The 113,701-nt window shown below is 65.3% G+C and carries 98 protein-coding genes, 10 pseudogenes and 1 riboswitch (2 of these 109 running past the window's edge); of the genes and pseudogenes, 37 read left to right on the top strand and 71 right to left on the bottom strand.

The window, feature by feature from the left end; all coding sequences use genetic code 11:
• Positions 1-28, top strand: the 3' portion of a protein-coding gene (locus DL544_RS01025) for an acetyl-CoA carboxylase biotin carboxylase subunit (protein ID WP_139726604.1). It extends 1,955 nt beyond the left edge of the window; only the last 28 of its 1,983 coding nucleotides appear in the window; its start codon lies beyond the left edge, outside the window; the stop codon is at positions 26-28.
• A 19-nt stretch (positions 29-47) separates the two neighbouring features.
• Here DL544_RS01025 and DL544_RS01020 read toward each other — a convergent pair whose 3' ends face one another.
• Complete coding sequence (locus DL544_RS01020; RefSeq protein WP_065178401.1) at positions 48-1,214, bottom strand: putative peptide maturation dehydrogenase; 1,167 nt, start codon at positions 1,212-1,214, stop codon at positions 48-50.
• A gap of 138 nt (positions 1,215-1,352) precedes the next feature.
• On the opposite strand from DL544_RS01020, the gene DL544_RS01015 reads away from it, so the two are divergent.
• Positions 1,353-1,649 carry an NHLP-related RiPP peptide gene (locus DL544_RS01015; RefSeq protein WP_065178400.1) on the top strand — a complete coding sequence of 99 codons (297 nt, stop codon included), beginning with the start codon at positions 1,353-1,355 and terminating at the stop codon, positions 1,647-1,649.
• A gap of 7 nt (positions 1,650-1,656) precedes the next feature.
• Here the strand turns inward: DL544_RS01015 and DL544_RS01010 are convergent, their stop codons facing one another.
• The 4 genes from DL544_RS01010 to aceB form a co-directional block, all read right to left on the bottom strand.
• The gene (locus DL544_RS01010) at positions 1,657-4,149 is read right to left on the bottom strand and encodes a putative peptide modification system cyclase (protein ID WP_235646194.1); all 2,493 of its coding nucleotides are present in this window, start codon (positions 4,147-4,149) and stop codon (positions 1,657-1,659) included.
• Positions 4,150-4,162: 13 nt separating this feature from the next.
• Positions 4,163-5,203: a GGDEF domain-containing protein gene (locus DL544_RS01005; RefSeq protein WP_032954692.1), complete on the bottom strand. Its 1,041-nt coding sequence runs from the start codon at positions 5,201-5,203 to the stop codon at positions 4,163-4,165.
• A gap of 437 nt (positions 5,204-5,640) precedes the next feature.
• On the bottom strand, positions 5,641-6,942 hold the full coding sequence (gene aceA / locus DL544_RS01000) for an isocitrate lyase (protein ID WP_061480262.1): 1,302 nt from the start codon (positions 6,940-6,942) through the stop codon (positions 5,641-5,643).
• A gap of 64 nt (positions 6,943-7,006) precedes the next feature.
• Positions 7,007-8,557 (bottom strand): malate synthase A, encoded by a 1,551-nt coding sequence (gene aceB, locus DL544_RS00995; RefSeq protein ID WP_255313020.1) that lies wholly within the window; start codon positions 8,555-8,557, stop codon positions 7,007-7,009.
• A 180-nt stretch (positions 8,558-8,737) separates the two neighbouring features.
• Here aceB and DL544_RS00990 point away from each other — a divergent pair, with 180 nt between their 5' ends.
• Both DL544_RS00990 and DL544_RS00980 read left to right on the top strand, forming a co-directional pair.
• Positions 8,738-9,706 carry a LysR family transcriptional regulator gene (locus DL544_RS00990; RefSeq protein ID WP_053499296.1) on the top strand — a complete coding sequence of 323 codons (969 nt, stop codon included), beginning with the start codon at positions 8,738-8,740 and terminating at the stop codon, positions 9,704-9,706.
• Positions 9,707-10,045: 339 nt separating this feature from the next.
• Positions 10,046-10,954 (top strand): LysR family transcriptional regulator, encoded by a 909-nt coding sequence (locus DL544_RS00980; RefSeq protein ID WP_005420736.1) that lies wholly within the window; start codon positions 10,046-10,048, stop codon positions 10,952-10,954.
• A 92-nt stretch (positions 10,955-11,046) separates the two neighbouring features.
• On the opposite strand, the gene DL544_RS00975 is transcribed toward DL544_RS00980, so the two are convergent.
• Positions 11,047-12,303: an MFS transporter gene (locus DL544_RS00975; RefSeq protein WP_065185577.1), complete on the bottom strand. Its 1,257-nt coding sequence runs from the start codon at positions 12,301-12,303 to the stop codon at positions 11,047-11,049.
• Positions 12,304-12,427: 124 nt separating this feature from the next.
• The gene (gene lepB, locus DL544_RS00970) at positions 12,428-12,976 is read right to left on the bottom strand and encodes a signal peptidase I (RefSeq protein ID WP_255313116.1); all 549 of its coding nucleotides are present in this window, start codon (positions 12,974-12,976) and stop codon (positions 12,428-12,430) included.
• 321 nt (positions 12,977-13,297) lie between these two features.
• On the opposite strand from lepB, the gene DL544_RS00965 reads away from it, so the two are divergent.
• Positions 13,298-13,699: a hypothetical protein gene (locus DL544_RS00965; RefSeq protein ID WP_065178395.1), complete on the top strand. Its 402-nt coding sequence runs from the start codon at positions 13,298-13,300 to the stop codon at positions 13,697-13,699.
• A 3-nt stretch (positions 13,700-13,702) separates the two neighbouring features.
• Positions 13,703-14,149, top strand: a complete 447-nt coding sequence (locus DL544_RS00960; RefSeq protein WP_004153636.1) for a 3-dehydroquinate dehydratase — start codon at positions 13,703-13,705, stop codon at positions 14,147-14,149.
• Between the two features lie 117 nt (positions 14,150-14,266).
• On the opposite strand, the gene dcp is transcribed toward DL544_RS00960, so the two are convergent.
• The 3 genes from dcp to arfB form a co-directional block, all read right to left on the bottom strand.
• Positions 14,267-16,423, bottom strand: a complete 2,157-nt coding sequence (gene dcp, locus DL544_RS00955; RefSeq protein WP_139726600.1) for a peptidyl-dipeptidase Dcp — start codon at positions 16,421-16,423, stop codon at positions 14,267-14,269.
• A gap of 110 nt (positions 16,424-16,533) precedes the next feature.
• Positions 16,534-17,136, bottom strand: coding sequence for a lysophospholipid acyltransferase family protein (locus DL544_RS00950; protein ID WP_005420754.1), 603 nt, complete (start codon positions 17,134-17,136; stop codon positions 16,534-16,536).
• A 4-nt stretch (positions 17,137-17,140) separates the two neighbouring features.
• Positions 17,141-17,572, bottom strand: coding sequence for an alternative ribosome rescue aminoacyl-tRNA hydrolase ArfB (arfB, locus tag DL544_RS00945; protein ID WP_005420755.1), 432 nt, complete (start codon positions 17,570-17,572; stop codon positions 17,141-17,143).
• Between the two features lie 133 nt (positions 17,573-17,705).
• Between arfB and DL544_RS00940 the strand changes: the two genes are divergently transcribed.
• The gene (locus DL544_RS00940) at positions 17,706-18,239 is read left to right on the top strand and encodes a DUF2059 domain-containing protein (protein WP_005420757.1); all 534 of its coding nucleotides are present in this window, start codon (positions 17,706-17,708) and stop codon (positions 18,237-18,239) included.
• A 75-nt stretch (positions 18,240-18,314) separates the two neighbouring features.
• On the opposite strand, the gene DL544_RS00935 is transcribed toward DL544_RS00940, so the two are convergent.
• The 4 genes from DL544_RS00935 to DL544_RS00920 all read right to left on the bottom strand — a co-directional run bounded on the left by DL544_RS00935 (position 18,315) and on the right by DL544_RS00920 (position 22,016).
• On the bottom strand, positions 18,315-19,058 hold the full coding sequence (locus tag DL544_RS00935) for a pseudouridine synthase (protein ID WP_139726599.1): 744 nt from the start codon (positions 19,056-19,058) through the stop codon (positions 18,315-18,317).
• Positions 19,059-19,144: 86 nt separating this feature from the next.
• Positions 19,145-19,696, bottom strand: coding sequence for an O-methyltransferase (locus tag DL544_RS00930; RefSeq protein WP_065185663.1), 552 nt, complete (start codon positions 19,694-19,696; stop codon positions 19,145-19,147).
• 32 nt (positions 19,697-19,728) lie between these two features.
• Positions 19,729-21,384 (bottom strand): ubiquinone biosynthesis regulatory protein kinase UbiB, encoded by a 1,656-nt coding sequence (ubiB, locus tag DL544_RS00925; RefSeq protein WP_139726598.1) that lies wholly within the window; start codon positions 21,382-21,384, stop codon positions 19,729-19,731.
• Positions 21,381-22,016: a ubiquinone biosynthesis accessory factor UbiJ gene (locus DL544_RS00920; protein WP_005420772.1), complete on the bottom strand. Its 636-nt coding sequence runs from the start codon at positions 22,014-22,016 to the stop codon at positions 21,381-21,383. Before DL544_RS00920 ends, ubiB begins: the two co-directional genes overlap by 4 nt.
• Before the next feature lie 495 nt (positions 22,017-22,511).
• On the opposite strand from DL544_RS00920, the gene ddlA reads away from it, so the two are divergent.
• Positions 22,512-23,606, top strand: coding sequence for a D-alanine--D-alanine ligase (gene ddlA, locus DL544_RS00915; RefSeq protein ID WP_065178469.1), 1,095 nt, complete (start codon positions 22,512-22,514; stop codon positions 23,604-23,606).
• A gap of 76 nt (positions 23,607-23,682) precedes the next feature.
• Here the strand turns inward: ddlA and DL544_RS00910 are convergent, their stop codons facing one another.
• The 3 genes and pseudogenes from DL544_RS00910 to oleC all read right to left on the bottom strand — a co-directional run bounded on the left by DL544_RS00910 (position 23,683) and on the right by oleC (position 26,566).
• On the bottom strand, positions 23,683-23,838 hold the full coding sequence (locus DL544_RS00910; RefSeq protein WP_005407633.1) for a DUF1328 domain-containing protein: 156 nt from the start codon (positions 23,836-23,838) through the stop codon (positions 23,683-23,685).
• An 81-nt stretch (positions 23,839-23,919) separates the two neighbouring features.
• Positions 23,920-24,911, bottom strand: a pseudogene (oleD, locus tag DL544_RS00905) (2-alkyl-3-oxoalkanoate reductase).
• Positions 24,908-26,566, bottom strand: a complete 1,659-nt coding sequence (oleC, locus tag DL544_RS00900; RefSeq protein ID WP_065178390.1) for an olefin beta-lactone synthetase — start codon at positions 26,564-26,566, stop codon at positions 24,908-24,910. Before oleC ends, oleD begins: the two are co-directional and overlap by 4 nt.
• Positions 26,567-26,670: 104 nt before the next feature.
• On the opposite strand from oleC, the gene DL544_RS00895 reads away from it, so the two are divergent.
• Positions 26,671-27,102, top strand: coding sequence for a YkgJ family cysteine cluster protein (locus DL544_RS00895; RefSeq protein ID WP_005407630.1), 432 nt, complete (start codon positions 26,671-26,673; stop codon positions 27,100-27,102).
• A 76-nt stretch (positions 27,103-27,178) separates the two neighbouring features.
• Here the strand turns inward: DL544_RS00895 and DL544_RS00890 are convergent, their stop codons facing one another.
• The 4 genes from DL544_RS00890 to DL544_RS00875 form a co-directional block, all read right to left on the bottom strand.
• Entirely contained in the window at positions 27,179-28,069 is an 891-nt protein-coding gene (locus DL544_RS00890; RefSeq protein WP_065195998.1) for an alpha/beta fold hydrolase, read from the bottom strand.
• 140 nt (positions 28,070-28,209) lie between these two features.
• Complete coding sequence (locus tag DL544_RS00885; RefSeq protein WP_005420782.1) at positions 28,210-29,226, bottom strand: 3-oxoacyl-ACP synthase III; 1,017 nt, start codon at positions 29,224-29,226, stop codon at positions 28,210-28,212.
• 101 nt (positions 29,227-29,327) lie between these two features.
• On the bottom strand, positions 29,328-29,645 hold the full coding sequence (locus tag DL544_RS00880; protein WP_005407628.1) for a DUF4156 domain-containing protein: 318 nt from the start codon (positions 29,643-29,645) through the stop codon (positions 29,328-29,330).
• A 224-nt stretch (positions 29,646-29,869) separates the two neighbouring features.
• Positions 29,870-32,719 carry a M16 family metallopeptidase gene (locus DL544_RS00875; protein ID WP_139726597.1) on the bottom strand — a complete coding sequence of 950 codons (2,850 nt, stop codon included), beginning with the start codon at positions 32,717-32,719 and terminating at the stop codon, positions 29,870-29,872.
• A gap of 416 nt (positions 32,720-33,135) precedes the next feature.
• On the opposite strand from DL544_RS00875, the gene DL544_RS00870 reads away from it, so the two are divergent.
• Together DL544_RS00870 and DL544_RS00865 are read left to right on the top strand one after the other, a co-directional pair.
• A complete protein-coding gene (locus tag DL544_RS00870) occupies positions 33,136-33,612 on the top strand; it encodes an XAC0231 family protein (RefSeq protein ID WP_014035556.1) in 477 nt (158 codons plus the stop codon).
• A gap of 69 nt (positions 33,613-33,681) precedes the next feature.
• Positions 33,682-34,161: a tRNA (cytidine(34)-2'-O)-methyltransferase gene (locus DL544_RS00865; RefSeq protein WP_139726596.1), complete on the top strand. Its 480-nt coding sequence runs from the start codon at positions 33,682-33,684 to the stop codon at positions 34,159-34,161.
• 303 nt (positions 34,162-34,464) lie between these two features.
• On the opposite strand, the gene DL544_RS00860 is transcribed toward DL544_RS00865, so the two are convergent.
• Positions 34,465-34,953, bottom strand: coding sequence for a hypothetical protein (locus tag DL544_RS00860; protein WP_139726595.1), 489 nt, complete (start codon positions 34,951-34,953; stop codon positions 34,465-34,467).
• Between the two features lie 81 nt (positions 34,954-35,034).
• Positions 35,035-36,198, bottom strand: a complete 1,164-nt coding sequence (locus DL544_RS00855) for an acyl-CoA dehydrogenase family protein (RefSeq protein ID WP_139726594.1) — start codon at positions 36,196-36,198, stop codon at positions 35,035-35,037.
• A gap of 257 nt (positions 36,199-36,455) precedes the next feature.
• On the opposite strand from DL544_RS00855, the pseudogene DL544_RS00850 reads away from it, so the two are divergent.
• Both DL544_RS00850 and DL544_RS00845 read left to right on the top strand, forming a co-directional pair.
• Positions 36,456-38,131: pseudogene (locus DL544_RS00850) on the top strand (electron transfer flavoprotein-ubiquinone oxidoreductase).
• 65 nt (positions 38,132-38,196) lie between these two features.
• The gene (locus tag DL544_RS00845; protein WP_053497753.1) at positions 38,197-38,598 is read left to right on the top strand and encodes a c-type cytochrome; all 402 of its coding nucleotides are present in this window, start codon (positions 38,197-38,199) and stop codon (positions 38,596-38,598) included.
• On the opposite strand, the pseudogene DL544_RS22280 reads toward DL544_RS00845, so the two are convergent.
• Positions 38,592-42,190, bottom strand: a pseudogene (locus DL544_RS22280) (ATP-binding protein). The gene DL544_RS00845 and the pseudogene DL544_RS22280 overlap by 7 nt on opposite strands.
• A 75-nt stretch (positions 42,191-42,265) precedes the next feature.
• Here DL544_RS22280 and DL544_RS00835 point away from each other — a divergent pair.
• The 5 genes from DL544_RS00835 to pnuC all read left to right on the top strand — a co-directional run bounded on the left by DL544_RS00835 (position 42,266) and on the right by pnuC (position 48,033).
• Positions 42,266-42,904, top strand: a complete 639-nt coding sequence (locus DL544_RS00835) for a response regulator (RefSeq protein WP_005420808.1) — start codon at positions 42,266-42,268, stop codon at positions 42,902-42,904.
• A gap of 436 nt (positions 42,905-43,340) precedes the next feature.
• Complete coding sequence (locus tag DL544_RS00830) at positions 43,341-43,748, top strand: glycine zipper 2TM domain-containing protein (protein WP_111201231.1); 408 nt, start codon at positions 43,341-43,343, stop codon at positions 43,746-43,748.
• Positions 43,749-43,876: 128 nt separating this feature from the next.
• Positions 43,877-45,001: a phosphotransferase enzyme family protein gene (locus DL544_RS00825; protein ID WP_139726593.1), complete on the top strand. Its 1,125-nt coding sequence runs from the start codon at positions 43,877-43,879 to the stop codon at positions 44,999-45,001.
• A gap of 98 nt (positions 45,002-45,099) precedes the next feature.
• Positions 45,100-45,195: riboswitch (TPP riboswitch) on the top strand.
• A 70-nt stretch (positions 45,196-45,265) separates the two neighbouring features.
• Entirely contained in the window at positions 45,266-47,455 is a 2,190-nt protein-coding gene (locus DL544_RS00820) for a TonB-dependent receptor (protein ID WP_139726592.1), read from the top strand.
• Between the two features lie 8 nt (positions 47,456-47,463).
• A complete protein-coding gene (gene pnuC / locus DL544_RS00815; RefSeq protein WP_005420817.1) occupies positions 47,464-48,033 on the top strand; it encodes a nicotinamide riboside transporter PnuC in 570 nt (189 codons plus the stop codon).
• Between the two features lie 59 nt (positions 48,034-48,092).
• On the opposite strand, the pseudogene DL544_RS00810 reads toward pnuC, so the two are convergent.
• The 5 genes and pseudogenes from DL544_RS00810 to DL544_RS00790 all read right to left on the bottom strand — a co-directional run bounded on the left by DL544_RS00810 (position 48,093) and on the right by DL544_RS00790 (position 51,553).
• Positions 48,093-48,508: pseudogene (locus DL544_RS00810) on the bottom strand (hypothetical protein).
• An 86-nt stretch (positions 48,509-48,594) separates the two neighbouring features.
• Entirely contained in the window at positions 48,595-49,569 is a 975-nt protein-coding gene (locus DL544_RS00805; RefSeq protein WP_139726591.1) for a Dyp-type peroxidase, read from the bottom strand.
• 254 nt (positions 49,570-49,823) lie between these two features.
• Positions 49,824-50,156: a YecR family lipoprotein gene (gene yecR / locus DL544_RS00800; protein ID WP_065185560.1), complete on the bottom strand. Its 333-nt coding sequence runs from the start codon at positions 50,154-50,156 to the stop codon at positions 49,824-49,826.
• 182 nt (positions 50,157-50,338) lie between these two features.
• Entirely contained in the window at positions 50,339-50,914 is a 576-nt protein-coding gene (locus DL544_RS00795) for an OmpO family porin (protein ID WP_053497769.1), read from the bottom strand.
• 453 nt (positions 50,915-51,367) lie between these two features.
• A complete protein-coding gene (locus DL544_RS00790; RefSeq protein ID WP_130768359.1) occupies positions 51,368-51,553 on the bottom strand; it encodes a hypothetical protein in 186 nt (61 codons plus the stop codon).
• A gap of 273 nt (positions 51,554-51,826) precedes the next feature.
• Between DL544_RS00790 and DL544_RS00785 the strand changes: the two genes are divergently transcribed.
• Positions 51,827-53,617 carry an ATP-dependent nuclease gene (locus tag DL544_RS00785; RefSeq protein WP_014645525.1) on the top strand — a complete coding sequence of 597 codons (1,791 nt, stop codon included), beginning with the start codon at positions 51,827-51,829 and terminating at the stop codon, positions 53,615-53,617.
• 88 nt (positions 53,618-53,705) lie between these two features.
• Here DL544_RS00785 and DL544_RS00780 read toward each other — a convergent pair whose 3' ends face one another.
• From DL544_RS00780 to DL544_RS00740, 9 genes and pseudogenes are all read right to left on the bottom strand, one after another.
• Entirely contained in the window at positions 53,706-53,951 is a 246-nt protein-coding gene (locus tag DL544_RS00780) for a hypothetical protein (protein ID WP_008267212.1), read from the bottom strand.
• Positions 53,952-53,990: 39 nt separating this feature from the next.
• Positions 53,991-54,632: a hypothetical protein gene (locus DL544_RS00775; protein ID WP_033835097.1), complete on the bottom strand. Its 642-nt coding sequence runs from the start codon at positions 54,630-54,632 to the stop codon at positions 53,991-53,993.
• 16 nt (positions 54,633-54,648) lie between these two features.
• Positions 54,649-55,347, bottom strand: a complete 699-nt coding sequence (locus DL544_RS00770; protein ID WP_049429820.1) for a HupE/UreJ family protein — start codon at positions 55,345-55,347, stop codon at positions 54,649-54,651.
• A gap of 29 nt (positions 55,348-55,376) precedes the next feature.
• Positions 55,377-58,513 (bottom strand): annotated as a pseudogene (locus tag DL544_RS00765) (efflux RND transporter permease subunit).
• Between the two features lie 9 nt (positions 58,514-58,522).
• The gene (locus tag DL544_RS00760) at positions 58,523-59,755 is read right to left on the bottom strand and encodes an efflux RND transporter periplasmic adaptor subunit (RefSeq protein ID WP_049429822.1); all 1,233 of its coding nucleotides are present in this window, start codon (positions 59,753-59,755) and stop codon (positions 58,523-58,525) included.
• Positions 59,752-61,002 carry a TolC family protein gene (locus DL544_RS00755; RefSeq protein WP_107378919.1) on the bottom strand — a complete coding sequence of 417 codons (1,251 nt, stop codon included), beginning with the start codon at positions 61,000-61,002 and terminating at the stop codon, positions 59,752-59,754. The genes DL544_RS00760 and DL544_RS00755 overlap by 4 nt, the downstream gene beginning before the upstream one ends.
• Positions 61,003-61,090: 88 nt before the next feature.
• Positions 61,091-61,456 (bottom strand): hypothetical protein, encoded by a 366-nt coding sequence (locus tag DL544_RS00750; RefSeq protein ID WP_075075811.1) that lies wholly within the window; start codon positions 61,454-61,456, stop codon positions 61,091-61,093.
• A gap of 129 nt (positions 61,457-61,585) precedes the next feature.
• Positions 61,586-62,236 carry a hypothetical protein gene (locus DL544_RS00745; RefSeq protein ID WP_049429823.1) on the bottom strand — a complete coding sequence of 217 codons (651 nt, stop codon included), beginning with the start codon at positions 62,234-62,236 and terminating at the stop codon, positions 61,586-61,588.
• A 19-nt stretch (positions 62,237-62,255) separates the two neighbouring features.
• Complete coding sequence (locus DL544_RS00740) at positions 62,256-62,906, bottom strand: HupE/UreJ family protein (protein WP_223224807.1); 651 nt, start codon at positions 62,904-62,906, stop codon at positions 62,256-62,258.
• 379 nt (positions 62,907-63,285) lie between these two features.
• On the opposite strand from DL544_RS00740, the gene DL544_RS00735 reads away from it, so the two are divergent.
• Positions 63,286-63,609, top strand: coding sequence for a hypothetical protein (locus DL544_RS00735; RefSeq protein WP_008264507.1), 324 nt, complete (start codon positions 63,286-63,288; stop codon positions 63,607-63,609).
• Positions 63,610-63,720: 111 nt separating this feature from the next.
• Here the strand turns inward: DL544_RS00735 and DL544_RS00730 are convergent, their stop codons facing one another.
• The 8 genes and pseudogenes from DL544_RS00730 to DL544_RS00695 form a co-directional block, all read right to left on the bottom strand.
• Positions 63,721-65,055 carry an MFS transporter gene (locus DL544_RS00730; protein ID WP_033836038.1) on the bottom strand — a complete coding sequence of 445 codons (1,335 nt, stop codon included), beginning with the start codon at positions 65,053-65,055 and terminating at the stop codon, positions 63,721-63,723.
• A gap of 97 nt (positions 65,056-65,152) precedes the next feature.
• A complete protein-coding gene (locus tag DL544_RS00725; protein WP_049429824.1) occupies positions 65,153-68,398 on the bottom strand; it encodes a CusA/CzcA family heavy metal efflux RND transporter in 3,246 nt (1,081 codons plus the stop codon).
• The gene (locus DL544_RS00720) at positions 68,398-69,573 is read right to left on the bottom strand and encodes an efflux RND transporter periplasmic adaptor subunit (RefSeq protein ID WP_049429825.1); all 1,176 of its coding nucleotides are present in this window, start codon (positions 69,571-69,573) and stop codon (positions 68,398-68,400) included. The genes DL544_RS00725 and DL544_RS00720 overlap by 1 nt, the downstream gene beginning before the upstream one ends.
• A pseudogene (locus DL544_RS22275) lies at positions 69,574-70,554 on the bottom strand (TolC family protein); the annotation flags it as partial. It abuts the gene before it with no gap.
• Between the two features lie 328 nt (positions 70,555-70,882).
• The gene (locus tag DL544_RS00710; protein ID WP_049429827.1) at positions 70,883-71,446 is read right to left on the bottom strand and encodes an RNA polymerase sigma factor; all 564 of its coding nucleotides are present in this window, start codon (positions 71,444-71,446) and stop codon (positions 70,883-70,885) included.
• 14 nt (positions 71,447-71,460) lie between these two features.
• Positions 71,461-71,889, bottom strand: a complete 429-nt coding sequence (locus tag DL544_RS00705) for a periplasmic heavy metal sensor (RefSeq protein WP_087948687.1) — start codon at positions 71,887-71,889, stop codon at positions 71,461-71,463.
• Between the two features lie 17 nt (positions 71,890-71,906).
• The gene (locus tag DL544_RS22270; protein WP_130768358.1) at positions 71,907-72,194 is read right to left on the bottom strand and encodes a CnrY/NccY family anti-sigma factor; all 288 of its coding nucleotides are present in this window, start codon (positions 72,192-72,194) and stop codon (positions 71,907-71,909) included.
• Between the two features lie 178 nt (positions 72,195-72,372).
• Positions 72,373-72,654 (bottom strand): hypothetical protein, encoded by a 282-nt coding sequence (locus DL544_RS00695; protein WP_049429828.1) that lies wholly within the window; start codon positions 72,652-72,654, stop codon positions 72,373-72,375.
• Positions 72,655-72,726: 72 nt separating this feature from the next.
• Here DL544_RS00695 and DL544_RS00690 point away from each other — a divergent pair, with 72 nt between their 5' ends.
• The gene (locus DL544_RS00690; protein ID WP_033836041.1) at positions 72,727-73,341 is read left to right on the top strand and encodes a hypothetical protein; all 615 of its coding nucleotides are present in this window, start codon (positions 72,727-72,729) and stop codon (positions 73,339-73,341) included.
• Between the two features lie 153 nt (positions 73,342-73,494).
• Here DL544_RS00690 and DL544_RS22265 read toward each other — a convergent pair whose 3' ends face one another.
• From DL544_RS22265 to DL544_RS00675, 3 genes are read right to left on the bottom strand one after another with little or no spacing between them, the layout of a single operon-like run.
• On the bottom strand, positions 73,495-74,826 hold the full coding sequence (locus DL544_RS22265; protein WP_080355046.1) for a TniQ family protein: 1,332 nt from the start codon (positions 74,824-74,826) through the stop codon (positions 73,495-73,497).
• A gap of 2 nt (positions 74,827-74,828) precedes the next feature.
• A complete protein-coding gene (locus tag DL544_RS00680; protein WP_158229108.1) occupies positions 74,829-75,884 on the bottom strand; it encodes a hypothetical protein in 1,056 nt (351 codons plus the stop codon).
• Positions 75,874-78,264: a hypothetical protein gene (locus DL544_RS00675; RefSeq protein ID WP_130768356.1), complete on the bottom strand. Its 2,391-nt coding sequence runs from the start codon at positions 78,262-78,264 to the stop codon at positions 75,874-75,876. Before DL544_RS00675 ends, DL544_RS00680 begins: the two co-directional genes overlap by 11 nt.
• A gap of 1,033 nt (positions 78,265-79,297) precedes the next feature.
• Here DL544_RS00675 and DL544_RS00670 point away from each other — a divergent pair.
• The 3 genes and pseudogenes from DL544_RS00670 (at position 79,298) to DL544_RS00660 (ending at position 81,568) form a co-directional block, all read left to right on the top strand.
• A pseudogene (locus DL544_RS00670) lies at positions 79,298-80,238 on the top strand (DUF2268 domain-containing putative Zn-dependent protease).
• Between the two features lie 212 nt (positions 80,239-80,450).
• Entirely contained in the window at positions 80,451-80,723 is a 273-nt protein-coding gene (locus DL544_RS00665) for a hypothetical protein (RefSeq protein ID WP_005420910.1), read from the top strand.
• A 158-nt stretch (positions 80,724-80,881) separates the two neighbouring features.
• The gene (locus tag DL544_RS00660; protein WP_139726589.1) at positions 80,882-81,568 is read left to right on the top strand and encodes a murein L,D-transpeptidase; all 687 of its coding nucleotides are present in this window, start codon (positions 80,882-80,884) and stop codon (positions 81,566-81,568) included.
• 15 nt (positions 81,569-81,583) lie between these two features.
• Here the strand turns inward: DL544_RS00660 and arsH are convergent, their stop codons facing one another.
• Positions 81,584-82,312 (bottom strand): arsenical resistance protein ArsH, encoded by a 729-nt coding sequence (gene arsH, locus DL544_RS00655; protein WP_065185559.1) that lies wholly within the window; start codon positions 82,310-82,312, stop codon positions 81,584-81,586.
• Between the two features lie 17 nt (positions 82,313-82,329).
• Here arsH and DL544_RS00650 point away from each other — a divergent pair, with 17 nt between their 5' ends.
• The 5 genes and pseudogenes from DL544_RS00650 (at position 82,330) to DL544_RS00635 (ending at position 85,526) form a co-directional block, all read left to right on the top strand.
• Positions 82,330-82,659, top strand: a complete 330-nt coding sequence (locus DL544_RS00650) for an ArsR/SmtB family transcription factor (protein WP_139726588.1) — start codon at positions 82,330-82,332, stop codon at positions 82,657-82,659.
• Position 82,660: 1 nt separating this feature from the next.
• Positions 82,661-83,080, top strand: a pseudogene (gene arsN2 / locus DL544_RS21440) (arsenic resistance N-acetyltransferase ArsN2); the annotation flags it as partial.
• 36 nt (positions 83,081-83,116) lie between these two features.
• Positions 83,117-83,620, top strand: a complete 504-nt coding sequence (locus DL544_RS21435) for an arsenate reductase ArsC (protein WP_235646199.1) — start codon at positions 83,117-83,119, stop codon at positions 83,618-83,620.
• A 13-nt stretch (positions 83,621-83,633) separates the two neighbouring features.
• Positions 83,634-84,665 carry an ACR3 family arsenite efflux transporter gene (gene arsB, locus DL544_RS00640; RefSeq protein WP_005420922.1) on the top strand — a complete coding sequence of 344 codons (1,032 nt, stop codon included), beginning with the start codon at positions 83,634-83,636 and terminating at the stop codon, positions 84,663-84,665.
• Between the two features lie 486 nt (positions 84,666-85,151).
• On the top strand, positions 85,152-85,526 hold the full coding sequence (locus DL544_RS00635; RefSeq protein WP_065178711.1) for a hypothetical protein: 375 nt from the start codon (positions 85,152-85,154) through the stop codon (positions 85,524-85,526).
• Between the two features lie 13 nt (positions 85,527-85,539).
• Here DL544_RS00635 and DL544_RS00630 read toward each other — a convergent pair whose 3' ends face one another.
• The gene (locus DL544_RS00630) at positions 85,540-86,214 is read right to left on the bottom strand and encodes a hypothetical protein (protein ID WP_065178710.1); all 675 of its coding nucleotides are present in this window, start codon (positions 86,212-86,214) and stop codon (positions 85,540-85,542) included.
• Positions 86,215-86,350: 136 nt separating this feature from the next.
• On the opposite strand from DL544_RS00630, the gene DL544_RS00625 reads away from it, so the two are divergent.
• Positions 86,351-86,806: a YybH family protein gene (locus tag DL544_RS00625; RefSeq protein WP_139726586.1), complete on the top strand. Its 456-nt coding sequence runs from the start codon at positions 86,351-86,353 to the stop codon at positions 86,804-86,806.
• Between the two features lie 143 nt (positions 86,807-86,949).
• On the opposite strand, the gene DL544_RS00620 is transcribed toward DL544_RS00625, so the two are convergent.
• The 5 genes from DL544_RS00620 to DL544_RS00600 form a co-directional block, all read right to left on the bottom strand.
• Positions 86,950-87,975, bottom strand: a complete 1,026-nt coding sequence (locus DL544_RS00620) for an NAD(P)H-dependent glycerol-3-phosphate dehydrogenase (protein WP_139726585.1) — start codon at positions 87,973-87,975, stop codon at positions 86,950-86,952.
• 20 nt (positions 87,976-87,995) lie between these two features.
• Positions 87,996-88,514 carry a protein-export chaperone SecB gene (gene secB, locus DL544_RS00615; RefSeq protein ID WP_005407596.1) on the bottom strand — a complete coding sequence of 173 codons (519 nt, stop codon included), beginning with the start codon at positions 88,512-88,514 and terminating at the stop codon, positions 87,996-87,998.
• Positions 88,515-88,614: 100 nt separating this feature from the next.
• Positions 88,615-89,052, bottom strand: a complete 438-nt coding sequence (locus DL544_RS00610) for a rhodanese-like domain-containing protein (RefSeq protein ID WP_053497787.1) — start codon at positions 89,050-89,052, stop codon at positions 88,615-88,617.
• 57 nt (positions 89,053-89,109) lie between these two features.
• On the bottom strand, positions 89,110-89,535 hold the full coding sequence (locus DL544_RS00605; RefSeq protein WP_065195989.1) for a hypothetical protein: 426 nt from the start codon (positions 89,533-89,535) through the stop codon (positions 89,110-89,112).
• Positions 89,536-89,567: 32 nt separating this feature from the next.
• Entirely contained in the window at positions 89,568-90,035 is a 468-nt protein-coding gene (locus tag DL544_RS00600) for a YiiD C-terminal domain-containing protein (protein WP_005407593.1), read from the bottom strand.
• Between the two features lie 35 nt (positions 90,036-90,070).
• On the opposite strand from DL544_RS00600, the gene DL544_RS00595 reads away from it, so the two are divergent.
• From DL544_RS00595 to DL544_RS00585, 3 genes are all read left to right on the top strand, one after another.
• On the top strand, positions 90,071-90,880 hold the full coding sequence (locus DL544_RS00595; protein WP_139726584.1) for a uroporphyrinogen-III synthase: 810 nt from the start codon (positions 90,071-90,073) through the stop codon (positions 90,878-90,880).
• Positions 90,881-90,985: 105 nt separating this feature from the next.
• A complete protein-coding gene (locus tag DL544_RS00590) occupies positions 90,986-91,963 on the top strand; it encodes a uroporphyrinogen-III C-methyltransferase (protein ID WP_111176805.1) in 978 nt (325 codons plus the stop codon).
• A 6-nt stretch (positions 91,964-91,969) separates the two neighbouring features.
• Positions 91,970-93,265, top strand: a complete 1,296-nt coding sequence (locus tag DL544_RS00585) for a heme biosynthesis HemY N-terminal domain-containing protein (RefSeq protein WP_139726583.1) — start codon at positions 91,970-91,972, stop codon at positions 93,263-93,265.
• A gap of 161 nt (positions 93,266-93,426) precedes the next feature.
• On the opposite strand, the gene DL544_RS00580 is transcribed toward DL544_RS00585, so the two are convergent.
• The gene (locus DL544_RS00580; protein ID WP_005420942.1) at positions 93,427-94,722 is read right to left on the bottom strand and encodes an acetyl-CoA C-acetyltransferase; all 1,296 of its coding nucleotides are present in this window, start codon (positions 94,720-94,722) and stop codon (positions 93,427-93,429) included.
• A 93-nt stretch (positions 94,723-94,815) separates the two neighbouring features.
• Between DL544_RS00580 and DL544_RS00575 the strand changes: the two genes are divergently transcribed.
• The gene (locus DL544_RS00575) at positions 94,816-95,703 is read left to right on the top strand and encodes a hypothetical protein (protein ID WP_139726582.1); all 888 of its coding nucleotides are present in this window, start codon (positions 94,816-94,818) and stop codon (positions 95,701-95,703) included.
• A gap of 121 nt (positions 95,704-95,824) precedes the next feature.
• On the opposite strand, the gene DL544_RS00570 is transcribed toward DL544_RS00575, so the two are convergent.
• The 11 genes and pseudogenes from DL544_RS00570 to glnA all read right to left on the bottom strand — a co-directional run bounded on the left by DL544_RS00570 (position 95,825) and on the right by glnA (position 108,130).
• Complete coding sequence (locus DL544_RS00570) at positions 95,825-96,451, bottom strand: superoxide dismutase family protein (RefSeq protein ID WP_053497798.1); 627 nt, start codon at positions 96,449-96,451, stop codon at positions 95,825-95,827.
• A gap of 32 nt (positions 96,452-96,483) precedes the next feature.
• On the bottom strand, positions 96,484-97,053 hold the full coding sequence (locus tag DL544_RS00565) for a superoxide dismutase family protein (RefSeq protein ID WP_065178703.1): 570 nt from the start codon (positions 97,051-97,053) through the stop codon (positions 96,484-96,486).
• A 93-nt stretch (positions 97,054-97,146) separates the two neighbouring features.
• The gene (gene ntrC, locus DL544_RS00560) at positions 97,147-98,595 is read right to left on the bottom strand and encodes a nitrogen regulation protein NR(I) (RefSeq protein WP_139726581.1); all 1,449 of its coding nucleotides are present in this window, start codon (positions 98,593-98,595) and stop codon (positions 97,147-97,149) included.
• Positions 98,588-99,649: a two-component system sensor histidine kinase NtrB gene (locus DL544_RS00555; protein ID WP_005420952.1), complete on the bottom strand. Its 1,062-nt coding sequence runs from the start codon at positions 99,647-99,649 to the stop codon at positions 98,588-98,590. The genes ntrC and DL544_RS00555 overlap by 8 nt, the downstream gene beginning before the upstream one ends.
• Before the next feature lie 171 nt (positions 99,650-99,820).
• Complete coding sequence (locus tag DL544_RS00550; protein ID WP_139726580.1) at positions 99,821-101,866, bottom strand: TonB-dependent receptor; 2,046 nt, start codon at positions 101,864-101,866, stop codon at positions 99,821-99,823.
• 103 nt (positions 101,867-101,969) lie between these two features.
• Positions 101,970-102,284: a hypothetical protein gene (locus DL544_RS00545; RefSeq protein ID WP_005420957.1), complete on the bottom strand. Its 315-nt coding sequence runs from the start codon at positions 102,282-102,284 to the stop codon at positions 101,970-101,972.
• Between the two features lie 107 nt (positions 102,285-102,391).
• On the bottom strand, positions 102,392-103,558 hold the full coding sequence (mltA, locus tag DL544_RS00540) for a murein transglycosylase A (RefSeq protein WP_065196051.1): 1,167 nt from the start codon (positions 103,556-103,558) through the stop codon (positions 102,392-102,394).
• Positions 103,559-103,643: 85 nt separating this feature from the next.
• Positions 103,644-104,371, bottom strand: a pseudogene (locus DL544_RS00535) (N-acetylmuramoyl-L-alanine amidase); the annotation flags it as partial.
• A gap of 217 nt (positions 104,372-104,588) precedes the next feature.
• Positions 104,589-106,018 (bottom strand): annotated as a pseudogene (amt, locus tag DL544_RS00530) (ammonium transporter).
• Positions 106,019-106,040: 22 nt separating this feature from the next.
• Positions 106,041-106,379, bottom strand: a complete 339-nt coding sequence (locus DL544_RS00525) for a P-II family nitrogen regulator (protein WP_004134334.1) — start codon at positions 106,377-106,379, stop codon at positions 106,041-106,043.
• Positions 106,380-106,720: 341 nt separating this feature from the next.
• Positions 106,721-108,130, bottom strand: coding sequence for a type I glutamate--ammonia ligase (gene glnA, locus DL544_RS00515; RefSeq protein WP_005420964.1), 1,410 nt, complete (start codon positions 108,128-108,130; stop codon positions 106,721-106,723).
• 223 nt (positions 108,131-108,353) lie between these two features.
• Here glnA and DL544_RS00510 point away from each other — a divergent pair, with 223 nt between their 5' ends.
• The 3 genes from DL544_RS00510 to DL544_RS00500 all read left to right on the top strand — a co-directional run bounded on the left by DL544_RS00510 (position 108,354) and on the right by DL544_RS00500 (position 110,652).
• A complete protein-coding gene (locus DL544_RS00510; RefSeq protein ID WP_139726579.1) occupies positions 108,354-109,148 on the top strand; it encodes an undecaprenyl-diphosphate phosphatase in 795 nt (264 codons plus the stop codon).
• A gap of 74 nt (positions 109,149-109,222) precedes the next feature.
• Positions 109,223-110,050, top strand: coding sequence for an META and DUF4377 domain-containing protein (locus DL544_RS00505; RefSeq protein WP_139726578.1), 828 nt, complete (start codon positions 109,223-109,225; stop codon positions 110,048-110,050).
• Positions 110,051-110,193: 143 nt separating this feature from the next.
• Entirely contained in the window at positions 110,194-110,652 is a 459-nt protein-coding gene (locus DL544_RS00500; protein WP_065185549.1) for an META domain-containing protein, read from the top strand.
• Positions 110,653-110,778: 126 nt separating this feature from the next.
• Here the strand turns inward: DL544_RS00500 and DL544_RS00495 are convergent, their stop codons facing one another.
• The 3 genes in view from DL544_RS00495 to DL544_RS00485 are tightly spaced (at most 56 nt apart) and all read right to left on the bottom strand, a layout consistent with a single transcriptional unit that may run on beyond the window.
• Positions 110,779-111,390, bottom strand: a complete 612-nt coding sequence (locus DL544_RS00495; protein WP_065185548.1) for a YbhB/YbcL family Raf kinase inhibitor-like protein — start codon at positions 111,388-111,390, stop codon at positions 110,779-110,781.
• A 10-nt stretch (positions 111,391-111,400) separates the two neighbouring features.
• Positions 111,401-113,470, bottom strand: coding sequence for a tetratricopeptide repeat protein (locus DL544_RS00490; protein ID WP_065185547.1), 2,070 nt, complete (start codon positions 113,468-113,470; stop codon positions 111,401-111,403).
• Positions 113,471-113,526: 56 nt separating this feature from the next.
• Positions 113,527-113,701 carry the 3' portion of a YheT family hydrolase gene (locus tag DL544_RS00485; protein WP_050562730.1) on the bottom strand. The gene runs 815 nt beyond the window's last position, so only the last 175 of its 990 coding nucleotides appear in the window; its start codon lies off the right edge, out of view — the gene reads right to left on this strand; the stop codon is at positions 113,527-113,529.

The raw sequence follows: 113,701 nt of genomic DNA, 5'->3' as shown, positions 1-113,701 counted from the left end.
GGTGCTGGTGGACTTCGAAGCGGCGTGAACGCCAGGGCGACGGTCGCTCAGCGGTCGTCGCCCGCCGTCACCCGACCAGCGGGATCGAATTCTGCCGTGTCCAGTGTGGCACTGCGCCAGCCCAGGCCGCAGATGGCCATCGCGCTCTGGCCGATGCCATCGAAGCCGAAGGCACGATCGACATCGGCATCGTTGATGGCTGCGGTGACGAAGGCGGCCAGGCCGCGCTCGGTCGCGCACAGGTACAGCAGCTGCGAGATGTGGCCGACATCCAGCGTCACCGCACGATGCGCCTTGGCGTGGTTGCGGTACTTCCAGAAGCAGCGGTCATAGCGCGGCGCCAGCACCAGCAGCGCCGGCGCATCCGCGAACCACGCCTGCCCGGACAGCATCCGCCGCGCCAGCGCCGGCAGTGCCTGCGACGGTGGCGAGGGCAGCGGCAGCACGGCGTGCTGCACCGGGTGGTAGTGATACAGGCCCGGTGCCAGTCCTTCCACGTTCTGCACCAGCAGGAAGCCTTCGGTAGGATGCAGGCCGCCACCGGAAGGCACGTTCTTCTTCAGGAACTCGGTGTCGCGCTCGACCTTCTGCACCGCGTGCGCCATCAGCGTGCGCTGCAGCACCTGGGCCAGCAATGGCAGCGGCAGCGCGCGCTGCGGGTCGAAATTGCGGCAGGTGGTGCGGCGCGCCAGCAGTGCATCGAACGCGGCCTCTTCGCTGCGCGGCAGCGGCTGGTAGTCGCCCTGCATGGGCTGCACCACCGGCGGTGGCGGCCCGAGGCGCTGGCGCAGGCCGGCAGCGGTGTCCAACCCCTGCCGACGCATGTCCTCCACGCTGTCCACGGCCTGCCAGCGCGCATGGCGATGGGCCAGCGCGGCCAGCGGCCACCACTGGCTGCGCCGCAGTGCCTCGTCGCGCAACTGATGCCCCACCTCGCTCGGCGGGTCGGTCAGCAGCAGGCCCTGCTCGACCAGGCGGGCCAGCATCGCCGGGGAGGCATCGGCGGGCGGTTCGCTCCAGCGGTGCGCGCTGAGCTCGCCCAGCAGCTGGCGCTCCTCGGCGTCCACCGGCAGTGGCTGGTCCAGATGCGCGGCCAGCGCCACCCAGCTGATCTGGCTGTCCATCTCGGCGTGGCCGGCCAGCATCGCGCGCAGGTCCAGGGTGACCGCCTCGCGGGGCTCGAACATCAGGCTGGCGCAGCGGCGCAGGCGCATAAGTTTCCTTCCTTCTGCCGCACAACCGGCATAGCAGCAACGACCGCGGCGCGGCCAACTTTAGCGATGTGCGCAGCGCGGCCCTCAATGGCAGGCTGTCGCGGCCGATACGAGAAACTCCACCTACGGACGATCCCCATGAGCACCCATCCCCGCCTTTCCGCCGCAGACGCCAGCACCCTGCTGGACCACCTGATCGGCAGCGACGACTTCCGCCGCCACTTCACCGCGTCGCCGGCCAAGGCCCTGGCCTCGATCGGGCTGGACGGTGCCGTTGGCGAGAACGACTGCATGAAGATCGGCACCCTGGCCTCGGTCGAGGAGCTGAGCCAAGTGCGTGACGGGCTGCAGGCCCACCTGTCCGGGTCGGTGGCGGCCATGACCGTGGTGTTCTGCTTCGAAGCCGGCAAGGTCGGCGAGCGCATCGACGGCTGACCCGCCATCAGGGCGCGCCGGCCGTGGCCGGCGTAGCCCACGTGGAGACGTCATACACGTTCAGCGGTTGCCACACCTGCAGGGCGGTGACCTCGGCAATGGCCTGGCCGCGATGCTGGGCCAGCCAGGCCTGCTGGCGGCGCACGGCGGCTTCATCGCCCTGCGCACGCAGCGCGAGCAGCAGCACGACGCGCGCCTGCACCGGCTCGCTGCCATCCAGCATCGGCTCGATCAGGGCGCGGGCAGCCTCGGGGCGCTGCATCTGCAGCTCATCCATGGCGCTGACGATGCGTAGCCAGCGGTCCGCGACCGGACTGCGCAGGCTGCGCAGCAGGGGCCGCTGCTCGTCCAGCCAACGCCTGGCCAGTTCGAACTGGCCCTGCCGCTGCGCCAGGTGGACCAGTGCCAGCCACTGCAGGCCACGGGCATGCAGCATGGGATCATCACGCTCCTGCAGCGTCGGCTGCAGCAGCGCCGCAATGGCCTGCAGCCCGGCACGGTCAGCGCCCGGGCACAACGCCGCCACGCTGGCATGCTGCAGGCGCTGCTGCACCTGAAGATCGACCAGCGTCGGCGCCGCTGCATCTTCGCGTATCGCCCGCTGCATCGCCGGGCAGTCGCGCTGCGCGGCCGCCAGCAGCAGCTGCGCACGCAGCTTCATCCGCTGCTGCAGGGCATCGCTGGCATGGATCTGCGGCAACAGCTTCGCTGCCTTGGCGTACTGCCCCTGCGCCACCAGCACATCCACGCCGGTCTCATCGGCGTCATCACGGCCGCGCAGGATCTGCGCCTGTGCCAGTGTTTCGGCAGCGAGCTGCGGTTGGTTGGCAGCGATCTGTATCCGCACCAGGTGGACCAGGGGATACAGCCGCAGCGGATCCTGCGGCACTGCGGCGGCACGCGCATAGGGCTCGGCCTCGCTGAACTGGTTGGCCTGCAGCAGGTACCAGGACGTGTTGGACAGCCCCGCGAACGAATCCGGATAGACCTTGGCCAGCGTGCGCCATTGCTCCAGCGCCCAGCCACCCGGCTCCAGCTCGGCCATCCAGGCCTTCAGGTACAGCCGCTCGCGTGGCGGCAGCCGATCCTGCAGGTCCAGCGCATGCTGCATGGCTTCGCGTGCACGCCGCCCTTCCTCGACGCGCGCATGCAGTTTGGCCACGCCCATGTAGGCCAGGGCGAAACCGGGATCGATATCGATCGCCGCCTGGTAAAGGTTGCGCGCCTCCTCAAAGCGACGCTGGCCCAGTGCACTCTCCGCCAGCGCGAATGCACGCAGTGCGCGCAGGTCCTGGGTCGATGCCCGCGGCAGCGGCAACGACTGTTCCAGGCTCGCCACCGATTCGCCCAGTCCGCGCCGCAGGCGCCCGACCACATCGTCCACCGCGAACACCATCTGATCGGATCGATCCGCGGTGGCGGTGAACGTCTGGATCACCTGGCCGCTGCCCGGTGCTGCGACGTCGATGGCCAGCTCGTAGCCACCGATCTTCTGCCGCACGGTCGGCAACAGCACGGCGCGCGCGCCTTCCCGCACCGCCACGTTGGCCGCGGTATCGCGGCTGAGCCGGGTATCGCCGGAGAGCCGCGCCATTTCCAGGCTTTCGCGGATCTTGCCCTCCGACAGCACGTTCACGTAGCGCGACTGCTCCAGCGCGATCCGGATCGCATGCCGCATCGAGTCGTCGAAGATCGGGTCGCCGGTGAGGTTGTCGACATCGCCGAGCACCACCCAGTCGCGCTCGGCGAACGCAATCGCCGGTTCCGGCCGCAGCAGCAGCCAGCCGCCCAGCACCGCCACCGCCAGCACCAGGCCTTCGGCGGCCAGCACCAGCGGCTGCCGCCACAACGGCATGTCGCGGCGGGCCTTGGCATTGGCACGCGGCATGCGCAGCGGTGCGGAGCCGATCTCGCCCACTTCGATCACTTCCTGTACCACCGCCACGCCCTTGAAGCGCCAGCGCCCGTGCGACTTCCACAACAGGCGCGTGCCGCGCTCGCCCAACGCATCGGTGGCACGGCGGGTCAGCGATTCGGCTACCGCCGACAACAGGATCTGGCCGGGCCGCGCCAGCATCATCAGGCGCGCCGCCATCGGCTTGGCCAAGCCTTCCACTTCCATCGACTTGGCGCCGGCGCGGACCGCCTCTGCACTGTTTTCCCAGGTCAGCACGTCACCCACATGCAGGCCGGCACGCGCGCGCAGTTCAATCGCACGCTGCTGGCCCAGCGCATGTAGTTCGCGCTGGTAGTCCAGGGCGAAGCCCAGGGCATCGATGGCGCGCTCGAACAGCATGAACAGGCCGTCCGAACGATCGATCAGCTGGCCATTCCAGCGGTGCTGCAGCACCAGCACCAGGCGGTCGTGTTCCTGGAACAGGCTCGCCGCCGCCACGTCGCCGATCCGCTCGACCAGCTGCAGCGAATCACACAGATCAGTGAACAGCAGGGCGCGTAGCTGTGGGCTATGCGGGGCTGACGTTCCGTTGTCGCCATTCATCGCCTGCATCTCCCTATTGGCCGTCCGGATCATCCACCCAGCGCAGGCAGTTGCCGCCATCACGCTTGGCCCGGTACAGCGCCCGATCGGCGCTGGCATACCACTCGCTCCAGTCCGCGTCGGCATCCAGCAGGCTGGCTCCGATGCTGACCAGGCTTACATGCGGCGTGCCATGGCTGCGCTCGAGCAGGCCGTGCACCGCGCTGAGGATGAACTCGGCAGCGTGCTGCACGATCTCGCGGTTGCCACGGCGCAGCATCAGGCAGAACTCATCACCGCCAAGCCGGCAGGCCAGGTCCTGTTCGCCAGCCATCGAGCGCAGGATGTTGCCCATGCTCTGCAGCACGCGGTCGCCGGCCTGGTGGCCGTGGCGGTCGTTGATCTGCTTGAAACGGTCGCAATCGATCAGCAGCAGCGCCTGCGGCGGCCCCTCGGCACGCTCGCGGCACTCCTGCAGGTACAGGGTGAGGCCACGGCGGTTGTGCAGACCGGTCAGTTCATCGGTACGCACCAGCTCGCGGGTGTGGGTCAGCTGGTGGGTGGTGATGTAGAGGTTGTCCAGCGCGGTTTCCAGATCGTGGTTGCGCCGGCGCAACTGGCTGATCAGGGCCTGTTCGTTGGCCAGCACGCGCATGATCGTGCGGCGCAGGAAGTAGGCCACCAGGCCCGGATCGGATTCGACCAGCCGGTGGAAATCAGCCGGCCCCAGTTCCAGCACATCGCAGTCGACCAGCGCGCGCGCGCTGGCGCTGCGCAGGTGGTCGCCGACCAGCAGGCCCAGTTCTCCGAAGAACTCATGCTGCCCGAGTGTCTTGATCACCAGGTCCTCGCCGAAGTCCAGTTCGATCTGGCCTTCGAGGATCACATACATGCGCTCGCCGCGGTGGCCACGCTGGAACAGCCACTGTCCGGCACGGAGCTTGCATGCGCGGGCGAATCTGGCAAACAATGCCACCTCGGCATCTGACAACAGCGCGTGCACGATCTCGGCCATCGCCACCCGGGCGATACCTGTCGTCACATCACTGTTCTCGGCCGCACCCCTGCCGGTCATTCCCTGCACCCGCCGCCAGCGTCCCCTGGTGAGCCGCGGAGCATAGCACCGCTTTAAAGTGTGCGCCCTATCTCATTTTGACCGTTCTGCCGATCTTGATTGACGTGAAGATCGGTGGTGGCCCGTTCTGGTCACGGGTGCCCGGGCAAAACCCCTGCTGGATCAATTCGATGCCGGGTTTCACAGGGTTTCGGCCAAGTTGCCGGAACCCGGGGTGCGCCTGATTGACGCTGCCCGCTGGCTGCCCCCCTTGCATCGATACAACAACGCCGGCAGGTCCCCCGACCGGCCGGCGTTGCCTGGCCCTTCCCTGGCCACCCTGATCGGATTTCCAGGCCCCGGTAGAGCCGGCCGCTGGCCGGCTGCCACGCAGCGCCCGGAGCATCCCGTGATTGCCGGCCAGCGGCCGGCACTACCGGATCACGCCGCGCACCGGATCACGCCGCGCGTTCGCTGCGCCCGCCGTGGAACTGCTCTTCCTCGGTCGATCCGGTCAGCGCGGTGGTCGACGACTGGCCCTGCTGGATCGCCTGGGTCACCGCATCGAAATAGCCGGTACCGACCTCACGCTGGTGCTTGACCGCAGTGAAACCGCGCTCGGCCGCTTCGAACTCGGCTTCCTGCAGTTCCACGAACGCACTCATCTGGCGGCGCGCGTAGCCGTGGGCCAGATTGAACATGCCGTAGTTCAACGCATGGAACCCGGCCAGGGTGATGAACTGGAACTTGTAGCCGTAGCTGCCCAGTTCGCGCTGGAACTTGGCAATGGTGGCGTCGTCCAGGTTCTTCTTCCAGTTGAAGCTGGGCGAGCAGTTGTAGGCCAGCAGCTTGCCCGGGAACTTCGCGTGGATCGCCTCGGCGAATTTGCGTGCAAACTCCAGGTCCGGCTTGCCGGTCTCGCACCACACCAGGTCGGCATAGGGTGCATAGGCCAGGCCGCGGCTGATCGCCTGGTCCAGGCCGTTGCGGGTCTTGTAGAAACCTTCGACGGTGCGCTCACCGGTGGTGAACGGCTTGTCGTTGCCGTCGATGTCACTGGTCAGCAGATCCGCAGCTTCGGCATCGGTGCGCGCGACCAGCAGGGTCGGCACGCCCATCACGTCGGCGGCCAGGCGTGCGGCGTTGAGCTTCTCGATCGCCTCGCGGGTCGGCACCAGCACCTTGCCGCCCATGTGCCCGCACTTCTTGACCGAGGCCAGCTGGTCCTCGAAGTGCACGCCGGCGGCGCCGGCCTCGATCATCGCCTTCATCAGTTCAAAGGCGTTGAGTACGCCGCCGAAGCCGGCCTCAGCATCGGCCACGATCGGCTGCAGGAAGTCGATGTCATCCTTGCCTTCGGCGTGGTGCAGCTGGTCGGCGCGCAGCAGCGTGTTGTTGATGCGCTTGACCACCGCCGGCACCGAATCTGCCGGGTACAGCGACTGGTCCGGATACATCTGGCCGGCCAGGTTGGCGTCGGCCGCCACCTGCCAACCGGACAGGTAGATCGCCTTCAGGCCGGCCTTGACCTGCTGCATGGCCTGATTGCCGGTCAGTGCACCCAGCGCGTTGACGAACTCGCGCTCGTGCAGCGACGCCCACAGCTTCTCCGCACCCAGGCGGGCCAGCGAATGCTCGATGTGGACGGTGCCGCGCAGGCGCACCACGTCGGCGGCGCTGTAGTTGCGCTGGATGCCTTCCCAACGCGGGTTGGTATCCCAGTCGTGCTGGATCTGTTCGGCAGTGGGCAGCTTGCTCATGTCTTTCTCCAGTTCGGTTCGTGCGTGCAGCGGGGAGGGAAACGGCGGTAGACGCGGGCGGCAGTCAATCGATGCGCGCGTAGGCCGGCAGGGTCAGGAAATCGGTCAGTTCTTCGCTGCGGCTCAGTTCGCCGAGCAGGGCGATGGCCTCGCTGATGCGCGCGCCACCGGGCAGCGCGGCGGTATCGCCCAGCCGTGCCGGCAGCTGCGACAGGGTGGAATCCAGCAGGGCCAGGTCGATCGCGGTGCCATCGTCCAGCTGCTGGCCCGGCGTATGCAGCCACTGCCACAACTGGCTGCGGCTGATCTCGGCGGTGGCCGCGTCCTCCATCAGGTGATGGATCGGCACACAGCCGTTGCCATCCAGCCACGCCGCCAGGTAACGCACGCAGACTTCCACGTTGCCTTCGAAGCCGGCGCGGGTGATGGTGCCCGGCGGCCGCGCGATCAGTTCGTCGCGGCCGACGCGCACGTCCTGGCGCAGCACGCTGTGCTGGTTCGCACCGGGCATGTGCTCGTCGAAGATCGCCATCGCCACCGGAATCAGCGCCGGATGCGCGACCCAGGTGCCGTCGTGGCCGGCGCTGACTTCGCGCAGCTTGTCGGCGCGCACGCGGGCCATGGCCTGTTCGTTGGCGGCGGCATCGTGGTTGATCGGAATCTGCGCGGCCATGCCGCCCATCGCATGCGCACCGCGGCGGTGGCAGGTCTGGATCAGCAGTTCCGAATACGCCTTCAGGAACGGCTGGGTCATGGTCACCTGGCCGCGTTCGGGCAGCACGCGGTCGGCGTGGCGGCGGAAGGTCTTCAGGTACGAGAAGATGTAGTCCCAGCGCCCGCAGTTCAGGCCGACGATGCGATCACGCAGCGCGTGCAGGATCTCGTCCATCTCGAACACCGCCGGCAGCGTTTCGATCAGCACGGTCACCTTGATCTGGCCGTGCGGCAAGCCGAGCATCCCTTCGATGTGCGACAGCGCGGTTTCCCACAGCGCCGCCTCTTCCATGCTCTGCAGCTTGGGCAGGTAGAAGTACGGGCCACGATCCTTGGCCTGCAGGGAGCGGGCGTTGTGGAAGGCGAACACCGCTGCGTCGAACAGGCCGCCGGCGAGGAACTGGCCGTCGACGCGTACGTGCTTCTCGTCCAGGTGCCAGCCACGCGGGCGCACGATCAGCACCGCCTGTTCGTCGTATGGGCGCAGCGTGTAATGCTTGCCATTGGGGGCGGTGTATTCGAGATCGCCGCGCACCGCCGCGGCCAGCGACTGCTGCCCGGCCAGCAGGTTGCGCCAGGTCGGCGAGGTCGAATCCTCGAAGTCGGCCATGAACACCTTGGCGCCGGAGTTCAGCGCGTTGATGACCATCTTCGGGTCGGTCGGGCCGGTGATCTCGACGCGGCGGTCCTGCAGCGCGGCCGGCAGCGGCGCAACGCGCCAGTCGCCGCTGCGGATCGCAGTGGTGTCTTCACGGAAGTCCGGCAGGCCGCCCTGGTCGAAGAACGCCTGGCGTTCACGGCGGGCCTGCAGCCTCGCCTGCCGGCCCGGTTCCACCGCGCGGTGCAGCGACACCAGCAGGGCCAGCAGCGGCGCCGGCAGCACGGTGTCCTGGCCGGCCACGCGGGTCGCCAGGGCGATGCCGGGGGTGGCCTTGGTGGCGGGGGGGAACGGCGGAAGCGACGGCGGACATGGGGCTACTCCAGCGGTGGGGGAACGTCTCCACGGTGCCGCTGGGCCTCAGTATTTGGCAAAACAGTTTTTGCAATGTTTTACATAAGTTGTGCTAATACTCGTTACACGATGAGCACACGCGCCCCGCCAAGTCCTCGTTTTTCCTACAAATCCGACCGGCTCAAGCCGCTGCGCGCATTCTGCCAGACCGTGCGCCTCGGCTCGGTCTCACGGGCGGCTGAGGCACTTTTCGTCAGCCAGCCGGCCATCAGCCTGCAGTTGCAGGCGTTGGAACGGGAGCTGGGGGTGCCATTGTTCGAGCGCAGCGGGCGGCGCCTGGTGCCCAGCCGCGAGGGCCAGCTGCTGTACGAGATGGCACAGCCGCTGGTGGAGAACCTGGACGGGCTGGAGGCGCGCTTCCGCGACAAGGTGCGCGGCCTGGACGCGGGCGAGCTGAACATTGCCGCCAACAGCTCGACCATCCTGTACCTGCTGCCGAAGATCGTCGAACGCTTTCGCCTGCACCACCCGGACGTGCGCCTGACCCTGCACAACGCGATCAGCGCCGACGGCACCGACCTGCTGCGCGAGGATGCCGCCGACCTGGCGATAGGTTCGATGACCGATGTGCCGGCCGACCTGACCTACGCCCCGGCCTACCGCTTCGAGCAGGTGCTGATCGCACCGCACGATCATCCGCTGGCCAAGGGCGGCGAGCTGGAGCTGGCCGACATCGCGCGCTATCCGCTGGTGCTGCCGCCGAAGCGGCAGATCACCTACCGCCTGGTGGACCAGGTGTTCCAGCGCCACCGCATCGCCTACACCGTGGCGCTGGAAGTGGGGGGCTGGGAAGTGATCAAGCAGTACGTGGCGATGGGCATGGGCATTTCCATCGTGCCGGCGCTGTGCCTGAACGAGGCCGACCACGAGCGGCTGGCGGCGCGGTCGATGAAGCGCTGGTTCCCCGAGCGCAGCTACGGGGTGATCGTGCGCCGGGGCAAGGCGCTGTCGGCGCAGGCGCGGGCGTTCATCGAGCTGATCCAGCCGGAGTTGTTCAGTCCGCGCGATTACGATCAGAGCGGGCATTCGGAGCGGTGAGGGGTGTTCTGGTTTGCAGGGTTGCCGCCCTGCACCTGCAGAGGCCGAAGCAACGGCAACGTCAACGGCAACAGCGGGCATTCCGTGGGATGGCGGGGTGGGTCCGGTTGCGGGGGACGCCGTAAACCCGTCCATGGAGGCTCGGTCGCGCCATCCATGGCGCTCACGCCCCCGCAACCGGACCCACCCCGCCTTCGACTGTTTTCTGCGAACTGTGGGAAATGCTTCCCATGGTGGGTGCCGACCGTTGGTCGGCACGGGGTCGGATCCCGTTGCTGCGCAACGGGCTCTGACCCCGCCTCTGATTCATTTCCGGCTGACGATGAATAAACTGGCCCCATGTCCATCGAACTCCGCCACCTGCGCTACTTCCTCGCCGTCGCCGATACGCTGCACTTCGGCCAGGCGGCGGAGCGGCTGGGCATGTCACAGCCGCCGCTCAGCCAACAGATCCGCCAGCTGGAAGAACTGATTGACGCGCGCCTGTTCGTGCGCAGCCATCGCCGCGTGCAGCTGACGCCTGCGGGCGAACTGCTGCAGGAACGTGCACGCGCCATCGTGCAGCAGGTGGAGACGGCCGTGGACGAGGTGCAGCGTGCACAGCGTGGTGAGCAGGGTGAACTGCACATCGGTCTGACTCGCGCCACGCCGCTGTCGCCGCAGATTCCGCGTTCGATCCTGCGCTACCGTCAGCAGTACCCGCAGGTGCGGCTGCAGCTGAGCGAGATGAACACGCTGCAGCAGATCGACGCGCTGCTCGACGGTTCACTGGACGTGGGCATCATCCGCAAGCGCGCGCTGCCGCCGGAACTGGTGGCGCACAGCCTGTTCGTCGACCCGCTGGCGCTGATCGTGCACGCCGACCACCCTGCCCTGCGCAGGCTGTCGAAGCAGGGCACGCTGTCGCTGCGCGACTTCGCGCAGGAGCCTTTCGTGGCGTTCCGCCGCAGCGCCGGCGCGGGCATCCACGACCACATGATCGCGTTGTGCGCGGCGGCGGGCTTCACGCCGCGCATCGTGCAGGAAGCCGGTGAAGCATCGACGTTGATCAGCCTGGCCGCTGCGGGCCTGGGTGCGGCGATCCTGCCGTCGTCATGCGATCACATACGCGTGGAAGGATCGCGCTTCGTGGCACTGGCCGATGCCGGCGCGCATTCGGAAGTGCAGCTGGCCTGGCACCGCGAACGGGTAACGCCGCTGATCCGCAATTTCGCCACGCTGCTGCGTGAGGCGTTCGCCGAAGGGTGAAGTGCAACCCACCCGGGTAGTGCCGGCCGCTGGCCGGCAACCCCACATGGGCCGGCATGCCGGCCAGCGGCCGGCACTACCGTAGCGGTGGATCACGCGGTGACCGGCTGCGGCGCGCGCTGCTGCAGTGCCCAGACGATGCCACCACCGATCAGGGTCAGCACGGCAGCGAACAGGCACACACCCAGCCAATCCCAGGCCGCATAGGCCAGGCCACCGACCCCGCCCAGCACGCTGGACCCGAGGTAGTAGGCGAACAGGTACATCGCCGAGGCTTCGGCGCGCATCGTACCGGCGCGGCTGCCAACCCAGCTGCTGGCCACCGAGTGGCCGCCGAAGAAGCCGAACGTGACCAGCGCGATACCCAGTGCCATCGCACTCAGCCACGGCATTGCCAGCAGCACGATGCCCGCGCCGATCAACGCGAACGAGATCGACAGGATGCGGCCGCGCCCGTAGCGCGTTGCCTGCTGGCCCATCCACGCCGAACTGAAGGTGCCCACCAGGTAGACACTGAAGATCAGGCCGACCACGGTCTGGCTGAGGTGGTAGGGCGGCGCCAGCAGGTGGTAGCCCAGGTAGTTGTAGAGGGTGACGAACACGCCCATCAGCACGAACGAGGTGGCGAACAGCCACGGCAGGCCCGGGTCGGCGAACAGCATGCGCCAGCGCGACGGCAACTGGCGCAGGCCGTCACGACGGGGATGGAAGTGGCGCGACGGCGGCAGCTGAAGCCACAGCAGCACCGTGCTGGCCACCGCGATGATCGAGACCACGCCGATACCCCAGCGCCAGCCCCAGTGGTCGGCGATGATGCCGGCCAGCAGGCGCCCGCTCATGCCACCGATGGCATTGCCGCCGATGTACAGGCCCATCGCCAGGCCCAGCGCACGGCTGTCCATTTCCTCGACCAGGTAGGTCATCGCCACCGCCGGCACGCCGCTCAGCGCCAGGCCGAGCAGCGTGCGCAATACCAGCAGCGTGGTCCAGTCATCCACCAGCGCCGAGCTCAGCGACAGCATGGCCGAGGCCAGCAACGCGACGATCATCAACGGGCGGCGGCCGACCGCATCGGACAGCAGACCAGCCAGCAGCATCGCCACGGCCAAGGTGCCGGTGGTCAGCGACAACGACATGGCGCTGCCGGCGGCGGACACGCCGAAATGGCGGCTGAACTCAGGCAGCAGCGGCTGCACCGTGTACAGCAGGCCGAAGGTGGAAAAGCCGGCCAGGAACAGTGCCAGCGCGGTGCGACGAAAGGCCGGTGTGCCCTGCTGGATGCGGGTCTCGGCGCTGGGGTCGACAGTGGGGGGGCGGCGTTCGACGGCCGCCGCGGTTTCGCCAGTCATGGGATCGATGGGCCGGTGGGGGCGGCCAAGCGCGGGAGGGAACGGGCCTCAGACTAGGCCCGTCTATCCAGTCGATCCATAACCTGATAGGTCATGATTGATATACGAGAAGTATCAATTCAGCTTACAGGCGCTGCCACTCGAAGCCGTCGCCCCGGCGGTAGTACACCGCCACCGCGCGGCCGTAGAGCTTGTCGGCGTCGACGAAGCCGAAGAAGCGGCCATCGAAGCTGTTGCCGCGGTGGTCACCCAGCACCAGCACCTTGCCAGTCGGCACCACCAGGTCGGCGATGTCCGGACCGCCGCCCATGTCCAGATCAAGGCGGGCACGTCGCTCGCCGAAGGCTTCCACGTCCTGCAGGTCGGCCATCTGCAGCGGCTGCCCGTTGATGCTCAGATGGCCTTCGCGCATCTGCACATGGTCGCCCGCCACTGCCGCCACGCGCTTGATCAGGCGGGTGCCGTCGGCCGGTGAATCGAACACCGCCACTTCACCACGCTGCGGAACGCCGGTGGTCATCAGTTCCTTGCCGGTGAACGGCAGGCGCAGGCCATAGGCACGCATGTCCACCACCACCCGGTCGCCGGGCTGCAGGGTCGGCTGCATCGAACCACTCGGCACCACGTAATGGTTGGCCAGGGTATCGCGGGCGGCGGCGAGCAGGCCGAGCATCACCAGCAGCGGCAATGCTTCCTTCTTCAGCCAGGCCACGGCGCGTTGGGAAAAGGGGGACGGGCAACAGCATCCATGACAGGCTCCGGTTGGGTGGTGGCTGCATCAGACCACATCCGGGCGCAAGAGGTTCCCGCGCCGCGCTCCTGTAGAGCCGAGCCTACGCTCGGCTGCTCTGCGCCCCAGTCCTGGCAACCCTGGCGCTGCAAAAGGGGTTACGCAGGTTTTACGCCCCGGCCCGGCCGCGGGCATCGCACCTTTACGGGCAGCACGCGCATCGTGTGCCCACCGCGCCACACGGCGCATTCCGCAAGGTGTTGTATGACCCTCCTGGTGATCCGCCACGCCTCTTCGTCGGCACCGCGTCCCCAACTGCCGGCACAGCTGGCCGGCCATCGCGTGCTGTGCAGTGACTGCGCCAGCCTGTCCGAGGTACGCCGGTGCCTGTGCCAGCCGCAGGCGCGCTCGGCCGACTGGGTACTGCTGGATGTCGGTGCCGCCGACGAGGCGCAATGGCAGGCCGAAGGTGGCGCGCTGCAGGCGGCGCTGGAACGGCTGCCGGCGCAGTACATCGAGTTGCAGGCGCCCAGCGAACCTGGTCTGGATGCACGCCTGCGCCTGCAGCACGGCCCCGCCGCCGTGGTGGTCGACCAGCGCAGCCAGCAGGCCGGTTACCCGTTGTCGCTGGCCATTGTCGGCCGCCGCCTGGCGCAGGAGGGCTGAGTCATGTCGATCTTCATCATCCGCGGCCCGGAAGCGGCCGGCGCCCTGATCCGCACCGCGATGCCGCTGCCGGCACCGGTCCTGAAGTCGCTGGTGCATCGCGCGATCGACGCCGGCACCAGCGTGGCGATCCGCGCCTGCGGTTCGGAACAGGAACTACTCGATGCGCTGCGCGTGGCCGACCACAGCCGTGGCGAGGTGACGCTGCTCGATCCGGGTGCGTGTGCCAACAGTCTGCGCCTGCAGCGGCTGCTGCCCTATCTGCACAACGCGTACGTAGAGGTGCATGACGACGGCGCAGTGGCCGAACCGTGCCTGCCGGCCGGTGTCGGCCAGCGCCTGGGCATTGCTGCTGGGTATGGCGCGCAGAGTTATGTGCTGGCGCTGGATATCGCGCTCGATCACCTGGGCCTGGCCGAGCAGGCCAACCGGGTGCACGTGGGGACGTGATCCGCTTGTGTAGAGCCGAGCCCATGCTCGGCTGCGTCTCCAGAAAAAGCCAGCCGAGCATGGGCTCGGCTCTACACAAAGAAAAACGGCGGGGTTGCCCCCGCCGCTTTCTGTTTCTTACTTCAGCCCGCGGAACTTCAGCAGCGGTTCCACCGACGGGTCCTTGCCGCGGAAATCGCGGTACAGGGTCGACAACTCCACGCTGTTGCCGCGCGAGAGGATCTTGTCGCGGAACTCCTGGCCGTTGGCCGCCGTCAGGCCACCGTGTTCGGTGAACCACTGGTAGGCGTCATGGTCCAGCACTTCGGCCCAGAAGTAGGCGTAGTAACCGGCCGAGTAACCACCACCCCAGATGTGGTCGAAGTAGGTGGTGCGGTAACGCGGCGGCACCTGCGGCAGGTCGACCTTGAACTTCTTCAGCACGCTGGCTTCAAAGGCACCGACATCCTGCAGCGGCGCATCGGCCTTCTGCGTGTGCCAGGCCAGGTCGAGCAGCGCGGCCGACAGATACTCGGTGGTCGCATAGCCCTGGTTGAAGCTGCGCGCCTTGAGAATCTTGTCGACCAGTTCCTGCGGCATCGCCTCGCCGGTCTTGTAGTGCTTGGCGTAGTTGGCGAACACCTTCGGGTCCAGTGCCCAGTGCTCGTTGAACTGCGACGGGAACTCGACGAAGTCACGCGAGGTGGCGGTGCCGGCGATCGACGGGTACTTCACGTTCGAGAACATGCCGTGCAGCGCATGGCCGAACTCATGGAACATCGTGGTGACGTCGTCGAAGCTGATCAGCGCCGGCTGGCCGGCGGCCGGCTTGGTGAAGTTGCAGACGTTGTAGACCACCGGCTTGGCACCGGTCAGGCCGTCCTGCTCGACGAACACGTCCATCCAGGCGCCGCCGGACTTGCTGTCACGCTTGAAGTAGTCGGTGTAGAACAGGGCCAGCGAGGTGCCGTCCTTGTCGAACACTTCGTACACCTTCATGTCCGGGTTGTAGGTCGGAATGTCGGTGCGCGGCTTGAAGGTGATGCCATACAGCTGGGTGGCGGCGTAGAAGACGCCGTTCTGCAGCACGTTGTCCAGTTCGAAGTACGGCTTGATCTGCGACTCGTCCAGATCGTACTTGGCCTTGCGCACCTGCTCGGCGTAGAAGTCCCAGTCCGAAGCGGCGACCTGGAATCCGCCCTTCTGCGCGTCGATGACCTTCTGGATCTCACCGGCCTCGGCGCGCGCCTTGGCGGTGGCGGCCGGCACGGTGTCGGTCAGCAGCTTGAGCGCGGCAGCCGGAGTCTTGGCCATCTGGTCGCCCAGCTGATAGTCGGCGAAGGTGTCGAAGCCGAGCAGCTTGGCCTTCTGCGCACGCAGCTGTGCCAGGCGCTGCACGGTCTGCCGGGTGTCGTTGGCATCACCGCGCTCGGCGCGGGTTTCAGAGGCCTTCAGAACGGCGGCACGCTGGTCGCGATCGCTCAGCGAGCCGAGCACCGGCTGCTGGGTGGTGTTCTGCAGCGGCAGCAGGAATTTGCCATCCAGCTTGCGGTCCTTGGCGGCGGCCGCAGCATTGTTGATCGCGCCCTCGTCCAGGCCGGCCAGCTTGGCCTTGTCGTCAACGACAACAGCCGCAGCGGCGGTCGCGGCCACCAGGCGGGTGTGGAACTGGGTGGAGAGCGTGGTCTCTTCCACGTTGAGCTTGCGCAGGGTCGCCTTGTCAGCGTCGGACAGCTGCGCACCGGCGCGCACCAGGCCATCGTAATAGTGCTCGACCAGGCGCTTCTGCACCGGGTCCAGCCCCAGCGTGTCACGCTGGTCGTACAGCGACTTCACGCGCGCGAACAGCTTCGGATCGAGGTTGATCTCATCCTGGTGCGCGGCCAGCTTCGGCGCCACTTCTTCCTGGATCTTCTGGCGCGCATCGTTGGTGTCGGCCTGGACCAGGCCGAAGAAGATGCGCGACACGCGGGTCAGGGTCTCGCCGCTGCGCTCCATCGCCACGATGGTGTTGTCGAAGGTGGCCGGCTCGCTGCTGTCGGCGATCTTGCGCACGTCGGCCAGGTGCTGGCGCATGCCTTCTTCGAAGGCCGGCAGGTAGTCGCTGTCCTTGATCTTGTCGAACGGCGGCGCCTGGAACGGCAGCGTGCTGGCGCTCAGCAGCGGATTGGTGGAGGCTTCGGCCGGCTGCGGGGCCGGGGCTTTCTGGGCATCGGTCACGGGGGTGGACTCCTTGCCGGAACAGGCCGCCAACGCCAGGCTGATGGCGGCGGCCAGGACTACGGTACGCGACATGTAAAACGCTCCTTGGGCAGACGGTATGGATACCAGCCCTCCACCCTACTCCTGTCGCGCTCGCCCGGCATGTGCCGGACGTGGCGTCTATGCGGCGGCCTGCGGCCGGCTCAGACCGTGCCGCGGGTCTTGCCGATCCAGGGCCGGTAGAACTCGCGGATGGCAGCCATGTCGGCCACATCGTCGCCACTCGGGGTGAACAGCGGACCGATGCCGATGGTCTTTTCCGGATAGTGGAAATACGCGGTCAGGATCGGCACGTCGGCCATCCGGGCGATCTTCAGGAAGCCGGCCTTCCACTCCTTCACCGCCTTGCGGGTGCCCTCGGGCGTGATGGCGAACCACATCTTCTCGTTGTTGCGCAGCAGGTCCACCGCCTGGCCCACCGTACCCTGTGGCGAGCTGCGATCGAGCGGAATCACGCCCAGCCGGTGCAGCAACGGGCCCAGCGGCCACCAGAACAGCGACGCCTTGCCCAGCACCTTCACCTTCATGCCGAGCGCGATCTTCGCTGCCATGCCCCACAGCCCGTCCCAGTTGGACGAATGCGGGGCGATGATGAAGACCAGCCTGGGGATGTCAGGCAGGGTGCCGGTCACCTTCCAGCCCCCCATGCGCAGGGTGCAGCGCGCCAGCCAGCGCAGGAAGGCGTTGGGTTTGACCTGCGGCATCTGCGGCGGCACGGCCGGCAGCAACGAAGTCGGGTTGTTCAAGCAATCACTCCCAGTCACGTGATGAGCGCCCGCGCTTGATCTGCGCGCGCCCGCGTTTGGCGTCCAGACGACGCAGTTTCGACCCGAGGGTCGGCTTGGTGGCTTTGCGCGGTTTGGGCACGCTCAGCCCGGCCTGGATGAAGGCCGCCAGCCGCTCGCGCGCATCCTCGCGATTGCGATCCTGGGTGCGGAAACGTTGCGCGTCGATGACCAGCACGCCTTCGCCGGTCATGCGCCGGTCACGCCGCGCCAACAGCCGCGCGCGCAACGGTTCGGGCAACGAGGGCGAGTTGGCCACGTCGAAACGCAGTTCCACCGCAGTGGACACCTTGTTGACGTTCTGGCCGCCGGCGCCACTGGCGCGCACGAACCGCTCGACGATCTCGCCGTCGGGGATTTCAAGCTGCGCGCTGATGGTGACCGGTCCACTGCCCATCCGCGCATTGTAGCGGCAGCCACGTGGTGGAGTGCGCCATCGCGCCCCGTATGCCGCCGATCAGGCGCCGAACACGCCGCCTTCGCCTGGGCTGCAGGTATGCTGGCGGTCCCATGTACCGCAGGAAGCCCGCATGACCCGCTTCGCACCCGCCCTGCCGTCCCTGCTGCGCCGCGCCGCCCTGCTGCTGGCACTGGCCACGGCCAGCGTCCCGGCCCTGGCCGCCCCGCCGACCGACGGCGACATCAACCGCCTGCTGTCGGCCTCGCGCGCGCAGAGCATGATCGACACCATGGTGCCGCAGATCGAAGCCATGCAGCAGCAGCAGTTCCAGCAGGTGGCCGCGCAGCGCCAGCTCACCGCCCAGCAGCAGGAGCAGCTGAAGCGGATCCAGGCGCGGACCAGCCAGACCCTGCGCCAGGCCATGTCGTGGCAGCAGCTGCGGCCGATGTACGTGGACCTGTACAAGAAGACGTTCAGCAAGGAAGACGTGCTGGCGATGGCCGAGTTCTACGAGAGCGCGGCAGGCCAGAGCCTGCTGGACAAGACCCCGGCACTGATGCAGAACGTGATGGTGGCCATCCAGGCGCGCATGCAGCCGCTGTTTGCGGACCTGCAGAAAGACCTGGAAGCGATCGTCAACGAGCCGGAAAAGAAACGAGAATGAGGTAGTGCCGGCCGCTGGCCGGCTCCCCAGTACACCTGGAATCACGCAGCTGCCGGCCAGCGGCCGGCACTACCGTCAAACTGCGTCCACCTGCCAGCCGAACAGGTCCAGTGCCTTCTGGAACTGGCGGTCCAGCGGCGCACTGACATCCACGTTGCCGCCCTCCGGATGCGGAAAGCGCAGGCGCTCGGCGTGCAGCAGCATGCGGTGCACGCCCTGCATGCGGAAGATGCGGTTGTGGCGCCCATCGCCGTGGCTGGTATCGCCGATCATGTGATGTGACAGGTGCTTGAGGTGACGGCGGATCTGCCGGAAGCGCCCGGTCTGCGGCTGGCAGCGCAGCAGCGCGTAGCGCGAGCTGCTGAACTCGCCCACCGGCACCGACAGCTCGCCAGTGGCCAGGCGCTGGAAATCGGTGATCGCCGGCTTCTTCACCGGCTTGCCCGGCCCGCCGTCCAGATCATGGTCCACCCGCCAGGACAGCTCGGCCGGCCAGCCTCGGCAGACTGTCAGGTAGTCCTTGGCCACTACGCCACCCATCAGTGCCTTGCCCAGCGAACTGGCGGTTTCGCGGTCGAAGGCCAGCAGCAGGCAGCCACTGGTGGCCCGGTCCAGGCGGTGCACGAGGAAGATCGGCCGCCCCAGCTGCTCACGCAGGCGGTCGGCCAGGAAATCATCTTCGCCACGGGCCAGCTTGCTGTCGTGGACCATCAGCCCGGCAGGCTTGTTGACCACGGCCAGGCGCTCATCCAGGTGCAGCAGCTGCAGGGGCGCGGTTTCAGTCTCGACCGCGGCGAGGGTGTCAGGTTCGGTACTCACCGCGGGATTATAAGGGTGCCCTGTATGGGGTCAGATCCCTTTTCCACGGGAAAAAGGGATCTGACCCCGGGTCTGTGGCGTGGCAATCAGGCGTTGCGCACGGCCAGCAGTTCGCCGTTGCCCACCGGCACCACGCTGGTGCTGAAGTCCGGATCGGCATCCAGCAGCAGGCACAAGGGCTCCATCTCTTCCGCGTGCGAGGTGGCGTTGTCCACCACCAGCAGGCCCCCCGGCCGCAGCACGCGGCGCAGCTGCGGCCACCAGCCGGCGTACTGCCCGCGGTCCGAATCCAGGAACAACAGGTCGATGCAGCCTTCGCCGGCCTCTGCCAACCACTGCCCGGCATCGCCATGCACCAGCGTGATGTGCGCGGCCAACCCGCTGCGCGCGAACGTGGATCGCGCCAACGCCACCTTGTCCTCGGCGACTTCCAGCGTGGTCACGTGGCCGTCGATGGCGGCTGCGGCTTCGGCCAGCCACAGCGTGGAGTAGCCATTGGAGGTGCCGATTTCCAGTACCCGTCGCGCGGTGCCGAAACGCACCAGCACCGACAGGAATTCACCGGTATCCGGCGTGATGTTGAGCATGCGCCGAGCGCGCTCGGTTTCATGCGCGTCGTTTTCAGCACCGAAGTGCATCAGTTCGTTCTTCAGCGTCTGCAGCACCGGGTCTATCTCCACCACGCGCGCGCCAGCGCCAGCGCGCCGACGGCACCGGACACCCAGCTCCACATCGGCAGGTCGCCCCAGTACCAGCCCGGTGGCTGCAGCACGTACATCAGCGCGGCGATGGCCAGCAGGCCGACGCCGGTGATCGCGCCGACCGCGCGCCTCTGCAGGCGCTGCACGCTGGCATCCAGCGCAACCAGATCGCGCGAGCGCATCGCCAGCTCGTGGCGCCCCTCCACCTGCTGGGTCAGCCAAGCGTGTACCAGGCGCGGCATGTCCGGCGCGTGGGTCATGATTTCCGGCAACCGCTTGCCGATCTCGCGCACCACCCGGCGTGGGCTGTAGCGCTCGCGCAGGATCTTCGCCAGCACCGGCTTGGCCACCGCCCAGATATCGATCTGCGGATCCAGCTGCCGGCCGACACCTTCGATGTTCAGCAGGGTCTTCTGCAGCAGGATCAGCTGCGGCTGCAGGGTCAGCTGGTAGCGCTGCGCCACGCGGAACAGCTTCATCAGCACTTCGGCCAGCGAGATCTGCGACAGTGGGCGGGTGAAGTACGGCTCGCACACCGAACGCACGGCCGCTTCCAGATCATCGATGCGCACGTTGTCCGGCATCCAGCGCGCCTGCACATGCAGTTCGGCGATGCGGCGGTAATCGCGGTTGAAGATGGCCATGAAGTTCTCAGCCAGGTAGTACTGATCCTCCTGCGACAGCTGGCCCATGATGCCGAAGTCCAGCGCGATGAATCGCGGGTTGGCGCGGCGGCCCGGATCGGTGTCGACCCAGATGTTGCCGGCGTGCGCATCGGCATGGAAGAAGTTGTCGCGGAACACCTGGGTGTAGAAGACCCGCACGCCCTTGGCGGCCAGTGCCTTGCGGTCGATGCCCGCCTTGTCGAGCGCGGCGATGTCGTCGGACGGAATGCCCCACACGCGTTCCAGGGTCAGCGCGCGCTCGGCGGTATGGCTCCAGATCACTTCCGGCACATACAGGTCGTCGCTGTTCTCCCAGAAGCGGCGCAGCACGCTGGCATTGGCGCCTTCGCGCTGCAGGTCCAGCTCGGCGGCGAGGGTGTTCTCGACTTCGGCCACCACTTCGCGCGGTCGGATCTTGTCGGCACGCGGATGGGTACGCTCGACCAGCGCGGCCAGCGAGTTGAGCAGGGCGATGTCGGCATCGATCTGCTTCTCGATGCCGGGGCGCAGTACCTTGACCACCACCTGGCGGCCATCGGCCAGCGTGGCCGCATGCACCTGCGCGATCGAAGCCGAGGCCAGTGGTTCGGTATCGAAGCTGGCGAACGCCTCGCTGACCGGCAGGCCAAGCGCTTCCTCGACAATGCGGCGCGCAGTGTCACCGTCGAACGGCTTGACCCGGTCCTGCAGCAGGGTCAGCTCATTGGCCACATCCGGCGGCACCAGGTCGCGGCGTGTGGAGAGGATCTGGCCGAACTTGACGAAGATCGGGCCGAGATCCTGCAGCGCCAGGCGCAGGCGCGCACCGCGCGACTGCGCGGCGATGTCGGCCGAGGCACGCGGCACGAACGGCTTGGCCAGGCGCAGCCAACGCTCGGCCGGCGTGCCCTGCAACAGGTCGTCAAGGCGGTAACGCAGGATCACCCGGCCGATGCGGCTCGCCCGCAGCACGGCCTTCATGCGGCACCCCGCAGGCGCTGCACGCGCGCGCCAAGACGCTCGACGTCATCGCGCAGCACGTCCACATCATCATGGAAGGCATCCAGTTCGGCGCGCGGCACCACGTCGCGCGATTCCTCGGTGATGAATTCGGCGGCGCTGTGGGCCAGGTCGATCGCCCCCTGGCGCGCGTGCTGCAGGGCGCTGCGCAGGGTGTTGGCGACCTGCACGCCCAGTACCTCGCCGAATACGCTGACGAACGGCTGCTGCCAGTCCGGGTCGAAGCCCTTGGCCAGCTGCTGCAGGCGCCGCGCCAGTTCGGCGTCACCGGCCACGCGTACTCGGCCCTTGTTGTTGGACTCGCCGCGCCGTGCGTTGGCCAGCAGCGGCAGCTGCGCCAGCACGCCGGCCAGGCTGCTGCGCACGGCCAGGTCGGCTTCCTGCGCATCCACCGGGCCGACCCGCAGCTGGTCGCCGTCGACGCTGATGCGCATCGCCAGCGACGGCGCTTCCAGGGTCAGGTCAATGTGCCGGCCATCGAGGCTGGCCAGGGCATGGCGGGTATCCGGATCCAGCGCCAGCGCGCGGTTCAGGGCGATCTGCAGGGCGCGGCCAGCGACCGGCTTGAGGGACTTGAGCAGGGAAAGAGCCATGGGCGCATTCTACCTGCGTGGGTGGGGGCTTGGGCCGGGCTGCCGCCCGGCACCCGCGGTAGTGCCGGCCGCTGGCCGGCAACCTCAACACCAACAGCAACAGCATGCATTCCGTGGGATGGCGGGATGGGTCCGGTTGCGGGGGACGCCGTAAACCCCGCTCCGCGGTCCGGCCCAGCCGCTGGCGGCTGGGCGTTCGGGCGCTTGCGAAGCAGTGCTTCGCAAGCAAAGCGCCCTCACCCATGGGGGCTTGGCCGCGGCATCCATGCCGCGGACACCCCGCAACCGGACCCATCCCGCCTTCGACAGTTTCCTGTCGTCCGTGGGGTCGGATCCCGTTGTTGCGCAACGGGCTCCGACCCCTGTTGATGGGCCATGAGGACGGTAGATCCACGCCATGCGTGGATGGATTTCTGGTTCATCTGTGCCTCACGCGGTGGGCCGATGAAGGTTCATGCTATGGGGCCACGCAACGCACAGGACATCGCACTCCCCATGGCACGGACCCGGGTCGGCATCATCTTCGGGGGCAAGTCTTCCGAGCACGAAGTTTCACTGCAGTCGGCGAAGAACATCCTCGATGCGCTTGATCGCGAGCGCTTCGAGCCGGTGCTGGTCGGCATCGACAAGCAGGGCCAGTGGCATCTGAGCGAGCCTGCGACCTTCCTGCTCAATGCCGATGATCCGGCACGCATCGCGCTGCATCGCTCCGGCCAGTCGCTGGCGGTCTTTCCCGGTGCCGAGCAGGCACAGCTGCAGCCCTCCGATGCGGCCAGCGTGCTGGGCCAGATCGATGTGGTGCTGCCGATCGTGCACGGGCCTCTGGGCGAGGACGGTGCGCTGCAGGGGCTGCTGCGCATGGCCAACCTGCCCTTCGTCGGTTCGCCGGTACTGGGCTCGGCAGTGGCGATGGACAAGGACGTGACCAAGCGTCTGCTGCGCGACGCCGGGCTGCAGGTGGCGCCGTGGCTGTGCATCCGCCGCCACCAGGTGGCGGAAGTGGATGTCGATGCGGTGATTGCCCAGCTTGGCCTGCCGCTGTTCGTGAAGCCGGCCAACCAAGGCTCGTCGGTAGGCGTGAGCAAGGTCAAGGATGCGGCGGGCTTTGCCGAAGCGCTGGCATTGGCGCTGCGCTACGACCACAAGGTGCTGGTGGAATCGGCGGTGATCGGCCGCGAGATCGAGTGCGCGGTGCTGGGCAACGAACATCCGCAGGCCAGCCTGTGCGGCGAGGTGGTGGTGCACGACGAGTTCTACGCCTACGACACCAAGTACATCAACGCCGATGGTGCCGAAGTGGTGGTACCCGCGGATATCGATGCCGGCACCCAGGCACGCATCCAGCAGATCGCGCTGCGGGCCTACCAGGCGCTGGAGTGTGCCGGCATGGCGCGCGTGGATGTGTTCCTCACTGCGGGCGGCGACATCATCATCAACGAGGTCAACACGCTGCCGGGCTTCACCCGCATCAGCATGTACCCGAAGCTGTGGGGTGCCAGCGGCGTGGACTACACCACGCTGATCACCCGCCTGATCGAGCTGGCGCTGGAGCGCCATGAGGCCGATCGCGGGCTGCAGAGCGCTGTGTAACGTCGTGATCGCCCGCAGAGTCGAGCATGGCTCGACTCTGCGGAAAGCGATGCCGGCCAGCGGCCGGCACTACCGGCTAGCCGCGCTTGCGGAACATCGAGATCACCGCAAGGATCAGGAACACCACGAACAGGATCCAGGCGATGTTGGTTGCGGCGCCGGCGATTCCGGAGAAACCCAGAACAGCGGCGATGATGGCGATGACAAAGAAGATGATGGCGTAGTGCAGCATGGCGCTCCTCGCGGGTGGTCGAGCCTTGGATGGCGTGGGTCCATCCTCCCGATCCTGCGGTGTGCAACCAGTGACGGCGATCTATGCAGCAGATGAAGCCTTCAGCCTGCGCAGCCCCTCTTCGATGCTGACCTGCGGCACGTAGCCGAAGTCACGGCGCGCCGGTTCCATGCTGTACCAGTGCGGCGTGCACAACTGCTCGGCCAGGAAGCGGGTCAGCGGCGGCTCGCCACGCAGGCGCAGCAGCGGCCACAGCCGCTCGCAGATGGCGCCGACACGGTACGCGGTATTGAAGCTGATCGCCTTGCCCACCGTCGGCGCGCCAACAGCGGCCAGCAGCTTGTTGACCAGCTCGCGCATCGGCAGCGGCTCGCCATTGGAGATGAAGTAGGCCTTGCCCGCACACGCAGCGCCCGGCGCCAGTGCCTCGAAGGCGAGGAAGTGCGCGAGTGCGGCGTTGTCGATGTAGGTGGTGTCCACCCTGTTGTTGCCATCCCCACCAGGCGCAGGCGGCCCTGCCGCGCACGCTCGGCCAGCCTCGGCACCAGCTGCTGGTCGCCTGGGCCCCAGATCAGGCGCGGGCGCAGTGCCACCGTCGCCAGCGACGCATCGTTGGCGGCCAGCACGCGCTGTTCGGCGATTGCCTTGGTAGCCGCATACGGCGCCTGGAAATCTTCGCCGTACGGCACCTCGTCAGCCCCGAGGCCTTCCACCGGGTGCGTGGCACGATGGGTCACGCTGGGCGTGGAGGTGTAGACCAGCCGGTTGATGCCATGCGCGCGGCAGGCCGCGAGGACGTTGTCGGTGCCGACCACGTTGGCCTGGTGGTAGCTGTCATAGCTGCCCCATGCGCCGGCCTTGGCGCCGTTGTGGAACACCGCATCGACGCCGGCCACCGCATGCAGCACCGCCTGCGCATCGGCCAGATCACCGCGGATCTGGCCCACGCCCATCGCCTGCAGTTCCGGGTAATGACTGCGGTTGAACGCCAGCACCTGGTGGCCACGCTCGACCAGCCCGCGGCACAGCGCCTGCCCAAGGAAACCACCGCCACCGGTGACCAGGATCTTCATGCGCGCTTCTCCAGTTCGGTGCTGGCCCAGACGGCGAGCTTCTCGCGGCCGATCTTGGCGTTATGACGGATATCGACGGGGAACGAAGGGTGTACCAGGAAGTGCTCCAGCCCGGCTCCGGCCAGGCATGCGGCGGCCTTGGCACGCAGCGCTTCCTGCAGTGCCGGGCTGTCGGACCGGCCACGCTGCAGCTCCACGCACAGCACCGGCACCTGCGCACCGGCGGCCCCCACGCCAACCAGCGCAGTGCGCGCCACGCCGGCCACGGTGTTGAACATCGGCTCGACCTGCTCGGTGTACAGCGGCCCGCGCGCGGTTTCCACGCGCTGCGTCTTGCGCCCGCAGAACCACAGGCGGCCCTGCACATCGAAATAACCAACGTCGCCCATGCGATGCACCACGCGGGTGCTGCCATCGGCCAGCGTCTCGCGGATCTTCGCCGCCGCAGTGGCCTGCGGGCGGTTGAAGTAGCTGTCGGTGGCGGTCGGCCCGGCCACGGTGATCTCGCCCACCTCGCCGGTGGCCAGCACACGTGCCTGCGACCAGTCGGCCAACGGTGCGTCGTCGATGGCGATGATGCGCACCTCGTTGGGGGCCACCACGTTGCCCACGCAGGTGCCGGCACCGGCCTCGGTCGCCGCGCGGGTGCGCTCCAGTTCGCGGCCTTCGACCACCGCCACCGGCAAGCACTCAGTGGCGCCATAGGGAGTCCAGAACTGCGCATCGGCCGGCAGCAGGCTGCGGATGGTGGCGACCACGTCCGGCGGCACCGGTGCCCCGGCCGAGGTCACCCGGGTCACCGTCGGCAGTGGCCGCCCGTGCCGAGCCAGCACCCGCATCAGCGCTGGCGAGCCGAACAGCTGGGTTACGCCGAAGCGCTGGATGGCATCGTGCAGGCGTCCCGGGTCGGCCTGCGCCGGCCGCGTCGGGTCCATGTCCGGGATCACCGAAGTCAGGCCCAACGCCGGGTCGAACAGCGCGAACGGTGGGAAGGTCGGCAGGTCCACCCCACCCGCTTCCATGCCGAAGGCACTGCCCAGCAGCTGGATCTGGCCGACGAAGTGGCGGTGGCGGTAGACCACGCCCTTGGGCACGCCGGTGGAGCCGCTGGTGAACAGGATCGCCGCCATGTCCTCGCCATCGGTATCGGCCAGCATGGCCCCCCCCTTGGCACCGGCACGTTCCAGCGCGGCCAGGCTGGTACCGCCCCAGCCGAGGCGGCGGCCGACCGTCACCAGCCGGGTGGCCGACGGCGCCCAGCGCAGCACCAGCCGCGCCACATGCGCCAGAGGAATGCCGATGAAGGCCTGCGGCTGCGCCTCGTCCAGGCACTGCTTAAGCGCGCGCCGGTCGATGCCCGGATCGACCAGCACCGGCACTGCGCCCAGCTTGAACAGCGCGAACATCAGCAGGAAGAACTCCGGAGAGGGCCGCACCATCACCACCGTGCGCACGCCACGGCCGATCCCGTAGCCGGCCAGGCCGGCGGCCATGGCATCACTGCGGGCGTCCAGCTGACGGTAATCGAGGGTGACATCGTAGGCGGCCATGCCGTTGCCGGCGCCGCGGCGGCCCGGGCAGCGGATGGCGATCTGGTCGGGGCGTTCACGCGCCAGTTCAGGCAAACGGGCCGCAATGTTGCAGGGTCGGTTCATCCGTTCATTGTCGCCGCTTACGGAATTTCTTGCGCGGCGGCCCACTTCGTGGAAAATCCGCACCCTCGTTCCCGATTCCGACTGCCGCCCGAGGCGGCTTGCCCATGCAACATCCCTGCATGACCTGCGGCGCCTGCTGCACCCAGTACCGCGTGGCCTTCCACTGGATGGAATCGGACGAGGTCACCCCCGGCGGCGTGCCGCATCAGCTCACTGAGGTGCTGGATCCGCACCGCCTGTGCATGCGCGGCACCCATTCCAAGCCGGTGCGCTGCGTCGCGCTGGATGCGCAGATCGGCGTGTATTCACGCTGCACGATCCACCCCAACCGGCCCAGCGTGTGCCGTGAGGTGGATGCATCGTGGGAATACGGCAAGGCCAGCCCGCAGTGCGACAAGGCGCGCATTGCCTATGGCCTGGATCCGCTGACGCCGGCCGACTGGCGCTGGCGCGATGACGCCGACAATGACGACGATCACCCGGACGACAACGGCAACAGCCCGTCCTCGCCACCACAGGCGCCGGTCGCCGCATAATCCGGTGTGCCGACCAACGGTCGGCACCCACCCATACCTTCCACTTGTGGGTGCCGACCGTTGGTCGGCACATCGATCAGATCGGGTTGGCGTCCAGGAACGCGCGGATTTCCGGCACCAGCACGTCCTGCTTGTCTTCCAGCACATAGTGGCCGGCATCCTCGAAGGCATGCACCTGGGCATTCGGCAGCGCGGCCTGGAAGCCCTTCAGGAAATGATGGTCGAACACGAAGTCGCGCAGGCCCCAGCCGAGGAAGGCGGGACGGTCGGCGAACGACGGCAGCGCCTTGCCGGCGCGTTCCAGCAGCGACCAGGCCTTGTCGGCCGGCGACAGCGGGATGTCCTGCATGAAGCGGATGGTGCTGATGCGGTTGGCCCAGCTGTTGTACGGCGACACGTAGGCGCGGCGCACATCGGCCGGCATCTTCCGCTCCACGCCCAGCCACGAGGCACCGGACGAGAACGCGTTGAAGCTGCGGATGATCCACTCGCCGATCTTCCAGTGGCGACCCAGTGCGATCTGCCACGGCATCTTCTTTGCCGCCGGCATCGGGAAGGCAGCGGTGTTGAGCACCACCAGGCGCTTCACCTGCTCGTGGTGCGACAGCGCCCAGCCGAACCCGATCATGCCGCCCCAGTCGTGCACGGCCAGGGTCACCGGGCCGCTGATGCCCAGGTGCTTCAGCAGCGCATCAAGATCGTCCACGCGCGACTGCAGCGTGTACTCATAGCGGCTGTCGTCCGGCTTGTCCGACAGGCCCATGCCGATGTGGTCCGGCACGATGCAGCGGTAGGTGTCCGACAGGCCGGCCACCAGCGTGCGCCAGTAGTAGCTCCACGACGGGTTGCCGTGCACCATCACCACCACCTCGCCATCGCGCGGGCCCTCGTCGAGATAGTTCATCGACAGGCCGGGGCGGACCTCGAAGCGCTGCGGGTGGGCGGGGTAACCGGGAAGATCGCGCATGCGGAGCACCTAAGGAGAGTCGCGGCGCAATGTAGAGCCGAGCCGTTGCTCGGCTGCTCTCCGGTCCGCTGCGGAAGAGCCGCGCTGCGCGCGTGAGCCGAGCATGGCTCGGCTCTACAGGAGGTCGGGCAACGGGCTGCTTACCAGACCACTTCAGCCATCGAGCAGTTCAGGCCCGAGCCAATACCCAGAAGCGCGATGCGATCACCCTTCTTCAGCTTGCCCAGCTGCTTGAGCTTGCTCAGCACGATCGGCACCGAGGCCGGGCCGATGTTGCCGTGCTCGCCGAAGATGGTCATGACCTTCTTCGGGTCGATGCCGAAGTTCTTGATGAACGCGGCGGTGTGCGGTTGGCTGACCTGGTGGATCACGAACTGGTCCAGCTCCTCCACGGCCCAGCCGAGTGCGATCTTGGCGGCGCTGAAGGTCTTCTGCGCCAGCTTGATGCCTTCGATCAGCAACAGGCGGGTGTCGGTGACCATGCGGTCCAGGTTGCCCAGGCACAGCTGGTTCCACTCGGTGGCCGAGCGGGTCACGCCGCCCTTGTAGCGCGGCGCGTCCGGCACCAGCTCCGCGCGCGCCATCACCATCGCGGCGGCGCCCGACCCGGTGGTCAGCGCGGCCAGCTCGTTGCGGAAGTCATCGGCGGTGACGTCCGGGGCGGTCATGCGCTCCAGGGTCTTCTCGTACACCAGGTTGGCGGTCTCGCCGTCCACCACCAGCGCGTAGTCGATATCACCGCGCTCGATCATGCGCGCCGCGATGTCCATGCCGTTGATGAAGGCCAGGCAGGCGTTGGCGACGTCGAAGGTCATGCATTCGTCGCTGACACCGAGGTTGCCCGACACGATGGAGGCCGTGGACGGCTCCAGGTAGTCGCGGCTGACCGAGGTGTTGACCAGCAGGCCGACCTGGGTCGCGGTGATGCCCGCGTCTTCCAGTGCCTTACGGCCGGCCATGGTGGCGGCGTCCGACGCCAGCACGCCGTTGTCCCACAGGCGGCGGGCGTGGATGCCGGCGATGTCGCCGAGCACATCGGTGCGGATACCCAGGCGATCCAACGTCGGCTGCAGGCGTTCGTTGATTTCCTTGGTCGTCAGCGTATGCGGTGCGTCGACGTGTGCCAGGCCGGCGATCGAGACATTCTTGAAGAGCATCGAGGTTAGCGCCAAGGCTCAGGCAAAAGGGGGCGCTATTCTATAACCCCGGGCTTTCACCGCATCTTTACGAATTCAGCCTCGGCCGTATGGTGAAGCGTTCAGCGCGGCGGGCACTGGAACGCGGCGAAGCGCTGGCTGCCATCGGCGGGGGCCGCAGCGGCCTGGACGGCATTGGCGCCGGCGCTCGGGGCCTCGTTGCGGGCCAGGGTTTCCAGCTCTTCCTGCACCCGCAGCGGGTTGCGGTTGTAGAAGCCGACCTTGCTCTTCACGGTGACCACCACCTCGCCCTTGGCGATGCAGCCGGCCGGAACCGGCCCTGCCGGCAGCACGCGGGTTGCCTTGCCGGCCGGTTCGATCGGCACCCAGGTACAGGCGGTGACGGTGAGCAGCAGGGAGGAAAGCAGCAGAACGCGCATGGGCAGATCCTGGAAGGGTATGGGGGATTCTGCCTGAACAGCCTGAATCGGGGGTAGCCGAGGCCGGGGTCAGAGCCCCCTGCGGGGGATCCGACCCCAGATCGGCAGAGGGGTCGGATCCCCCGCAGGGGGCTCTGACCCCGCCTTCGGGTCACGGAGTTGCCGGCCAGCGGCCGGCACTACCCGGGGGAGCCGGCCCGCCACATGGCGGGCCGGGTCTTGCCTTATTTCTTGACCGGGTTGCCTTCGGCGTCGATCACCGTCACCTCGCCCAGGTTCAGCGCGCGCACGGCCGCTTCGGTCTGCTTGAGGTCACCCACCACCACCCAGGTCAGGGCCTGCGGCTTGATCTCGGCGGCGGCCTGCTGCACCTGCGCCGGGGTCATCGCTTCGATCTCGGCCTTGCGCCGCAGCACGTAGTCGTCCGGGCGCTTGAACTGCACGATCGAACCGATGGTCGACGCCACCGCACTGGCGGTCTCGTAGGCACCGGGCAGGCTCAGGGTCTGGATGTTGCGGATGCGGTTGACCTCGGCAGCGGTGGCCGGCTTGCTGCCATCGGCGAACGCGGCGATTTCCTTGCGCATTTCCGCCAGTGCCGGGCCGGTCTTGTCGATCTGCACCGGCGCGCTGGCCATCCACGGGCGCTGGCCCACCGAACTGACCGCGCTGCTGCGCGCACCGTACGACCAGTGCTTGTCCTCGCGCAGGTTCATGTTCAGGCGCGAGGTGAAGTCGCCGCCGATCACGCCGTTGGCGATGTCGAAGCGGGTCGAACTGGTGGCGCTGGAAGGTGCCACCACCTGGCCGGCGAACAGGTTGGCCTGTACCGCGCCCGGCTGGTCGATCAGGAACACGCGCGGGCCATTCGGGAGCGCAACGTCGGTGGCCGCCTTCACCTGCGGGGCCTCGCCACTGGCCTTCCAGTCGCCCAGCTGCTTGTCCAGCAGCGGCACGATCTCGGCCAGGGTGGTGTCGCCGACCACGATCAGGGTGCCGTTCTGCGGGCGCAGCCAGTCGTGGTGGAAGTCGACCAGGTCCTCGCGGGTCAGGCCGTTGATCGCCGCCTCGTCACCGCTACCGGTAAACGGAATGGCATACGGGTGGCCCTTGCCATACAGCAGCGGGGGCAGCACGCGCATCGCCACCGCACCCGGGTTCACCTTCTCCTGCTGGATGCCAGCGATCCAGCTCGCCTTGACCCGGTCGATCTCGCCCTGCTCGAAGCGCGGTTCGCGCAGCAGGTCGCGGTACAGCGCCAGCGACGGTGCCAGGTTTTCCTTCAGTGCCGACAGGTCCACGCTCATCGAATCCAGGCCGGCCGAAGCATCCAGGCTGGCGCCCAGCGCATCCGCGGCGTCGGCGAAGGCCAGCGAGCCCAGCTTGCCGGCGCCTTCGGTCATCAGGCTCATGGTGAAGTTGGCGGTGCCCGGCTTGCGGCCCTGGTCGGCACTGAAGCCGCCCGGGAACTGGTAGCTGAACTGCACCACCGGAATCTCGTGGCGCTCGGCCAGGATCACCTGGGTGCCGTTCTTCAGCGTGGCACGCTGCAGCGCCGGGAACTTCAGCTGCGGGAACTCGCGGGTCTGCGGCACGCCGGCCTTGCGGTCGACCTGCTCGGGCAGGGTGCTGTACTTCGGGTCCACCGCCGGCACGGTGAACGGCTTCGGCGCCTGGCTCGGGTCTTCCTTCAGCGCCACGCGCTCACCCGGTGCGATCACCAGGGTGTGACTGCCCTTGTCCAGCCACTGCGCGCCCAGCCGGCTCAGATCAGCAGCACTGGCCTTCTCGATGTTGGCCAGCGAGGTACGGAAGCAGCCCGGGTCGCCGGTGAACACCGCACATTCTGCAAGGGCGTCGGCCTTGCCGCCGAAGCCACCGATGCGCTCGATGCCGCGGATGAAGCCTGCGCGGGCACCGGTCTTGGCACGCTCCAGTTCGGCCGCGGTCGGGCCCTGCTTGATCAGCCGGTCCAGTTCCTCGTCGATGATCTTCTCGACCTTGGCCGGGTCCTGGCCCTGCTTGACCGTCGCCATGATCACGAAGTTCGAGCCCAACTGCGAGGTCGACAGGCCCGACGCGATGCTGTCCACCAGCTTGTCCTGGTGCTGCAGGCGCTGGCTCAGGCGCGAAGACTTCGCACCGCCGAGCACCTGCGCGAACAACTGCAGCTGATCGACCTCGGTGGTGCCGACCTGCGGCACGTTCCAGGCGCGGTAGATGCGCGCCTGCGGTACCTTGTCGGTCATCGTCTCGCGCGTGTCGGCACTACGCTTGGCCACGTTCACCGCCGGCTGCGCCATGGTCGGGCCGGCCGGGATGCTGCCGAAGTACCTGGCGACCTTTTCCTTGGCGGTGGCCAGGTCGATGTCGCCGGCCAGCACCAGCACCGCATTGTTCGGGCCGTACCAGGTGCGGAACCAGGTCTTCACGTCATCCAGCGACGCCGCGTTCAGATCGTTCATCGACCCGATCACGCCGTGGTGGTACGGGTGGCCCACCGGGTACAGCGCCTTGTTGAGCTGGTCCCAGGCCTGGCCGTAGGGCTGGTTCTCGCCCTGGCGCTTCTCGTTCTGCACCACGCCACGCTGCTCGTCCAGCGCGGCCTGGTCGATCGCACCGACCAGATGGCCCATGCGGTCCGATTCCATCCACAGTGCCATGTCCAGCGCGGTGGTCGGCACGTTCTCGAAGTAATTGGTGCGGTCGGTGTTGGTGGTGCCGTTCTGGTTGGTGGCACCCACCTGCTTGAACGGCTCGAAGAACTCGCCGTCGTGGTTTTCGCTGCCCTGGAACATCAGGTGTTCGAACAGGTGCGCAAAGCCGGTACGGCCAGCCGGCTCGTCCTTGCTGCCCACGTGGTACCAGACGTTGACCGCAACGATCGGCGCCTTGCGATCGGTATGCACGATCACGCGCAGGCCGTTGGGCAGGGTGAACTGCTCGTACGGGATATCGACCTTGGCCGGTGCCGCCGGCTTGGCGGCGAGCGCATGGGTGGGCGCGAGCGTGCCCAGGGCGGTGCTGAGGGCGACGGCCAGCAGTGCAGCGCGCGGGCGAAGGGCGAGAGACATATCCGGATCCTTGGTCACATAGGTGAACCCCGATCCTAGCCTGCGCGCGCGGCGGCCGGAATCGGTCGCCAGTCACTGGGGGTGTTTGCCCAGATGGCCATCCAGCCCGACGCCCAGGGGCGCTCTTGAAACGTCACAGACGCCGGCTGAAGGCGTCCGGACAGTGTCCGCGGCTTATCGAATGGACAGGTGTCCGCCCAGCGGACACTTTCGGGACCACATAAAAGCCTTGCAAATCAATAACTAAAAGTTGGCACGCGGATTGCTTGGTACTTCCTGCGCCAAGAAGGGCTTCAGACAAAAGCTGACTGAAGACTGAACAAGTGCAGGAAATCGAAAATTTCTCTTGCATGCCCAGAACTGGTGTACTACCTTACTACCACACCACTGCTCACCAACACTAAACAGGCCCCGTCATGAACGCCAAGACCATTGCCATCGCCATCGCCCTGATCGCCGGCACCGCGGTTGTTTCGTCGGTGCAGGCCTCCGAATCGATCAAGACCCTGTCCACCGTGCAGGTTCGCCCTGCCGCCGACCAGCTGGCCCAGCAGGCCTGGGAACAGGCCAGCGGCATCCCGACCCTGGCCACCGTGGAAGTGCGCCCCAGCGCCGACCAGCTGGCTGAGCGCAACGGCTACGTCGCCGCCCCGGTCGCCGCCGCGATGCCGATCACCACCCTGGCCTCGGTGGAAGTGCGCCCGAGCCTGGAACAGCGCGTCGCCCTGGCCGCCGAACTGGAAGCCCAGCGCTACGCCGCCACCCTGGCTGCCGCTGCCACCAACGTCGCCAACTCGGTCATCGTCAACCTGCCAGCCCTGCAGGTGCGTCCGAGCGCTGCCGACCTGCAGGCCCTGGCCACCGAAACCGCCCAGGTCCTGCTGCGCCCGTAACCGGTGCCGCCCTGCCCCGCGCAGGGCGTGCGCCGTAAAGGCGGCGGTCGTCGCAGGTACACTGCGCCGATGAATGCCGCGCCCCAGTTCCACGTGATCCTGTTCCACCCGGAAATCCCGCCCAACACGGGCAATGTGATCCGGCTCTGCGCCAACACCGGCGCGCAGCTGCACCTGGTCGAGCCGCTCGGTTTCGCACTGGAAGACAAGCAGCTCAAGCGCGCCGGCCTGGACTACCACGAGTACTCGCGCCTGCAGGTCCACCCCGACCTGGACACCGCGCTGGCGCGGATCGCACCAAAGCGGTTGTTCGCCCTGAGTACGCGTGCCAGCGTCCGCTATGACAGCGTGGCCTTCGAAGACGGTGATGCGTTCCTGTTCGGCCCGGAAAGCCGTGGCCTGCCGCAGGAGATGCTCGATGCCCTGCCCGATGGCCGCCGCCTGCGCCTGCCGATGCGGCCGGACAACCGCAGCCTCAATCTTTCCAACACCGTTGCGGTGGTGATGTACGAGGCGTGGCGGCAGCATGGGTTTGCCGGTGGGGCGTAGCGCCACGCGTCTCTCTTCTGCCTGATTGTTGCTGTGGCGGGCGCATGCGTTCATGGGCGTTACTTTTCTTTCCGCGCGGAAAGAAAAGTAACCAAAAGAAACGCGCCGCCGTCTGCGAGCCGGTGCTGCGCACCGGTACCCTGCGCTCCTCGGCCCGCCGGGGAACGGCGCGGAACTCGCTGCGCTCAGACACCCGCGCCTCTTCGCCCCCGTCGGTCCTGTGGTGCTCGGCTCGCTTCAAGGCGGACCCAACAGCCGCGCGGTAGATCCACGCCATGCGTGGATGCGTTCCGCCTGGATCAATCAGGGGCGCGCGCCATCGCATTGCCCGGAACGCGTGCGATTGCCCACAGAAGAAAACTCCAGGCCATCAATATCGGCATGCGCACCGCACATGCCCAAGCCCGTTGCCGTCGGGTCGATCCCGCCGGATGAGACTTTCAGTACACCTGCATGTTTCTCGATAGCCACTGTGCCTGGTTCGGACTGATGAATCAGTTTTCCGCCTTCTGGCTTCATATGCAGCACGAAGGAGCAGACGTGCTGCATCGACTGGGTACTGTGCAGCTCAACCCTATAGCCGAGTGATTCTTCGACAATCGACAGGCTGTCCCTGAACCCATCGCGGCAACTGCGTCCGCTGCCCGGTTCGGTACACAGATCGCTCGCCTGCGAATAGCTGCCTGCCCATGCCGCATCATCCCTGTTGCCTGCCCACGCCATCTGCAGCACGGAGGCTTGGAAGAGCAGCGGGAGGCACAACAGCTGCCTCACAGCGGGATTGTTCTTCATTCAGCTTGCATCTCCGGATAGGCGTCCCTTGCCGCCCACCCTACCCGCAATGCCGGCCAGCGGCCGGCACTACCGGTGCACTTAGAACGCGTTGATGCCGGTCAGTTCGCGGCCGATCACCAGCTGGTGCACGGTCTCGGTGCCTTCATAGGTGATCACCGATTCCAGGTTCAGCGCGTGGCGGATCGCCACGTGCTCGGTGGTGATCCCAGCCCCACCAAGCAGATCGCGACACTCGCGGGCGATGTCAATCGCCATGCGGCAGTTGTTCCACTTGGCCAGGCTGACCTGCTGCGGCTGCAGCTGGCCGGCTTCCTTCAGGCGGCCCAGCTGCAAGGCCAGCAGCTGCGCGGTGGTGATGCGGCGGGCCATCTCGGCCAGCTTGATCTGCGCGCTCTGCGTGGCCGCCAGCGGACGACCAAACAGCACGCGCTCCTTGGCATAGCCCAGCGCTTCATCCAGGCAGGCAATCGCCGCACCGATCGGCCCCCAGCTGATGCCGTAACGGGCCTGGGTCAGGCAGCCCAGCGGCCCCTTCAGGCCCTTCACGTTCGGCAGGCGATGGCTGTCGGGCACGCGCACGTCATCGAAGTACAGCGCGCCAGTGAGCGAGGCACGCAGGCTCATCTTGTGCTTGATTTCCTGGGTGCTGAAGCCGGCCATGCCCTTCTCCAGCACGAAGCCCTGGATCCCGTCCTCGGTCTGCGCCCAGACGATGGCCAGGTCGGCCACCGGGCCGCTGGTGATCCACATCTTGCTGCCGCTGATGCGCCAGTCGCTGCCGTCGCGCACCGCACGGGTCTTCATGCTGGCCGGATCGGAACCGCCGTGCGCTTCGGTCAGGCCGAAGCAGCCGATCAGTTCGCCGCGCGCCATCGGCGGCAGCCACTGCTGGCGCTGCTCCTCGCTGCCGTAGGCGTAGATCGGGTACATGCACAGCGAACTCTGCACCGAGACGAAACTGCGCAGGCCGGAGTCGCCGCGCTCCAGCTCCTGGCAGATCAGGCCATAGCTGACCGCACCCAGGCCGCCGCCGCCGTACTCGGCCGGCAGGGTAGCGCCGAGCAGGCCCAGCGCGGCGATGTCCGGCACCAGCTCGGCGGGGAAACGGGCCTGGTCGAAGGCATCGCCGATGATCGGCAGCACCCGCTCGTTGGTGAAGCGGGCGACGCTTTCCTGCACCGCGCGCTCCTCCTCGTTGAGCAGGGAACGGACATCGAAAAGATCGTACGGATGCAAAGCCATGGCACTCACGCGCAGTCAGGACCCGGTCATTGTCGGTCATCCGGGCAGAGCGTGCCGGCCAAGGTCGGCACCCACCAGAGCTGCGGCCCTACGCTGCATTGCAGCAATCCGGACGTGAACATCATCGATCTAGCTCGATCACGCGCGGCCCGGTACCCTGACACATTCAAACAACCGTTTCGCCCGTGGCATCACGCGCGATTCCCAGGCACCGCCGGTGGCCCCGATGCCGGCCCTACCCACGAGTCATGCAATCGATGAGCGCTGAAGCCAACGCCCTGCCCCCGCGTGAAGTAATGGAATTCGACGTGGTGATCGTCGGTGCCGGCCCCGCCGGCCTGGCCACCGCGATCCGGCTGCGCCAGCGCGCGATCGAAGCCGGCCGCGAGCTGTCGGTGTGCGTGCTGGAGAAGGGTTCCGAACCGGGCGCGCACGTGCTGTCCGGCGCGGTGATGGATCCGCGCGCGCTGACCGAGCTGTTCCCGGACTGGGCCGAGCGCGGCGCACCGCTGAAGCAGAAGGTCACCCGCGACGAATTCCTGTTCCTCAGCGAGACCGGCGCGCGCAGCACCCCCAACGCGCTGCTGCCGGAGTGCTTCCACAACGAAGGCAACTACATCATCAGCCTGGGCGAAGTGACCCGCTGGCTGGCGCAACAGGCCGAGGCGCTGGAGGTTGCGATCTTCCCTGGCTTCGCCGCTGCAGAAGTGCTGTGCGGCGACAACGGCGAGGTGATCGGCGTGGCCACCGGCGACATGGGCATCGAGAAGGACGGCAGCATCGGCCCGGCCTTCGAGCGTGGGATGGCGCTGCACGCCAAGTACACGATCTTCGCCGAAGGTGCGCGCGGCCACCTCGGTCGCCAGCTGATCGCCCGCTACAAACTGGACGAAGGCAAGGACCCGCAGGCCTACGGCATCGGCATCAAGGAGCTGTGGCAGATCGACCCGGCCAGGCATGAGCCGGGCCTGGTGGTGCATGCGGCTGGCTGGCCGCTGGACAGCGACACCTACGGCGGCGCGTTCCTGTACCACGCCGACGGCGGCAAGGTCGCCATTGGTTACGTGGTCGGCCTGGACTACAAGAACCCGTGGCTGAGCCCGTTCGAGGAGTTCCAGCGTTTCAAGACCCATCCCTCCATCCGCAAGCACCTGGAGGGCGGCACCCGCATCGGTTACGGCGCCCGTGCGATCACCGCCGGCGGCCTGCTGTCGCTGCCGAAGACGGTGTTCCCCGGGGGGCGCTGGTCGGCTGCGAAGCCGGCTACCTCAACGCCAGCCGCATCAAGGGCAGCCATGCCGCGATCAAGACCGGCATGCTGTGCGCCGACGCCGCGTTCGACGCGCTGGCCGCCGATCGCCAGCACGATGAACTGAGCGCCTACCCGAAGGCGTTTGAAGCCAGCTGGCTGTTCACCGAACTGCAGCAGGCCAAGAACTTCAAGCAGTGGTTCAAGAAGGGCCAGACCGTTGCCACGCTGATGACCGGCGTGGAGCAGTGGCTGCTGCCGAAGCTGGGCGTGCGCAATCCGCCGTGGACCCTGCACCGCACCCAGCCGGACCACGCCTGCCTGGAGCCGGCGTCGCAGCACACCCGCATCGCCTACCCCAAGCCCGATGGCGTGCTGACCTTCGATCGTCTCAGCTCGGTGTTCCTGAGCAGCACCAACCACGACGAGAACCAGCCCAGCCACCTGACGCTGAAGGATCCGAGCATTCCGGTGAAGGTGAACCTGGCCGAGTACGCCGGTCCCGAAGCCCGTTACTGCCCGGCCGGCGTGTACGAGTTCGTCGGCGACGCCGACAACGCGCGCCTGCAGATCAACGCGCAGAACTGCGTGCACTGCAAGACCTGCGACATCAAGGATCCGACCCAGAACATCGTCTGGGTGACCCCGCAGGGCGGCGGCGGCCCGAACTACTCGGGCATGTGATCGCCCCGGGCTGCGACCGCGTGTCGCAGCCCGGCCGCTCCACCGCACCGCTATCCTGCCCGCCCATGCGTGCCTCCCGCCTGCTCACCACCGTTGCCGTGGCCCTGCTTGCCACGGCCTGCCAGCGCCCGCCTGCGGCGCCGGCGACGCCCGAACAGGCCCGGCAGCAGGCCATGCAGCGCGCGTTCGAACTGTGCGCCGGCTGCCACACCGTGCAGCCTGGCGGCATCCACCGCTTCGGCCCCAACCTGCACGGCGTGATCGGCCGTCGCGCCGGCAGCCTGCCCGATTACGGCTATTCCGACGGCATGCGCCGCGCCGACATCACCTGGAGCGCGCAGACCCTGGACGCGTTCCTGCAGTCGCCCACCCACGTGGTGCCCGGCACGCGCATGTACAACGCCTTTCCCAGCGCCGAACGCCGCGCGCTGGTGATCGCCTACCTGCAACAGCAGTCGGCTCAGTGAGCCAGTCGCTGCAGCTGATGCTGCAGCCTTGCCACGAACGCCGTTACAGCGGCGAATACCGGTGCCGGATCGGCCTCGGTCGCATCCTGCAGGCGCTCGACCAGCGCGTTGGCCTGCCCGGCCAGTGCGCTTGCCCCGATCGCCCCCAGACCGCCCGCCTGGCGATGCAGGTGGAGCGCCGCAGTCGCGCGGTCACCGGCCCGCACGGCGCGCTGCACCGCCGCCAGATCACTTTCACTGGCCTGCAACAGGCTGTCGCGCAGCTGCTCAGCCACGGCGCGCGAGCCATAGCGCTGCTGCAGGGTGGCCAGATCAGGCAGCACTTCAGCGTCGTCGGCGACAGTCTCCTGCACCGGCGCATCGAATGACTGGCCCTGTGCCTGCGGCAGCCAGCGCAGCAGCGCGGTGCGCAGCGTGGCCAGCGACAGCGGCTTGGCCAGCACCTCGTCCATGCCGGCTTCGCGGCAGCGGCGCGCATCGTCGTCCAGCACGCTGGCGGTCAGCGCCAGCACCGTCAGCCGCGGCTGGCCGGTACGGCCCTCGCGCTCGCGCAACAGGCGGGTGAAACCGAAGCCGTCGAGTACCGGCATGCGGCAGTCGGTAATGACCAGGTCGAAGGCCTCCGATGACAAGCGGTCCAGTGCCTGCTGGCCATCGCCCAGCAGCACATGGGGTACGCCCAGCTGCTGCAGCCGCCACGCCATCATCGCCTGGTTGGTCGGGTGGTCCTCGATCACCAGCACGCGTGCCTCGCGCAACGCCGGCGGCAGCAGCGCCGCCTGCTCCTGCTCCGCAACCAGCGCTTCAACGTCACCCCTGCCTGCCTCCACCAGCGCCAGCCGCACCTCGGCGCGGGTGCCCTCGCCCAGCGTGCTGTGCAGCTCCAGCTCGCCGCCCATCATCTGCACCAGGCGCTGGCAGATGCTCAGGCCGAGGCCGGTACCACCATGGTCGCGCTGGATGTAGGCACCGGCCTGGGTGAACGGCGCAAACAGGTGCTGCAGCTGTTCCGGTGCGATTCCGATGCCGGTGTCGGTGACGCTCAGGCACAGCGGCTGGCTGCCGTCGTCGGCGGTCGGGCCCAGTACCTCCAGCTGCAGCCGCACTTCGCCGCGCGCAGTGAACTTGATGGCATTGCTGAGCAGGTTGAACACGATCTGGCGCAGGCGCACGCCATCCACTTCGTGCGCTGCCGCCAGCTGAGGGTCGATCTGCACATGCAGCTCCAGCCCGCGTGCACTGGCCTGCGCCGACATCAACCGGCACACGCTTTCCAGCAGCGGCCGCAGCGGTTGCGGTACCGGCTCCAGGCGCAGTGCACCCGCTTCCAGCCGCGAGTAATCGAGGATGTCGTCGAGGATCTGCCGCAGCATCTGCGCCGAATCCTCGATCACGCCGAGGATGCGCTGCTGCTCGCTGTCCAGCGGTGAGTGTGCCAGCACCTCCAGCATGCCCAGCACGCCGCTCATCGGCGTACGGATCTCGTGGCTCATCGTGGCCAGGAAACGCGATTTGGCCTCAGCGGCCTGCTCGGCGTCCGCCTTCGCCGCCGCCAGTGCATCGGCCTGCATCCGCGCCTCGCTTACATCCACCCAGTACCCGCTCCAGATCACCGCGCCTTCTTCGGCGGCGTAGGGATGGGCCTGGCTGCGCACCCAGCGCACGCCTTCCCCGTCGCTGCGCAGGCGAAACTCCAGGATCAACGGCGCGAACTGGTGCGCGGCCTGCTCGATGGAATGCAGGATGCGCGCGCGGTCCTCCTGCTCGACGCGTTCCAGCAACACCCTCGCATCCTGTTCGGCCTGCTGACGGGTGATACCGAACAACGCAGGCAGGTCACCGGCGATGAACGGGAAGCTCAGCGTGCCATCGGCATCGCGACGGGCCTGGTAGACCACCGCCGGCAGGTTGTCGGTCACCTCGGCCAGGCGCTGCTCCAGCTGGCGGCGTCCTGCCACCTCACGGCGCAGCCGCCAATGGCCCACGCCATGCACCAGCAGTGCGGTCAGCAGCACCATCAGCACGGGCACGCCCCACCGCAGCAGATTGCTCCAGTCGACCCCATTGCGGTACTCCACCGCCAGCCAGGCGCTGCGCAACGCCTCGCGCTTGCGTGGGGTCATCTGCAGCAGCAGGCGATCGAAGGTCGTGGCCAGGGCCGCATGGCGGCGATCCACCGCCAGCGCCAGCTGGTCGTTGAAACCGGCCGGAGCCGCGACCTGCATCCGCCCGGGAAACGGCTGCGCAGCAGGTGATCGACCACGGCAAGGTTGCCCACATAGGCATCGGCTTCACCCTCAAGCAGGCGCTGCAGCGCCTGCTCGGCACTCCGCGCAGCAATGATCCGGGCCTGCGGCGCCTGTTGCTGCACATAGCCACGCACGCGCTCCGGGTCGGACAGCAGCACGCGCTTGCCCTGCAGGTCGGCCAGGCCCAGCAGCGATTCGCCATCGCTCCTGACCACAATCACGTTCGGCACGCTGATGAAGGGCTGGCTGAACACCCAGTCCGGGCCCAGGTAGCGCGAATCAACGGGTATGCCCATCACCGCCTGCAGTTCACCGCGGCGGGCCTTCTCACGCACCTCGTACCAGTCGTGGCTGTTCTCGACCTTCAGGTTGGCGCCGGCCTGCATCAGGCGCTGCAGGTACTCGCTGGTCAGGCCACTGGGCCGGCCATCCTCGCCGGTGAACGACAGGGGCGCGGCATTCGGCGCGAAACCGATCATCAGCGGCTGCTCCAGCACACGCTTCTCGGCCTGGCTCAGCGCCAGCTGCGCCGATGCCGACCAGTGCGGCGGTGACAACCAGCGTTGTGCGAGGGCATCGCGCTGGGCCTGGCTGGTCGCGGCCAGCGCCAGGTCCAGGGCTTCGGCCAGGGGTTGCTTGCTGTTGGGAATGCCGAAGTGCAACCGTTCGGGGGGCAGGTCGCTCGGCCGCAACAGCGCCACGCCCTGCAGGCGCCGGCTGGCAATCAGCTCGGTGGCGACGAAGGCATTGCCGATGTAGACGTCCGCTTTGTCGTCTATGACCATCTGCAATGCGCTCAACGTGTCGTTTGCGACAAGCTGGCGGGCACGCGGGAATCGGGCGCGCACCTGCGGACCGGTCAGGAAGTCCTGTTCGATCACCACCCTCAGCCCATCCAGGTCCGGCATGTCGGAGGCACGCAGGTCATCGGGCCGGCCCACCAGAGCGAGCGGCGCCTCACTGTAGGCTGCGGTATAGACCATGCAGCGGGTGCGGTCGGCACTGAGGCCGACATTCATCACCACGTCGATCTCGCCACGACATGCCGCATCCAGCACGGATGTCCAGTCCGGATAGCGGCGCGCCTCGACCTTCACACCGAGCTGGCGAGCAAGATGCGACAGGTAGTCCGGTCCCAGCCCGACCTGCTTGCCATCACGGAGGGACTCGAAGGGCGGCCAGCCGCTGTCATACTGCCCGACAACGATGGTCGGATGCGCCACCAGGTATTCGCGCTGCAACGGGCTGAGCGGCAGCAGGCCAGGGGCCGGCTGTGCCTGGGCCACGGGCAGCGCCAGCACCGCCAGCAGCAGGAGCAGCCCGCGAACAGCCCACCTACGCATCTGCGTCGATCTCCTAGAATCCTGCCAGGGACCGCGATGGTCGCGGTCCGGCGTGCCCGATGGCCATACTAGAGCATGAGCTTGCGCATCATCATCGCAGACGATCACCCCGTGGTCCGTATCGGTACCCGCGCCGTCATCGAGTCGAGCGGCGTCGGCCGCGTGGTCGGCGAGGCCGACAGCGCGCAGGCGCTGATGACCCTGCTCGCCAGCCAGCCCTGTGACCTGCTGGTCACCGACTACTCCATGCCGGGCAGCCCGCAGGCCGACGGCTTCGCCATGATCGGCATGATCCGCCGCCGCCATCCCGACCTGCCGGTGCTGATGCTCAGCGTCTCCAGCAACCTGGCGATCCTGCGCATGGTACTCGACAGCGGCGTGCTCGGCCTGGTCGACAAGAGTTCGTCGATGGACGAACTGCCACAGGCCATCCAGTCGGTCTACCGCGGCCAGCCCTACATCAGCCGCAGCCTGCGCGAGCGGGTGGAAGCGGCCGGCAGCTGGCGCATGCGCGAGGGCGACGGCAAGCCGCTGTCCCCGCGCGAGGTGGAGGTGCTGCGCTTGCTCGGCACCGGCATGACGGTAAAGGAGATTTCGCTGCTGCTGCACAAGAGCGTCAGCACCATCAGCCGGCAGAAAGGCGATGCGATGCTCAAGCTGGGGCTGAAGGGCGATGCCGAATTGTTCGACTATCTGCGTGACGGGAAAATCTGAGACGCGATTCACATAATCGCACCGGCAACAATGCGAGGTCGAAGGAATCGACCGGCGCATGTCCGGCCGCCAGCGGGCAGAGCCTGGCGCTTCGCAGCGGTTCGGTGCAGAGCGCGCCTGACGTGCTGCAGCCGCAGCAGGAGACCCCGCAGGAGCAGGCGCGGCAGGCCCAGAAAGCGATGGGCGTCGGACATGCCAACGCCTTGGCAGAGAAGGGAGGGGCCACCTCCGCGGCCCTTTTCCTTTCCGCCAGCTGAGCGGCCGCAGCCGCTTTCAGCCTTGCTTCATGCCGCCTGCCGCTAGATGAATGCGCAAGCCGCTCGGTGCACCAGGCAATGTTCCGGCAATGTTGGAACGCCAGCGTGGACATCACGGCAGCCGGGGCGCCCCGCGCCCTCCCTGCCCAGCGTGGCATGCACCCCACAGGAGAACGAACATGCTCAGTACTTCCACACTCAGCTTCCGTGGTCTGGCGATGGCTCTGGCACTGGTTGCCGGTGTCGCCGTGGTCAGCGATGCCAGCGCGATGTCGAGGAAGGACAAGCGCACTCTGGTCGGCGCCGTGGTCGGTGGCGTGGCCGGCAACCTGCTCTCCAACGGTGATCCTGCCGCCACCGTCGGTGGTGCCGTGGCCGGCGGCGCGATCGGCAATCTGACCACCTCCGACCGCCGCGACCGTCGTTATTACGACAATCGCTACTACGACAACCGTTACGACCGCCGCTACGATCGTGGCTACTACCGCAGCGGTTACTACAACCGTGGCGACGACCGCCGCTGGCAGCGCGAGCGTTACTACGACAACCGCTACTACCACGACCGCGGTCGCCATCGCGGCTGGTAAGCGGCACAGCGGCGTTACTCTGCCGATGGCAGGGACGGGCGGGTCGATGACCCGCCCGTTTGCGTTGGCCGCGCGCATGGCGTTGAATGCGCAGCCTTGGATGTGACTTTCCCCTCTCGGGCTGCGGCATGACGTCTTCCTCCCACCGCGTGCAGGGCCTCAACAACGACGAGGTCGCTGCCGACTGGCCACCGATCAGCGCGGCGGACATCGCGTGGTTGCGGCAGTGCTATCCGCAGCTGCACAGCGGCAGCCAGCCGCGCTGGCACAGCCCGCGACCGCTGTCGGCTGCCGCCATCGTCGATGGCACGCGCGGCGCTGTGTTCATCAAGCGCCATCACCACAGCGTGCGCAACGCGGCCTGCCTGGAAGAAGAACACCGCTTCATCGCCCATCTCGACGCTGCTGGCGTGCCGGTGGCACAGGTGCTGGCAGCGACCGATGGTCACACCGCGGTCGAACACGGCGAATGGACGTTTGAACTGCACGACGTCGGCGTAGGCGACGACCTGTACCGCGACGCGGTGTCGTGGTCGCTGCTGACCGACGTCGCGCAGGCCCGTGAAGCCGGACGCATGCTGGCCCAGCTGCACCGTGCTGCCGACGGCTACCGCGCGCCCCAGCGCAGCACCCATCTGCTGGTCGCGCGCGATGATCTGATCCGCGCCGACGATCCGGTGGCGGCAATCAAGGCAGGGCTGCACGAGCGCCCCGGCCTGGCCCGCTATCTCGCGCGCATTCCGTGGGAAGCGCAGTTGCGGCGTGACGTGCTGCCGTGGCACACGGGCCTGGCCGAGCGCCTGCACGACGAACCACGGCTGTGGGCGCACAACGACTGGCATGTCTCCAACCTGCTGTGGCGCGACGGGCAGGTCAGCACCGTGCTGGATTTCGGCCTGGCCTCGCCCACCAGCGCACTGTTCGACCTGGCCACCGCCATCGAGCGCAACGCCGTGGCATGGCTGGAGGTGGCGCGCGGCATGGAGGCCGTGCGCGTCGATATCGCGCTGGCGTTGCTCGATGGCTACCGTGAGGTGCTGCCGCTGTCGGCGGCACGCGTGCACCTGCTGGCCGACCTGCTGCCGATGGTGCATTTCGACTTCGCACTGTCCGAAGTGGAGTATTTCGAGGGCGTCACCGGCTCGACCGCCAATGCCGACGTGGCGTGGCAGCCCTTCATGCTTGGCCATCCGGCGTGGTTCCATACCGCCCCGGGGCAGGCACTGCTGCAGGCCCTGCACGCCGCCGCGTGATCCGGTTGATGCAGCGTTGGGGTCAGATCCCTTTCCGCAGGAAAGGGATCTGACCCTGGGTGGCGCTCGCAAATCCGTACCATTTGTAGTGAAATGGTCACCTGAAGCGGGGGTGCCTGGATCTGCCAGGCTGAGAGAGTCCCTTGGAACCTGATCCGGTTTGCACCGGCGTAGGGAGCTTTGAGCCGCAGCCACACCCCCGTCATGGGCCGGTGCACCTGCGCGCCGTCGCTTCGTCTCCCTTGTTGTCCGAAGACGAACCGAATGAACCGCTGCCTGCGCCCCACCCTGCTCTCCCTCGCCCTCTGCGCTGCGCTGCCACTGCACGCCAGCGAGGCCGAGGCATCCCCTGATGCGGCTGCCACCGGCGCCGAGCGCTCGCCGACCGAACTGGCGGCGGTGCGCGTGCAAGCCGGCAAGCCGAAGGCCGATACCTCGCGCGTGAACGCCTTCGGTGGCGGTTCGTGGAAGGACACGCCGGCGTCGGTGAACGTGCTCGAGCGCGACTATCTCGACCGCCGCCAGCTACGTTCGCTGTCCGAGCTGGCCAGCAACGATGCCTCGCTGGGTGATGCCTACGCGCCGGTGGGCTACTACCAGAACATCGCCATCCGCGGCTTCGCCCTGGACGCCGCCACCGGCTACCGCTTCAACGGGCTGTCCATCGCCGGCGAACAACGCCTGGCGCTGGAGAACGTGCAGTCGGTGGAGATCCTCAAGGGTGAAGCCGGCCTGGCGGCAGGCGTGATGGCGCCGGGCGGGATCATCAATTACATCGGCAAGCGCCCGGCGGAAGTGCGCACCGCCACGCTCGGCACCGATTCGGAAGGCTCGCGCTACGTTGCCGTCGATGTCGGCCACTGGATCACCCCGCGCTTCGGCGTGCGCCTGAATGCCGCATGGGATTCCAGCAATTCCTACGTCGAGCACGCCGATGGCCGCCGCAACTTCTACTCGCTGGCCGCCGACTGGCTGATCGGCGAGCGCGGCAAGCTGGAAGTGGATGCCAACTACCAGACCAGCTCGCAGCGCTCGGTGTCCGGCTACCAGCTGCTGGGCGCGCGTGACCTGCCGCGCGGTGTCGACCGCGAGCATCTGCTCGGCTACCAGCCGTGGCAGCGCCCGGTGGATATCGCCAGCACCAACATCACCGCGCTGCATACCTACGACTTCAACGACGCCTGGCAATCACGTGTATCGGTAGGCCATAGCCGTTCGGTGATCGATGACAACGTCGCCTTCGCCTACGGCTGCTACTACGCCGCGCAATGTGCCGATGGCAGCGTGCCGGGCAACTACTTCGCACCCGACGGCGACTATGACATCTACGACTACCGCAGCCCGGACGACACCCGCCGCAACCAGCAGGCCCGTGCCGAACTGCGTGGCCGCTTCGAGACCGGCAGCGTCGGCCACCAGCTGACCCTCGGTGCCGACTACTTCCGCCGCACCGTGGACAGGCGCCCGAGCGTCAACGAGTACGTCGGTACCAGCAACATCCACGAGGCACCGGTGCCGGTGTTCGCGCCATCGCCGAAGATGCCGGGCCCATCCGCACGACGCCTGGACAGCCGCCAGACCGCGTTCTTCGCGCTGGACCGGATGAGCTTCGGTGACGACTGGCAGTGGCTGGCCGGTGGCCGCTTCGTCCGCCTGGACGAGCGCGCCTTTGACAAGCGCGGCACCCCGCAACGCCACAGCCGCCTGTCGCGTTTCCTGCCACAGACCGCCGTGGTGTGGAAAGCCACCGACCAGCTCAACGCCTACGCCAGTTACGTGCGCGGCATTTCGCTGGGCCAGGAAGCGCCGTTCTGGACCAGCAATGCCGATACCTTCCTGCCGTCGGTGCAGTCGCGGCAGCTGGAAGTGGGCCTGAAGTACGTGCCGGTCGAGGCGCTGACGCTGGGCGCAGCCGTGTTCCGCATTTCGCAGCCGTACCAGTACGCCAAGCCGGACAACAGCGACGTGGGCTACACCTTCGTCGAGGAAGGCACGCAGACCCACACCGGGCTGGAGCTGACCGCCAACGGTCAGCTGACGGATGCATTGCAGATCGTGGCCAGCGCCAGCGTGCTGCAGGCGCGTGCGCGCGACACCGGCACGCCAGCCTATGAAGGCCATCAGCTGGTGAACGTGCCGAAGGTACGCGCCAGCGTGCACGTGGCCTACGCGCTGCCGTTCGTGCGGGGCCTGGACGTGACCGGCGGCTGGCGCTATGCCGGTGCCAACGTGGCACGTGCCGACGGCGGCGTGCGCGCACCGGACTATTCGGTATTCGATGCCGGCCTGCGCTTCCAGCATCGCCTGCACGAGCGCGCGGTGACCTGGAACCTGTCAGTGGACAACCTGTTCAACCGCTTCTACTGGCGTGATACCGGCAGCAGCGGCGGTGACTACTACCTGTTCCCCGGTGCACCACGACAGGCCCGCCTGTCGGTGACGTTCGCGCTGTGAGCAGCGTGATGCTCGAGTGGAGCGCCGCGCTGTGCAGCATCCTCGGCGTCTGGCTGATGGCCCGCCGCCGGTTGTCTGCATGGCCGGTGGGCCTGCTGTCGGTCACGCTGTATGGCCTGGTGTTCGCCGAGGCCAAGCTGTACTCGGACACCCTGCTGCAGGTCGCCTTCGGTGGCTTCCTGGTCTATGGCTGGCTCAACTGGCGCCAGCACGCCGCCGATGAGGGCAGCATCCGCATCGTGCCGCTGGCGCGCGGCAAGCTCTTGCGTGACCTGGCCATCGGCCTGTGCGGCGGCGTGATGCTGGGCGCCGGGATGCACACCTTCACCGATGCCGCGCTGCCGTGGCTGGACGCGATGCTGACCGCACTGAGCCTGGTCGGCCAGTGGTGGCAGGCACGCCGCCACGTCGCCTGCTGGTGGGTATGGATCGCCGTGGACGTGGTCTATGTGGGTGCGTACCTGTTCAAGTCGCTGCATGTGACCGCCGCGCTGTACGTGTTCTTCCTCGGCCTGGCCGTGTTCGGCCTGCGCGCATGGAGCGCGGCCGCGCGCGAGCCGCAGGTGGCAACGCAGTAGAGCCACGCCATGCGTGGCTGTTGCGGGCAATCGGCGCGCCATCCACGCATGGCGTGGATCTACGGGCTCAGGGCCAAACCCAGACGCAGCGGCTGGCGCATGTCGGCCGGTGGGCCGCCTGCAACGGCGCAGCCTGCAGCGTCGCGCGCAGGTCGGCATCGACCTGGGCATCACCCAGGCTGTCGAATTCCAGTTTCGAAATGCGGCCGTCCGCGGCGATCCACAGGCTTACCGGTAGCGGCGTCGGTGTGTCCGGATGTGCCTGCAGCCATTCCAGCACGCGCTGCGCCTGCGGGTCCTGCTCCTGCTGCAGGCGCTGCTGCAGTTGGCCACCCACGGTGGTGGCGTAGGCCATCCAGTGTGCGGGAGCCTCCTGCGCGGAAACGCTGGCACTCCCCAGTGCCAATGCCCCGAACAACGCGGCAAGTGGCCGCCACCAGCGGCGTACGCCGGTCCTGTTCCCTGCCATGACCATCGCCAGCCTCCTGCACTCCCATCCAGCGCGCCATGGTCGGCGCCATAGATGACAGGCAGATGGCGGGCCGTGATGGCCCGGCGCGATCACTCGCCCAGGTCGGCCAGCACCTTGCGCGACGGCGCGAAGAAGGTCACGCCGGTGGTGGCGGTGGAGAAGTCGAGGATGCGGTCGTGCAGCGGCGCGGGATTGCCGATGAACATGCGCTCGAGCATCTTCTCGATCACCCACAGGCGGCGCGTGTAGCCGATGAAGTAGGTGCCGTACTCGCCACGGCCCGGGTTGGCGAACGGCATGTTGTCACGCAGGATCTCGTGCTCGCCGTCAGCGTCTTCGATGGTGCACAGCGTCTTGTGCGATTTCTGCGCATCGGCCGGCGCATCATCCAGCTCGATGTTGTCGTGCTTGGTGCGTCCGATGATCGCCTCCTGCGCCTCGGTCTTCTGCGCGCGCCAGGCATCGAGGTTGTGCAGGTACTTCTGCACCACCACGTAGCTGCCACCGGCATGCTCCGGGTCTTCATCGCCAACAATGGTGGCTTCCGGCAGCGACAGTCCTTCCGGGTTGGCGGTGCCATCGACGAAGTCGAGCAGGTCGCGGCCATCGAAGTAGCGGAAGCCGGCCACGTCATCGACCGCCTCGACCGCATCACCGAAGGCCATCAGCAGGTTGCGCTCGAACGCCACGATCAGGTCCATGGTGCGTGCGCGGATGTGGTACAGCAGGTCACCGGGCGTGGACACAGCGGTGTGGGTCGCGCCCTTGATCTCGCGGAACGGCTTCAGCTCGCGTGGCGGCGTGGAGCCCACCAGCGGCTGCCACACGCGATGGCCGATGGCCACGTTGCAGGTGAAAGTGCGCTCGATCTCGCGGATGGCGGTGTTCTTGATCAGATCATCAGTGCTGGCCAGCACCTCGCGCGCCTTGGCGATCGACGCCACGTCGTCCTTCACCTTCAGCACCAGGAACGCCGCCGAATGGGTGAGTGGCGCGGTGATCTGCTGCGGCTCGTTGTCGGGCGTGTGATTGAGAGCGGTGATCTGGGCGGGCTGGGTGTTCACGGCAGTTCCTGCTGGCTTGAGGCGGGTGCATCGTCAATGGCGACGTGCCGGGATCATAGCGGAACCGCCTGACCGGCGACGGAGCAGTTCTCGTTCCGTCCTGCGCGCAGTACCGTGCATTCCTGCGCTACATGGAACTGCTGCGGCCCACTCCGGGCGATACGCTGGCAGCGACCGCTTGGCAGACCGCGTTCGCGCAGCCAGTCGAACACCTCGCCGGGGCACCCCCATGCCCTGCGGCAAACGACACGACGTCACTGTGAAACCGCGGCACTGCACTGCAAGGGCATGGTGAACTGCCACCGCTTGCACTTGCCGAAACGGCTGCGCCCATCGCACGCACGCTCGATCTCACCGTTCAGTTCGGCAGCGGGAAGGCCCCAGGTTGCACACTGGCGCGTTGCGGTCTGTTCGGCCGCCTGCCGGTTGGCTGGTGTCAGTTCGGGCGTCTTGCTCACCAGGGTCAGCACAACCCGGCCTTCCGAACGGTTGGCGCCTTTCAGATTCCACTCGGCGCTCGAACGCGCCTGCGCCGTTCCCAGCAGCAGCAGTGCTGCCACAGCAGTGATCGCCTTCATCTTCATCATGTCCCTTGATCGTGATTGCGCTGGAATCCGCCGCGCCAGGCTCTGCAGGACCGCCCTGCGGCCCTGCACTCTACCGGATGCACAGAAAAGAAGAAGCCCGGCGCGAGGCCGGGCTTCGGTTGGCGTGTGGGAGAGAGAGAGAGTCACACGCCAGCACAACACGCTCTAACGACAGGCGTTTGTTACCAGGTGAAGCGCGGGCCCACGAACCACTCGCGGTCGCCGGCCTTGGCCAGCTTCACTTCGCCACTCAGGCCCCAGTTCTGGTTGAACTTGGCGGTGGCGCCGACGCGGCCGTAGAACTCGCCGTCCGGGTTGATACCGTGCTTCTTGGCGTAGTCCTCGTAGCCGGCCATCACGTAGCCTTCCACGTACGGGTTGAACGCGGTACGCACGCCGACTTCGGTCGAGTAGCCGTTGAAGTCCAGGCCGTGCTTCATGTCGAACTTCTGGTACGCGACACGCGCCACCAGGTCGGTGTTCGGTGCGATGCCGTAGTTGTAGCCGGCACCGATGCGCCACTGGTCGACGTCGTTCTTGAACTTGTCGGTCTCCTGCGCGCTGTAGTCGCCGAAGATGTGGAAGTTCGGGTGCACCGCCACGGAACCCTTCACCTTCCAGCCATCGGCGTCGCCGCCCTTGGCATCGGTGTTCACATAGCCGCCTTCAACGTAGTTGTACGACAGGCCATCGGTTGCCGATGCAGCGAACGGCAGGGCAGCCAGAAGACCCAGGGCGAGCAGCGAATTCTTGTTCATCGGGACACACCTTTAATTATTTTGGTTTCGTCGGCCGCCTCCCGGGAGGGGGAGAGAGAGGAGGCGGTCGACAGGTGTGAATTATCCGTTAGGGGTCTAATCGACCCTGAATATTGAACTGACTGGTGTATAAATAAGGCTGGCGTTCAGGGAACTCCTCATGCCGCATGTAGCCACGTGCCCATAGTTGGGCACTTGAACACCAACTATGGGAACACATCGGCGTCCCAACTATGGGAACACTCTCGGGCACCGACTAGGGGTACGCCCCGAGTAGCCTGGGCGAGTGGCACTGAGACCAAGAAGATCTAGGCGTGAATAGCCCTGAGGCTCACTCAGACCTTCCGCTCAGATCGCCGGCAAGGCCGCCGACGCGCTGCGAGCCAGCAGGCCCACCCGACAAAGAAGACGGCAAAAGAAGCGATAAACAAGCCGACGATCAGGATATCTCGATCAATTGCGTTCATGTCCTCGCCACCGTTTGAGGTGATTTTCTTGACTATCTGATGATATCGAAATTGGTTTGGCTCTGCGAACGACCTCAAGCACATCGGCCCATTGCTTTTGAGAGATGGCGGCGATGCAGACGAATCCGTCAACCAAGTCAATCAATGTGCTGCCCTCAACACTGCGCAGCATGCAAGGATCTCTCTTCGTCTGCCCGATAGAGCGCCGCCAACTAGAATCTGGCAATCGTGGTGGAACATTGGACACAATTCTAGCCAGCTACCCCTGCTGCGCAGCTGTCCTACTCCGTCAGACTGAAGGGAGCGCATCTTCTCTCCAGCTCCTAGGTCACTCCAATTCCATTCCGCCTCCTGCTACGGTAGCGGGTACGGAGAATTCGCCGAACGAAATCGGCTGAGCATTGACTTCGTCGCAAATGGAAATGAAAAATTTCTAGGGGGATACATGCATATAAAGAAGATCACGCTACATCGCTTTAAGCAGTTTCGGGACACAGAGATAGAGATTGATCAAGGCCTTTCGCTTGTTGTTGGAGGAAACAACTCCGGCAAGTCCTCGATTCTGCAAGCTCTCGCTATCTGGCAGTTCTGCAAGACTATGCTAGAGATCGAGAAAGGGCGATCCAGCTGGCTGCAAACCAAGAACAAAACTGGCCTGGGCATGGGTATTGCGGATTTCACGCCGATGCAAATTCCATCGCTCAGCCATCTCTGGACCAATCTGAAGACTAGCAAGGACGACGAGCCCGACGGCTATACACTGAAGATTGGCGTCTATTGGGACCTGCCCGATAAACAGGAGCGGCACTTGGAGATTGGTCTGTCACAGGCCAATGATCGTCTCTTTGTGCGAACCACTTCAACGAATCTGGTAGCTGCTGAGATCGTCAACGCAAAGGGCGAGCCGATCGATGGCAACGTCCCGCGAGTGGGATATCTACCGCCATTCGCTGGCATCACTGATCGTGAAGGCAGACTGACTCCTGCCATGAGAGAACGTCTGATAGGCCAAGGCCTATCGGGTGGAGTCATTCGCAACGTCCTATTCGATCTGCACGAACACAACAGGAGGGAACGTGAACGCCTGCGTGGAAACAGCAGAAAGTTGAAGGATTCCTCGCTGAAATGGCTGCGCTCGAACGACCCTTGGGAGATCCTGCTACGCACGATGCAGTCCATCTTTGCCACTGATTTGAGGGTCGTTCCTTTCAACGAGAGATTTCACAGCTACCTTCGTGTAGAGAGCGCCAAGGGTGAACTGAAGGGTGACACGTTCAAGCGACACCCCAAATACACTCCAAGAGACCTTATGGTGGAGGGAAGTGGCTTCCTCCAATGGCTGAGCGTGTACGCCCTCGCACTCTCACCCGATGTCGACGTCGTTCTTCTCGATGAGCCGGATGCACATCTGAACGCGACCCTGCAGAGGGAACTGCTTATGTCCCTCGGGCACGTTGCAAGCCTCCGCAACAAGCAAGTACTGATGGCCACACACTCTCCTGAACTGATTCGCTTTTACGATCATGGGAAAATTCTGGCTGTCGCAGAAAGAAAGGCAAAGTACCTCCAAGAGGAAGTGGGCAAAGTCAAGGTTCTTGGCGGGATTGGGACGATCCAGACCCCTACCCTGCACTCCTTGATGGAGCACAGACGTATGCTGATCTTGGAAGCCGAGAGCGATTGGCGCTTCCTCCAGCTAATCGCTAAACAAGCAAACTTTGCGTGGCCCAAGAACGTTGTCCCTTGGTACTGGACGGGATCTGCCGGCGAGAGGCAGCAACTCTACCTCCAGCTGTTGGCGGAGATTCCTGGCCTTCGGGCAATCAGCATTCGGGATCGCGACGATGAGCCACATGCGACGGTCGGTAATGATCTTATCGACAAGTCTTTCACTTCCAAACAACCCCATTTCAAAGCCATGAAATGGCGGCGTAGGCACATTGAGAACCATCTCCTCTGCACGAGCGCCATAGCTCGCGCAGCTGGATCACCTCAAGGCGATGTCACCGCCTTCTTCGCCGAGCACGCTCTTGTTATCCCTGCTGATCCAACAGCTAGCGATATCGCACTACCAATCCGTGATGCGCATGGGAAAGAAATATTCATAAGCGGAAACTCCGTTCTTAAAAAATTCCGCGTAAGCAGAGAAGACGTCGCCAGGAATCTAACCTATGGAGAGGTACCCCAAGATATGCATACCTTCTTTGCCGAATTGAGTCAGCTTGCACAGCCCTGAATCCACGCGTCAGCTCAACGTATGCATATAGGTTAGAAGGGGAAGGATGGTCCGGCCCCTCACAATCCGGACCATCCTTTGCAGCCTACTACTTCTTCTTGGCTGCAGACTGCGCCTGAGCGTCGCACCTGTCCTTCAGCGCCTTGGTCTGAGGATCGGCAAGATCCACCTTGAACTTCGTCCGGTCAGCCAGCTGTTCACACGTAGCAGGCTTTGCCTTAGGCGCCTCCTTCACTTCCGACTCGGCATGAAGCGCCGGATCATGTGCGAAGGCCGATGCGGACGCTGCAATGGAAGCGAAAAGGACGCTGATGAGGGCAAAACGATTCTTCATGTTGCTTCTCCTAGGTTGATTTCGGCGTTATGCCGGGTATCACGGCTGGTAGAGGTCGGCTTGGTAGCCGGTAATTTGCACCTCGATGATCACGGGGGTGCTGCCGCGGTTCTGCCAGTACCACCCATGGGTACCTTCAAAGGGAGCAATGAACGTTCCCTCAGCCTGACGCTGGGCGCCTTCAACGGCGTAGCTGGTCCAGGGGCCCTTCACGTCGGGACGCTCGCCGTGCATGTCCACGGCAACATCAGACGTGGCCTTCCAGCTGAAAACCATCCCAGCGCCCTGAGCCATATGGGCCTTCACCTCCTGGCCCTTACCAGGGGCAAGCTCGATCGTCAGTGAGTCCTGCCGTAAAGGAGTGCTGGCGAGAGAGACAGCGGCGGGTTCGAAGGTCTGCTTGCCATTGCTCCCGAAGGCAACCTTGGCCTTCTCGAACAGCGCCGAGACGGCTTCGGCGCTGCCAGCAGATGCCGGAACTGGGGGAGCTACTGCCTCTACCTGGTCAGTGGAGGCTAGGGCGTCCAGACCCAGAACCTTGCCTACGCCCGTAGGGTCGATTCCGTACTCCGCGGGAAGCACGGTGGTGAGCAGAATCACCCCTGCAACGGCAGCGGCCAGGGCGGTGGATTTCAGCAGCTTGCGAGTGCTGGGCAGCTGATTGGAAAGCGTGATGGACATGAGTACCTCTGTAGATTCAGGAAACGAAGTAGCCGGTGAGCTGCATGCCAACAAGCACGAAGCCGGCGCACATAAGGGCGGTGTTGATGCTGTACGCCTGTCGATGGAATGACGGCAAGCGGCGCCAGAAGCCCATCACGATCAAGATGCCTGCGAGCGCGAGCAGCTGTCCGATCTCGACCCCCACGTTGAAGGCGAGTATGTTTGGGACAAGCCCGTCAGGTGAGAGCGAGAAATCCTGCAGCTTTGTCGCTAGACCAAAGCCATGGAAGAAGCCAAAGATCAGCACGGCGGCTTTGGTGTTGGGCTGTACCCCAAACCAGCGCTTGAACGCGCCCATGTTGTCCAGCGCCTTGTAGACAACCGACAGGCCAATGATTGCGTCGACCAGGTACGCATTCACATGCAATCCGCCCAGGACACCTAGCAGCAAGGTGGTGCTGTGGCCGATCGCGAACAACGTCACGTAGATGCTGACATCACGCATCCGGTACAGGAAGAAGATCACCCCGAACAGAAACAGGAGGTGGTCGTATCCAGTCACCATGTGCTTGGCGCCGAGGTACGTGAACGCGATGAGCTGCAGGCCGGTACTGTCTTCCAGGAAGGCCTGGTCGCCTTCACTGACGCCATGCGCCCAAGCAACGCAAGGCAGAAGGATGGCTGCAAGCAGGTAGAGCCACGCTTGGGTTCGTTTGGAAATGGTCAACTGCATGTTCCTGGGAGGGGTTGAGATGGACGGGTTCACGCTGCGTCCTCCTTCCGCTCATCCCCTTCGCGGTGGATGAGGCGATAGAGCGCCGGCAACACCAGCAAGGTCAGCAGCGTGGAGGAGATGATTCCGCCGATAACGACCGTCGCCAGCGGGCGCTGAACTTCCGCGCCAGCCCCAACGTTTAGGGCCATTGGCAGGAAGCCCAGGCTGGCAACCAGGGCCGTCATCAGCACGGGGCGCAGCCGGGTCAGTGCACCTTCGGTTACCGCTTGGTGCAGGGGAGTGCCCTGTTCCCTAAGGCTCTTGATGAAGCTGATCATGACCAGGCCGTTGAGCACGGCGACGCCCGACAGCGCGATGAACCCCACGCCTGCAGAAATGGACAGGGGTATGTCACGCATCCACAGAGCCACCACGCCACCGGTCAACGCAAGTGGAACGCCGCTGAACACGATGGCAGCATCCTTGCCCGAGCCGAACGCCATGAAGAGCAAGCCGAAGATCATCACCAGGACGACCGGCACGACCACGGACAGCCGCTTGCTGGCAGAGATGAGCTGCTCGAAGGTACCGCCATACTCAATCCAGTAGCCTTCCGGCAACTGCACCTCCTGACCAACCTTCTCTCGCAGCTCCTCTACGAACGAACCAAGGTCGCGACCACGTACATTGCTGGTGATGACGACGCGACGCTTGCCGTTCTCGCGACTGACCTGGTTTGGGCCTGGCGCAACTTCAACTTTAGCCAGCTGCCCCAGCGGAACGAACGCTCTCTGTTCGCCGGAACTGGCCCCGACGGCGACGGCTACCGGTAGCGATGCGAGCGTCCGGGTGTCCTGACGCAGGTTCTCGGGCAGACGAACGACGATGTCGAAGCGACGATCACCCTCAAAGACCTGACCGACCGCCTCACCGCCCAGCGCAACAGAGATGGTCTTCTGGACCTCGTCGATCGAAACGCCATAGCGGGCCAAAGCATCCAGGTCAGGCGTGATGGTCATAAGAGGCAGACCACTGATCTGCTCTAACTTCACGTCTGCGGCGCCTGGGATGGAACCTGCGGCGTCCTCGATCTGGCTGCCGATCTGCGCCAGCTGATCCAGGTCGTCACCGTACAACTTCACCGCCACCTCGGCGCGTACACCGGCAATCAGCTCGTTCATGCGCATCTGCACGGGCTGGGTGAACTCGTAGTTGTTGCCGGGAATTGCTCGGACAGCCTTCTCCAGCTCAGCAATGAGCTGCGCCTTTGGCTTGCGGGGATCAGGCCATTGGTCGCGATCCTTGAGCATGATGAAGGTGTCTGCGACCGACGGTGGCATGGGGTCGGTCGCTACCTCTGCTGTGCCGATCTTTGCGACAACCTCATCGACCTCGGGGAACTTCTTGATGGTCGCTTCAAGCTGGCGCTGCATGCCGATGGCTTGCGTCAGACTAGTGCCGGGAATGCGCAGCGCGTGAAGCGCAATATCACCTTCGTCCAGATTCGGAATGAACTCAGTGCCCATGCGACTGGCCAGAAGACCCGCCAGTACGGTGAGAACGGCTGCACCACCCACAACCAGTTTGCGAGCACTGACTGCCCGTTCCAGCATCGGGCCATACAGCTTGGTCACGCCCCGCATAGCCTTGGTTTCCTTCTCCGAGACCTTGCCCGTGACAAACTGAGCAACCGCAGCGGGAACGAACGTGAGGGACAATGCCATCGCACCAGTCAGCGCGATAACGACGGTCAGGGCCATCGGGTGGAACATCTTTCCTTCCACGCCGGAGAGCGCAAAGATCGGGATGTAGACGGCGGCAATGATGAACAAGCCGAACAAGCTGGGCTTGATCACCTCGGCACTGGCGCTGGCGGCCAAAGCAAAGCGCTCATCCCGGGTCAACAGACGCCCCAGGGCGTGCTGACGCTCGCCGAAGCGGCGCAGACAGTTCTCAACAATGATGACCGCGCCGTCGACGATCAGACCGAAGTCCAGCGCACCCAAGCTCATCAGATTTGCTGAGACACGGTTCTGGACCATGCCGGAGATGGTCAGCAGCATGGTCAAAGGAATGACCGCGGCCGTGATCAGTGCGGCGCGAAGATTTCCGAGCAGAAGGAACAGCACCGCAATGACCAGCAGGGCACCTTCCAGCAGGTTCTTCTTGACGGTTTCAATGGTGCGGTCGACCAGCTCCGTACGGTCATAGACCGCATGCGCGCGGACACCTTCTGGAAGCGTCTCGTCGATCTCCTTCAGCTTGGCAGCGGTTCGCTGAGCGACTTCGCGGCTGTTCTCACCAATGAGCATGAATGCAGTACCAAGTACCACTTCCTTGCCATCTTTGGTCGCTGCCCCGTTCGAAGTTCGGTGCCCTCGTGAACGTCTGCGAGGTCACCGACGCGAAGCGGCAGCCCCTCGCGATTGGCGACCACGATCTTGCGCAGGCCGTCCATGTCCGCCACTTGGCCAGGAACGCGTACAAGGTACTGTTCACCACTCTTTTCAATGTAGCCGGCACCCACGTTCGCATTGCTGCGCGCCACGGCCTCCATCACATCCTGCATGGTCAGCTCGTACGCCTGAAGCTTGCGCGGGTCAGGCGTGATGTGGAACTGCCGCACATAGCCACCGACGGTGTTGACCTCTGTCACACCTTTCAGATGTCGCATCTGGGGGCGTACCACCCAATCCTGGAGGGTACGAAGCGCCATCGGCGTCCAGGTCTCTTCAGCACCCTTCTCGGCTTCCACGGTGTACATGAAGATCTCACCGAGACCGGTGGCGACCGGGCCCAGCGTTGGCTTCAGCCCAGTTGGGAGCTGGGATGCGGCTTGCTGCAAGCGCTCGGCCACCTGCTGCCGCGCGAAGTAGATGTCGGTACCGTCTTCGAATACAACGGTGACCTGGGAGAGACCATAACGCGAGATGGACCGCGTGTACTCCAGCTTGGCCAAGCCGGCCAAGGCTGTCTCGACGGGGAACGTTACCCGCTGCTCTGCCTCCAGTGGAGAGTAGCCTGGTGCTTCGGTGTTGATCTGGACCTGGACATTGGTGATGTCAGGGACGGCGTCGATTGGCAGCTTGCTGTAGTTCCAGATGCCCAAGCCTGACAGCGCCAGGACCAGAAGCAGCACAAGCCATCTATGCGCGATGGACGCGCGAATGATTCGCTCTAGCATGATGGATCCTTAGTGGTCGTGGCTGGCGCCAGACTTCTCGATGTCTGCACGGATCAGATAGCTCTGCTCGGCGACGTACCGCGTTCCGGGCTTCAGTCCGCCAAGAACCTCTGCCCACTCGCCATCACGCTTTCCAAGCTCAAGCATGCGCACCTCATAGGTATCGCCCACCTGCGCAAATACGACGGTAAAGTCGCGAAATCGCTGGAGCCCTGACTCTTTGACGGCCAGTGGAACAGGTGTCTCGGCAATGATGACCTCGGCCGAGACAGCCATTCCTGGACGCCACTTGCCGTCACCATTGGGGATACTCACGCGCGCAACCACGCTTTGGCCGCTGCTTGCCAGCGGAAGCAGGCTTTGGAGCCTACCTTCAGTCTCCAAGGCACCCGTGGCGGAACGGATCCGCACTGCTTGACCTGGAGCGAGACGCTCGGCGTTAGTGCCCAGAGCTCGTAGATCGACCCAGACCTCTGACAGATCGGCAACGTCGAACAGTGTGTTGTCGGCGGCCACATCACCAACACTGGTGTTGCGCGCAAGAACGATGCCGCTGAAGGGAGCAATCACCGCGTAGGTGCGCATGCTGTCATTGCCTTCAACCGTCGCCAGCGTCTGCCCTGCCGAAACGCGTTGGCCCATCTCGACCGACACGCTGCGGACAATACCTGGGAATCGTGCTTTGACGGCGGCCTGGCGGCCAGTGTTGACCGCGATGTTCCCCATCAGCGTGACCGTATCGCGGATAGTGCCAGCGGTAGCCTCTTCCACCACCACACCCGCATCCTTGGCAGCGCTTGGCTCGATGGTGGTACGGCCTTCATAGGACTGATAGGACCAGGTGTGTGTCTTTCCTCCTACCACTGCGTCTGCCTTCACGTCGAAAGAATGAGGTTCCACGACCTCGCCGTTCCCTACGAGATAGTCGTTTTCGGCGGTGAAAGTGAAATCATTGACCTCACCGTCGAGGCGCTTCAACTGCATTGTTGCCTTCACCTCATTCGGTGAGATCGGCTTGTCATTTCGATAGGCGTAGAGGCGGAACTGAGGAGGCGTGTTGGTTTCATAGACGGTGACTTCAAGTGCGAAATCACCATCGCGGAGCATGCGACCGCGGTTGGGGCCGCGCTCGTAGTCGCCGGCCGCGGCGGTGGATTCTGCGGCTTCTTTCTCAACCGGCTTTTCACCGCCACAGGCGGCCAGTGCCAGCGGAAGCAACATAAGAAGGGCGTAACGATTCATGGGCGGATATCCTGGGCGGAGGCGGTGAGGCGATCTGCCTCGACCAGCAATCGGAGATAGAGTGCGGCGGACTCGACTTCGCGCTCACGAAGGTCGAACAGCGTCTTCTGCGCCTGGCTCAATGCGAGATAGGAGAATCGACCCTCCTCGAAGCCACGACGGCTCTGATTCATCGCCTGCTCCGCCTTGGGGAGCTGCCGCTCACGAACGGAGGTGACCTCCAACTGCGCTTGGCGCAGCTGTTGATAGACTCCGAACAGCTCCTGGTTGAGCTCCAACATTTGTGCTTCACGGCGTGACTTGAGCACACTCAGTTCGTAGTCGACTTCGGATACCGAGTAGGCTGATCGACGCCGGGTTCCCAAGGGAACCGAGATCGACATGACCAAGCCACTGTCCTTCGTTGCTTCAAGACGGCGAAGTCCAAATCCAACACTCACGTCAGGCTTCGCGCTGGAAACGGCGACATCGCGGCGCGCGGCAAGAATTCTGGACTGGGCATCGAAGGCACGTTGCTGTGGCGCGTTCTGAAGGCGTTCGGACAGCGTCTGGTAGTCATCCAGCGGAGGGAGGATGTTTGTATCGCCGGCGACGGTGTCGAAGTCAGCGGTGAAAGAGCCCCAGGAAGACGCAAGCGCCATGCGCGAGGCCTCCAACCGCTGGACTGCTTGATCACGCTTGAGCTCTGCATCGGCCAGGGCAATTTCAGCGGCCCTCAGGTCTGAATCCGGGTTCCGTGCCGCAGAGACCCAGCGGGCCACCTCTCGCTGAAGCGCGCGGGCCATACGAATCCGCTCTTCCGCATGCTCGACATGCTCCTGCGCCGCAAGCACGTCAATGAATCGACCAGCGGTGCGTGTGGCGATGGCCACCCGGGTCACATCAGCCTCTCGCAGGGCTGCATCCACCTCGGCGCCGCCAAGCGCTTGGCGGGCCGCCCGCTTGCCACCCAGTTCCAGAATCTTGGATACCCGGAACGTTGCCTCGGCAGCGTCCATACCTCGCACGCTGCCACTACCGGCCACGTTCTCCAGTTCTCCGCCGAGCACCAACGGGGCTGCTAAGCCCTCTCGCGCCGCACGGTTCTTTGTCGCCTCTATTTGTGCGGCATCTGCCTGCACCCTTGGGTGAGTGCCCAGAGCGCGGGCGACCGCATCCTCCAGGCGCAGCACTTCGGCGGCGTAGCCAGGAACGGCCACACCGCAGGCGCCGGCAACAGCCAGCGCCCACACACTACGGAATTTCACGGAAGCCTCCGGAAAGAAAGTCAGAACGACGCGCCGCCTTCCGCTACACGGGAGGCGCGCTCAGGCTGCTAGAGCGCAGCTAGGGTCGTCAGACGATCGGAGGTCGGAAGGGTGACGCCGGGTGCCCTGCAGGCACCCTCAGAAGTCGCAGAGCATGGACTTCACCGGCCAGCGGTAGTGAAGCCAGGTAGACGTGGGGCGTGAACAGGCTTCCAGCGAAACTCGCATCTGCCTGATGCAGTACCGCATGAGCGCCAGTGGCGTGATCCGGGTCCAGATTGTCGCCCGCACCGCCGGCATGTGAATGGCCATGATCCACCGCTGCTGCGATGTCATGTTCCAATCCGTGCAGTTCGCTGAGCTGGATCACCATCGGCCGCGCAACGACACTCAACAGCATCAGCGCAAAGAAGCTGATCCTGAGGGCAAGGCCGTGGCGGGCGGAAAGACGCATATGGGTTAGCTTAAGCGGGGCTGGCTGGGGTTGTCGAGGGGCCGAAACTGGGCGCAGCCCATCGGAAATACCGCACATAGGGCGGTGGCCGGGCCTTAAGCGCACCCGGCCACCGCTAACCGCTGCGGTTTACATCTTCTTGATCAACTCGTACTCCCCTCCGGTGCGGAGCAGAAGCGTTACGGGCTCCTCGCCCCTGTTGCGCCAGAACCATCCGTGGTTGCCGTCGAAGGCAGCCAGGAGCACCCCCTGCTTGGTGGCTTCCCCTCGACCCTTCTCATAGCTGATCGCTCGACCGCCGCCGTCTCCGTGGGTGTCGAAGTTCACGACGCCGCCTTCAACAGACCACTGGTAGCTGGCGCGCTCGCCCGCCTTCATGACGAGCTTGATCTCGGTGCCTTGGCCCGGCGCCAGGACAACCTGTTCTTCGTCCCGCCATTCAGCAGCGGTGGCCGCATTGCTCGCGGCAGGCTTCTGAGCAACTTCAACGGTCTTACGGTTCTGCGTGGACACCTGCGTCAGCAGGGCGGCTGCCTCGTCTTCGGCGGCCTTTGCGTCCATCGCAGCGTCAGCTGCCGCTTCCTCGGCAAGCTGTTCCTTGATCTCCCCCATTTCCTTCAAGCCCAGTACCCGACCAACACCAGTGGGATCGATTCCGTACTCAGATGGCATCACCACTCCAACCAGGAGGACAATGGCGATGCCGGCGGCAATTGCGGTGGTGCGTCCCAACTGGCGGCTGGTGGGGAGGTCGCCTTCGGCGGGCTTACTGTTGTACATGATGTAGTTCTCTTGAAAGTCAGGAAACGAAGTAGCCAGTGAGCTGCATGCCGATCAGAATGAATCCGGCGCAGAGCATGGCGGCATTGGCGGTGTAGGCGTGCTTGAAGAAGCTGGGCGTGCGGCGCCAGTAGCCCATTGCGATCAGAATCGCGCCAAGCGAGAGGATCTGGCCGATCTCCACGCCGACGTTGAACGCGAGCAGGTTGGGCAACAGACCATCGGGTGAGATGTCGTACTCGATGATCTTGGTTGACAGACCAAAGCCGTGGAACAGGCCGAAGATCAACGTCGCAACCTTTGTGTTTGGCTGGAAGCCGAACCAACGCTGGTAGGCGCCCAGATTGTCCAGGGCCTTGTAGACCACAGACAGACCAATGATCGCGTCGATCAGGTAGCTGTTGATGCCCACGTTGAACAGCACACCCAGCAGCATCGTTGTGGAGTGCCCGATCGCGAACAGCGTCACATACAGCGCGACATGCTTCATCCGGTACAGGAAGAACACCACGCCCAGGAGGAACAGGATGTGGTCATAGCCGGTGGCCATGTGTTTTGCGCCCAGATAGGCGAATGCGATCAGATTTACTCCAGATATTTCCTGGATGTAGCCCTTGTCGCCTTCGGCGATCGCGTGAGCCAACGCCCCGTCAGCTGTGAGTAGCAGCATGAACAGGGAAAGCAGTGCGAGTAGAGTTCGCGGCCAGTGCGACCGTAGTGGGGGTTGGAGAAGGACGCGCGAGAGCGCCCCGGATTCAGAACTGGGGATCATGATGAGGATCTACGAATGCGGTCAGCGGACCTCCGCCAAAGCTATCCGCTACGACACTGGGAACCGGCGCAACGTGCTACGAGTGCGCAGAAGGCGCGCACGGCACGTCACACGGATCACTGCGCGTAAGCGGGGTCCGGGCGGGGAACGAATGAATAATTTCTTGCAGCGACGAACGTCCAGTAAGGATTGACTGGACGGGCGCTGCCAAGCCTCTGCTCAGTGCGAGCACGAGGCCTGGGTCTCAGGCGATAGGAGGCCTGAACAGGGATGAGCGATGATGCTGAAGCTCTGCCGCTGGCTGGTGCCAGGGATGGATATCGCTCAGATCAACTCGAGCGGGTCCAGCAAGGCTGGCCAAGATGCCTACAGAAGCCGTCAGATCGGCCTGGTGCAACAGGCTGTGCAATCCAACCGCGTGTTCAAGATCACGGTCTGCGGCATCACTCACCCCAACATGGGGGTGACCATGTTCCACCGCAGCCTGCACGATGTGCTGCAAGCCGTGCAGCTCACCCAGATGATTCAGGACGGGTCGCACGAACAGACTCGCCACCAGCATCATGAAGATGCAGCTGCGCAACAGCACGCTGGTTGGTAGACGAAGGGATCGCACGGGCAAAGACTAGAGGCTTGTTCTGGCAAAGTCGATATGACAACGTCGGGCGCGAGCGGTGAAAGTGCCCTCTCGCGCCCCTTGTTCAAGTTTCCGTCATCCAGGCCAACGAGGGTGCACGTCGTCGATGACATACCGATGTGAGTGCTTGCCGTTGGAAGAAGCGTGTTCCGCCCAGTGGGGATGGTCCGCAGCCAGATCGTCGTGACCGTGGGAGATCTCGTCCGGGTCATGGGCGGGCCAGATTCTCCAGGCGAACACGAATCCGGCGATGCCGACTACTGCCAGTGCCATGATCGCCACTGGCATTCCAAACTTCGCACCCACGGCTCCAGCCAGAGGGTAGGCAATCAGCCAACACACGTGGGAGAGAGAGAACTGCGCTGCGAACAGGAATGGCAGATCGGTGGATTCCGCTGATCGCCGCAGCAGTCTGCCGCCAGGAGTCACCAGCCCCGCATAGCTCATCCCCAACAATGCCCAGCCGGCGAGCACGATGGGCCAACCTATGGAGGAGGGCGAGAGCAGCCAGGTAAGCCCGAGGGTCACAAGTACGATGCACATTGCAAGGGCTGAGGAGAGCATCACGCGCCTGTCAGCCACCCGATCGAGAACCTTGGGGAGGACAAGCGCCGTCAGCATCGAGCCGCCACCGAAAGCTGCCAGCGCCCATGCCACCTGTGACTCTGCTCCGCCGAGAACGTTGCGCACCACAACGACGGTGTTCACGAACACCATGGCGCCGCCGGCGGCCGCACACAGATTAAGGGCAAGCAACCCTTTCAGCCTGGGCGTCTTCAGGTAGATCCGCATTCCTCGAATCGCGCGGGCGTAGGGACCGTCCTTTCTTAGGGACGGAGCAACGAAGGGGAATGCAGTTGAGAACACCAAGATGGCGGATATCACGAAGCCTACGGACGTACCAGCGAACAGGCCGTGGAAGCTGATCAGCGTCAGCAGAGCAGCGGCCAACGCGGGACTCAGCAGGCTCTCCAGGTCATAGGCCAGGCGCGACAGGGACAGTGCTCGGGTGTAGTCGCGTTCCTCCTTCAGGATTTCCGGGATCGTCGACTGGAACAGAGGGGTGAAGCACGCCGAGGCCGACTGCAGCAAGGCAATGAGCAGGTACACCTGCCAGATCTGGTTGACGAACGGCAGACAAAGCGCCGCGCCCGCCCGCACCAGGTCGAGGGCAATAAGCACCGGTTTGCGTAGATTTGCCGGGACGATCGCTCCGGACAGAGGGGCCAACAGCACGTAGACAATCATCTTGATTGCCAGAGCCGTACCTAGCACAGCGCCCGCCTCAGCCCCCGCCAAGTCATAGGCCAAAAGAGAGAGCGCCACGGTAGCCAAGCCCGTGCCGATCAGCGCGATAACCTGCGCAGCGAACAGGTTCCTGAATGTTGGAAAGCGTAGGACCTCGATCATGGCTCACCTCTAGATGGAACAGTGGAAAGCGCCGCTGCCCTGCGGATCGTAATCCGATCCGCAGGGCAGGACGTGAAGCCGTGGAAGGGGCTTGCGCTCAATCGACTTCGGGTACCGGCAAGGGGTCTTCAATGCCCGCGGCCTTCCTGCGCGCAGTTCTTCGGAGTACCAGCCCGCACAGCGCAGGCAGCACGAACAGCGTCAGTACGGTTGCCGTGGCAAGACCCCCGATAACCACTGTAGCCAGTGGCTTCTGCACTTCGGCGCCCGTACCTGTTGCAATCGCCATCGGGACGAAGCCCAGGGAGGCAACCAGCGCGGTCATAAGAACCGGTCTAACGCGCTCCATTGCACCCAGTTCGACCGCCTCATCTGGCGGAAGCCCCTCGTGCAGGCGTTTCTTGATCGCGGAGATCAGAACCAGGCCGTTGAGCACCGCGACACCAGATACCGCGATGAAGCCCACAGCAGCTGAGATCGAGAAGGGGATTCCTCTCAACGCCAATGCGAAGAATCCACCGGCCAGAGCAAGTGGCACCGCAGTCAGTACCGTACCTGTCAGCAAACCGTTGCCAATCGCCATGTAGAGGACGGCTGCAATGAGAATGAAGCAGAGAGGCACAATAATCGCCAGTCGCTTCGTTGCTGCCTGCAGATTCTGGAACTGCCCGCCCCATTCGATCCAGGAACCCGTGGGCAACTGCACCTGCTGGGCAATAGCCGCCTTGGCGTCGTCAACGAAGCTACCCAGGTCACGCCCGACCACATTCGCTTCCACATAGATTCGACGTTTGCCATTGTCGCGGCTCACTTCGTTCAGACCCTGTGTGAAGCGGAAACTGACCAATTCACGAAGCGGAACAGACTGACGGCCTTCCTGACTGCCTGGCGGCAGCATAACCGGAACGGCTCCCAGTACATCGAGATCGCTGCGGTCCACACGGGGCAGACGAATCACCACGTCGAAGCGCCGATCACCTTCGAAGATCTGGCCCGCCATGCGACCTGCCAGAGCAGCAGACACTGTGTCGGCCACTTCCTTGACGGTGAGTCCGTAACGGGCGATCGCGGCCCGGTCGAACGCCATGTCAAAGGTCGGGAAGCCTCCCGTCTGCGCCACACGGACATCCGATGCGCCCGGAATCTTCTTGAGGACGGCCGCAATCTTGTCAGCGCTGCCGGCAAGCGCCGTCAGGTCTTCGCCATAGATCTTGACTGCAACGTCGCTACGAACGCCGCCGATCAGCTCATTGAAGCGCATCTCGATGGGCTGGGTGGCGTCATAGTTGTTACCAACAAGAAAGGCTGTCTTCTCTCGAATCCTCTCGATCACCTGCTCTTTGGTCTTCACTCCATCCGGCCATTGGTCCTTGGGCTTGAGGATCACGTAGTTGTCGGACGCATTGGGCGGCATGGGATCTGCGGCCAGGCTTGCGGTACCGGCCTTGGAGTACACCGTCTGTACCTCCGGCAACGTCATCAGTGCCTTCTCAAGAGGAAGGTCGATGGCGACGGACTGCTCGATCGATGTGGACGGGATGCGAACGGAGGACAGGTTGAGATTCTGCTCATCCAATGTGGGCATGAACTCCCGACCCACAAAGCCAAAGGCCACAACGCCGGCCACCAGGACGCCAAGACCACCGGCCAGGTAGGGCATGGGTTGGCGGATTGCGCTGCGAAGCATCGGCTGATAGCGGCTCTTGGTGGCAGCTACCACCCGTACTTCCTTCTCGGAAATGTGGCCCTTGAGCATGACCGCCACCATCGCCGGAACGAAAGTGAGGGAGAGCACGAATGCAGAGGCCAGCGCCAGCATCAGGGTAATGACCATCGGAGAGAACATCTTCCCCTCGACGCCCTGGAAGGTCAGGCAGGGCACGAAGACCAGGAAGATGACCGCCTGCCCATATACGGTCGGGCGGACCATCTCCTTGGACGAGGCGATCGTTTCATGCAGGCGCTCCGATAGATTGAGCGGGCGCCCAAGTGCATGCTGTCGCTCTGCCAGGCGGCGCAGTGCGTTCTCGACGATGATGACCGCGCCGTCGATGATCAGGCCAAAGTCGAGCGCACCCAGGCTCATCAGGTTGCCAGAGATCCCGAGCTTGTTCATGCCGATCGCGGTGATCAGCAGGGACAACGGAATCACCAATGCAGCAATGACAGCAGCTCGCCAGTTTCCGAGCAATGCAAACAGGATGACCACGACTAGAAGAGCGCCTTCGGCCAGGTTCTTGGCGACGGTCTTGATCGTTGCGACAACCAGCTGGGATCGGTCCAAGGTGGGAACAATCGTCACGCCCGGCGGCATGGTCTTGCCGATCTCCTGCAGCTTGTCACCCACCGCCGCCGCCACAGTTCGGCTGTTGGCGCCAACCAGCATGAGTGCACTGCCGACGACAGTCTCGTATCCATTGCGGCTGGCAGCACCGCGGCGGAGCTCACCGTCAACGACCACACGTGCGACGTCACCCACCGTTACGGGAACTCCGTTGCGATTGCCCACAACGGCACGGGCAATCTCGTCCACGGAGCGGATGCGGGCGTCTGCGCGCACCAGATAGGACTCGCCCGACCTCTGGATGTAGTCTGCTCCGACCGACAGATTGGCATCCTGCAACGCGTCGGCCAGGTCGGTATAGGAGAACCCGTACTCCGCGAGCTTGCTCGCATTGGGCTCAACGACATACTCCTTGACGTAGCCGCCGAGGCTGTCGACGTCTGCTACGCCTGGCGTCGTGCGCAGCTGAGGCCGCACAATCCAGTCCTGGACTGTGCGCAAGTAGGCCAGACGTGCCATGTTGTCCGTCAGCCGTTCCCCTTGATCAGTCAGGAACGAACCGTCGCTTTGCCAGCCAGGCTTACCATCATTTCGCGGGGCATCTTTGCCATCTGGGTGGGTGAATTCAACGCTGTAGTGGAATACTTCGCCCAACCCGGTCGAAACCGGGCCCATCAGTGGTTCGGCACCCTCCGGCAACTGGGGCCGAGCCTGAGTCAGACGCTCGGTGACCTGTTGGCGCATGAAGTAGAGGTCTGCGCTCTCATCGAAGATCACCGTGACCTGGCTGAAGCCGTTGCGCGAGAACGACCGGGTGTTCGCGACGCCCCGAAGTCCTGCCATCGCGGTCTCGATCGGGTAGGTAACGCGCTTCTCGACCTCCACTGGACTCAGCGTCGGGATGACGGTGTTGATCTGGACCTGCTTGTTCGTGATATCCGGAGTCACGTCGATCGGTAGCAGGTTCAGTTGCCACCCGCCGATCACCGCAATCACCAGTGTGATGAACAGAACCAGCCAGCGGTGCCGTACGGCACCCGTGAGTACTTGCTCGATCATTACTCGTCTCCGCCCGACTTTTTCATCTCGGCTTTCACCAGAAACGCATTACGGGTAGCAACCGGGGTTCCCGCAGTGACGCCAGAAAGGATCTGCGCCATACCACCGCTACGGAGGCCAATGAAGACCGGCTGTGCAGTGAACCCCTTACTGGTTCTGACGAAGAGGACGTCTTTTCCGTCGATGTTCTGGACCGCCTCTTCCGAGACAGACAGCCCCTCACCCGATCCGGAAGCGGTGACCAGCCGGACCTGCACACCGTCACCCACAACCAATCCGTTCGCCTCTGCGCTCGGGGTGATTACGACTGTGGCAGCCCTTGTCAGCCCACCTACGGCGGCAGCAACTGAACGGACCTTTCCTGAGGTGACGCTTCCGTCGGAGCGGGTAATGGACGCGCTGTCGCCGGCCTTGATCCGACCGGTGTCACCCGCACGAACGGAGGCCTGAATCTCCACGCCATTGGAACCTGTGACCCTATAAAGGGAGGCCTGCGGCTCGACGAAAGCGCCCAGAGTCACTTGCGAGCTGCTGATGGTTCCATCGATAGGGCTGATGACGTTGACGCTACCTCCTCCATCCACATTGGCGGTGCGTGCCACCAGGGCAGCGCGTTGTGCTTCTGCTTGCGCTGTGAGATAGGCGGCGCGACTCGCCTCAGCCTCTTGTCGTGCCAGCACGCCCTGTGCGAGCAACGACTCATCGCGCTTGACGTTCTTTTCGGCGAGGGAGAGGCTGGCGCTGGCCACACGAAGGTCAGCCGCAATACGGGCCCCATCAGGGCTGGCTACGCGTGCCAGCACTTCGCCCTTCTTCACCTTGTCGCCCACCTGCCGGATGACATCGGTGACGTTACCGGCCGCACGTGCCACCACGACGGCCTCACCACCGGGGATTGCCACGACCGAACCCGATGCGGTGATATTCGCCGCTACCTGAGCGGAAGTGACGGGCTCCACCGAGATCCCCGCAGCGGCAAGATACTCCTTGGGAATCGCGACTTCCTGAGCTGCCTCCGCCTCCGCCGGCGCACTGGCGCTGGCTTCGTCTTTCGCGGGGTCGACCACCGTCTCTGAAGGGGCGGATAAGCGTGCAATGCCAAATCCCGCGCCAAGCGCCAAGGTAGCCACGCCGATCATCGTCAGGGTGTTAACAGCCGGAATACTTCTCTTCATCTACATGTCTCCAAAGGCAATCTGACCGCTGGCCACGGCGAGCGATGCGTAGGCGGCAACGCGTGCGAGTCGTGCATCCACCACGCTCAGCCTCGCGTCCGTCAGCGTGCGACGGCTAAGCAGCAGCTCAACCAGTGGGGTTCTACCGGCCTCGTATCCCAAGCGCGCCATTCGGTAGGCTTCCGTGGCTGCTTCCTCTCCCTTGGAGGCAGCGATCAGTCCTCGCTTGGCGGCGTCAACACGCGCAAGCGCAGTCGCACGGTCCGCCTGGCTCTGGAGGCGTGCTGCATCCAATCGAGCACGGGCGGCGTCGCTCCGTGCTCGAGCCGCGCTGATCCCGCCGCTGTTCCGGTCAAACAATGGGATGCTCAGAGACACGCCGACGACCAATGCGTCCCCACCGGCGGCGAAGTTGCGACGGCCTGCGGTGAGGTTAAGGTCCGGTGCCCGCTTGAAGCGTTCAGTGCGCAGAACCGCATCGCTCGCATCGACGTCTGCCTTCGCAGACAGGACAGATGCCGAATCGACGTTCGCAATTGCGGGCGCAACCCACTCGCGCACCAGGAGTGACTCGGACGTGCCTGAGTAGGGTTCAGCTCTTCCCGCCAGTACTGACAGTTGCTCGAGAGCTGCAGCCGCCTCTGCCTCTCTTGAGGCGGCAATCGCTTCTGCTGAGCTCAAGCCGGCCTGGGCTTGTGCTACGCGCAGGCTGGCCTCCTTTCCTGCGTCAACCAGCGCCTGAGCTGCCTTCAGGTCGCCTCTGGCGCGATCAACATCTTCGGCAGCAATGTTGCGCCGTATCAGCCCAGCCTCGGAAGACGCGTAGGCAACAGCCAAGGCTGCGGCGAATTCGACTTGTGCCTGGTGCTGGCGAGCTTCGGCCGCCTGCAGCCCTTTCTCTCCCGCCTGGATTCGAGCCCCACGTTGGCCAAAGATCTCGAGTGGCTGGCTGATGGTGTAGGTCGTCTGCCGCTGGCTCGCGCCATTGCTGGGGGAGCGTTGAGATTCTCTGCGAGGGCATCAATGGTGGGGTTACGTAGCGCTCGCGCTTGGCGGGCTTCGCCCGCAGCGGCAGCTGTGTCGAACCCCTTTTCCTGAAGGAAGGGGGATTGGGCCCTGCTCTGCTCGAGCAACGCGCTGAAGTTCGGGGCGTCCGAGGCATAGGCCGCAGAGATACTGGTCAGGGCCAGCATCACCGTCAGGGCAAGCAATGATGGTTTCATGAGGATCCGGTGCAGTGGGGCCGCAATCTCGGCCGTCTTTCTGCACTACGCGGCCTGCGCGGCCTTCCCTCGAATCCGGCGAAAATTTATTTCCCGCGGCTCAGTGCATCTGTCAGCTTGGCCCGTGCTCTCAGTACGCGACCCTCTATTGTTTTGAGACTGATACCCAGGGCGGAAGCTGCTTCAACCTGGGAAAGGCCGACGAAGGCAGTCAGAACCAGGGCTTCACGCAGGCTCGGGTCGATCGTGTTGAGAACCCTTCTTACTTCTGCGAGCTCAAGCTGAGAGCCGGCAACCTGCTCTGGCCCGGCCTGCTCGGAATGCAGGGCGCGTCCTTCCTCGTCATCCAAAGGCTTGGCCCGGAACAGGAAATGGCGGACGCGTCGAAACCGTTGCGTATCACGAACCTTGTTGATTCCAATACGCATCAGCCAGGGAAGTACCGAGCGCGTCGGATCGTACTCTGACAGGCCTCGCCAAGCGGCAACGAATGTCTCCTGCACGACATCATCGACGTCGGTTTCGGGCAGGCCCATGCCTCGAACCATCTGCTTGATTGCTGGCGAGTGACGGCGGACCAGGCGAGCGAAGGCCTCAGCATTACCTGCCGCAGCTTCAACTGCCCAGTTGTTGTCGTCCTCGATGGTCACAACGTTTGTGTGGCTCAGGGAGAGTCGGTGCGAAGTGCTTCAAGGAGTGCCTTGTCGTAGGCCGGCCGGTGCTCGGGTTTCAAGCCCTCGCGCATCTCGAACACATGCTCGAGCGTGATGCGCTGGAGATCGCCCGCAGCCCGCTCCACCTCACGACTTGCACGTTCCACCTGGGGGTTCCATTTGGGGTCAGCCGCGATGGCGTCCGCCAGCTGGCGGTTGGCAATCCGCAGGCGCGCTTCGATCTCACCTCGCCTTGTTGCGAACAGCTGTTCCTTGGCCTGGAGGATCTGCTTCTCCGAGTCGTCCAGAGGCACCACGGCGTGAAGGCGTTCATGGAGATCGCTGTGCCCAGGATTGAGCGAGTGCCAGGTCCAGCCGATAGCCAGCGCGCACACGACGCCAATGATGGCGCCAGCGATTGTTGCCAGCGGCAGCCTCATGAGGGGTCCGATTGCCATCAGCGTTCCACCAGTAGAGCGTATGGGGACATGGAAGCTGGGGCCGCGACCCATGTCGGGCGCGAGGGTGCCTGGGTGACAAAGAAGGCGGAGCCTACTCCTCCGCAGGTAAGCACCGCCGCGAGCGCGGCGCATGCGAGTGCCCGGCGGAACTCTCGCTTACCGGCCCATTGCGAAGGGGAAGCTTCTTGGGACAAGCGCTGAACTAGCACATCAGTGGCCTGCTCATTGCCGCAGGGCCGAGTGGCAGCCGAGGCCCTTGTCAGCCATTCATCTACGTCACTCATTTGAAGTTCTCCTCATCTGCCCTTCTTTATACGCACGCCAATCCCCCTTCCCCTCAAAGCTGCACATCAGTTCCCTCCAGCATTCGTGCTTGAGTTCCCCAAGTCCCGCCCTGAATCGTCCAGAAAGCCCTGCTCTGGGCTTGGAGGCAATGCCACCTCAGATCGAGGTCCTGTTCCCCTAATCACCGACCTTGCCGCCCCGCGCCTCAATTTGCTGAGTCAACACCGAGAGCAGCTGCTGGAAGGCCGCGTTGAAAATCCACCCGCCCTCCGGCCCGTGAGCCTCAGTGATCCCAGGAAGAATCGACTCCCAGGCTCTCGATAACAAGTCTGGATCCGGATGCGTGATGATTAGCGTCCGCACCCCGTACTCCAGGGCCTTCAAGTAGCCACGGTGCGCCGCAAGATCTGTCTCGCACGCCTCTAAGCGAGCCTTTAAGTCAGAAATCTCAAAATTCATTCCAATGTGCTTCTAGATGGACAATCGTCACAATCCGCATGATATTGCCGCAAGCCAGTGGAGCGCGCGCACTTGAGTATCCTGAACGTCCTGCTTAGCCCTGAACGGATGCTGGTTGCAGTTGACACTCTCGCCGAGGATGCACTCACCGGCGCCAAATCGTCCGGCGCGAAGTTCTTATTGATTCCACAACACAACGTGGTGCTTGCCTGCCGCGGTAGCACTCAATTTTTCCTTCGGATCTACGCACTTATGCTGCAGGCCAGCTTTCGGGCGGACTTCACAATGGAGCAGCTAGCCAAGGAACTGACATTGGTGATCGACCAGCTTTGGCCTGAGTACGAGAAGGCAGCCCTTGAAGCAGGCCTGTCGAGGCAAACCCTAGGCACCGAACTGGTACTTGGAGGGTGGTGCCCACGCGCCGGACGAATGATAGCCACCGCCTACGCCAAGTCCAACAGCACCGCAGCAACGGTGGTGCAACCCTTGGTCGGAGGTCTGGCGTCACCCGGCGAGCCCTTGCGGGCCATGCCTGACAGCTTTGCGGCGGATGCGGTAATTGAGGCGGGCAGGATTCAAGCGGCATGGTTAAACAGCGCCGCTGGCCGGCAGGTCGCAGGTGGTCGCCTGCTGGCAATCGACCTGCGCCAAGGGCGATCGGTCGTCCAAGATCTTGGACAGCTCTGATGCTCTGCGCATCCGTCGACGTAGCAAACAGCACTTATGCCACCCTTCGGCACTATTGCTGACACCTCGCAACCGTGGAATGCACTCGTGTTCGTCAGGCAGACGGGGCATCTAAGACCAAGAGACTTCTAAGACCACCAGGAAGGCTTCAGCTCATAGATTGGGTATACGAGCTACGCCCTTCATCCCTCCGACTGGGAGAAGAAGGCTACAGGCAAGTTCCGCGGATCGCACGATGTTCGATGCGACATCCATCTCGATGTGGATTCGTTTTGCCACGGCTTCGGATATCAGCAGCTGTCCTTGTAGCGAAAGTTTCAACTGACATGCAAGACGAAATGCTCTGTTTATCGTTCTTCGCGAAACACCGCGAATCATCATCTGTTGCCGCCTTAGCCGGACCGCATAGTGAGCGTGGTGGTGCGGTAGGCCAGACTTGAACGACCCTCGTCTTCCGCTCAGCTGCGCAAGCACCTGGAAGGATGGAAGGACGCACTGGTCATCACCAAGCAGAGCGTCAATCAATCGAGCAAACTCTCTTCGCTCATCTGCCACTCGACCGCGTCCTAGTGGGAGCTCCGGATTCGATCCAATTCCAGGCAGAAGTTCGGACGCAGATTCGATAGGCTGGAGAAGAATGTCCAAGACAGAAACGCACTGATTTGCCGATAGATTGAGTAGCTCATTGAACTCTAATCGACTCGGATCATTCCTTCTAAAGAGTCTGAAGCAATTCACTCTAGTCCAGCTCTTGTAGTCAGAATAGCTTGCAGGCAAGCGTGCAGGAGGTCGGTAATCCAACTTTCGCCGCTCGCCTCTAGCCCCGACTGCCTCTATAAACACCTCCAAGTTCGAGAGTTCAAGCCTCTGATTTGGATGATTTGAGCACCAAGAGATCAGTTCCTCTATGCACTGATTGATCCAGCGCTGAGTCGGGTTCGCCGAGTCAAAGCGTGTGCGCCTGTCTAGGCGATCTCCGCAGGATGGGCACTTTCTCAATGCAATGCTCTTCAACTTCCCGAGTCCACAATTGGAACAGCTGTTCTCAATCCTGGCGTCGTGCAGCGAGCAGTGAGAATAAGCATCGAAGCTCCAAATCAGCCTCTCTGTGGCGCTCTCGTCCATATCGCTAGCTCCGATGCAAATCGGACACCAAGCGGCGTGTCGACTCCAGCTCGCTGCCCTTGAGGAGACGATCTCTGAGAGTCCATACAAAGTAGCACCGACAAGTGACTGCCCAGTCAGCTTCTCTAGTGAACGCGCACGCCGTACTGACACAGGCCCGAGCCCATCGAGTCTGCGCTGATCAATGTATCTAGACGGCACCTCCGACGAGTGGGTGTCGATAAGCTGAAGCAGCTTGCACCACGAAATTCCGCTGAGCTTAGCCAAGCGATTTGCGTATCCATTGAGCGACTCTGTCCAGGGAGTACCTGCATCACGAAGCTCAAGAGGTGGAAGTACCGTCCATCTTGGTGGTTCCATCCTCACAGATCGCCTTCGCTAGGCAATGAGCCCTTGATGGTCAAGAAGTCCGCTAGGCGTAGAGAACGCTTGCCATCGGCAAGTCTATTGAACGCGTCTATCTCTCCCCAGAGCAGCCTGTGGTTCCTTTCGGTTCCAGACGCTGCTCGCAGATGCCCGAGCTCGATGGTATTGGAACCATTGCGACAACGCTCTTCATTCGCCCGCATCAAGTACCGCAGAGTTGGGCCAAAAATTCCTCCTCCATTGAGAGCAATGAGCTCTAGGTTTTCCTGGAGAAGGCTACCTTTTGAAAGTGGAAATCCCTTGCCGATCGCCTTGATCAGAGAGGCGTAGGATCGCAGGTCGTCATTGTCATTCAGACCGTACGGACGCATATAGAGAACGTCAGATCTATTGAACACCTCTTGGGAATCCTCATAGAGCGTGGACGCTTCATGGGTTCCTATCATGATCGCCACACAACCAATTTCTTCAACAAGCGCCATGATGCCAAGCATGTAGTTGCGTGAACTCTGACTCTTCGGAACCCTGCAGATGTTCGCAGCCTCCTCTATGACGATGTACCTCAATCCGCGAATTCTAGACATGCGCTCAAACGAAAGACGAAGGTCTCTCTCCGCTGTTCTCGCGCGCACTTCACGCCAGAACACTGAAGAGGCTCGCCGCTCTGCGGCCACGTGCGTTTGGTCAGGATCGCCACCGGTTTCCATAGCATTAGTCCAGCTAGTGTCGGGCTCAGTTATTTCCTGATGTAGGCGCAAAGCGAAGTCTTTCGGATTGAACTTGTCGCCCTGATTCAGGATTGCCCTTACGGAGATCAGCGGCAAGTGGCCTGTTGGCCAAAGTTGGGGATTTCCTCCGAGCTCAGGCAACAGCTGCCGACGCAACTCGCTCTTTCCTGACCAGGAGGGCGCTATCAACCAAACAAAGTCTCCTGGCCGAGCTCTCGAAACTGATTTCAGTAGGCTGTGCTGGGTAGTTAGAAAGCGCTGATGTGGTATGAAAGGGAAGCTCATCTCATCAGCTGGAAAATGGGGCAGGATGCTAGCGTCCATGCGAATCCCCTTCCACAATGAGATCGGGGAGCTCATCAAAGTTGACGACCAATCTCGCTTGAACCTTCGATCGACTCGCATTTGGCGGGGCTTGCGTTTCCTTTCCACTTGCTAGCCCCATATCATTGGCTCGCTGCCTGGCGTTGGCCATGCTCGTCCTCTCATAGTTCTTACGCTGCAGCTCCTCCTTCTTGCTCTCAACATCCGGCGTGATGAACTGCTCCCACATTGCCTCGAAGTGACGATCCTGCTCGGAGTAGTGACCAATCTCCGAGACCTTCGAGCACCATGCCTTGTAGCGTCTCTTCGTGGTCTGAATCCAAACGAATGAAATATCCTCAGGATCACGCCGAGCACTGAGGATCTTCTCTTCATGCGCGCGCGACGCGAGATCCGCGTTCGTGTAGCTTCTCCTCCAGTGTCTGATCCCCCTTGTTCTTTCATAAGAGCATGATTTCAATTTCACTGAAGTTTGAAATAGGAAGTCATCGTCTACAACCGTTGGTATTCCAGAGTTTGGAGCAGTCAACTGACTGTTCTCAAATCGCTCTCGCGCACCTGCGAAGCCATCCACGGGCATCTCGGGCATCAGGCTGTACAGAAGGTGGTGAATTTCGGATTCTACGGTCGAGAAATCTAGGCGCGCGGTCGATCTGCTTTTGAATTTTCCATCGACACTTCTACCGGCTTTATCTGGCTTTGTGCTCCCAATCAATTTGTGGCTGACCATGGAATTGATAAGCCCTTGAACCGTCTCACACTGTGAGTTGAAGCGACTCGCGCCTGTCGGCACTGTGAGTATGGAGATGCCATAGGTTCGACAGAGATCACCTAAGGCTGACTTAAGATCAGTGCCTCGATCGATCACGATTGCGTGTGGAAGCTTCGCGTGCTCGCGCACATAGTTCCTCAGCAAAATTAGTGGCCCTTCGCGCCGAGCGGGACCGAAGACAAAGGCATGGGCCATAACCTTAGACGACGCTTCGTCACGGCCGCAGTACAGTACCGGGCAGTGGTCTTGCTGCCCTTCGTCTTCTTGTGTAAAGACTCGGTTGTCAACCTTGGTTGCATCGATGTGCAGGACAGAGTGCACAGCAAGCGCTTGGCCTGATCTAACCCGAGCGTCGGAACGCGGCCTATTTGCTTGATAGTTTCGCTTACCGCCGACAGCAAGATCACGTTGCCCCCTTGAAACGGATCGAACTCTTCTGACGAGCGCCTTCCGGCCAGGCACAGGAACGCCAGCGCACTCGCACTGCAGGGCTAGCTCACGATACAGATCGGCTAGCGTCGCAACCTTACCCTTTAGCCAATGTGAGCCAATGACTCCGCGTACAAGTTCTGATTGCGCGTGAGTGAGACGACTGGATCGGTTCCCGCACTTTGCGTAGTTGGTGATGAGATCATCTAGAGGATTGCGACCCTCTGCGCGCGCTAGTCTCACCCGCTCCTCCAACTTCCTCATCTTGGGTGTCGCTCGCTTTCCTTCACGAGCAAGGCATTCAAGCTTCTTCAGCCTTGCAACTGCCTTTGCCACATCAACTGAACTTGCGAGCGCAACTGGGCCGCTAGCTTCGGCATACAGGTTGTTGATGTTCTTACAGCACTCGGCCGCAATCGCCTCCGCCTGCTCTTGACTTAGGCTTAAGAGAAAGTTGCGCGTATCGGTAATCGGTATGTGCCCTATGGGCCCGTGGACTAGCCTATCCGCCAAGAGTCCTGCTGCGACCCCAGCGTTGAACCAAGGGATCTCTTCCATAAGAAACGCGATGCTTTTTGGCCCCATGTAAAGCTGCTTTTCCACCGCAGCAAAGCCCTCTCGGCGCACCATTGAGAGATCTTCATCCCAGTTTTGGTAGATGAACTGCAAGTTCCTATGGTATCGGCTGATGTTGCTGGGTGAGGCCCAGATCTTGTACTCGATCCCATGGGATGCTGCCCATCGCTCATACACCAGATTGCGATATTTCCCACCGTCCAGCACCCACTCTTCGGGCTTTCTCTCCACAAGAGTGCTGAGCTTGGAGATGGGCTTACATTCCACGATTTCCACGGAGGACCGTCGAACCACAAAGAAGTCTGCATGGGCGGTGCACACATGATTGCCGCGCCTTATGCCACGACAAGTGACCTGGCAAACATATGAGATGACGTCAGGATCAATTTCTAGCTCATATGCAAATGTTTGCTCGACTGTATGGCTTTCCAGCCTGCGAACATCGCGACACTTTCTTGAATAGAAGTCGACGACCACATTGTCCAGTGCATAGGCGCCAACGCTGCGCCCTGGTTCCTGGCCAAAGAGCTCGAGTGCGAAGGACCTATCTTCTACTGATAGATCTAGCGTTCTTAGATGATCCCTCAGCTGATCTGGGGTCATTGCCATCTCCCTCATGGTGGGAGATGGCTGCACGGCCCCCTCCCGCTTTGACGAGCACTTGAAAGAAGCACGGGTCGGGAGTAGATTCAGCTACGCGGAACTAAGCGCTAGCTGCGAACAAGCCCTGGCCTGCCAGCCAGGGTTTGTTGTTTCTTCTCCCCAGAGATCTTTCTTACTTAGCTCATTGCACGGGCTCCTTGATAGGTGCCTGCCGAAGGGACAAACGTCCACGGCGACCTGGAAGGTTCACCGCTTCGATGCCTAAGCGCCCCTGCACTGCAGCTCGTCTACCTGCATCTAGGCTACGGAATCCAAGTAGCTGCCTGGCATCCCCCACGCGAACACAGATCCCAGACTCATCAACGATCCTGTCTGCCAGTTCCTCTTCTGAGGACGCTTCAAGTGCCGCTCTTTGCAGGGAAAGTGCGTTCATTCCTCCAACATACGCAAACCAATGCTCGTTGCAAGCTCGTTGAGTCCCTCTGCATTTCGCAAGCCATAAATGGTTATACCTCCTTTAAAATCAATCCATTACAATCCTTGAAGCCTTAATACGTCGAGCGTTCTCCGGACGAGTCGAATGCTAGATTGGAGCCCATTGCGCGAGTGGAACTAACAGTGGCTTTTCATTTGTGGGTCCATGCCACATTGATTAGCGACTTCTTGCATTGCGCGTTGCGTCCATCCGAGATCCGTGCTGCCTCACTAGGTTCAGCCACGTCTTCACAACCTTGCATCGGAATCCAGGTAGGTGGCAGACGCCAGCAGACTGCACGGTCTGGAGAGCGGATATTCATTCGCGTACCCATAGTTGGTTCAGCTATGAAAGAAGTCTCCAACTATGCAATCATTTCCTTCGATATCAATTAGCTACGCTACGAGCGCCCCGACTATGGGGCCAAGGTGCTAATAGTCGGTGAATGTAGAGCCTCGGCTGCACCCAACTATGAGGCCAAAACGCGCTCTAACTATGGGCACGTGGCTACATGCATCCATCGCGTCACTGCTGTTTCCGCTTCATGCCCGGCGCACAGTGCGGGCTTTGCTGCTCTTCGCCCTGCCGATGATGCTGCAGGTAGCCAACGCAGCCGAGCGTACCCGCCCTTCCGGGCGCATCGTGATTCAGACCGACGATGTCGCGCGCTTCTTCAGCGTGCTGGATGCAAGCGGAGGGAAGCCAAGTGCCGACGATCTGCAGCGCGGCTATCTGCATGCGGGTACGGATGCACTACGCAGCTTCACTGACAGCCGTATCGGCTCGATGGATCGTCTTGCAGATGCGATCCAGCACAAACCTGCGCTGTTTGCCAAAGCCCGTACCTGTGCGACGGCGCTGCCGGAGATCCGCGAGCGGGTTGCCAAGGCACTCGATCGGTTGGGCACGCTGCTTCCCTCCGCACGTTTTCCGCCGGTCACCGTGCTGGTGGGTCGGGGAAACAGCGGCGGTGTCACCACGCCCGACGGCGTGGTGATCGGACTGGAGGCGCTGTGCAACGCCGACTGGATGCAGCCCGACATCGGCGATCGTTTCGTGCACCTGATCGCCCATGAGTACGTGCACGTGCAGCAGCCCGGTGCGAGCGTCGATGTCGCGCAACCGACCCTGCTCTATCAGACGCTGCTGGAAGGAGGCGCCGAGTACGTGGGCGAACTGATCTCGGGCAACCGGCCAACGCGCATCTGCGTCGTTGGACGCAGGGCCGCGAATGCGCCCTGGAACGCCAGTTCGCCCGGGACAGCGCCGGTACTGATCTGTCGCAATGGCTCTACAACGGAGCGGGCGACGAAACGCGCCGCGGCGATCTTGGTTACTGGATCGGCTACCGCATTGCCGCTGACTACGTTGCCCGCACCGATGACAAAGCCGGTGCCGTCGCCACGCTGCTGGAGGTGCGCCCGGATAGTGCGCCGGCATTGTTCGCCGCAAGTGAATGGCGCCCGACGTGTGGGCCAGTGGAAAACGGGAAAGAATGAGGCCGTCTTCAGGCTGATGAATTGGGCGATTCGAGCAACCGCAAGGCCGTCGCCTCTGCGCACATCAGCTCGCCTGATCTCACTCGTTAAGCTTCGCTGACGAACATATTTCACAACCCTTCCACGTCTTCCAACTTCAGCTGAAAGCGCTTGTCAGCGTGGGGAACAAACGCCGCTATATTCCAGCTTCCCCAGACGAAGGAGGGAGTGCAATGAACCTGAACCCGCAACACATGAAGACGGCCCGCGCACTTGCTGTCGCGCTCATCGCCACCGTGAGCCTTGGCGCTTGTGCCACCTACAAGGACGAGTTCGCAACCATCAACTCGCGCCTCGATCAGCTCGATGTAAAGGTGCAGGGCGCTGCACAGAGTGCCGAGTCCGCCAACCAGTCGGCACAGCAGGCCAACCAGCGCCTGGACCAGATCGAAGGCCGCGTGCAGCAGCTTGAAAGGGCACCCGTCGGACGCAAGCCGCGCGGCTGATCGCTCCCTCACTGTTTGAATTGATCCACCTGTGTATCGGGAACCAGTGGCCCTCGCCGGCCACTGGCGTCCTTCCACCTCAGATCTGCATTGCCAGGAGCCGTCTCATTCGTACCTCCTCCTCCCCTGCACACCGCGCCCTGCACGCCACTCTGGCCGTGGCACTGGCCGTTGCATGCAGCGGCGTAGCCAACGCCAGGGACAAGGACGCACCCGCACCACAGGCGGCCGCCGTTGATGAACTTCCGCCCGACCAGAGCGTCTCCGAAACAGTGATCGAGCTGGCCGGCTGGGTGGTCGCCAGCAAGGACAATCAGGGTTATCCGTTCGCGATCATGGACAAGGCCGCCGCGCAGGTCCTGGTCTTCGGCGGCGACGGCAAGCTGCGCGGCGCCGCGCCGGCACTGTTCGGTTCGGCCATCGGCGATCATTCCGCACCGGGCGTCGCCAAGCTTGCTCTGAGCGCGATTCCCGGCCACGACCGCACCACGCCTGCGGGCCGCTTCATTGGCGCCTATGGCCCCTCCGACGATGCCGGGCGCGTGCTGTGGGTGGACTACGATTCCGCCGTCTCGATGCATCCGCTGCCACCGGGCAGCCCGAAGGAAAAGCGCGCCGAACGACTGGCGACGCCGACGCCGGACGACAACCGCGTCACCCACGGCTGCATCAACGTTTCGCCCGGCTTCTACGAACAGATCGTGCAATCCACGTTCCAGAAGGGCGGTGTGTTCTACATCCTGCCGGACAAGGATTCGATCGCGAAGACGTTCCCGGCGTTCGCGCAGAGCCGTGGCGATGCAAAGGACGAGAACAGCAAGGGCGCGCAGCGCGCGAGCAGGTAGCGCGCGTGCTGGAACTCAGGAAGCCGTCGCCCCTGCAGCCCGCGCCAAGGCCGCGGCGTGCGCGTCGCCCTTCCGCTCGCTGTAGCGGTCCACCAGGTAGTCCGACCGGCCCCGCGTCAGCAGCGTGAACTTCACCAGTTCTTCCATCACGTCCACCACCCGATCGTAGTACGGCGAGGGTTTCATCCGGCCGTCGTCATCGAATTCCTGCCAGGCCTTGGCCACCGACGACTGGTTGGGGATGGTCAGCATGCGCATCCAGCGGCCGAGCACGCGCAACGTGTTGACGGTATTGAACGACTGCGAGCCGCCGCTCACCTGCATCACCGCCAGCGTCCTGCCCTGCGTGGGCCGCACGCTGCCATCTTCCAGCGGCAACCAGTCGATCTGGTTCTTGAACACGCCGGTGACCGTGCCATGCCGCTCGGGGCTGACCCAGACCTGCCCTTCCGACCACTGTGACCATTCGCGCAGTCGCTGCACTTCGGGGTGATTCCTGTCCACGCTGTCCAGCATCGGCAGCGCATGCGGATCGAACACCCGGGTTTCGCACCCCAGGTGGCGCAGCAGCCGCTCGGCTTCCAGCGCAAGCTTGCGGCTGAACGACTGGGGCCGCAGCGAGCCGTAGAGCAGGAGAATGCGTGGCGGCCCCAGATCTGCCGCGGCGAGCTGGTGATGATTGGGCTGGGGCAATGACGATTCCAGCAGGTTGGGCAGGTCCAGGCTTGTGATTGGCTCATTCATTCGACTATTCTAGAAATATGGAAACATCTAATGCAATCACCGCCCTGACCGCCCTCGGCCATGCCACCCGCCTGGCTGCCTTCCGACTGCTGGTGGAGGCGGGCCCGGCAGGGCGCATGGCGGGCGACATCGCCACGGCCCTGCAGGTACCCCCAGCCACGCTCAGCTTCCACCTGAAGGAGCTGGTGCAGGCCGGGCTGGTGGAGAGCGAAAGCCAAGGCCGCCACGTCTGCTACCGCGCCAACTTCGATGCGATGAACGGCTTGGTCCAGTACCTGACGCACAACTGCTGCGCGGGCTCCCCGGATGAGCGGTGCACGGTGAGCGAACCGGCATGCAGGTGCTGAGATGAAACCCGACCCGGTGATTCGTGCAGGCACGCGCGACGACCTGTGCTCCATCCGTGACCTTCTGCAGCAGGCGCAGTTGCCCGTGGCCGATCTGGAAAGCAGCGAGGTGGCGTTTCTCGTCGCAGACCTCGACGGCGTTCCCGTGGGTGCCGTTGGATTGCAGATCTTCGGCGCGTCGGCCCTGCTTCGCTCGCTGGTGGTGTCCGACGACCGACGCAATACCGGCCTTGGGCGCGCGTTGCTGTCAGCGGCCGAGGACATGGCCCGCCGCATGCAGGTCAGGGAACTGGTGCTGCTGACAACGTCGGCAGGCCCATGGTTCGCGCGGCACGGCTATGCCGGATGCGATCGCGCGCAGATAGCCGAGGCGATCCGCAGCTCTGCCGAGTTCACTAGTCTCTGCCCGGCAAGCGCGCTTTGCATGTCCAAGCCACTCACTGACCACGGAAGCCACATGACCCGCAATGTCCTGTTCCTCTGCACCGGCAACAGCGCGCGCAGCGTGCTGGCTGAAGCCACCCTGCGCGCCTGGGGCGGCGATCGCTTCAGGGCTTTCAGTGCGGGCAGCCAGCCCACTGGCCAGATCAATCCCTTCGCGCTCGCCCAGTTGCAGGCCGAAGGAATGCCCATTGAAGGGCTGCGCAGCAAGTCGTGGGATGAGTTCGTAGATGCGGCCCCGATGGATCTGGTGATCACCGTGTGTGACGCGGCCGCTGCCGAAGCCTGCCCTGTGGTGTTCGGTGACTTCATCCGCAGCCACTGGGGCCTGCCCGATCCCGCCGCCGTGGCAGGCAGCGATGCCGACAAGGCCGCGGCCTTCGCACTGGCCCATGCCATCGTGAAAACGCGCCTGCGTGCGCTGCTCGCACTGCCCGAATCGGTGTGGTCCGAACGCGAAGCGCTGCAGCACGCGCTGGACCGGATCGGCCAGCTGCTGCCGACCGACGGCGCACAATGACGGTGCCACTGCCATGAGCCTGTTCGAGCGACACCTGACGCTGTGGGTTGTGCTGTGCATTGCGATGGGCACGCTGCTGGGCCACGTCCTGCCCGATGCCTTCGCGGTGCTGGCCTCCGCCGAAGTGGCCAAAGTCAACCTGCCGGTTGCGGTGCTGATCTGGCTGATGATCATCCCGATGCTGCTGAAGGTCGACTTCACTGCGATGCGCCAGTTGCAGCAGCACTGGAAGGGCATCGGCGTGACGCTGTTCATCAACTGGGCCGTGAAGCCGTTCTCGATGGCGCTGCTGGGCTGGCTGTTCCTGCGCCATGCCTTCGCGGACTGGTTGCCTGCAGCACAGATCGACAGCTACATCGCCGGGCTGATCCTGCTGGCGGCCGCGCCCTGCACCGCCATGGTGTTCGTGTGGAGCAACCTGTGCCGCGGTGATGCCAACTTCACCCTGAGCCAGGTGGCGTTGAACGACGCGATCATGGTGGTTGCCTACGCGCCGGTGGTTGCGCTGCTGCTGGGCCTGTCGGCGATCAGCGTGCCGTGGGACACCCTGCTGTTGTCGGTTGGCCTCTACATCGTGGTGCCCGTGCTGGTGGCCGCGTTGCTGCGGCGCTGGATCCTTTCGCGCAGCGGTGAGACGGGGCTGCAGCGTGCGCTTCGACGGCTGGGCCCGCTGTCGCTGTCCGCCCTGCTGCTGACGCTGGTGCTGCTGTTCGGGTTCCAGGGCCAGCAGATCGTGAAGCAACCGCTGGTGATCGCGCTGATTGCGGTGCCGATCCTGATCCAGGTCTATTTCACTTCGGGCCTGGCCTACCTTCTGAACCGCCGTCTGGGCGTGGCGCATTGCGTGGCCGGCCCGTCAGCGCTGATTGGTGCGAGCAACTTCTTCGAACTGGCTGTGGCCACAGCGGTGGGACTGTTCGGCGTGCACTCGGGAGCGGCGCTGGCCACCGTGGTGGGTGTGCTGATCGAGGTACCGGTCATGCTGTCCGTGGTGCGGATCGTGAACCGTACTCAGGCTTGGTACGAAGGACCCGAAGAGCGCTGACAACCAGAGTGGGGCGAGTTCGATTTACGTTCTTCGCTGCGCACTGTCGTCATCGGCCTGGTGGGGTACCCACATCCCTGTCATCAAGTTCGAATCATGTCGCATATTCTCCATGCTGCTACGGACGTTGCGGCACCTGCGTCCGCGACGGCTTAACAGCGTGCAAGAATGCTGAAAGCGTCTTCGATCAAACGCTGTTTGCAACTCGTCTGATTGGCGTTGCGCAGCGACAGCGGTACAGATGGCGGGCCACCGGAAGATGGGTGGCCGGGCCTCGAAAACCCGTCAGATCACGAACGTTGTTTGCGCTTGCCAGCCGGCGTCACCCGCGTGGCGCCGGCTGGCATTCCGTCTGCCGGCTATGGCGGGCGGAGCGTGGAGGCCTTGCGCCTGCCGGTCTTGTTCGTGATCTCCCGGTTTTCGAGCCACGTCTCCGCCCGCCACCTTTGCGTGGCGGCTACCGTCTGTCCTGCACGGAGCACTGCCATGACCTCACCGGACTTCCCCCGCCTGCATCCGCATCGCTCGTCCGCCACTGGCGGTGAGCCCTCAAAGCACGCGGCTGCGACCGACCCGAACGCCTTCATCGCCACGCTTCACCGCATCGGCAAAGGCGCGGCCGCCGATGGCCAACCCTGGCCGGAGCGTCACCAGATGCCGGGCCGTTGCATGGCGCTGGCCGATGCGGACTGTGCACTGGCCGGCCAACGCGTGACGTTGGAGCTGCTGCTGGCGGCCGAGCGCGTGCGTCAGAACGGCGCGGAGGCCGAGTACGTGGGCGACCGGGTGATGGAAGGGCTGATCATGGCGTGCCTGACGATGAACGCACAGGCCAGCGCGCGCATGCAGCCGGACGGGTGACGCCGGCGCCACATCACTCGCAGAGCGCGCTGTCTTCCTTCAACGCGGCATCCTGCAGTGGCTGGCGCTGTTCGATCTGCTCACGTTGTTCCGCCGTCGGCTCGCCCAGCCACCACACACGGCAGCGCGCGGTAAGACGGCCGACCATCTTCGCTTCCGTCGGCGAATACAGCATCGCCAACGCGGTGCCGGGGCAGTCGTGGGCCTGGCAAGCGGTGTAGAACCACCATGGCTCGCCTTGCAGCACCAGCAGCTCGCCGGGCCCACTGGGTCCGCTCAACAGGCGTTGGCGCAGCGAGGGAATCTCCTTGTCGCTGGATTCGGCTGCCGAAGTACCCTTCATCAGGCTGTTGAAGGCCGCCAGCACCTTCGGGTCCTTGCGGCCGCAGTCGTCCACGGTACTGCCGCCGACCAGGGTGAAGAAGTGGGTCGCCAGCGGATTGTCCGCACAGGTCTGTTCGCCGCCGGCACTGGGGTCTTCCGGTTCACCTTCGTTGTCCCACACCGCGGGATCCACGCTGTCTTCGATGGACGGTTCCTTCTCGACCACCGTGGCCGTGGCGGCCAGAGCTTCGGTGGTTGGTGCTGGCGCCGCAGCAGGCGCGGCCTCGCCAGTCTTCTCCGGTGCCTGTCCGCAGGCTGCCAGCAGCGCGGCCATCATCGCCATCCCTGTGATTCGCGTCTTCATCGCGTGTCCTTGTCTGATCTGCGCTGCATCCACCGAATCGGCGGCCGCGTGATTCTAACCAGCGGCGCGCTAGGATGCGTCTGAAGTCTTCCCATCATCGCCAGGGCCTGGACGCATGCGCCGCACACGACTCGCCATGATCTTCTGCAGTGCCCTGCTGATGGCATCGCCGGCAAATGTCCACGATGCAGAAGGCGCGGAGCCTGCGCAGCCTCTCCCGGACGCAGCCCTGCCCGCACCGCTGGACCGTGTGCTGCGCAACTACGAGCAGGCGTGGCGCGGGGGTGATGCCAGGGCACTGGCTGCGCTCTTCGCCGAGGATGGCTTTGTGCTGCAGAGCAACCAGCCACCCGTGCGCGGGCGCACTGCGATCGAGGCTGCATATGCCGGACAGGGCGGCAGTCCGTTGCGGTTGCGTGCCTTGGCATATGCGGTGGAGGGGAACACGGGTTACATCGTCGGTGCGTACAGCTACGGCAACAACGTGGGCGATACCGGCAAGTTCACGCTCACGCTGAAGCGTGAGCGTGATGGGCCTTGGCTGATCTTTTCGGACATGGACAACAGCAACGCGCCGCCGCCGGCGCGGTGAGGGATTCCGCAGGGCATGGCCCGGCGCTACTGGGCGCCAACCAAGGTTGGCCGCTACCAGAAGCGGGTTCCGTCCTGGATCCACGCCATGCGTGGATGAGGCGCACAAGAAAAAACCCCGGCACCTGGCCGGGGTTTTTCGATTCACTTGAACAGCGTGTCCGGATACTCCGGTTTCTGTTCCCGCGCCAGCAGTGCGCGCAAGCCTTCTTCCGGGGTCTGCTCGCCATGCAGCACGGCACGCACACCGTCGGAGATCGGCAGGTCGATGCCATGGCGGCGTGCCTGTCGCATCACTTCGTCGGCGGTTTGCACCGACTCGACCACCTGACCGATCTCGCGCACGGCATCCTGCAGCGTCTGGCCGCGGCCCAGGGCCAGGCCCAGGCGGCGGTTGCGCGACAGGTCGCCGGTGCAGGTCAGCACCAGATCGCCCAGGCCGGCCAGGCCCATCAGCGTTTCCGGCTTGGCGCCGATCGCAGCGGCCAGGCGCAGCATTTCGTTGAGGCCGCGGGTGATCAGGCCGGCACGGGCGTTGAGGCCCAACTGCATGCCATCGGCCACGCCGGTGGCCACCGCCAGCACGTTCTTCATCGCGCCGCCCAGCTCGGCACCGACCATGTCGTCGCCGGTGTAGGCGCGGAACGCCGGGCCATGCATCGCCTCGGCCACCGTCTGCGCGAACTCGGGCACGTCGCCGTGCACGGTGATCGCGGTCGGCAGGCCCTGCGTGACTTCCTTGGCGAACGACGGCCCGGTGACGACGGCCAGCGGCACATCCTCACCCAGCACTTCGCGCGCCACTTCATGCAGGAAACGGCCCGAACCGGGTTCGAAGCCCTTGGTGGCCCAGGCCACGCCGGCACTGGCCGGTCGCAGCGGCGCCAGCGCACGTACGGTCTCGCCAAAGGCGTGCGACGGCGTCACCACCAGGATCCAGGCCGCGCCCTGCACCGCCGACGCCAGATCGGTGGTGGCACGCAGGCTGTCCGGCAGCGGGATGCCCGGCAGGTAGCGCGGGTTCTCGTGGCGCTGGTCGATGGCCTCGACCACGGCCGCGTCGCGCCCCCACAGCACGGTCGGGTGACCGTGCCGTGCGAGCAGGCTGGCCAGCGCGGTTCCCCAAGAACCGGCGCCGAGCACGGCGATCTTGTCAGCGGGAGTGCTCATCCGTGACGTCGCGGCAGGAATCAGGCGTTGCCGGCCGGCTCGGAGTCAGCCAGCGACGGTGCGTCGCCCTGCTCCTGGCGCTGGCGCAGGGTTTCTGCGTACAGGCCTTCGAAGTTGATCGGCTGCAGGAAGAACGGCGGGAAGCCGCCGGCCTGGATCAGGTCGCTGATCAGCTGGCGCACGTACGGGAACAGGATGTTCGGGCACTGGGTGCCGAGCAGCACGTCGATCGACTGCGGGTCCAGGCCGACCAGGCCGAACACGCCGGCCTGCTTCACTTCGGCCACGTAGGCGGTGCGCTCACCGGCCTGGCAGGTCAGGGTCACGGCCAGCACGACTTCGAAGGCGTTCTCACCCAGGCGCTGCACCTGCTGGTTCAGGTTCAGCTGCAGCTCCGGCTGCACCTGGTCATTGAAGATGGTCGGCGCGTTCGGCGACTCGAAGGAGACGTCCTTGACGTAGATCTTCTCGACGGTGAAAGCGGGGCCGGTAGCGGCATCGACCGGCGCAGCGGCGCCGTTGGTGATCTCTTCGGACATTTCCAGTAACTCCAGGTGAATGCAATGAAAACGATGGTCGAACTACTGCGATGGGGGCGGGACCAGGCCCAGACAAGGCCGGATCCGCCACCTGCGGCAATCAGTTGCGGCCCTTGACCAGCGGCAGTTCGGCCTGCTGCCAGGCGGGAATGCCGCCATCGAGCACGTAGACCTTCTCGAAACCGGCCTTCTTCAGCGCCTTGGCGGCGGTTTCCGAAGCGTTGCCGCTGCGGCACACCAGCACCACCGGCGACTGCTTGGCATTGGCCACCAGCTTGTTTTCCGGGCCGAAGGCACTGGCCTGGGCATTGCGGCTGCCGGCAATGTGGCCCTTTTCGAAGTCACCGCTGGCCGACAGGTCGACCACCACCGTGCCGCCCGCGTTCATCAGCTGGGTCAGTTCGGCGGGCTTGATGCCCTTGAAGCCCCGGAACAGGCGGCGGATCTCGGTGACGATGATGGCCACGGTCAGGCCGACCAGGGCCGCGGACAGCATCGGGTTTCGGCCTGCAAAGGCCAGCAACTCTTCGTAATTCACTCAGGTCACGGGTCGATTAAGCGGGCGCCGATTGTCGCACAAGCCGGACGCGGCCCGTCACTGCCCCTTCCACAGGTCCGGCAGGCCGGCGGTCTGCCACCAGCGCTTGGCCTCCGGATCCCAGCGCCAGCGCTCGACCACGACCACGGTGCGCTCGGCCTGGGTGTTCTGGTTGATCACCCCGATTTCGACCCGGCGCTCGACCAGGCCACCGTCCAGCGAGGCGCTGCTGCGCTCGCGATAGGACGACACGCGCAGCTGCGCGTATCGGTTGAGCTCGAACTCGGTCGGCGGCTTTTCCTTGCGCAGCTTGGGGTCGAGGTAGCCGATGGCATCGTCCATGCTGCCCCAGCGGATGGTCGCGCCATACGCGACCTGGGTCTCTTCCAGCAGCTTGCGCTGCTTGCGGCTGAGGTCGTCGGCCGAGGCCACGGCGCTGACCAGCAGCAGGGAATACATCAGGAACTGGATGAGGCGGCGCATCGGTGGTTTCCCCAGAACGTCAGCCTGCCATCCTACCCTTTGGCGAAGGCAACAAAGCGACCGCTGAATTCGGCGGCGGGCTTGCCATCGGCACCGGGCTGGGTGGCGATGATGCTGATGCGGGCCTTGCGGCGCTGCCGGAAGGTATTCAGGAAGGCGTCCCAGCCGGTGGCTTCGGCCGCTTCGGCGTGGGCGTGCAGGTCCTCATAGACCGGCGCCAGGTAGCGCAGGTTGCTGTCGGCCACATAGACCTCGGCATCGTGGCCGGCCAGGCGCAGGCGCAGGCTGACCAGCGCCCAGCCGGACAGGGTCAGCACCGAGGCCAGGCTGCCGCCGAAGGCGTTGCCCTTGTCGTTGACGTTGGCCGCCAGCGGCGCGGTGATGCGCAGCACGCCATCGGCATAGCCGTCGAGCTGGATCTGCATGGCGCGGACCGCCGGCATGCAGTCCAGCACGTCCTGCAGGGCGGCCAACGAGGAAGTCAGGGCATCAACGGACATCGGAGCAGCGACCACGACAACGAAGGGCCCGCATAATGCAGGCAATGGTCGACCATACGATACCCACTGGCGCCACCCGTTCCGGCCCGCGCTGGACCCTGATCTCGCTGCGCCCGCGGGGCCAGAACGTGGCGCTGCGCCGCGCCGTTGCCGGGCTGGGCGGGAATGTCCTGGCCCTGGCGCCCTGGCGCCTGCAGCGCCTGCAGGGCACGGCTGTGGTGCGCCAGCTGCAACGCGCGCTGAACTGCGACCGGGTGGTATTCACCAGCCCGGCCGCCGTTGCCGCAGCCGCGTCCCTGCTGCCGCTGGCCGACGTGCAGTGCAGCCCGTGGCTGACCGTGGGCGAAGGCACTGCGCGCGCATTGCAGGCACACGGCATCACCGAGGTGCACGCGCCGCAGCGGATGGACAGCGAGGGGCTGCTGGCGCTGCCGGTGCTGGCCGACGTACAGGGCCTGCGCATCGGCCTGGTGACCGCCCCCGGCGGGCGTGGCCTGATTGCCGCGCAGCTGCAGGCGGCGGGCGCCACGATCGAACGTGCCGATGTCTACCAGCGTCGCCTGCTGCGACTGCCCCCGCGAACGCTGGCGCGATTGGCGCATTCAGCACAGCCGTGGGTGCTGGCCGTGAGCAGTGGCGAAGCCCTGCAGCATTTCTGGCAACAGCTTCCGCCGGCCGGGCAGCAGCGCCTGCGGGCGTCTGCCCGCGTGGTGGTTGCCAGTGACCGCCTCGGCGAACAGGCGCAGGCGCTCGGCCTGCAGCGCATCACACGCAGCGCCGGCCCCACCGCTGCGCAGCTGGTGGCCGCTGCACACGCCACGCTCACCGTCCCGGCAGCGACCTGAACAGGGACGTGGATCACGCTTGCCGCTGCCGTCGGCAACGGTGATGCTGTGCACAACGCAGCCTGCCGGCACCCCGACCGGCGACGTTGCCGACAAGGAAGCCTGATGAACGATACTCCGCCCGCACCCCCACCCCATCGACCCGTGCGCTGGCTGCTGCCGCTGGCCGCCGTGGTCGTGCTCGGCGCGGGCGGTTATGCCGGCTGGTACGTCTGGCAGCAGCAACAGCGCGAACAGGAAGCGCAGGCACAGACCACGGCCGTACAGCTGAAGGGCCTGGAGGCCACGCTGGATGCGCTGCGCCGTGACCAGCGCGCGACCAGCCAGCGCCTGCAGGATGCGGCGACCACCAACCGCGTGCTGCGCGACGAGATGCTGGGACTCTCACAGCGCAGCGCGCTGCTGGAAGAGAACCTGGCCAAGCTGGCCGACAGTGCCAACCAGGGCCGCCAGGCGGTGCAGCGCGATGAGGCCGAGCTGCTGCTGACCCAGGCTGCGCAGCGCCTGAACTACGCCGACGACGTGGACGGCGCACGCCGCCTGTATGCACAGGCGGCCACCGCACTGGCCGAACTGCCCGACGCTGATGGCCTGAACCTGCGCCAGGCGCTGGTGCAGGAGCGCGAGGCGCTGGATGCGCTCGGCACCGGCCCGCGCGTGCAGTCGCTGCAGCGCCTGGATGCCGTGGCCCGCGCGCTGCAGGGCCTGCCCTCGCAGATCACCGGCACGACCGGCAGCAGCACCGCCAAGCCCTGGTGGCAGGCCACGCTGGCACCGTTCGTGGACATCACCCCGAGCCGCCAGAACGGCCCGCTGACGGCCGCCGAACAGCGCAACGCCGACGATGCACTGCAGCTGGAATTGACGTTGGCGCGCGCCGCGATCGAGCGCGGCGACCGCGCGGGCCGCAACACCGCTCTGGACCGCGTGGAGCAGTGGGCACAGCGGCGCTGGCCGGATTCACCGGCCCTGCGCGCGCAACGTGCTGAACTGAAGGCCTTGCGCGAACTGCCGCTGCAGGCCAACGACGCTGTCCTTGGCAGCACCCTGCAACAACTGCGCACCCAGACCGACCGGAGGTAAGCCCGCATGAAACCACTGCAATCCCTGGTCGTGCTGTTGCTGGCCGTGGCCATCGGCGTGGTCGCCGCGCAATGGCTCGGCGCCGATGACCTGAACCGCTTCGGCGAAGTGACCCTGCGCTACGGCGGCTACGACTATCACAGCAACCTGCCGAAGGTAGCGCTGCTGGCAGTGATCACGGTGCTGGTGCTGTGGCTGCTGTGGAGCCTGATCGCTGCACCGTTCCGTGCCTGGGGCCGCTACCGCCGCAAGCAGGGCCGGGTGCGCCTGATCGACGGCCTGCAGGCCTACGAGCATGGCCAGTGGCAGCGTGCGGAGAAGCTGCTGGACGGCGCCGCCAGGGACCCGGAAGTGAGCGCGGTGGCACTGGCCACCGCCGTGCGCAGCGCGCAGGCACGGGCCGATGGCCCCGCCGGAGAGGCGCTGCTGCAGCGCCTGGGTGAAAGTGACGCCACCCTGCAGGCACTGCTGCGCGCCGAACAGCTGCTGGCGCGCGATCTGCCGGTCGATGCGATCAACGCGCTGGACGTAGCGGCGATCCAGCCGCTGCCACCACGCGGCCTGTGGCTGCGTACCGAAGCGCTGGCACAGGCCGGCCGCGCCCACGAAGCGTATGGCCAGCTGGGTGCGCTGCGCCAGAGCAAGGTGCTGCCGGCCGACGCGAACAGCGAACTGGAGGCACGCCTGGCCGCACAGGCGCTGCTGGAAGCGGCCGACGTCAACGCGCTGGCCGCACAGTGGGAGGCCACCCCGAAGGCGCTGCGCCCCACCCCGGACGTGGTGGGCGCCTATGCCAGCCGTGCGGTGGCGCTGGACTGGGATGAGCCGGCGCTGCTGGCGCTGGAACAGGCACTGGACCAGCGTTGGAATGACGATCTGGTGGCGCTGTATGGCCGCCTGCCCGCCGAGCGCCTGGCCACCCGCCAGGCCAATCTGGCGCGCTGGCGCAACGTGCATGACGGCTCGGCCGCGCTGCGCCTGGCCCAGGGCCGCGTGGCCCTGGGCCAGCAGCAATGGGATGCCGCCGATGCGTTCCTGCACGAGGCCATTGCCGCTGGCGCCGGTGCACCGGCGTGGGAAGCGCTGGGTGAAGTGTTCGCGCAACGTGGCGAACACGCGCTGGCCGCGCAGTGCCTGGCCAATGCGCTGCGCCTGCAGCGCGGCGAGGACAGCGTGGAACTGGTGCGTGGCACCGAGACGCCGCTGCGCGCCACGGTGGAGGAGCAGCCCATCGTTGCACAGCCGCCGGTGTATGACGCCAACGAAGAGCGCGACGAATTCGGCAACCCGCGGTTGCCCTGATGGGTAGTGCTGGCCGCTGGCCGGCATCCACCGGTGAATTTGGCACCCACCAGAGCAACAATCCGAACAAAAAAAACGCCGCCCGATGGGCGGCGTTTTCAGTTCCAGGAGTGCCGGCCGGATCGTGCCGACCAACGGTCGGCACCCACCGATGGATGCGATCAGCGTTCGACGATCGCCACCACGCCCATGCCGCCAGCGGTGCAGATCGACACCAGTGCGCGGCCACCGCCGCGTTCGGCCAGCTGCTTGGCTGCCGTGGCGATCACGCGTGCGCCGGTAGCGGCGAACGGGTGGCCGGTGGCCAGCGACGAGCCCAGCAGGTTGATCTTGTCCGGGTCGATGCGGCCCAGCGGCGCGTCCAGGCCCAGGCGGTTGCGGCAGTAGTCCTCGCTCTCCCACGCACGCAGGGTGCACAACACCTGTGCGGCAAAGGCTTCGTGGATCTCGTAGATGTCGAAGTCCTGCAGGGTCAGGCCGTTGCGCTTGAGCATCTCCGGCACCGCGATGGTCGGTGCCATCAGCAGGCCTTCGCCGTGCACGAAGTCCACCGCGGCGACGTGCGCGTCACGCAGGTAAGCCTGGGGTTCATGGCCATGCGCGCGTGCCCACTCTTCGCTGGCCAGCAGCACTGCAGCGGCACCGTCAGTCAGCGGGGTGGAGTTGGCGGCGGTGAGCGTGCCACGCCCGGAAACCTTGTCGAACGCCGGCTTCAGCGTGGCCAGCTTTTCCAGCGAGGTGTCCGGGCGCAGGATGTTGTCGCGCTCGACGCCACGGAACGGTGCGATCAGGTCGTTGAAGAAGCCACGCTCGTAGGCGGCGGCCAGCTTCTTGTGCGACGACACCGCCCACTCATCCTGCGAGTCGCGCGAGATGTTCCACTCCTTCGCCATGTCCTCGCAGTGGTCGCCCATGCTCTTGCCGGTGCGCGGCTCGGCCACGCCCGGGAACTCGGGCTTGAGCTCGGAGAACTTGAAACCGGCGGTGAGCGCACGGATCTTGTCGCCGGTGCTCTTGGCGCGGTTGGCCGCCAGCAGGCGTGCACGCAGTTTCTTGCCGTAGACGATCGGCACGTCGGAGGTGGTGTCCGAACCACCGCCGATGCCCGATTCGATCTGGCCCAGCGCGATCTTGTTGGCCACGGTGATGATGCTGTCCAGCGAGGTACCGCAGGCACGCTGCAGGGTGATGCCCGGGGTCAGCGGCGACAGGCCGGACGACAGCGTGGCTTCGCGGCCCAGGTTCCAGTCGCTGGAATGCTTGATCACCGCGCCCATCGCCACTTCACCCAGCTGCTGGCCATGCAGGCCGAACCGTTCGACCAGCGCACCCAGCGTACGGACCGACATGCCGAGGTTGCCGACATCCGAATACGCGGTGTTCTGGCGGCAGAACGGAATGCGGACGCCACCGAGGATGGCGACGGGACGAGCGTTGGGCATGGAGATACCTGGCATGGATGAGGGTGTCTGCAACATGGCCTGCACGACGGAGCAGGCATAATGGAGCCAAGTGTAGCTGCCGCCCTGTGATGGGCCAACCGTGGAACCATGAGCAAACCCGACCCCGCGATGAATGCCCTTGGCGTGCTGGCCCTGGAACTGGCCGGCGGCGAAATCCCCCGCCAGGCGGTGCTCAGCGCTGAACAGGCCGGTGAACTGGCCGAACGCGTCGGCCGTGACCTGGCCAAGCTGGTGCCACAGGTGGCCGAGCTGGACCTGGTGTTCGCCGCCGCGCATTTCGACCCGGCCGAAGTGCTGCGTCCGGGCTCGCCGATCCATCGCCGCCTGGAAGAACTGCAGATGCGTGCCCCGGGCCGCAACCAGGGCCCGCGCCTGCTGGCTTTCGGTACCGATGCCGAAGGTGACGTGCCACTGCCGTTCCAGGCCGATGCCACGCTGGTGGGCGGTGGCCTGCGCGTGGTGCCGTTCCTGCTGACCGGCAGCGACGTGGCCACCACCAGCGCGGTCGCCGATGCGCTGGAAGAAACCTTGCTGGCCAACGGCATGGCGCACGCCGACACCGCGCTGATGGCGCAGAACACCTTCGGTGCCCGCATCGAGCACGCGCGCTATTTCACCGTGAACGACCTGGCCGCGATGATGTCGATGCAGTACGACAACCAGGGCCTGGCCGCACTGTGGCCGCTGATCGAGACCGCGATCATGGCGCCGGGCGAGGACGAGTGGCTCAATGCCGCGCCCGAGCCGCTGCTGCGCTATACGCATGGCGAAGCACGCATGGCGCTGTTCGACCCGGCCGGTTGGTGCGCGCACTACAGCCACAGCAAGAACGACTGCGATCGCCTGAAGGGCATCTACGAGCAGTTCCTGATGCGCCAGCGACAGATGGCCGCGGTGCTGGAAGCACATGGCGTGCCGGTACTGTTCGTGCACTGCGAGGCCGGGCAGGACGCGCGCGAACTGCTGGCGCGCTGATCCGGGTGATATGTGGGTAGTGCCGGCCGCTGGCCGGCACCCTCCGGATCTGTGATTGCCGGCCAGCGGCCGGCACTACCCATCAGGAAAAACGCCGGCTTGTGCCGGCGTTCTTTGTTTCTTACGGGGCCTTCTGGATCACCGCACAGGCCAGGCGCGCGCCGGCGTTGCCGGTCGGCTGGGTCTTGTAGTCGTCCGCGTCGGCGTGGACGATCAGGCCGCGGCCGATGATGTCGAAGTCATCACCCTTGCCGATGTTGACGTTGCTGGAGACCGGACCGTCGATGGTGGCCACGCCCTTGTCGTCGGCCTTGATGTTGGGCATGTCGCCGCCGTGGTGCGGATCGGTGGCGACGTTGCCGTGATCCTGCTTGCCCGGGTTGAAGTGGCCGCCGGCGCTCATGCCGTCCGGCGCGCTGCAGTCGCCCTTCTCGTGGATGTGGAAGCCATGTTCGCTGCCCGGCTTCAGGCCGGTGATCTGGCCGGTCACGTGGACCTTGCCATCAACCACCTTGAAGGTGACGCTGCCCTTGGTCTCGTTGCCCTGGGTCGGTGCCAGTTCGGCCGTTGCCGAAGCATCGCCCGTCGGTGCCGCCGCCGGTGCCGGGGCTGCAGCCGGCTCGGTGGTGGCGCCGTCGGCCGGCGCGGCCGGCGGGGTTTCAGTCTGCGGCGCGGCGGGCTGCTGGTTGCAGGCCGCCAGGCCCAGCGCGGCGATGGCCGCAAACAGCGAAGTGTGGATCAGACGCATTGGAATCTCTCCCTCGATGATGCCTGCAGTGATCAGCGGACGACCCGGATCACGCCACAGGCGATGCGGACGCCGGCATTGCCGGCGGGCTGGCTGCGATAGTCGTCGGCGTTGGCATGCACGACCAGTGCGCGTCCGGCGATATCGGTGGCGGCGCCTCCGCCAAGGGTAACCCCCTTGACGTGGATATCGACGTTGGCGCGGCCCTGGGCATCGGCACGCAGATTGTCCATGTCGCCCAGGTGGTGCTTGCCGGTGCCGGCGCGGCCATGCGCAGCGCCACCGGGATTGAAGTGATTGCCGGCACTGCTGGCATCCACCGCACTGCAGTCGCCGCGCTCATGGATGTGGAAGCCGGCCTGCTGCATCGGCTGCAGGCCACCGACCAGGCCGGTGATGTGGATGCCACCGGGCTCCACCATCAGCGCGATGCGGCCACTGACGATGCTGGCCGAGGCCGGCGCGAGATTGGCCTCGCCCTGCTTCGCAGCACTGACCACGGTCGGCGGTGGCGGCGTGGGTTCGGCCTTCTTCGGTGCACTGCCACAGGCAGACAGCAGCACGGCGGCGGACAACGGCAGGATGGCAAAGGACAGACGCATCGAAGACTCCTTGCAGGTGACACTAAGCATTGCATCGTCCATGAACGATCAACGGTTCGGCAAGCCGGTGCGAGGATCGCGTGCAGGGACCGTTCAATGGCCCCCGCGACGGCGCCCGGCGCCCAGCTTGCGGGTAAGGGTATTGCGGCCGAGGCCGAGACGGGCAGCGGCTTCGGCGCGGCGGCCGTGGGTGATCTGCAGCGCGGCCTCCAGCAGGGCATGGTCGACCCGCTCGCGCACCTGCGCGTGCAGCCCTTCCACGCCTTCGGCCAGCTGACGGCGCGCCCATTCGGCCAGCAGCGCTTCCCACTGCCCCGGATCGGCTGCGCTGGTACTGCTGCGGCGCCCGCGCGCGCGGTTCAGCGCGGTATCGACATCGGCCACGCCGATGGTGTCGGCGGCGGCCAGCGCGGCCATCCGCCAGCACACGTTCTCCAGCTCGCGCACGTTGCCGGGCCAGTCGTGTTCGCGCAGCGCCTGCAGCGCTGCGGCGGTGAGGCGCTTCGGTGGCGTGTCCAGCCTGCGTGCGGCGGCGGCCAGGAAGGTGCTGGCCAGCTGTGCGATGTCCTCGCGGCGCTCGCGCAGTGGCGGCAGCTGCAGGCGCACCACGTCCAGGCGGTGCAGCAGATCTGCGCGGAACTTCCCCTGCGCGACCAGTCCCTCCAGATCCTGGTGGGTGGCGGCCACCACGCGCACGTCGACGCGGATCAGCTCGCGGCCACCGACGCGGAAGAACTCACCCTGCGCCAGCACACGCAGCAGGCGGGTCTGCAGCGGCAACGGCATGTCGCCGATCTCATCCAGGAACAGCGTGCCACCGTTGGCCTGCTCGAAGCGGCCGATGTGGCGGCGCTGCGCACCGGTGAAGGCACCGGCCTCGTGGCCGAACAACTCGCTTTCCAGCAGCTCGGACGGGATTGCAGCGGTATTGAGCGCGACGAACGGACCCAGCGCGCGCGGTGATTCGCGATGCAGCGCATTGGCCACCAGCTCCTTGCCGGTGCCGGTCTCGCCGGTGATCAGCACCGCCAGCGGTGCCTGCGCCAGGCGACCGATGGCGCGGAACAGCGCGCGCATCGGCGGCGTATCACCCACCAGTTGCGGCGGCTGGTCGCTATGCGCTTCCGCCGCAGGTGCGGGTGCCGCGAGTGCCGGTGCAACGGCCGGCAACACCCGCTGCGCCAGTGCCACCGCATCGTCCAGATCGAACGGCTTGGACAGGAATTCATGCGCGCCACCGCGGAACGCACCGGCCGTGCTGGCGACATCGGTATAGGCCGACATCACCACCACCGGCAGCTGCGGCAACGCGGCCTTGAGCTTGTCCAGCAGCACCAGGCCATCGTCGCCAGGCATGCGCACATCGGTGAACAGCAGCGCCGGCGGCGCGCCTTCGCCCAAGGCCTGCAGGGCAGCCGCAGCGCTGTCGAAATCGACAACCTGGTAGCCCGCCTCGCGCAGCGCGGTGCACAGCACGAAGCGCACGGCACGATCGTCATCGACCACCCAGATGCGCTGCGCGGTGGTGGGGGACTCAGACATCGCGCGGGGCCTCCTCGGCCGGGGCGGCGCCGTTGCCGATCGGCAACAGCAGGGTGAACACGGTATGGCCCGGGCGCGAGCGGTAGGTCAGCGTGCCGCGATGCTCGCGCGCCACCTGCTGGGCCAGCGCCAGACCCAGCCCGGTGCCTTCGGCGCGGCCACTCACCAAGGGCAGGAACAGGTGTTCGGCCAGTTCCTCCGGTACGCCACGGCCGTCGTCGGCGATCTCCAGGCGCAACGCCAGCGTGTGCAGCTGCTCGGCGATGCGCACGCCATGCTCCACGCGGGTGCGCAGGGTGATGCTGCCGGCACCGGCCTGGATTGCGTTGCGCACCAGGTTCCACACCGCCTGGGTGAGGCGGTCGGCATCGCCATGGAATTCGGGAATGCTGGGGTCGTAGTCACGCTGCAGGCGTACCGCCCAGCCGGCCTCGTTCTCGGCCAGGCGCAGCACGCGTTCGAGCGCGGCATGGATATTCAGTTCGGCGTGCGGTGCGGCCGGGGCCGGCGACAGCAGCTGGTCGAGCAGGCCGTTGAGGCGTTCGATCTCCGAGCCGATCAGCTCGATCAGCTCGCGTTCGCTGGCCTCGCGCTGTGCGGCGCGCCGGGCCAGCAGCTGGGCCGCACCCTTCAACCCGGCCAGCGGGTTGCGCAGCTCGTGGGCCAAGCCCTTCAGCGCCGCGCTGAGCGCGCTGGGCAGGGCCTGGGTCGGGTCCAGCCCGGGGAATTCATCGACCGGATGCGCCTCCAGCAGCCAGCCACCATCGTCGCGGCGGCTCATCCAGCCCTCGGCGAAGCGCGGCGCTTCGCCGGGCACCGCCAGCGCCAGCCGGTTCAGGCGCAGGCTGTCGCGCTCATCGCGGGCCAGGAAATGGGCCAGTGCCTCGCCCTGCACTTCCAGCGCGGCCAATGGGCGACCCAGCAGTCGCCGGGCGCTGACGCCCAGCCAGCGGGCGAACGCCGGATTGCAGCCGGCGATGCAGCCATCGGCCCCGGCCCAGGCCAGCGGCGTGCCCAGGGCATCGAGGGACGGCGGGGGAGAGGGGTCGGACATTGCACCAATGTAGTGCAAAACGCGGGGTTCGGGGTCAGAGCCCTTTCCTCGCGGAAAGGGATCTGACCGCATGCGCTGCGGGGTCCGGGGTCGGATCCCTTTCCGCCTGGAAAGGGCTCTGACCCCTGCCGCAGGTCGAGCAAGCTCGACCACGACCACATGCGTGGCCGGTTACAGCTTCATGTTGAGGCCGACGAACACGCTGCGGCCCGGCGCCGGCGAGAACATCGGGCGGGCGCTGTCCCAGAAGAAGCTGTCGTACCAGGCGTAGGCGTACTCGCGGCCGGTCACGTTCTTCAGCTGCAGGTCCACGCTGAAACGCGGGGTGAGCTGATAGGCAGCACTGAGGTCGAGCACGGCGAAACCACCGAACTTGCCGGCCACGTTGCGTTCTTCCAGGTAGTAATCGCCCTGTGCACGTGCCTGCAGGCCCAACCGCAGCGCATCACGGGCGCGGTAATCCACGCCCAGGTTGCTGATATGGCGCGGGGTGGCGGCCACTTCGCGGCCCTGCAGTGAAATGCTGGCATCGCGGTCGTCGCGGGTGATCTTCGCTTCCTGGTAGGCGTGCGACGCCCACACCGTCCAGTCTTCGCCCAGCTGCAGGCTCAGCTGCGCATCCACGCCGCGCCGGCGGGTCTTGCCCAGGGTGACCGTGGTGCCGGTGGCCGGCATGTTGGACACCTCGTTTTCCGCGTCCTGCTGCCACACCGCCAGGCGTGCCTGGCTGCCCGCGAACGGCTGGAATTTCAGGCCCAGCTCCAAGCCGGTGTTGGTGGACGGCTGCATCGGTGCCTGCCCTGGGGTGAGGTAGGCCGGTGCGGTGGAGCCGGTCAGTACCTGGAAGGTGCGACCCCAGTTCGCGTAGACATGGGTGGTCTGGCCCAGGCTGTGGATGACGCTCAGCTTGGGCTGGCCGATGCTGCCGTAGTCCTGCAGGCGGCCGCTGACGCCGTTCATCAGGTGCGTGCTGCCACTGAAGCGATCGATACGATAGGCCGGCACGATCTTCCAGGCCTCGACGGGCTGGTAGACGGCCTGCACGTAGGCGCCCCAGTTGTCGAAGCTGTGGCGATCGTTGTTCTGCACCCGCGCCGGCGGCTGGCTGAAATCAGTGGGTTCGGCGTAGGCGTAGCGCTCGCGGAGGTAGCCGTTGTCCTGCTGCTCGTAGTTCAGGCCGCCCTCGACAGTAAGCGCGGGGCTGGCCTGCCAGGTGAGCGTGCTGAGCAGGCCATGCTGCCGCTCGTCCCACACGCGGCGCTGGCGCGGCAGGTTGCCGGTGGGCAGGTCGCTGAAGGTCACGCGGCGGTCGTCTTCGTAGCGGTTGTAGTACAGCCGCGTGCCAAGGGTGAGTGCGTCGGACAGTTTCATGTCCAAGTGCGCGGCAAGCTGGCGCATGTCGCGGTCATCACCATCGTTGCCGTTGCGCAGCTCGCTGCCACGGCGGTGCGTGCGCAGCTCGTCGGCGGTCATGAAGCCGGGTTCGTCGGCTTCGTGGTGGTACGCACGGGCGGTCAGGCCCACGCGCAGGCCGTCGTCCAGCGAGCCGTAGAACCACTTGCCGCCCAGCGAATATTTCTTCGAGGTGTCGTGGTCGCGGTAGCCGTCGCTGGCCTGGGTGCCGACGAAATAGTTCTGCGCGAAGCCATCGGCTTCGCGGCCAATCGCCACCTGCGCATCACGGGTGTTGTAGCTGCCGTAGGCCAGGCGCGCATCGGTGTAGCTGCCCCCCTGGCGCGTACCGAAGTTCACGTTGCCGCCGATGTTGTGGAGGCCGTAGCGCGGGTCGTTGGTACCGCGCACCACTTCGATGTAGCTGATATCCAGCGGGAACAGCATGTCGATGAAGCGCTGGTTGCCGCTGTTGACGTTGCTGGGGATGCCATCGATCAGCGTCTTGATGGCATTGAGGTAGCCCTCACCGTTGAAGGCGCGGAAGCTGACCTTGCCCGATTCGGCGCCCTGCCGGGTTTCGGTGAGCTGGATGCCGGGCATCTGCCCGAGCAGTTCCCAGCTGTGCGAGACGTTGCGGTTTTCGATCTGGTCTGCACCCAGGACATCCACCGAGGTCAGTACCTGATGCGCACTGAGCTGGCCTTCGCCGTGCTGGTGCACCTGCACCTTGCCGAGAGTGAGCGCGGCGTCGGCCGACTGTGCGAAGGCTTCAGGGGCGAACGGTGCGGCCGCGAGGGCGGCCACCAGGGTAGGAGTCTTCATGGGAAGGGGCGGATACGGTGAAATGTAATCATATAACATTTCACGCGCCCGATTTTTGCGGCGTCGAGCAAGGCTCGGCGTTACAAGGGCGGGTGCCGGGGGATTACACCGGGTAGCCGGTGGCTTCCCGTGCCTTCTTCCAGGCGGCTTCGAATTCACGCGCGGAAATTTCGTCGTCCTCGTCGAAATCCAGGAACGACACTGGCTGGTCGGCCAGCAGGAAGCGGTCGTCGCTGTGGGCATGCTCGTCGGCCCAGACCATCTTGGTCCCGTAGATTTCCACCTGCCGCACGATCTTCTCGCCGCGCGCTTCCATCAGCACATTGCCCTTGCCCAGGCCCGATTCGGCCCAGTGCTTGTAGTACTTCTTTGCGGCCGATTTCGCGCCGGATTTTGCGGTGTGCTTTGCGTAGGTCATTGCAGGAGCCCTGGCCGCAGGCGCGGCCGGAAATTGCGGAATGGCGCCATTATCAGGCATCCGGGGTCAGAGCCCTTTCCTTTGGAAGGGATCCAACCCTTGCCGGTTCAGTTGGGCAGGGGCACGCCCTTCGGCCACAGCATCCAGATGTTGCCCTTCTGCTTCATGTCGCCAGCCAGCTTGCCGGCGGCATCGCCGCTGCCCCAGTACAGGTCGGCGCGCACTTCGCCGGCGATGGCGCCGCCGGTGTCCTGCGCGGCCACCGGGCGCACCACCGGACTGCCGTCCGGGCGCGTGGTGGAAAGCCACAGCAGGCTGCCCAGCGGCACCACGGTGCGGTCCACCGCCACGCTGTAGCCCGCAGTGAGCGGCACGTTCAGTGAACCCCGTGGCCCCTCCGGGCTGTCCGGGTTGCGCACGAAGAACACGTAGCTGGGGTTACTGCGCAGCAGTTCCGGTACGCGCGCGGGATGTGCCCGGGCCCAGGCGCGGATGGCGTCCATGGTGACGTCTTCCTTCTTCAGCTGGCCCTGGTCCACCAGCCAACGGCCGATCGCACGGTAGGGGTGGCCGTTCTGTTCCGCGTAGGCCAGCCGCACCTGCTTGCCATCGGCCAGGCGCACGCGGCCAGACCCCTGGATCTGCAGCAGCTGCAGGTCCATGGGGTCGGTCAGCCAGGCCAGCACCGGCGCCTTGGCGCCCTTGGCCGCGATGGTGCCGGCGTCGTCATAGGGCTTGAGTACTTTGCCTTCGACGCGCCCGCGCAGGCGCTTGCCCTTCAGTTCCGGGTAGAGGCTCTCCAGCTGCACCACCACCAGATCATCCGGCGTGCCGTACACCGGCACCGTGGCCTTATCGGTACGGGTAAGACTGCCGGGGTAGATCGGCTCGTAGTAGCCGGTAATCAGCCCGTCGGCCTGATGGCCACCGGCACGTAGCGCGTAGGCATCGAGGTCGCGCTGCAGGAACTGGCGGATCGCGGCCGGGTCCTTGTCTGACACCGCGGCGGCGGTGGCGCAGGGTTTGGCCCAGACAGCGTCGTTCTTCAGGCGGGCGCAGCTGCTGCGCCAAGCCACGAAGCCGGCCTGCAGATCAGCATCGGAGACTGCGGGCAGGGCTTTCCAGTCGACCTTGGCGTAAGTGGCCGCCGGCGGCGAGGTCGGCGTGGGCGCTTCGGAGCCTGCGCGCGGAGCGGTGGTGGAGCAGCCTGCGAGCACCACCGCTGCCAACAGGGTCCAGTGCATGCGCTTGAAGAAGGTAGCGGAATCGATCATGCCGCCATGGTGGAGTGCCGGCCGCTGGGCGGCAACCCAGCGCGGGGTCAAGCGTTCATGCGCGGGGTCACGGCATCTGCAGCAGCAACGAATGCAGGATGCGGGCGTCCTCGGCATCCAGCGTCTTCGGCAGGTCGTCGCGGCCACGGAAGCGGCGGTGGAAGGCGGCGACGGTGGCTTCGCGGTTGTCGAGCGGATAACCGAAGCGGGCCAGCGCATTCCACCCATCGAAGCCTTCCGGTGCGGCACCATCGGCCGCGCGCGGCCACACGCCGAAGCCGGCCTCGGCCAGCTGCTGCCATGGGAAGAAGCGGCTCGGATCCTGCTTGCGCGTCGGCGCCAGGTCGGCATGGCCGATCACCTGGCGCGGCGGGATGTTCAGGCGCGTGGTGAGGTCGCGCAGCAGCACGATCAGCGATTCGATCTGTGCCGCACTGAACGGGCTGCGGCCATCGTTGTCGAGTTCGATGCCGATCGAGGCCGAATTGAGATCGGTGATGGTGCCCCAGCGCCCGGCCCCGGCGTGCCAGGCACGGCGCTCATCGGCGACCAGCTGGTAACGATGGCCATCGGCGCCGATCAGGTAGTGCGCACTGACCGGTCCACCGCTGTTGGCGGTGCGCAACGTATGCAGGCTCTGCTGCACCGACTTCTGCTCGGTGTGGTGGATGACGATGATGACCGGCGTGCGCGCGTTCTGGTTGGGTGACGGCACCCAGGTGGCGAGCGGGTTGCGGTTTCCTGCGGCGTGGAGGCGCAGGCGGCCACCAGCAGGCAGGCCGAGAGCATCAGGGACGTGCGGATCGGGTGCATGGCCCGATTGTGCGCGATCAGGCCCGATGATGCATGCCGCCGTGCCAACCAAGCTTGGCACCCACCAGAGAGGATGCGGTAGATCCACGCCATGCGTGGATGCGCCACTCCGGCCGTGCCGACCAACGGTCGGCACCCACCAGAGCAGGAGCAGTGCCAGGCAAGCCTGGCACCGACCAAACGCAAAAGGCGGCCCCGCAGGGCCGCCCGTCATGCCTCAGGCCTCGTAGGCAGACTCGCCGTGCGAAGTCACATCCAGGCCGGTGCGTTCAGCCTCTTCGGTCACGCGCAGACCGACCACGACCTTGACCACCAGCAGGATGACCGCGGTCATCACCGCCGACCACGCCACGGTCAGGCCGACGCTGACCACCTGCACCCACACCTGATGGGCGATATCCAGATCGGCCTTGGTACCGCCCAGCGACTGTGCACTGAACACGCCGGTGAGAATCGCGCCGACGATGCCGCCGACACCATGCACACCGAACACGTCGGCCGTGTCGTCCACTTTGAGCAGGCGCTTGAGGCCGGTCACCCCCACACGCAGACCACGCCGGCGACGAAGCCGATCACGATCGCGCCAAGCGGGCCGACCGTGCCGCAGGCCGGGGTGATGCCGACCAGGCCGGCCACCGCACCCGAGGCCGCGCCCAGTGCCGACGGCTTGCCCTTGCCGATCGCTTCCACCAGCGTCCAGCCGAGCACCGCGGCAGCGGTGGCCAGCACGGTGTTGAGGAAGGCCAGCGAGGCCACCGTATCGGCGGCGGCGGCGGAACCAGCATTGAAGCCGAACCAGCCCACCCACAGCAGCATGGCGCCGATGTAGGTAAACGGTACGTTGTGCGGCTTCAGCGCGGTCTGGCCGTAGCCCAGGCGCTTGCCGACGAACCACGCGCCGACCAGGCCGGCCACGCCCGCGTTGATATGGACCACGGTGCCACCGGCGAAGTCGATCGCGCCCAGTTCACCCAGGTAACCGCCACCCCAGACGATGTGTGCCATCGGGATGTAGCTGAGGGTGAACCACAGTGCCGAGAACAGCAGTACCGCACGGAACTTGATGCGCTCGGCAAAGGCTCCGACGATCAGCGCGGTGGTGATGCCGGCGAAGGTCGACTGGAAGGCGACGAACAGGTAGTCCGGCAGGCCCTTGATCGGCGTGTTGCCCACCGAGTCGGGCGTGAAGCCCTTGAGGAAGGCGAATTCGGTGAACGAACCGAAGAATGGATTGCCCGCACTGAACACTGCGCTGTAGCCGTAGGCCACCCACAGCAGCAGCACCAGCGAGAACACCACCAGGATCTGGCTGAGCACCGACAGCACATTCTTCGAACGCACCAGCCCGCCGTAGAACAGGGCCAGACCGGGCACCACCATCAGCAGCACCAGCAACGTGGAGGTAAGCATCCAGGCGACGTCGCCACGATCATAGGCGGCGGCCGCTTCGGCCACGGCCGGCGCAGCGGCGCTGGCGGCCGGATCGTGCAACGGCTCGACCGCCACGCTTTCGCTGGGCAACGGCGAGACCTGGGCCTGGGCGTGGGCGCTGCTAGGCCAGGCGCCGGCGGCCAGCGCGCTGAGCAGCATCAGCAGGCACACCAGGTGGAACCGGGCTTGCCACCCGGTGAGAAGGCGCATCTTCATGGGGGGAATCTCCGGAAGGGGGTTACAGCGCGTCGGCACCGATTTCGCCGGTGCGGATGCGGATGACCTGTTCAACGGCGGTGACGAAGATCTTGCCGTCACCGATCTTGCCGGTGCCTGCCGACGACTGGATCGCTTCGATCACCGCGTCGGCACGCTCGTCGGTGACCACCGTTTCGATCTTGATCTTGGGCAGGAAATCGACGACGTACTCGGCGCCGCGATACAGCTCGGTGTGGCCCTTCTGGCGACCGAAACCTTTCACTTCGGTCACGGTGATGCCCGACACGCCTGCATCGGACAGGGCCTCGCGGACCTCGTCGAGCTTGAACGGTCGGATGATGGCGGAGATCAGTTTCATGCGCATGTCCCGAGGGTGGATGGGGCCAGCGCGCCAGCGCGCGTTGGCATCGGGCAACCACGGGTCATCAGGTGATGACCGTGGCTGTTGCACCGGACACGTACAGGGCCGGGACGGCCGTGCCTCTCTCCTTGCACGACCGACGCGGGAGGGAGGGCGGCCCTGGTCGCGTATCCGGTCTCTCTTGCCCCTGTTTCAGCGGACCGGCAGTCCGCTGTACTGCAGCGGGCCAGCGACCCGCTCTACAACGGCGGGCCTGCGCCCGCCTTGCGGCTCCCCAGCCGCGAGAACGGAAGCGATGGCGGCGGGTGGGAGGGGGGACCCACCGCCATCGCGCCCGGTCAGCTGGCGTAGTACAGCTGGTATTCCAGCGGGTGGGTGGCCGCGCGGAACTTGGTCACTTCCTGCATCTTCAGCGCGATGTAGCCGTCGATGAAGTCATCGCTCATCACGCCGCCGGCCTTGAGGAACTCGCGGTCCTTGTCCAGTGCTTCCAGCGCCTGGTCCAGCGAGGAGCAGACCTGCGGGATCAGCTTCTCTTCTTCCGGCGGCAGGTCGTACAGGTCCTTGTCGCTCGGTGCACCCGGGTCGATCTGGTTCTTGATGCCGTCCAGACCGGCCATCATCAGCGCGGTGAAGGTCAGGTAGCCGGACTGGATCGGATCCGGGAAGCGCATTTCGATGCGGCGCGCCTTCGGGTTGGAGACCCACGGAATGCGGCACGACGCCGAACGGTTGCGGGCCGAATAAGCCAGCATCACCGGGGCCTCGAAGCCCGGCACCAGGCGCTTGTAGCTGTTGGTGCCCGAATTGGCGAAGGCATTGATGGCCTTGGCGTGCTTGAAGATGCCGCCGATGTACCACAGCGCCAGCTGGCTCAGGCCACCGTAGCCGTCACCGGAGAACAGGTTGGTGCCGCCCTTGGACAGCGACTGGTGCACATGCATGCCGCTGCCGTTGTCGCCGACGATCGGCTTGGGCATGAAGGTGACGGTCTTGCCGTTGCGGTGCGCGACGTTCTTGATGACGTACTTCATGCGCAGCAGCTCGTCGGCCTTCTGCACCAGGGTGCTGAACTTGGTGCCGATCTCGCACTGGCCCGCAGTGGCCACTTCGTGGTGCTGCACTTCCACTTCGATGCCGACCTGTTCCAGGGTCTTGCACATTTCCGCGCGCAGGTCGTGCAGGGTGTCGGTCGGCGGGACGGGGAAGTAGCCGCCCTTCACGCCCGGACGGTAGCCGCTGTTGGCGCCGTCATACTTGGCGCCGCTGTTCCACGCCGCTTCTTCCGAGTCGACCTTGAAGAAGGTGTTGCCCATTTCGTTGGCGAAACGGACCGAGTCGAAGATGAAGAACTCCGGCTCCGGGCCGAAAAACGCGGTTTCGGCGATGCCGGAGGACTTCAGGTAGGCCTCGGCACGCTTGGCGATGCCGCGCGGGCAGCGGCCATAGGCCTGCATGGTGGCCGGATCGAGGATGTCGCAGCTGATCACGATGGTCGGATCGGCGTAGAACGGATCGACGTACGCGCTGGACGGGTCCGGCAGCAGCACCATGTCCGATTCGTTGATGCCCTTCCAGCCGGCGATCGAGCTGCCGTCGAACATCTTGCCTTCTTCGAACAGCGACGGTTCGACGATGCTGACCGGGAAGGTGACGTGCTGCTCGACGCCACGCATGTCCACGAAACGCAGATCGACGAACTCGATCTGGTTGTCCTTGATCAGCTTCTCAACGTTTTCCACGGACATCGGTACGACCTCGGATGGGGATGAATGCCTGCTGAGGTACAGCAATGACCGTGCCAACTTTTTGATTCCCGCAAGTTGTTGATTTCAATATGGCTGCTCCGCGCCGGTGCAGAACGGTGCGCACCAAACCGGTGCACCCGCCATCAGACGCACCCGTTTGGTGCAGCAGGGATCGTCTATCCTCTCGACCTCCTTCCTTCCGCCGCCCGTGCCCGCACCGTCCATGTCCGACCTGCTCTCCGCCCTGCTGCTGGGCATCCTCGAAGGCTTGACCGAATTCCTGCCGATCTCCAGCACCGGCCACCTGCTCATCGCCCAGCACTGGCTGGGTGCCCGCTCGGACTTCTTCAACATCGTCATCCAGGCCGGCGCGATCGTGGCCGTGGTGCTGGTGTTCCGCCAGCGCCTGCTGCAGCTGGCCACCGGCTTGAACCAACGCGAGAACCGTGAGTACGTGTTCAAGCTGGGCGCTGCGTTCCTGGTCACCGCCGTGGTCGGCCTGGTGGTGCGCAAGGCCGGCTGGTCGCTGCCGGAGACGGTCAGCCCGGTAGCCTGGGCACTGATCATCGGTGGCGTCTGGATGCTGCTGGTGGAGGCCTACACCGCGCGCCTGCCCGACCGCGACCAGGTGACCTGGATCGTGGCGATCGGCGTCGGCCTGGCGCAGGTGGTGGCGGGCGTGTTCCCCGGTACCTCGCGCTCGGCCTCGGCGATCTTCCTGGCCATGCTGCTGGGCCTGAGCCGCCGCGCCGCTGCCGCCGAGTTCGTGTTCCTGGTTGGCATTCCCACCATGTTCGCCGCCAGCGCCTACACCTTCCTGGAACTGGCCAGGGACGGGCAGCTGGGCAGCGAGAACTGGACCGAGGTGGGCGTGGCCTTCCTTGCCGCGGCCATCACCGGCTTCGTCGTAGTGAAGTGGCTGATGGGCTACATCAAGTCGCACCGGTTCACCGCCTTTGCGATCTACCGCATCGCGCTGGGCGCTGCGTTGCTGCTGTGGTTGCCCTCCGGCAGCTGAACAGCGCCGGCCGCACGGTAACCCCATTGCCGGCCCCACCCCGTTTTCCCCACGGTTCCCCAAGGAGAATCACCATGAACCGCAAGCTCACCCTGCTCCTCCCGCTGGCCCTGATGGCCGCCTGCAGCCAGACCCCGGCCCCGGCCGGCAATGGCGGCGACGACGTGGCCCCGTCCGCGACCAAGGCAGCGGACCAGCAGACGCTGGCGCACCTGGATGCGCAGCGCCTGCAGAGCCAGCACTGGCTGCTGCAGCAGGCCACCGGCGCCGACGGCAAGCGCATCGACGCGCTGTTCGCCCGCGAAGACAAGCCGGTCACCCTGGACTTCGCTGATGGCCGCCTGTCGGTCAGCAACACCTGCAACCGCATGGGCGGCGGCTACACCCTGGCCGACGGCAAGCTGACGGTCAGTGCGATGGCCTCGACCATGATGGCCTGCACCGACAAGGCGCTGATGGCGCTGGACGAAGCCGTGTCGAGCCGCCTGCAGGGCGAACTGAAGGCCGAGCAGGATGCCGATGGCAAGCTGACCCTGACCAACGCCAAGGGCGACGTGCTGGTGTTCAACCCGGAACCGACCGCTGAAACCCGCTACGGCGGCGCCGGCGAAACCGTGTTCCTGGAAGTGGCCGCGAAGACCGAGAAGTGCTCGCACCCGCTGATCCCGGACTACCAGTGCCTGCAGGTGCGCGAAGTGAAGTTCGACGACAAGGGCCTGAAGCAGGGTGAGCCGGGCAAGTTCGAGAACTTCTACGGCAACATCGAGGGCTACACCCACGAAGACGGCGTGCGCAACGTGGTGCGCGTGAAGCGCTACGAAGTGAAGAACCCGCCGGCCGATGCGCCGTCGCAGGCGTATGTACTGGACATGGTGGTCGAGTCGGCCATCGAGAAGAAGTAAAACCACAGGAGGGCGGCCGCGAGGTCGCCCTTCTTCGTGGTGGGTAGAGCCGGCCGCTGGCCGGCTGCCTTGCGGAGCACCGCCAACACACGGATGTTGCCGGCCAACGGCCGGCACTACCCGCATGCATCAGGGAGATCGGCATGAAGCACGTCCCCGCCCTCATCATTGCCGCGCTGCTGGCCATGTCTACGGATGTGGCCGCTGCCAGCACGCCCACCACCGGGCAGCTCGAGGCACATCCGTGGCAACTCGCGCGCGCCACCGACGCGCAGGGCCGGCGCATTGATGCGTTGTTCGTGCGCGGTCGACCGCCCTACACGCTGCGCTTCCAACCCGGCTACATGAGCGAGTTGAACCTGTGCAACCAGTCAAGCAGCACCTATCACCTGCAAGGTGACCGGCTGGTTCTTGAGGGCGGCATCATCACCACAGCCGCTTGCATGCGGGCCGAGGTGGCCGAACAGGAACGTGTCGCCGGCACGCTGGTGAATGCACGCGCAGAGATGACGCTTGCGCTGGATGAGCGTGGCCGCCTGCTGCTGCGCAATGCGCACGGCGATGTGCTGGTGTTCGCGCCGGTAGCCGGTACGGACGAATGAAAAGGGCGGCCGCAGGGTCGCCCGTCTTCGTCAGCGGTAGAGCCGGCCGCTGGCCGGCTGCCACGGGCGAATGCAGCAGCACACGGGCGTTGCCGGCCAGCGGCCGGCACGACCCGTTATGCCGCCTCAGCCCAGCGCCGGATTCAACGTGTAGGTGCCGTGCAGTGCCGCTTCGGCCAGCACGTGGCCGTGCATGGTCCGGTAGGCGTCGGCGGCGGTAAAGCGTTCCGGCAGCTGCAGCGATGCCACGTCCAGCGCGAACACGCGGAAGAAGTAGCGGTGCACGCGCTCGTCGTTGAACGGCGGATAGGGGCCGTCGTAGCCCAGGTAGTCACCGGCCATGTCCGGGTTGCCGGCGAACCAGCCGGTGAAGTCGTTCAGGCCCTGGCGGCTGCCGGCCGGCCCGGCCGGCGTGGTCTTGCCCTTCACCACGAAGCCGTCGCTGCAGCTGCCTGCGGCAATCTCGCGCACCGAAGCCGGAATATCGGCCATCACCCAGTGCACGAAATCACAGCGGGGCTGGTCGCGCGGCACGCTCATGTCGGTGCGGCCGACCGTCTCCGGCACGGTCGGCACGTCCGGATCGACGCATACCAGCAGGAACGAACGGGTGCCCTCCGGCACATCGCTCCAGGCCAGGTGCGGATTGCGGTCCGGTGCGAAGCCCGCGGCATCGCCTGCGGCGAATTCGCGGTCGATCGGTGCACCGTTGGTCAGGCTGTGGCTGCTCAGTTGCATCGGCGTGTCCTCACTCTTCCGGGTAACCCAGGCGCACCGCGATCGGGGTGAGCTTGGCGAAGGCGGCGCTCATCACGTCGCGGTAGTTGCGCCAGTGGCCCGGCGGGAAGCGCGGCGCGCCCAGCTGCGCGGCCGGCGGCATCGGCCGCTCGAACAGTCGGCCCAGCAGTTCGGCCATCGCCTGCGGATCGTTGCCGATCTGGTCGATGCGCAGCAGCACCTGCGGGTACAGATCGTCCTCGTGCAAAGCGGCGACCTGGGCCAGCGCGCGCGCCAGCCATTCGCTGGCTTCGGCCAGCGAGGTCATCGCCAGCGGCGCGGCGGCACCATAGGCCACCCAGTCCAGCAGCATGTCGCGCGGGTCGCGCAGCACCACCAGCAGGCGGCCCTGCGGCAACTGCGGGCGCAGCGCCCACAGCAGCGCGTTGTCCCACCACAGCAGCCAGTCGATGATCGCGTCGTCCTGCACGCCGCGCGACGGCAGCTGTTCGCGCCAGCGCTGCACCAGCCGCTCCGGCGTCAGCACGCCCGAAGCGAGGTCCTGCAGCGTGTGGTAGTTCTGGAAGGCGTCGTCGGGTGCGTTGGAGGTATAGCGGTCGCTGCGCAGCACCGGGCTGGCCGCGGCCAGGCCGGTCGCCACGCGCTCCACGCCCGACCCTGGCGCGCCCCACAGGAAGATCGGCGCGGAGGTGGCATCGCCGTCGATCTCGCCCTTGTCCGGCCAGCTCGGCGGTGCCTTGGCCTGCGGCGGCAGCGGCAGGCGCTGCGGGGCCTGGTCGGCCTGCAGGGCCAGCCAGGTCTGCAGCGCATCTTCGTGCTGCCCGGCGCGATCCTGGATCTCACCCAGCCAGGTGCGCAGGTCGGCGCGGTGGCCTTCCGGTGCCATGCCGATCAGCGCCTGCACGCGGGCGACCGCAGCGGCCGGATCGCGCTGCAGCAGGCCTTCGACCAGGCGGGTTTCGCCGCTGACGCGGCCCGGTTCGAGGCTGACGATGCGCTCGGCGATCGCTTCGGCCTGGGCGTGTTCGCCCACCATGTCGTGCAGCCGCAGGCGCGCTTCCAGCGCCGGCAGGTGGCCCGGCATCGCGTCCATCCAGCGCTCGACCGTGGCGGCGGCGGTGGCACTGCCGACCTCCTCCACCGCCAGGCGTGCCAGCCACAGGTCGTGCAGCTGCGGGTGCTGCTCCAGGGCTGCATCCAGGCGGGCGCGGGCCTCGTCTTCGCGGCCCAGGCGCTGCCAGGACATCAGCAGCAGCTGCAGCACGTCGCGGTCATCAGGCAGCGATTCCAGCAACGGCAGCAGGTGCTCCAGCGCCTGCAGCGGCTGGCCGCTGCGCAGTGCCAGTTCGCCGGCCAGGCGGCGCATCGAAGGCGTATCCAGGCCTTCCTGCTGCAGCGCGATCTGCATCGCCTCTGCCGCAGCTTCCAGGTTGCCCTGGCGCATGGCCAGCTGCACCACCAGGCCATGCAATGAGGCGATGGTCGGGTTCAGTTCCAGCACGCGCCGGAACGCCTGCTCGGCGAAGGCCAGCATGTTCTTGCCCAGGTAGGCGAAGCCCAGTGCGTAAAGCACGCGGATGTCGTTGGGCAGGGCCTGGTTGGCGGCCGACAGCAGCGTCAGCGCGCGATCGGCATCATCGCGGCGCAGCGCGATCATGCCATCGATGGTCAGCAGCTCCGGGTGGTCCGGTTCGACACGCGAGGCCAGCGTGGACAGGCGCTGCGCTTCATCGAAATCGTTGCGACCGATCGCCAGGTGGGCCTGCATCAGGTACGCGGCGAATGCGTTCGGGTCCAGCCCGGTGGTGCGCGTCAGTGCTTCGCCTGCGCCGTCGAACTGGCGCAGGGCCAGCAGCAGGCCGGCGTGCTGCAGGTGCAGCTGGGCGTTGTCCGGGGCCAGCTGCAGCGCCTGCTGCAGGGCCTCCATCGCGTCCTCGGCCTTGCCCTGCTGCTGCAGCGCAAGCGCCAGCCAGCGGTGGGCCTCGGCCTGGCCGGGTTCATCACGGGTCCACGCCTGGGCCAGCTGCACGGCCCGGTCGGCCTCGTTCTGGCGCAACGCTTGGATGATCTGGTCTTGCATGGCGGTCCGGTTCAAGGGCAAACCCGCATTGTAGCGGCCTGCGCGCCCGTGCCGGTTCAGCCTTGCAGCACGCGCTGCAGGCGCTGCGCCACCCAGCGCTCGGAGAAGCCGTCACCGCGCCAGTTTTCCAGGAAGCCACAGTGTCCGCCCCAGCTGGCGGTTTCCAGATGCGCCTGGTGCGGCAGCTGCCAGTCGCTGAAGGTCGCGTAGGGGATCACCGGGTCGTCCTGC

This window comes from Stenotrophomonas sp. pho (genome assembly GCF_006228405.1).
GTDB classification, from domain to species: domain Bacteria; phylum Pseudomonadota; class Gammaproteobacteria; order Xanthomonadales; family Xanthomonadaceae; genus Stenotrophomonas; species Stenotrophomonas sepilia.
The sequence above is the reverse complement of the archived record's forward strand: the minus strand, read 5'-3'. Positions and strand labels throughout refer to the sequence as shown.

Excerpts from the sequence above, each read along its gene's own strand:
- DL544_RS00590 (WP_111176805.1), top strand. The coding sequence starts at position 90,986 with ATGAACGATACTCCGCCCGCACCCCCACCCCATCGACCCGTGCGCTGG.
- DL544_RS00920 (WP_005420772.1), bottom strand. The coding sequence starts at position 22,016 with ATGGCTCTTTCCCTGCTCAAGTCCCTCAAGCCGGTCGCTGGCCGCGCC.
- DL544_RS00830 (WP_111201231.1), top strand. The coding sequence starts at position 43,341 with ATGCTCAGTACTTCCACACTCAGCTTCCGTGGTCTGGCGATGGCTCTG.
- DL544_RS00965 (WP_065178395.1), top strand. The coding sequence starts at position 13,298 with ATGACCCTCCTGGTGATCCGCCACGCCTCTTCGTCGGCACCGCGTCCC.
- dcp (WP_139726600.1), bottom strand. The coding sequence starts at position 16,423 with ATGTCGCGTACCGTAGTCCTGGCCGCCGCCATCAGCCTGGCGTTGGCG.
- DL544_RS00490 (WP_065185547.1), bottom strand. The coding sequence starts at position 113,470 with ATGCAAGACCAGATCATCCAAGCGTTGCGCCAGAACGAGGCCGACCGG.
- DL544_RS00860 (WP_139726595.1), bottom strand. The coding sequence starts at position 34,953 with ATGAAGAACAATCCCGCTGTGAGGCAGCTGTTGTGCCTCCCGCTGCTC.
- ubiB (WP_139726598.1), bottom strand. The coding sequence starts at position 21,384 with ATGAAGGCCGTGCTGCGGGCGAGCCGCATCGGCCGGGTGATCCTGCGT.
- DL544_RS00745 (WP_049429823.1), bottom strand. The coding sequence starts at position 62,236 with ATGTACAACAGTAAGCCCGCCGAAGGCGACCTCCCCACCAGCCGCCAG.
- DL544_RS00545 (WP_005420957.1), bottom strand. The coding sequence starts at position 102,284 with ATGACCTACGCAAAGCACACCGCAAAATCCGGCGCGAAATCGGCCGCA.
- DL544_RS00575 (WP_139726582.1), top strand. The coding sequence starts at position 94,816 with ATGAGCAAACCCGACCCCGCGATGAATGCCCTTGGCGTGCTGGCCCTG.
- DL544_RS00775 (WP_033835097.1), bottom strand. The coding sequence starts at position 54,632 with ATGTCCATCACGCTTTCCAATCAGCTGCCCAGCACTCGCAAGCTGCTG.
- DL544_RS00990 (WP_053499296.1), top strand. The coding sequence starts at position 8,738 with ATGAGCACACGCGCCCCGCCAAGTCCTCGTTTTTCCTACAAATCCGAC.
- DL544_RS00880 (WP_005407628.1), bottom strand. The coding sequence starts at position 29,645 with ATGCGCGTTCTGCTGCTTTCCTCCCTGCTGCTCACCGTCACCGCCTGT.
- DL544_RS00725 (WP_049429824.1), bottom strand. The coding sequence starts at position 68,398 with ATGATCGAGCAAGTACTCACGGGTGCCGTACGGCACCGCTGGCTGGTT.
- DL544_RS00635 (WP_065178711.1), top strand. The coding sequence starts at position 85,152 with ATGACCTCACCGGACTTCCCCCGCCTGCATCCGCATCGCTCGTCCGCC.
- yecR (WP_065185560.1), bottom strand. The coding sequence starts at position 50,156 with ATGATGAAGATGAAGGCGATCACTGCTGTGGCAGCACTGCTGCTGCTG.
- pnuC (WP_005420817.1), top strand. The coding sequence starts at position 47,464 with ATGCTCGAGTGGAGCGCCGCGCTGTGCAGCATCCTCGGCGTCTGGCTG.
- DL544_RS00795 (WP_053497769.1), bottom strand. The coding sequence starts at position 50,914 with ATGAACAAGAATTCGCTGCTCGCCCTGGGTCTTCTGGCTGCCCTGCCG.
- DL544_RS00665 (WP_005420910.1), top strand. The coding sequence starts at position 80,451 with ATGAACCTGAACCCGCAACACATGAAGACGGCCCGCGCACTTGCTGTC.
- DL544_RS00600 (WP_005407593.1), bottom strand. The coding sequence starts at position 90,035 with ATGTCCGTTGATGCCCTGACTTCCTCGTTGGCCGCCCTGCAGGACGTG.
- DL544_RS00495 (WP_065185548.1), bottom strand. The coding sequence starts at position 111,390 with ATGCAACTGAGCAGCCACAGCCTGACCAACGGTGCACCGATCGACCGC.
- DL544_RS00785 (WP_014645525.1), top strand. The coding sequence starts at position 51,827 with ATGCATATAAAGAAGATCACGCTACATCGCTTTAAGCAGTTTCGGGAC.
- DL544_RS00960 (WP_004153636.1), top strand. The coding sequence starts at position 13,703 with ATGTCGATCTTCATCATCCGCGGCCCGGAAGCGGCCGGCGCCCTGATC.
- DL544_RS00500 (WP_065185549.1), top strand. The coding sequence starts at position 110,194 with ATGAAGCACGTCCCCGCCCTCATCATTGCCGCGCTGCTGGCCATGTCT.
- DL544_RS00885 (WP_005420782.1), bottom strand. The coding sequence starts at position 29,226 with ATGCTCTTCAAGAATGTCTCGATCGCCGGCCTGGCACACGTCGACGCA.
- lepB (WP_255313116.1), bottom strand. The coding sequence starts at position 12,976 with ATGCTCGGCCTGCTCGCCGCCGCCCGCGATACCCTGGCCAACCATTAC.
- oleC (WP_065178390.1), bottom strand. The coding sequence starts at position 26,566 with ATGAACCGACCCTGCAACATTGCGGCCCGTTTGCCTGAACTGGCGCGT.
- DL544_RS00620 (WP_139726585.1), bottom strand. The coding sequence starts at position 87,975 with ATGAGCACTCCCGCTGACAAGATCGCCGTGCTCGGCGCCGGTTCTTGG.
- DL544_RS21435 (WP_235646199.1), top strand. The coding sequence starts at position 83,117 with ATGACCCGCAATGTCCTGTTCCTCTGCACCGGCAACAGCGCGCGCAGC.
- arfB (WP_005420755.1), bottom strand. The coding sequence starts at position 17,572 with ATGGGCAGTGGACCGGTCACCATCAGCGCGCAGCTTGAAATCCCCGAC.
- DL544_RS00680 (WP_158229108.1), bottom strand. The coding sequence starts at position 75,884 with ATGGACGCTAGCATCCTGCCCCATTTTCCAGCTGATGAGATGAGCTTC.
- DL544_RS00705 (WP_087948687.1), bottom strand. The coding sequence starts at position 71,889 with ATGAGGCTGCCGCTGGCAACAATCGCTGGCGCCATCATTGGCGTCGTG.
- DL544_RS00910 (WP_005407633.1), bottom strand. The coding sequence starts at position 23,838 with ATGCTGCACTACGCCATCATCTTCTTTGTCATCGCCATCATCGCCGCT.
- DL544_RS00820 (WP_139726592.1), top strand. The coding sequence starts at position 45,266 with ATGAACCGCTGCCTGCGCCCCACCCTGCTCTCCCTCGCCCTCTGCGCT.
- glnA (WP_005420964.1), bottom strand. The coding sequence starts at position 108,130 with ATGTCCGTGGAAAACGTTGAGAAGCTGATCAAGGACAACCAGATCGAG.
- DL544_RS00855 (WP_139726594.1), bottom strand. The coding sequence starts at position 36,198 with ATGGCTTTGCATCCGTACGATCTTTTCGATGTCCGTTCCCTGCTCAAC.
- ntrC (WP_139726581.1), bottom strand. The coding sequence starts at position 98,595 with ATGTCTGAGTCCCCCACCACCGCGCAGCGCATCTGGGTGGTCGATGAC.
- DL544_RS01010 (WP_235646194.1), bottom strand. The coding sequence starts at position 4,149 with ATGAATGGCGACAACGGAACGTCAGCCCCGCATAGCCCACAGCTACGC.
- DL544_RS00550 (WP_139726580.1), bottom strand. The coding sequence starts at position 101,866 with ATGAAGACTCCTACCCTGGTGGCCGCCCTCGCGGCCGCACCGTTCGCC.
- DL544_RS22270 (WP_130768358.1), bottom strand. The coding sequence starts at position 72,194 with ATGAGTGACGTAGATGAATGGCTGACAAGGGCCTCGGCTGCCACTCGG.
- DL544_RS00525 (WP_004134334.1), bottom strand. The coding sequence starts at position 106,379 with ATGAAACTGATCTCCGCCATCATCCGACCGTTCAAGCTCGACGAGGTC.
- DL544_RS22265 (WP_080355046.1), bottom strand. The coding sequence starts at position 74,826 with ATGGAACCACCAAGATGGACGGTACTTCCACCTCTTGAGCTTCGTGAT.
- DL544_RS00975 (WP_065185577.1), bottom strand. The coding sequence starts at position 12,303 with ATGACTGGCGAAACCGCGGCGGCCGTCGAACGCCGCCCCCCCACTGTC.
- DL544_RS01015 (WP_065178400.1), top strand. The coding sequence starts at position 1,353 with ATGAGCACCCATCCCCGCCTTTCCGCCGCAGACGCCAGCACCCTGCTG.
- DL544_RS00780 (WP_008267212.1), bottom strand. The coding sequence starts at position 53,951 with ATGAAGAATCGTTTTGCCCTCATCAGCGTCCTTTTCGCTTCCATTGCA.
- DL544_RS00790 (WP_130768359.1), bottom strand. The coding sequence starts at position 51,553 with ATGCTGCGCAGTGTTGAGGGCAGCACATTGATTGACTTGGTTGACGGA.
- DL544_RS00845 (WP_053497753.1), top strand. The coding sequence starts at position 38,197 with ATGCGTGCCTCCCGCCTGCTCACCACCGTTGCCGTGGCCCTGCTTGCC.
- DL544_RS00770 (WP_049429820.1), bottom strand. The coding sequence starts at position 55,347 with ATGCAGTTGACCATTTCCAAACGAACCCAAGCGTGGCTCTACCTGCTT.
- DL544_RS00825 (WP_139726593.1), top strand. The coding sequence starts at position 43,877 with ATGACGTCTTCCTCCCACCGCGTGCAGGGCCTCAACAACGACGAGGTC.
- secB (WP_005407596.1), bottom strand. The coding sequence starts at position 88,514 with ATGTCCGAAGAGATCACCAACGGCGCCGCTGCGCCGGTCGATGCCGCT.
- DL544_RS00555 (WP_005420952.1), bottom strand. The coding sequence starts at position 99,649 with ATGTCCGACCCCTCTCCCCCGCCGTCCCTCGATGCCCTGGGCACGCCG.
- DL544_RS00930 (WP_065185663.1), bottom strand. The coding sequence starts at position 19,696 with ATGCACTTCGGTGCTGAAAACGACGCGCATGAAACCGAGCGCGCTCGG.
- DL544_RS00570 (WP_053497798.1), bottom strand. The coding sequence starts at position 96,451 with ATGCGTCTGATCCACACTTCGCTGTTTGCGGCCATCGCCGCGCTGGGC.
- arsH (WP_065185559.1), bottom strand. The coding sequence starts at position 82,312 with ATGAATGAGCCAATCACAAGCCTGGACCTGCCCAACCTGCTGGAATCG.
- DL544_RS00870 (WP_014035556.1), top strand. The coding sequence starts at position 33,136 with ATGAACGCCAAGACCATTGCCATCGCCATCGCCCTGATCGCCGGCACC.
- DL544_RS00585 (WP_139726583.1), top strand. The coding sequence starts at position 91,970 with ATGAAACCACTGCAATCCCTGGTCGTGCTGTTGCTGGCCGTGGCCATC.
- DL544_RS00675 (WP_130768356.1), bottom strand. The coding sequence starts at position 78,264 with ATGACCCCAGATCAGCTGAGGGATCATCTAAGAACGCTAGATCTATCA.
- mltA (WP_065196051.1), bottom strand. The coding sequence starts at position 103,558 with ATGATCGATTCCGCTACCTTCTTCAAGCGCATGCACTGGACCCTGTTG.
- DL544_RS00740 (WP_223224807.1), bottom strand. The coding sequence starts at position 62,906 with ATGCTGCTACTCACAGCTGACGGGGCGTTGGCTCACGCGATCGCCGAA.
- DL544_RS00505 (WP_139726578.1), top strand. The coding sequence starts at position 109,223 with ATGAACCGCAAGCTCACCCTGCTCCTCCCGCTGGCCCTGATGGCCGCC.
- DL544_RS01020 (WP_065178401.1), bottom strand. The coding sequence starts at position 1,214 with ATGCGCCTGCGCCGCTGCGCCAGCCTGATGTTCGAGCCCCGCGAGGCG.
- DL544_RS00695 (WP_049429828.1), bottom strand. The coding sequence starts at position 72,654 with ATGAATTTTGAGATTTCTGACTTAAAGGCTCGCTTAGAGGCGTGCGAG.
- DL544_RS00980 (WP_005420736.1), top strand. The coding sequence starts at position 10,046 with ATGTCCATCGAACTCCGCCACCTGCGCTACTTCCTCGCCGTCGCCGAT.
- DL544_RS00890 (WP_065195998.1), bottom strand. The coding sequence starts at position 28,069 with ATGCGCGATCTTCCCGGTTACCCCGCCCACCCGCAGCGCTTCGAGGTC.
- ddlA (WP_065178469.1), top strand. The coding sequence starts at position 22,512 with ATGGCACGGACCCGGGTCGGCATCATCTTCGGGGGCAAGTCTTCCGAG.
- DL544_RS00735 (WP_008264507.1), top strand. The coding sequence starts at position 63,286 with ATGATGCTGAAGCTCTGCCGCTGGCTGGTGCCAGGGATGGATATCGCT.
- DL544_RS01005 (WP_032954692.1), bottom strand. The coding sequence starts at position 5,203 with ATGACCGGCAGGGGTGCGGCCGAGAACAGTGATGTGACGACAGGTATC.
- DL544_RS00510 (WP_139726579.1), top strand. The coding sequence starts at position 108,354 with ATGTCCGACCTGCTCTCCGCCCTGCTGCTGGGCATCCTCGAAGGCTTG.
- DL544_RS00865 (WP_139726596.1), top strand. The coding sequence starts at position 33,682 with ATGAATGCCGCGCCCCAGTTCCACGTGATCCTGTTCCACCCGGAAATC.
- DL544_RS00760 (WP_049429822.1), bottom strand. The coding sequence starts at position 59,755 with ATGAATCGTTACGCCCTTCTTATGTTGCTTCCGCTGGCACTGGCCGCC.
- DL544_RS00605 (WP_065195989.1), bottom strand. The coding sequence starts at position 89,535 with ATGCGCCGCCTCATCCAGTTCCTGATGTATTCCCTGCTGCTGGTCAGC.
- aceA (WP_061480262.1), bottom strand. The coding sequence starts at position 6,942 with ATGAGCAAGCTGCCCACTGCCGAACAGATCCAGCACGACTGGGATACC.
- arsB (WP_005420922.1), top strand. The coding sequence starts at position 83,634 with ATGAGCCTGTTCGAGCGACACCTGACGCTGTGGGTTGTGCTGTGCATT.
- DL544_RS00720 (WP_049429825.1), bottom strand. The coding sequence starts at position 69,573 with ATGAAGAGAAGTATTCCGGCTGTTAACACCCTGACGATGATCGGCGTG.
- DL544_RS00750 (WP_075075811.1), bottom strand. The coding sequence starts at position 61,456 with ATGCGTCTTTCCGCCCGCCACGGCCTTGCCCTCAGGATCAGCTTCTTT.
- DL544_RS00875 (WP_139726597.1), bottom strand. The coding sequence starts at position 32,719 with ATGTCTCTCGCCCTTCGCCCGCGCGCTGCACTGCTGGCCGTCGCCCTC.
- DL544_RS00730 (WP_033836038.1), bottom strand. The coding sequence starts at position 65,055 with ATGATCGAGGTCCTACGCTTTCCAACATTCAGGAACCTGTTCGCTGCG.
- DL544_RS00835 (WP_005420808.1), top strand. The coding sequence starts at position 42,266 with ATGAGCTTGCGCATCATCATCGCAGACGATCACCCCGTGGTCCGTATC.
- DL544_RS00565 (WP_065178703.1), bottom strand. The coding sequence starts at position 97,053 with ATGCGTCTGTCCTTTGCCATCCTGCCGTTGTCCGCCGCCGTGCTGCTG.
- DL544_RS00625 (WP_139726586.1), top strand. The coding sequence starts at position 86,351 with ATGATCTTCTGCAGTGCCCTGCTGATGGCATCGCCGGCAAATGTCCAC.
- DL544_RS00580 (WP_005420942.1), bottom strand. The coding sequence starts at position 94,722 with ATGCCAGGTATCTCCATGCCCAACGCTCGTCCCGTCGCCATCCTCGGT.
- DL544_RS00650 (WP_139726588.1), top strand. The coding sequence starts at position 82,330 with ATGGAAACATCTAATGCAATCACCGCCCTGACCGCCCTCGGCCATGCC.
- DL544_RS00595 (WP_139726584.1), top strand. The coding sequence starts at position 90,071 with ATGCAGGCAATGGTCGACCATACGATACCCACTGGCGCCACCCGTTCC.
- DL544_RS00895 (WP_005407630.1), top strand. The coding sequence starts at position 26,671 with ATGCAACATCCCTGCATGACCTGCGGCGCCTGCTGCACCCAGTACCGC.
- DL544_RS00940 (WP_005420757.1), top strand. The coding sequence starts at position 17,706 with ATGACCCGCTTCGCACCCGCCCTGCCGTCCCTGCTGCGCCGCGCCGCC.
- DL544_RS00630 (WP_065178710.1), bottom strand. The coding sequence starts at position 86,214 with ATGAAGACGCGAATCACAGGGATGGCGATGATGGCCGCGCTGCTGGCA.